General features: G+C 46.3%; 106 protein-coding genes, 1 tRNA gene and 2 pseudogenes (2 of these 109 running past the window's edge). 39 read left to right on the top strand and 70 right to left on the bottom strand.

What is annotated here, in order from left to right; all coding sequences use genetic code 11:
- The 4 genes in view from ACEN8J_RS19325 to ACEN8J_RS19340 are tightly spaced (at most 41 nt apart) and all read right to left on the bottom strand, a layout consistent with a single transcriptional unit that may run on beyond the window.
- Nucleotides 1–176 carry the beginning of an ABC transporter ATP-binding protein gene (locus ACEN8J_RS19325; protein WP_029515932.1) on the bottom strand. Its footprint begins 727 nt before the window's first position, so only the first 176 of its 903 coding nucleotides appear in the window; its start codon is at nucleotides 174–176; its stop codon lies off the left edge, out of view.
- Between the two features lie 2 nt (nucleotides 177–178).
- Nucleotides 179–1,114, bottom strand: a complete 936-nt coding sequence (locus tag ACEN8J_RS19330) for an ATP-binding cassette domain-containing protein (protein WP_185156356.1) — start codon at nucleotides 1,112–1,114, stop codon at nucleotides 179–181.
- A gap of 41 nt (nucleotides 1,115–1,155) precedes the next feature.
- Entirely contained in the window at nucleotides 1,156–1,557 is a 402-nt protein-coding gene (locus tag ACEN8J_RS19335; protein WP_039270421.1) for a GntR family transcriptional regulator, read from the bottom strand.
- Nucleotides 1,558–1,598: 41 nt separating this feature from the next.
- Nucleotides 1,599–2,318, bottom strand: coding sequence for a hypothetical protein (locus tag ACEN8J_RS19340; RefSeq protein ID WP_029515935.1), 720 nt, complete (start codon nucleotides 2,316–2,318; stop codon nucleotides 1,599–1,601).
- Between the two features lie 235 nt (nucleotides 2,319–2,553).
- On the opposite strand from ACEN8J_RS19340, the gene ACEN8J_RS19345 reads away from it, so the two are divergent.
- Together ACEN8J_RS19345 and ACEN8J_RS19350 are read left to right on the top strand one after the other, a co-directional pair.
- Complete coding sequence (locus ACEN8J_RS19345) at nucleotides 2,554–2,781, top strand: DUF1858 domain-containing protein (protein WP_029515936.1); 228 nt, start codon at nucleotides 2,554–2,556, stop codon at nucleotides 2,779–2,781.
- A gap of 14 nt (nucleotides 2,782–2,795) precedes the next feature.
- Nucleotides 2,796–4,055, top strand: coding sequence for a DUF438 domain-containing protein (locus ACEN8J_RS19350; protein ID WP_029515937.1), 1,260 nt, complete (start codon nucleotides 2,796–2,798; stop codon nucleotides 4,053–4,055).
- Here the strand turns inward: ACEN8J_RS19350 and ACEN8J_RS19355 are convergent.
- The 3 genes from ACEN8J_RS19355 to ACEN8J_RS19365 form a co-directional block, all read right to left on the bottom strand.
- Nucleotides 4,044–4,556, bottom strand: coding sequence for a GNAT family N-acetyltransferase (locus tag ACEN8J_RS19355; RefSeq protein ID WP_165148151.1), 513 nt, complete (start codon nucleotides 4,554–4,556; stop codon nucleotides 4,044–4,046). The two genes, ACEN8J_RS19350 and ACEN8J_RS19355, sit on opposite strands and share 12 nt — an antisense overlap.
- Before the next feature lie 592 nt (nucleotides 4,557–5,148).
- A complete protein-coding gene (gene map / locus ACEN8J_RS19360) occupies nucleotides 5,149–5,931 on the bottom strand; it encodes a type I methionyl aminopeptidase (RefSeq protein ID WP_080658580.1) in 783 nt (260 codons plus the stop codon).
- A gap of 105 nt (nucleotides 5,932–6,036) precedes the next feature.
- Entirely contained in the window at nucleotides 6,037–6,225 is a 189-nt protein-coding gene (locus ACEN8J_RS19365; RefSeq protein WP_007428354.1) for a hypothetical protein, read from the bottom strand.
- Nucleotides 6,226–6,589: 364 nt separating this feature from the next.
- Here ACEN8J_RS19365 and ACEN8J_RS19370 point away from each other — a divergent pair, with 364 nt between their 5' ends.
- The 5 genes from ACEN8J_RS19370 to ACEN8J_RS19390 all read left to right on the top strand — a co-directional run bounded on the left by ACEN8J_RS19370 (nucleotide 6,590) and on the right by ACEN8J_RS19390 (nucleotide 10,970).
- A complete protein-coding gene (locus ACEN8J_RS19370; protein ID WP_029515940.1) occupies nucleotides 6,590–7,627 on the top strand; it encodes a serine hydrolase domain-containing protein in 1,038 nt (345 codons plus the stop codon).
- A 44-nt stretch (nucleotides 7,628–7,671) separates the two neighbouring features.
- Nucleotides 7,672–8,823 (top strand): MGDG synthase family glycosyltransferase, encoded by a 1,152-nt coding sequence (locus tag ACEN8J_RS19375; RefSeq protein WP_029515941.1) that lies wholly within the window; start codon nucleotides 7,672–7,674, stop codon nucleotides 8,821–8,823.
- Between the two features lie 30 nt (nucleotides 8,824–8,853).
- Nucleotides 8,854–9,135, top strand: coding sequence for a hypothetical protein (locus ACEN8J_RS19380; RefSeq protein WP_029515942.1), 282 nt, complete (start codon nucleotides 8,854–8,856; stop codon nucleotides 9,133–9,135).
- Between the two features lie 554 nt (nucleotides 9,136–9,689).
- Nucleotides 9,690–10,373 carry an MOSC domain-containing protein gene (locus tag ACEN8J_RS19385; protein WP_495593863.1) on the top strand — a complete coding sequence of 228 codons (684 nt, stop codon included), beginning with the start codon at nucleotides 9,690–9,692 and terminating at the stop codon, nucleotides 10,371–10,373.
- 258 nt (nucleotides 10,374–10,631) lie between these two features.
- A complete protein-coding gene (locus ACEN8J_RS19390) occupies nucleotides 10,632–10,970 on the top strand; it encodes a DUF4870 domain-containing protein (RefSeq protein ID WP_029515944.1) in 339 nt (112 codons plus the stop codon).
- A gap of 184 nt (nucleotides 10,971–11,154) precedes the next feature.
- Here the strand turns inward: ACEN8J_RS19390 and ACEN8J_RS19395 are convergent, their stop codons facing one another.
- Nucleotides 11,155–12,108, bottom strand: coding sequence for a sigma-70 family RNA polymerase sigma factor (locus ACEN8J_RS19395; protein ID WP_165148148.1), 954 nt, complete (start codon nucleotides 12,106–12,108; stop codon nucleotides 11,155–11,157).
- 18 nt (nucleotides 12,109–12,126) lie between these two features.
- Nucleotides 12,127–12,570: a carboxymuconolactone decarboxylase family protein gene (locus tag ACEN8J_RS19400; protein ID WP_039270408.1), complete on the bottom strand. Its 444-nt coding sequence runs from the start codon at nucleotides 12,568–12,570 to the stop codon at nucleotides 12,127–12,129.
- A gap of 151 nt (nucleotides 12,571–12,721) precedes the next feature.
- Between ACEN8J_RS19400 and mscL the strand changes: the two genes are divergently transcribed.
- Nucleotides 12,722–13,216: a large conductance mechanosensitive channel protein MscL gene (mscL, locus tag ACEN8J_RS19405; RefSeq protein WP_039270406.1), complete on the top strand. Its 495-nt coding sequence runs from the start codon at nucleotides 12,722–12,724 to the stop codon at nucleotides 13,214–13,216.
- Nucleotides 13,217–13,298: 82 nt separating this feature from the next.
- Here mscL and ACEN8J_RS19410 read toward each other — a convergent pair whose 3' ends face one another.
- Nucleotides 13,299–14,000 carry a histidine phosphatase family protein gene (locus ACEN8J_RS19410; RefSeq protein ID WP_029515948.1) on the bottom strand — a complete coding sequence of 234 codons (702 nt, stop codon included), beginning with the start codon at nucleotides 13,998–14,000 and terminating at the stop codon, nucleotides 13,299–13,301.
- Between the two features lie 78 nt (nucleotides 14,001–14,078).
- Nucleotides 14,079–14,372, bottom strand: coding sequence for a hypothetical protein (locus tag ACEN8J_RS19415; RefSeq protein WP_029515949.1), 294 nt, complete (start codon nucleotides 14,370–14,372; stop codon nucleotides 14,079–14,081).
- Between the two features lie 172 nt (nucleotides 14,373–14,544).
- On the opposite strand from ACEN8J_RS19415, the gene ACEN8J_RS19420 reads away from it, so the two are divergent.
- Nucleotides 14,545–15,177, top strand: coding sequence for an NUDIX hydrolase (locus ACEN8J_RS19420; RefSeq protein WP_029515950.1), 633 nt, complete (start codon nucleotides 14,545–14,547; stop codon nucleotides 15,175–15,177).
- A 7-nt stretch (nucleotides 15,178–15,184) separates the two neighbouring features.
- On the opposite strand, the gene ACEN8J_RS19425 is transcribed toward ACEN8J_RS19420, so the two are convergent.
- Nucleotides 15,185–15,973 (bottom strand): TrmB family transcriptional regulator, encoded by a 789-nt coding sequence (locus ACEN8J_RS19425; protein ID WP_029515951.1) that lies wholly within the window; start codon nucleotides 15,971–15,973, stop codon nucleotides 15,185–15,187.
- A 65-nt stretch (nucleotides 15,974–16,038) separates the two neighbouring features.
- The gene (locus ACEN8J_RS19430; RefSeq protein WP_029515952.1) at nucleotides 16,039–16,890 is read right to left on the bottom strand and encodes a zinc ribbon domain-containing protein; all 852 of its coding nucleotides are present in this window, start codon (nucleotides 16,888–16,890) and stop codon (nucleotides 16,039–16,041) included.
- Nucleotides 16,891–17,200: 310 nt separating this feature from the next.
- Between ACEN8J_RS19430 and ACEN8J_RS19435 the strand changes: the two genes are divergently transcribed.
- Nucleotides 17,201–19,627 (top strand): UvrD-helicase domain-containing protein, encoded by a 2,427-nt coding sequence (locus ACEN8J_RS19435; RefSeq protein ID WP_495593864.1) that lies wholly within the window; start codon nucleotides 17,201–17,203, stop codon nucleotides 19,625–19,627.
- 179 nt (nucleotides 19,628–19,806) lie between these two features.
- On the opposite strand, the pseudogene ACEN8J_RS19440 reads toward ACEN8J_RS19435, so the two are convergent.
- Together ACEN8J_RS19440 and ACEN8J_RS19445 are read right to left on the bottom strand one after the other, a co-directional pair.
- Nucleotides 19,807–20,048 (bottom strand): annotated as a pseudogene (locus ACEN8J_RS19440) (tRNA-binding protein); the annotation flags it as partial.
- Nucleotides 20,044–20,949 carry a DMT family transporter gene (locus tag ACEN8J_RS19445; protein ID WP_340931270.1) on the bottom strand — a complete coding sequence of 302 codons (906 nt, stop codon included), beginning with the start codon at nucleotides 20,947–20,949 and terminating at the stop codon, nucleotides 20,044–20,046. The gene ACEN8J_RS19445 and the pseudogene ACEN8J_RS19440, both read right to left, overlap by 5 nt.
- A 157-nt stretch (nucleotides 20,950–21,106) precedes the next feature.
- Here ACEN8J_RS19445 and ACEN8J_RS19450 point away from each other — a divergent pair, with 157 nt between their 5' ends.
- Nucleotides 21,107–22,000, top strand: a complete 894-nt coding sequence (locus tag ACEN8J_RS19450) for an AraC family transcriptional regulator (RefSeq protein ID WP_495593865.1) — start codon at nucleotides 21,107–21,109, stop codon at nucleotides 21,998–22,000.
- Between the two features lie 99 nt (nucleotides 22,001–22,099).
- Here the strand turns inward: ACEN8J_RS19450 and ACEN8J_RS19455 are convergent, their stop codons facing one another.
- Entirely contained in the window at nucleotides 22,100–22,894 is a 795-nt protein-coding gene (locus ACEN8J_RS19455; RefSeq protein WP_165148136.1) for a GNAT family N-acetyltransferase, read from the bottom strand.
- 449 nt (nucleotides 22,895–23,343) lie between these two features.
- On the opposite strand from ACEN8J_RS19455, the gene ACEN8J_RS19460 reads away from it, so the two are divergent.
- Entirely contained in the window at nucleotides 23,344–25,266 is a 1,923-nt protein-coding gene (locus tag ACEN8J_RS19460) for a glycosyl hydrolase (protein ID WP_342425600.1), read from the top strand.
- 259 nt (nucleotides 25,267–25,525) lie between these two features.
- On the opposite strand, the gene ACEN8J_RS19465 is transcribed toward ACEN8J_RS19460, so the two are convergent.
- The 6 genes from ACEN8J_RS19465 to ACEN8J_RS19490 all read right to left on the bottom strand — a co-directional run bounded on the left by ACEN8J_RS19465 (nucleotide 25,526) and on the right by ACEN8J_RS19490 (nucleotide 34,877).
- Nucleotides 25,526–27,205 (bottom strand): ABC transporter substrate-binding protein, encoded by a 1,680-nt coding sequence (locus ACEN8J_RS19465; RefSeq protein ID WP_342425599.1) that lies wholly within the window; start codon nucleotides 27,203–27,205, stop codon nucleotides 25,526–25,528.
- A 42-nt stretch (nucleotides 27,206–27,247) separates the two neighbouring features.
- Nucleotides 27,248–28,186, bottom strand: a complete 939-nt coding sequence (locus ACEN8J_RS19470; RefSeq protein ID WP_029515959.1) for a carbohydrate ABC transporter permease — start codon at nucleotides 28,184–28,186, stop codon at nucleotides 27,248–27,250.
- 14 nt (nucleotides 28,187–28,200) lie between these two features.
- Nucleotides 28,201–29,157, bottom strand: a complete 957-nt coding sequence (locus tag ACEN8J_RS19475; RefSeq protein WP_029515960.1) for an ABC transporter permease — start codon at nucleotides 29,155–29,157, stop codon at nucleotides 28,201–28,203.
- Between the two features lie 87 nt (nucleotides 29,158–29,244).
- Nucleotides 29,245–30,795: a response regulator gene (locus ACEN8J_RS19480; protein ID WP_495593866.1), complete on the bottom strand. Its 1,551-nt coding sequence runs from the start codon at nucleotides 30,793–30,795 to the stop codon at nucleotides 29,245–29,247.
- Nucleotides 30,788–32,572, bottom strand: a complete 1,785-nt coding sequence (locus ACEN8J_RS19485; protein ID WP_495593867.1) for a sensor histidine kinase — start codon at nucleotides 32,570–32,572, stop codon at nucleotides 30,788–30,790. Before ACEN8J_RS19485 ends, ACEN8J_RS19480 begins: the two co-directional genes overlap by 8 nt.
- 121 nt (nucleotides 32,573–32,693) lie before the next feature.
- On the bottom strand, nucleotides 32,694–34,877 hold the full coding sequence (locus ACEN8J_RS19490; RefSeq protein ID WP_495593868.1) for an alpha-galactosidase: 2,184 nt from the start codon (nucleotides 34,875–34,877) through the stop codon (nucleotides 32,694–32,696).
- A 239-nt stretch (nucleotides 34,878–35,116) separates the two neighbouring features.
- On the opposite strand from ACEN8J_RS19490, the gene ACEN8J_RS19495 reads away from it, so the two are divergent.
- Complete coding sequence (locus tag ACEN8J_RS19495; RefSeq protein ID WP_165148101.1) at nucleotides 35,117–35,956, top strand: AraC family transcriptional regulator; 840 nt, start codon at nucleotides 35,117–35,119, stop codon at nucleotides 35,954–35,956.
- A gap of 40 nt (nucleotides 35,957–35,996) precedes the next feature.
- Here ACEN8J_RS19495 and ACEN8J_RS19500 read toward each other — a convergent pair whose 3' ends face one another.
- From ACEN8J_RS19500 to ACEN8J_RS19510, 3 genes are read right to left on the bottom strand one after another with little or no spacing between them, the layout of a single operon-like run.
- The gene (locus ACEN8J_RS19500; protein ID WP_029515965.1) at nucleotides 35,997–36,881 is read right to left on the bottom strand and encodes a MetQ/NlpA family ABC transporter substrate-binding protein; all 885 of its coding nucleotides are present in this window, start codon (nucleotides 36,879–36,881) and stop codon (nucleotides 35,997–35,999) included.
- A 29-nt stretch (nucleotides 36,882–36,910) separates the two neighbouring features.
- Nucleotides 36,911–37,681: an SDR family NAD(P)-dependent oxidoreductase gene (locus ACEN8J_RS19505; protein ID WP_029515966.1), complete on the bottom strand. Its 771-nt coding sequence runs from the start codon at nucleotides 37,679–37,681 to the stop codon at nucleotides 36,911–36,913.
- 5 nt (nucleotides 37,682–37,686) lie between these two features.
- Nucleotides 37,687–38,148, bottom strand: coding sequence for an S-ribosylhomocysteine lyase (locus ACEN8J_RS19510; protein WP_029515967.1), 462 nt, complete (start codon nucleotides 38,146–38,148; stop codon nucleotides 37,687–37,689).
- 277 nt (nucleotides 38,149–38,425) lie between these two features.
- Between ACEN8J_RS19510 and ACEN8J_RS19515 the strand changes: the two genes are divergently transcribed.
- Nucleotides 38,426–39,226 (top strand): GTP pyrophosphokinase, encoded by an 801-nt coding sequence (locus ACEN8J_RS19515; protein ID WP_029515968.1) that lies wholly within the window; start codon nucleotides 38,426–38,428, stop codon nucleotides 39,224–39,226.
- A gap of 154 nt (nucleotides 39,227–39,380) precedes the next feature.
- Here ACEN8J_RS19515 and thrS read toward each other — a convergent pair whose 3' ends face one another.
- Nucleotides 39,381–41,294: a threonine--tRNA ligase gene (thrS, locus tag ACEN8J_RS19520; protein WP_029515969.1), complete on the bottom strand. Its 1,914-nt coding sequence runs from the start codon at nucleotides 41,292–41,294 to the stop codon at nucleotides 39,381–39,383.
- 504 nt (nucleotides 41,295–41,798) lie between these two features.
- On the opposite strand from thrS, the gene ACEN8J_RS19525 reads away from it, so the two are divergent.
- Both ACEN8J_RS19525 and ACEN8J_RS19530 read left to right on the top strand, forming a co-directional pair.
- Nucleotides 41,799–42,362: a TetR/AcrR family transcriptional regulator gene (locus ACEN8J_RS19525; RefSeq protein WP_165148092.1), complete on the top strand. Its 564-nt coding sequence runs from the start codon at nucleotides 41,799–41,801 to the stop codon at nucleotides 42,360–42,362.
- A 12-nt stretch (nucleotides 42,363–42,374) separates the two neighbouring features.
- Nucleotides 42,375–42,803, top strand: coding sequence for a DUF3995 domain-containing protein (locus ACEN8J_RS19530; RefSeq protein ID WP_029515972.1), 429 nt, complete (start codon nucleotides 42,375–42,377; stop codon nucleotides 42,801–42,803).
- A gap of 17 nt (nucleotides 42,804–42,820) precedes the next feature.
- Here the strand turns inward: ACEN8J_RS19530 and ACEN8J_RS19535 are convergent, their stop codons facing one another.
- Nucleotides 42,821–44,044, bottom strand: a complete 1,224-nt coding sequence (locus ACEN8J_RS19535; protein ID WP_029515973.1) for an MFS transporter — start codon at nucleotides 44,042–44,044, stop codon at nucleotides 42,821–42,823.
- 188 nt (nucleotides 44,045–44,232) lie between these two features.
- Between ACEN8J_RS19535 and ACEN8J_RS19540 the strand changes: the two genes are divergently transcribed.
- A complete protein-coding gene (locus ACEN8J_RS19540; protein ID WP_029515974.1) occupies nucleotides 44,233–44,811 on the top strand; it encodes a TetR/AcrR family transcriptional regulator in 579 nt (192 codons plus the stop codon).
- 94 nt (nucleotides 44,812–44,905) lie between these two features.
- On the opposite strand, the gene ACEN8J_RS19545 is transcribed toward ACEN8J_RS19540, so the two are convergent.
- Complete coding sequence (locus ACEN8J_RS19545) at nucleotides 44,906–45,331, bottom strand: MarR family winged helix-turn-helix transcriptional regulator (RefSeq protein ID WP_029515975.1); 426 nt, start codon at nucleotides 45,329–45,331, stop codon at nucleotides 44,906–44,908.
- 164 nt (nucleotides 45,332–45,495) lie between these two features.
- Here ACEN8J_RS19545 and ACEN8J_RS19550 point away from each other — a divergent pair, with 164 nt between their 5' ends.
- Nucleotides 45,496–46,965: an MFS transporter gene (locus ACEN8J_RS19550; RefSeq protein ID WP_029515976.1), complete on the top strand. Its 1,470-nt coding sequence runs from the start codon at nucleotides 45,496–45,498 to the stop codon at nucleotides 46,963–46,965.
- A 215-nt stretch (nucleotides 46,966–47,180) separates the two neighbouring features.
- On the opposite strand, the gene ACEN8J_RS19555 is transcribed toward ACEN8J_RS19550, so the two are convergent.
- The 9 genes from ACEN8J_RS19555 to ACEN8J_RS19595 form a co-directional block, all read right to left on the bottom strand.
- On the bottom strand, nucleotides 47,181–48,257 hold the full coding sequence (locus tag ACEN8J_RS19555) for a Gfo/Idh/MocA family protein (RefSeq protein WP_241113467.1): 1,077 nt from the start codon (nucleotides 48,255–48,257) through the stop codon (nucleotides 47,181–47,183).
- A gap of 226 nt (nucleotides 48,258–48,483) precedes the next feature.
- Nucleotides 48,484–48,897 carry a DUF350 domain-containing protein gene (locus ACEN8J_RS19560; RefSeq protein WP_029515979.1) on the bottom strand — a complete coding sequence of 138 codons (414 nt, stop codon included), beginning with the start codon at nucleotides 48,895–48,897 and terminating at the stop codon, nucleotides 48,484–48,486.
- A gap of 96 nt (nucleotides 48,898–48,993) precedes the next feature.
- Entirely contained in the window at nucleotides 48,994–50,427 is a 1,434-nt protein-coding gene (locus ACEN8J_RS19565; RefSeq protein ID WP_049816912.1) for a glutathionylspermidine synthase family protein, read from the bottom strand.
- 1 nt (nucleotide 50,428) lies between these two features.
- The gene (locus ACEN8J_RS19570) at nucleotides 50,429–50,767 is read right to left on the bottom strand and encodes a hypothetical protein (RefSeq protein WP_069010810.1); all 339 of its coding nucleotides are present in this window, start codon (nucleotides 50,765–50,767) and stop codon (nucleotides 50,429–50,431) included.
- Complete coding sequence (locus tag ACEN8J_RS19575; RefSeq protein WP_239645142.1) at nucleotides 50,767–51,324, bottom strand: hypothetical protein; 558 nt, start codon at nucleotides 51,322–51,324, stop codon at nucleotides 50,767–50,769. The genes ACEN8J_RS19570 and ACEN8J_RS19575 overlap by 1 nt, the downstream gene beginning before the upstream one ends.
- A gap of 90 nt (nucleotides 51,325–51,414) precedes the next feature.
- Nucleotides 51,415–52,320, bottom strand: a complete 906-nt coding sequence (locus ACEN8J_RS19580; RefSeq protein WP_165148080.1) for a M15 family metallopeptidase — start codon at nucleotides 52,318–52,320, stop codon at nucleotides 51,415–51,417.
- A gap of 151 nt (nucleotides 52,321–52,471) precedes the next feature.
- Complete coding sequence (locus ACEN8J_RS19585; protein WP_495593869.1) at nucleotides 52,472–53,197, bottom strand: phosphoribosylglycinamide synthetase; 726 nt, start codon at nucleotides 53,195–53,197, stop codon at nucleotides 52,472–52,474.
- 20 nt (nucleotides 53,198–53,217) lie between these two features.
- Nucleotides 53,218–56,343, bottom strand: a complete 3,126-nt coding sequence (locus tag ACEN8J_RS19590) for a DEAD/DEAH box helicase (protein ID WP_069010809.1) — start codon at nucleotides 56,341–56,343, stop codon at nucleotides 53,218–53,220.
- Between the two features lie 157 nt (nucleotides 56,344–56,500).
- Nucleotides 56,501–57,454: a helix-turn-helix transcriptional regulator gene (locus ACEN8J_RS19595; RefSeq protein WP_495593870.1), complete on the bottom strand. Its 954-nt coding sequence runs from the start codon at nucleotides 57,452–57,454 to the stop codon at nucleotides 56,501–56,503.
- A 108-nt stretch (nucleotides 57,455–57,562) separates the two neighbouring features.
- Here ACEN8J_RS19595 and ACEN8J_RS19600 point away from each other — a divergent pair, with 108 nt between their 5' ends.
- Nucleotides 57,563–58,102 carry a dihydrofolate reductase family protein gene (locus ACEN8J_RS19600; RefSeq protein ID WP_495593871.1) on the top strand — a complete coding sequence of 180 codons (540 nt, stop codon included), beginning with the start codon at nucleotides 57,563–57,565 and terminating at the stop codon, nucleotides 58,100–58,102.
- An 82-nt stretch (nucleotides 58,103–58,184) separates the two neighbouring features.
- On the opposite strand, the gene ACEN8J_RS19605 is transcribed toward ACEN8J_RS19600, so the two are convergent.
- The 3 genes from ACEN8J_RS19605 to ACEN8J_RS19615 form a co-directional block, all read right to left on the bottom strand.
- Nucleotides 58,185–59,480: an ABC transporter substrate-binding protein gene (locus tag ACEN8J_RS19605; protein ID WP_165148071.1), complete on the bottom strand. Its 1,296-nt coding sequence runs from the start codon at nucleotides 59,478–59,480 to the stop codon at nucleotides 58,185–58,187.
- A 221-nt stretch (nucleotides 59,481–59,701) separates the two neighbouring features.
- Complete coding sequence (locus ACEN8J_RS19610; protein ID WP_029515989.1) at nucleotides 59,702–60,538, bottom strand: carbohydrate ABC transporter permease; 837 nt, start codon at nucleotides 60,536–60,538, stop codon at nucleotides 59,702–59,704.
- Nucleotides 60,539–61,420: a carbohydrate ABC transporter permease gene (locus ACEN8J_RS19615; protein WP_029515990.1), complete on the bottom strand. Its 882-nt coding sequence runs from the start codon at nucleotides 61,418–61,420 to the stop codon at nucleotides 60,539–60,541.
- Between the two features lie 207 nt (nucleotides 61,421–61,627).
- Between ACEN8J_RS19615 and ACEN8J_RS19620 the strand changes: the two genes are divergently transcribed.
- Both ACEN8J_RS19620 and ACEN8J_RS19625 read left to right on the top strand, forming a co-directional pair.
- The gene (locus tag ACEN8J_RS19620) at nucleotides 61,628–63,442 is read left to right on the top strand and encodes a sensor histidine kinase (protein WP_165148068.1); all 1,815 of its coding nucleotides are present in this window, start codon (nucleotides 61,628–61,630) and stop codon (nucleotides 63,440–63,442) included.
- A gap of 7 nt (nucleotides 63,443–63,449) precedes the next feature.
- Nucleotides 63,450–65,108 (top strand): response regulator, encoded by a 1,659-nt coding sequence (locus ACEN8J_RS19625; RefSeq protein ID WP_039270352.1) that lies wholly within the window; start codon nucleotides 63,450–63,452, stop codon nucleotides 65,106–65,108.
- On the opposite strand, the gene ACEN8J_RS19630 is transcribed toward ACEN8J_RS19625, so the two are convergent.
- The 3 genes from ACEN8J_RS19630 to ACEN8J_RS19640 all read right to left on the bottom strand — a co-directional run bounded on the left by ACEN8J_RS19630 (nucleotide 65,038) and on the right by ACEN8J_RS19640 (nucleotide 68,060).
- A complete protein-coding gene (locus ACEN8J_RS19630) occupies nucleotides 65,038–65,625 on the bottom strand; it encodes a GNAT family N-acetyltransferase (RefSeq protein WP_029515993.1) in 588 nt (195 codons plus the stop codon). The two genes, ACEN8J_RS19625 and ACEN8J_RS19630, sit on opposite strands and share 71 nt — an antisense overlap.
- Nucleotides 65,626–65,737: 112 nt before the next feature.
- The gene (locus ACEN8J_RS19635; RefSeq protein WP_029515994.1) at nucleotides 65,738–66,862 is read right to left on the bottom strand and encodes an NADH-dependent flavin oxidoreductase; all 1,125 of its coding nucleotides are present in this window, start codon (nucleotides 66,860–66,862) and stop codon (nucleotides 65,738–65,740) included.
- A gap of 247 nt (nucleotides 66,863–67,109) precedes the next feature.
- Nucleotides 67,110–68,060 (bottom strand): bile acid:sodium symporter family protein, encoded by a 951-nt coding sequence (locus tag ACEN8J_RS19640; protein ID WP_029515995.1) that lies wholly within the window; start codon nucleotides 68,058–68,060, stop codon nucleotides 67,110–67,112.
- Between the two features lie 242 nt (nucleotides 68,061–68,302).
- Here ACEN8J_RS19640 and ACEN8J_RS19645 point away from each other — a divergent pair, with 242 nt between their 5' ends.
- On the top strand, nucleotides 68,303–69,058 hold the full coding sequence (locus ACEN8J_RS19645; protein WP_029515996.1) for a TspO-related membrane protein: 756 nt from the start codon (nucleotides 68,303–68,305) through the stop codon (nucleotides 69,056–69,058).
- Between the two features lie 161 nt (nucleotides 69,059–69,219).
- Here ACEN8J_RS19645 and ACEN8J_RS19650 read toward each other — a convergent pair whose 3' ends face one another.
- The 7 genes from ACEN8J_RS19650 to ACEN8J_RS19680 all read right to left on the bottom strand — a co-directional run bounded on the left by ACEN8J_RS19650 (nucleotide 69,220) and on the right by ACEN8J_RS19680 (nucleotide 75,614).
- On the bottom strand, nucleotides 69,220–69,600 hold the full coding sequence (locus tag ACEN8J_RS19650) for a RidA family protein (RefSeq protein WP_013308546.1): 381 nt from the start codon (nucleotides 69,598–69,600) through the stop codon (nucleotides 69,220–69,222).
- Between the two features lie 219 nt (nucleotides 69,601–69,819).
- On the bottom strand, nucleotides 69,820–70,539 hold the full coding sequence (locus tag ACEN8J_RS19655; RefSeq protein ID WP_340884207.1) for an NAD(P)H-binding protein: 720 nt from the start codon (nucleotides 70,537–70,539) through the stop codon (nucleotides 69,820–69,822).
- Between the two features lie 46 nt (nucleotides 70,540–70,585).
- Nucleotides 70,586–72,031 carry an ATP-binding protein gene (locus ACEN8J_RS19660; protein WP_029516000.1) on the bottom strand — a complete coding sequence of 482 codons (1,446 nt, stop codon included), beginning with the start codon at nucleotides 72,029–72,031 and terminating at the stop codon, nucleotides 70,586–70,588.
- 175 nt (nucleotides 72,032–72,206) lie between these two features.
- Nucleotides 72,207–73,709 carry an HD-GYP domain-containing protein gene (locus ACEN8J_RS19665; RefSeq protein ID WP_342425589.1) on the bottom strand — a complete coding sequence of 501 codons (1,503 nt, stop codon included), beginning with the start codon at nucleotides 73,707–73,709 and terminating at the stop codon, nucleotides 72,207–72,209.
- 729 nt (nucleotides 73,710–74,438) lie between these two features.
- The gene (locus tag ACEN8J_RS19670) at nucleotides 74,439–74,747 is read right to left on the bottom strand and encodes a hypothetical protein (RefSeq protein WP_029516002.1); all 309 of its coding nucleotides are present in this window, start codon (nucleotides 74,745–74,747) and stop codon (nucleotides 74,439–74,441) included.
- 98 nt (nucleotides 74,748–74,845) lie between these two features.
- The gene (locus tag ACEN8J_RS19675) at nucleotides 74,846–74,968 is read right to left on the bottom strand and encodes a hypothetical protein (RefSeq protein WP_274386362.1); all 123 of its coding nucleotides are present in this window, start codon (nucleotides 74,966–74,968) and stop codon (nucleotides 74,846–74,848) included.
- A gap of 340 nt (nucleotides 74,969–75,308) precedes the next feature.
- Entirely contained in the window at nucleotides 75,309–75,614 is a 306-nt protein-coding gene (locus ACEN8J_RS19680) for a hypothetical protein (protein ID WP_238794843.1), read from the bottom strand.
- A gap of 164 nt (nucleotides 75,615–75,778) precedes the next feature.
- Between ACEN8J_RS19680 and ACEN8J_RS19685 the strand changes: the two genes are divergently transcribed.
- Nucleotides 75,779–76,147: a VOC family protein gene (locus tag ACEN8J_RS19685; RefSeq protein WP_029516003.1), complete on the top strand. Its 369-nt coding sequence runs from the start codon at nucleotides 75,779–75,781 to the stop codon at nucleotides 76,145–76,147.
- Here the strand turns inward: ACEN8J_RS19685 and ACEN8J_RS19690 are convergent.
- From ACEN8J_RS19690 to ACEN8J_RS19700, 3 genes are all read right to left on the bottom strand, one after another.
- On the bottom strand, nucleotides 76,132–77,796 hold the full coding sequence (locus ACEN8J_RS19690; RefSeq protein ID WP_495593873.1) for a CoA-disulfide reductase: 1,665 nt from the start codon (nucleotides 77,794–77,796) through the stop codon (nucleotides 76,132–76,134). The genes ACEN8J_RS19685 and ACEN8J_RS19690 overlap by 16 nt on opposite strands.
- A 190-nt stretch (nucleotides 77,797–77,986) precedes the next feature.
- Nucleotides 77,987–79,279, bottom strand: coding sequence for a homocysteine synthase (locus tag ACEN8J_RS19695; protein WP_495593874.1), 1,293 nt, complete (start codon nucleotides 79,277–79,279; stop codon nucleotides 77,987–77,989).
- 153 nt (nucleotides 79,280–79,432) lie between these two features.
- Entirely contained in the window at nucleotides 79,433–80,071 is a 639-nt protein-coding gene (locus ACEN8J_RS19700; protein WP_165148038.1) for a flavin reductase family protein, read from the bottom strand.
- Between the two features lie 98 nt (nucleotides 80,072–80,169).
- Between ACEN8J_RS19700 and ACEN8J_RS19705 the strand changes: the two genes are divergently transcribed.
- Entirely contained in the window at nucleotides 80,170–80,859 is a 690-nt protein-coding gene (locus ACEN8J_RS19705; RefSeq protein ID WP_495593875.1) for an ArsR/SmtB family transcription factor, read from the top strand.
- Between the two features lie 322 nt (nucleotides 80,860–81,181).
- Here ACEN8J_RS19705 and ACEN8J_RS19710 read toward each other — a convergent pair whose 3' ends face one another.
- Together ACEN8J_RS19710 and ACEN8J_RS19715 are read right to left on the bottom strand one after the other, a co-directional pair.
- On the bottom strand, nucleotides 81,182–81,775 hold the full coding sequence (locus ACEN8J_RS19710) for a dienelactone hydrolase family protein (RefSeq protein ID WP_029516009.1): 594 nt from the start codon (nucleotides 81,773–81,775) through the stop codon (nucleotides 81,182–81,184).
- On the bottom strand, nucleotides 81,759–82,613 hold the full coding sequence (locus tag ACEN8J_RS19715) for an aminoglycoside 6-adenylyltransferase (RefSeq protein ID WP_029516010.1): 855 nt from the start codon (nucleotides 82,611–82,613) through the stop codon (nucleotides 81,759–81,761). Before ACEN8J_RS19715 ends, ACEN8J_RS19710 begins: the two co-directional genes overlap by 17 nt.
- 176 nt (nucleotides 82,614–82,789) lie before the next feature.
- Here ACEN8J_RS19715 and ACEN8J_RS19720 point away from each other — a divergent pair, with 176 nt between their 5' ends.
- The 3 genes from ACEN8J_RS19720 to ACEN8J_RS19730 all read left to right on the top strand — a co-directional run bounded on the left by ACEN8J_RS19720 (nucleotide 82,790) and on the right by ACEN8J_RS19730 (nucleotide 84,854).
- A complete protein-coding gene (locus ACEN8J_RS19720; protein ID WP_495593876.1) occupies nucleotides 82,790–83,332 on the top strand; it encodes a GNAT family N-acetyltransferase in 543 nt (180 codons plus the stop codon).
- Nucleotides 83,333–83,441: 109 nt separating this feature from the next.
- A complete protein-coding gene (locus tag ACEN8J_RS19725) occupies nucleotides 83,442–83,807 on the top strand; it encodes a cupin domain-containing protein (protein WP_039270324.1) in 366 nt (121 codons plus the stop codon).
- Nucleotides 83,808–83,954: 147 nt separating this feature from the next.
- A complete protein-coding gene (locus ACEN8J_RS19730; protein WP_342434791.1) occupies nucleotides 83,955–84,854 on the top strand; it encodes an alpha/beta hydrolase family protein in 900 nt (299 codons plus the stop codon).
- Between the two features lie 134 nt (nucleotides 84,855–84,988).
- On the opposite strand, the gene ACEN8J_RS19735 is transcribed toward ACEN8J_RS19730, so the two are convergent.
- On the bottom strand, nucleotides 84,989–85,804 hold the full coding sequence (locus tag ACEN8J_RS19735) for a DUF2935 domain-containing protein (protein ID WP_165148032.1): 816 nt from the start codon (nucleotides 85,802–85,804) through the stop codon (nucleotides 84,989–84,991).
- 226 nt (nucleotides 85,805–86,030) lie between these two features.
- Between ACEN8J_RS19735 and ACEN8J_RS19740 the strand changes: the two genes are divergently transcribed.
- On the top strand, nucleotides 86,031–87,014 hold the full coding sequence (locus ACEN8J_RS19740) for an SPRY domain-containing protein (protein ID WP_495593877.1): 984 nt from the start codon (nucleotides 86,031–86,033) through the stop codon (nucleotides 87,012–87,014).
- A 275-nt stretch (nucleotides 87,015–87,289) separates the two neighbouring features.
- On the top strand, nucleotides 87,290–87,931 hold the full coding sequence (locus tag ACEN8J_RS19745) for a hypothetical protein (RefSeq protein WP_029516017.1): 642 nt from the start codon (nucleotides 87,290–87,292) through the stop codon (nucleotides 87,929–87,931).
- Between the two features lie 220 nt (nucleotides 87,932–88,151).
- Here the strand turns inward: ACEN8J_RS19745 and ACEN8J_RS19750 are convergent, their stop codons facing one another.
- The 4 genes and pseudogenes from ACEN8J_RS19750 to ACEN8J_RS19765 form a co-directional block, all read right to left on the bottom strand.
- Nucleotides 88,152–88,259 (bottom strand): hypothetical protein, encoded by a 108-nt coding sequence (locus tag ACEN8J_RS19750; protein ID WP_023986758.1) that lies wholly within the window; start codon nucleotides 88,257–88,259, stop codon nucleotides 88,152–88,154.
- Nucleotides 88,260–88,406: 147 nt separating this feature from the next.
- On the bottom strand, nucleotides 88,407–89,288 hold the full coding sequence (locus tag ACEN8J_RS19755; protein ID WP_029516018.1) for a glycosyltransferase family 2 protein: 882 nt from the start codon (nucleotides 89,286–89,288) through the stop codon (nucleotides 88,407–88,409).
- 223 nt (nucleotides 89,289–89,511) lie between these two features.
- Nucleotides 89,512–89,595: pseudogene (locus tag ACEN8J_RS19760) on the bottom strand (glycosyltransferase); the annotation flags it as partial.
- Nucleotides 89,596–90,137: 542 nt separating this feature from the next.
- Nucleotides 90,138–90,386, bottom strand: coding sequence for a WGxxGxxG family protein (locus tag ACEN8J_RS19765; RefSeq protein ID WP_340931250.1), 249 nt, complete (start codon nucleotides 90,384–90,386; stop codon nucleotides 90,138–90,140).
- Between the two features lie 153 nt (nucleotides 90,387–90,539).
- Here ACEN8J_RS19765 and ACEN8J_RS19770 point away from each other — a divergent pair, with 153 nt between their 5' ends.
- A complete protein-coding gene (locus tag ACEN8J_RS19770; protein ID WP_029516021.1) occupies nucleotides 90,540–91,058 on the top strand; it encodes a DUF3231 family protein in 519 nt (172 codons plus the stop codon).
- Nucleotides 91,059–91,241: 183 nt separating this feature from the next.
- Here the strand turns inward: ACEN8J_RS19770 and ACEN8J_RS19775 are convergent, their stop codons facing one another.
- A complete protein-coding gene (locus ACEN8J_RS19775; RefSeq protein ID WP_029516022.1) occupies nucleotides 91,242–92,663 on the bottom strand; it encodes a tetratricopeptide repeat protein in 1,422 nt (473 codons plus the stop codon).
- 921 nt (nucleotides 92,664–93,584) lie between these two features.
- Between ACEN8J_RS19775 and ACEN8J_RS19780 the strand changes: the two genes are divergently transcribed.
- Complete coding sequence (locus ACEN8J_RS19780) at nucleotides 93,585–94,577, top strand: YiiG family protein (protein ID WP_029516023.1); 993 nt, start codon at nucleotides 93,585–93,587, stop codon at nucleotides 94,575–94,577.
- A 510-nt stretch (nucleotides 94,578–95,087) separates the two neighbouring features.
- Here ACEN8J_RS19780 and ACEN8J_RS19785 read toward each other — a convergent pair.
- Both ACEN8J_RS19785 and ACEN8J_RS19790 read right to left on the bottom strand, forming a co-directional pair.
- Nucleotides 95,088–95,159: transfer RNA gene (locus ACEN8J_RS19785), tRNA-Thr, on the bottom strand.
- 73 nt (nucleotides 95,160–95,232) lie between these two features.
- Nucleotides 95,233–95,580: an MTH1187 family thiamine-binding protein gene (locus tag ACEN8J_RS19790; protein WP_340884198.1), complete on the bottom strand. Its 348-nt coding sequence runs from the start codon at nucleotides 95,578–95,580 to the stop codon at nucleotides 95,233–95,235.
- Nucleotides 95,581–96,105: 525 nt separating this feature from the next.
- Here ACEN8J_RS19790 and ACEN8J_RS19795 point away from each other — a divergent pair.
- The 3 genes from ACEN8J_RS19795 (at nucleotide 96,106) to ACEN8J_RS19805 (ending at nucleotide 101,408) form a co-directional block, all read left to right on the top strand.
- Entirely contained in the window at nucleotides 96,106–98,439 is a 2,334-nt protein-coding gene (locus ACEN8J_RS19795) for a ribonucleoside-diphosphate reductase subunit alpha (protein ID WP_495593878.1), read from the top strand.
- Between the two features lie 20 nt (nucleotides 98,440–98,459).
- Nucleotides 98,460–99,491, top strand: coding sequence for a ribonucleotide-diphosphate reductase subunit beta (locus ACEN8J_RS19800; protein WP_029517885.1), 1,032 nt, complete (start codon nucleotides 98,460–98,462; stop codon nucleotides 99,489–99,491).
- A gap of 165 nt (nucleotides 99,492–99,656) precedes the next feature.
- Nucleotides 99,657–101,408, top strand: coding sequence for a methyl-accepting chemotaxis protein (locus ACEN8J_RS19805; protein ID WP_495593879.1), 1,752 nt, complete (start codon nucleotides 99,657–99,659; stop codon nucleotides 101,406–101,408).
- A 183-nt stretch (nucleotides 101,409–101,591) separates the two neighbouring features.
- Here ACEN8J_RS19805 and ACEN8J_RS19810 read toward each other — a convergent pair whose 3' ends face one another.
- Nucleotides 101,592–102,428: an HAD hydrolase-like protein gene (locus ACEN8J_RS19810; RefSeq protein WP_165148017.1), complete on the bottom strand. Its 837-nt coding sequence runs from the start codon at nucleotides 102,426–102,428 to the stop codon at nucleotides 101,592–101,594.
- A 170-nt stretch (nucleotides 102,429–102,598) separates the two neighbouring features.
- On the opposite strand from ACEN8J_RS19810, the gene ACEN8J_RS19815 reads away from it, so the two are divergent.
- On the top strand, nucleotides 102,599–103,093 hold the full coding sequence (locus ACEN8J_RS19815; protein WP_165148014.1) for a hypothetical protein: 495 nt from the start codon (nucleotides 102,599–102,601) through the stop codon (nucleotides 103,091–103,093).
- On the opposite strand, the gene ACEN8J_RS19820 is transcribed toward ACEN8J_RS19815, so the two are convergent.
- Both ACEN8J_RS19820 and ACEN8J_RS19825 read right to left on the bottom strand, forming a co-directional pair.
- The gene (locus tag ACEN8J_RS19820; RefSeq protein ID WP_495593880.1) at nucleotides 103,077–104,681 is read right to left on the bottom strand and encodes an NAD(P)H-hydrate dehydratase; all 1,605 of its coding nucleotides are present in this window, start codon (nucleotides 104,679–104,681) and stop codon (nucleotides 103,077–103,079) included. The genes ACEN8J_RS19815 and ACEN8J_RS19820 overlap by 17 nt on opposite strands.
- A gap of 33 nt (nucleotides 104,682–104,714) precedes the next feature.
- The gene (locus ACEN8J_RS19825; protein ID WP_039270303.1) at nucleotides 104,715–105,347 is read right to left on the bottom strand and encodes an NAD(P)-dependent oxidoreductase; all 633 of its coding nucleotides are present in this window, start codon (nucleotides 105,345–105,347) and stop codon (nucleotides 104,715–104,717) included.
- Between the two features lie 272 nt (nucleotides 105,348–105,619).
- Between ACEN8J_RS19825 and ACEN8J_RS19830 the strand changes: the two genes are divergently transcribed.
- Both ACEN8J_RS19830 and ACEN8J_RS19835 read left to right on the top strand, forming a co-directional pair.
- Complete coding sequence (locus ACEN8J_RS19830) at nucleotides 105,620–106,585, top strand: hypothetical protein (protein ID WP_340884189.1); 966 nt, start codon at nucleotides 105,620–105,622, stop codon at nucleotides 106,583–106,585.
- A gap of 270 nt (nucleotides 106,586–106,855) precedes the next feature.
- A complete protein-coding gene (locus tag ACEN8J_RS19835; protein ID WP_039270301.1) occupies nucleotides 106,856–107,812 on the top strand; it encodes an ArsR/SmtB family transcription factor in 957 nt (318 codons plus the stop codon).
- A gap of 118 nt (nucleotides 107,813–107,930) precedes the next feature.
- On the opposite strand, the gene ACEN8J_RS19840 is transcribed toward ACEN8J_RS19835, so the two are convergent.
- From ACEN8J_RS19840 to ACEN8J_RS19850, 3 genes are all read right to left on the bottom strand, one after another.
- Nucleotides 107,931–108,983 carry a lactonase family protein gene (locus ACEN8J_RS19840; RefSeq protein WP_069010784.1) on the bottom strand — a complete coding sequence of 351 codons (1,053 nt, stop codon included), beginning with the start codon at nucleotides 108,981–108,983 and terminating at the stop codon, nucleotides 107,931–107,933.
- A gap of 212 nt (nucleotides 108,984–109,195) precedes the next feature.
- Nucleotides 109,196–110,398: an MFS transporter gene (locus tag ACEN8J_RS19845; RefSeq protein WP_029514730.1), complete on the bottom strand. Its 1,203-nt coding sequence runs from the start codon at nucleotides 110,396–110,398 to the stop codon at nucleotides 109,196–109,198.
- A 249-nt stretch (nucleotides 110,399–110,647) separates the two neighbouring features.
- Entirely contained in the window at nucleotides 110,648–111,409 is a 762-nt protein-coding gene (locus tag ACEN8J_RS19850) for an AAA family ATPase (protein ID WP_069010783.1), read from the bottom strand.
- Between the two features lie 212 nt (nucleotides 111,410–111,621).
- Between ACEN8J_RS19850 and mprF the strand changes: the two genes are divergently transcribed.
- A complete protein-coding gene (gene mprF, locus ACEN8J_RS19855) occupies nucleotides 111,622–114,264 on the top strand; it encodes a bifunctional lysylphosphatidylglycerol flippase/synthetase MprF (protein WP_495593882.1) in 2,643 nt (880 codons plus the stop codon).
- Nucleotides 114,265–114,369: 105 nt separating this feature from the next.
- Here mprF and ACEN8J_RS19860 read toward each other — a convergent pair whose 3' ends face one another.
- Entirely contained in the window at nucleotides 114,370–114,996 is a 627-nt protein-coding gene (locus ACEN8J_RS19860) for a nitroreductase family protein (RefSeq protein WP_165147993.1), read from the bottom strand.
- A 236-nt stretch (nucleotides 114,997–115,232) separates the two neighbouring features.
- On the opposite strand from ACEN8J_RS19860, the gene ACEN8J_RS19865 reads away from it, so the two are divergent.
- Nucleotides 115,233–115,343, top strand: partial view of a disulfide oxidoreductase gene (locus tag ACEN8J_RS19865; protein ID WP_342427833.1) — the beginning only. Its footprint extends 366 nt past the window's final position; the window shows 111 of its 477 coding nt (coding positions 1–111); the start codon lies at nucleotides 115,233–115,235; its stop codon lies beyond the right edge, outside the window.

Consider the following 115,343-nt stretch of genomic DNA (forward strand, 5'->3'; position numbering starts at 1 on the left):
TTACCTCCATCAGGGTAAATCAGACCGAGCACCATGCGCATCGTTGTCGTTTTGCCTGCTCCATTGCCTCCCAGTAGTCCGTAAATCTCCCCACCGTTCACATTCAGCGAAATTCCGTTCACCGCCGTGTGGTTCCCATATTGCTTCACGACCTCTTTCAATTCCAGCATGTTCATGATTACTCCGCTCCTTTTTTCTGCGTGTATGTCTCCGCATCTTCTGATAGTTGTCCCGCAGACCAATGTACTAAAATATCATCCAGTTCCAAACGCCGCACACGGATGGGGCGGATGCCCGCTTGTTCCAAGATGGCGCTGGTCTCTCCGGCTGCCAACGTTACAATTCGCTGCAATCCGCCTTCGCTCTCCATCTCTACAACACCCGGAAGTTCCGATGCCTCCTCCGGTGTGCCTTCAAACCACATTTCTTTGCTATTTTCGAGCAAATGGTCTTTTTCCAGCTTGCCGAGCAGCCTGCCATCATGCATCAGGACAATATAATCCGCCAAACGCTTAATCTCGTCTATGATATGAGTGGCAATAATGACCGTCGTTTTGCCGTTCTCCATACAATCCCGCAGTTCCTCCAGCATGATTTTCCAGGCAAAAGGGTCTAAACCCGACGAAGGCTCATCCAGCAGCAACAAACGAGGGTGAGGCGCCAAGGCTGCAGCCAGTTCAAACTTACGGCGCTCTCCCTTGGACATGCGCGATAATTTCGTATGCTGCGGAACCTGAAATCGTTCCATCAGACGCTGAAAACGTGTTTCATCCCAGCCGGGATACCACAAGGCTCGAAACGCCGCTGCTGCTTCTGCTGTGAGTCGATCTTCCTCACGGGTCGGCTGCTCTGACATATACCCAACCCATTGTCGTGTATCTGCCGGCATGCCGTCCGGATACGCTTGACCGAACCAACGTATTTCACCGGAATCCGGGTGGATAAGCTGAGTCAGCAGATGAATCAATGTACTTTTGCCCGATCCGTTATGTCCAGCCAAAGCGACTACATATCCCGGTTCAATGGTTAGATTAATCGGTCCAATTTCCCGGTTACCTCGAGTTTTATAGACTTGGCTCATCTCAATAATGGGTGTTTTTATCTGTATCCCCATAGGAACTTCCACATGATGGTTTACATCGTTTTTCACGGGCGTCACTCCTTCACTTGGACTTCATACCTTCTCTTCACCATTTCTGCGAAAAGCTCCAACAATTCCTGTTCTGTCATCTGTACAGCGATGCCTGTGTCAATCGCCGTTTCCAACGCCTCGGTCACTGCTTTAAGGCGGTAACCTGAGCGCTTATCGTCTTCGACCAGAGCTACGAAGGTGCCCGTTCCCTGCCGGGTACGAAGCAAGCCTTCGTTCTCCAAATCCTGATAGACCCGCCGGACGGTGATGACGCTGCAGCGGAGCGTCCCTGCGAACTCCCGAATGGAGGGAAGCAGCGTTCCCGCTGCAATCTGTCCGGTTACGATGAGTGAGCGAAGTTGCTTTTCAATCTGCGCATACAGCGGTTCCGCGCTATTCTCATCAATTTGCACTGGTATATTCACCTGCTTCTCCCCCCTTTTTATCTATCTTTGTACACATACCGCTAAGTTAAATCCCGTTTCATAAGCTTACGCTGTGTCACCCTGTAGGACATCCACATACCCAGAGCTCCTGCCAGCAGCGCTCCCCACATCACCGGAGACAACAGCTGCCATTCCTTGCTGTAAAATGCCGTTATCGATACCAGATTGGCCCCACATACTCGAACTATAATCGTAACTATCCCACAAATTAGCATGATGACAATGGATAGCCAAAAGTAGGATTTACCTTTTTTAAGAAATTCCAAATGAATATAAATGGCTTGAATCAGCATTCCGTAGCCTATCCAGGTAAGTGCAAACGATACAAAGAAACCTGTACTGGCATATACCCGAAACGTAGCTGACAACGTAAACAAGAGAGTGAAAAATATCACACTATTCACAACAAACGCCAAAAGCGCCTGTTGAATTCGACTCATAATCACCGCATTCATCGGTATAGGCAAGGTGCGGAAAAAGGCTAGCATATGCGTATAGGAATCTTCCTGAAGATATTTAAATGCACGGCGGTTATAAATGTATCCGAGAAACGGAATCAACACCAGCATGATAAAATCGGCTACCGGACTCAAGTTTCCACGTTCATCCCAATGCACACTTACAGCAAAACTCATGGTAAATCCCAAATACGCAATAAACAGCAATGTCCACAGCATAACATATGGATTGTTGCGAAAATCCTGCCGGGTAATCTTCCATGCCTGCTTGATGATTGTCATTTTCTTATCCTGATCCCTTCTGCACTGCCTGTAATGACGACCTCGTTCTCTCTTCATACGAAGTTATTATTAAAGTAATCAGTGTTATTACTGTATATATCTTTATACACAGTATATAAACCATGAATTACAACTGTCAATACCTGAATGTAAATTGTGCGTACAATCACAATAGCTCGTCAGGACCTATGATACTCTGTAAATGATAAACGTTCTCAATCAAGGGGATGAACAAATGGATAAGATACTGCACTGGGATGAACCGATTTTTAACCTTGTTAACCGTTATCCCGAAGTGAAGGACATTATGGTAGAGCTGGGTTTTCATGATATCGCCAAGCCTGGCATGTTACAAACCGCAGGTCGTTTTATGACATTGTCCAAAGGTATTGCATTGAAAAAAGTAGCTATGGAAACCGTGGAACGCACGTTTTTGCAACATGGTTTTACCATTCAAAAATAAAGGAGCTAACGATCATGAGCGAGCTAATTAACAACCGTGAACATACAGCACAGGAATTAACAGAACGTCAACGAACACTGAAGGAAATTATAAAAGAATTACATGCCGGGAAAAGCGTCGAAGAGGTGAAAGCGCGTTTTGCAGAGGCTGTTGGCGGAGTAAGTGTGGCGGAAATTTCAGCTATGGAGCACGCACTGATGACCGAGGAGGGAATTCCCGTATCGGAAGTTCAGCGGCTCTGTTCCGTGCATACTTCGATCTTCAAGGGCTCCATTGAGGATATTCACCGTCCTTCAGGACCGGAGGAACAACCGGGACATCCTGTTCACACATTCAAGCTGGAAAATCGGGAGATCGAACGACTGGTCAACTTTAAGTTGGCATTGCATGCAGAGCAATTTCAAAAGGAGGACAGTCCCAAGGTTATTTACAAGCTGCTTGAGGATTTAAGTCTGCTAATGGATCTCGACAAGCACTACAGTCGTAAAGAAAACTTGGTCTTTCCTTATCTAGAACGCTATGGAATTTTTGGCCCGACCAAAGTCATGTGGGGTGTGGACGACGGCATTCGTGCCGCGATTAAGGAAGCGAAGAGTCTGCTCGCCGAATATAACGGGGATCGTGAACAGATTGGGAAGGCGCTTGCCCATATCATGAGTGAAGTAAATGAAATGATATTCAAGGAAGAGAATATTTTGCTGCCGATGGCACTCAGTAAGCTGACAGAGGATGAATGGCTGAAAATAGCCCGGGAAAGCGAGGAAATTGGATTCTGCCTGACCGCCCCCGAACGCGAATGGATACCCGAACGGGCAGAGGAGCCTGCAGAAGCCCTTGAGCAAACGGAAGGCACATCAGGAACACCGCAAGGCTTCGTGCGATTCGAGACAGGGATTGTATCCGTACAACAATTGGAACTGCTGTTGAACCATCTACCTGTTGACCTGACCTTTATCGATGAAAATGATGTTGTTCGCTATTTTTCCCATGGTAAGGAACGAATCTTCGCGCGCACGAAAGCCGTCATTGGTCGTACCGTACAGAATTGCCACCCACCCCAAAGCGTGCATGTCGTTGAGAAGCTGCTGGAAGATTTTAAGGCAGGCCGCAAGGATGTTGAAGATTTTTGGATTCCAATCAAGGATAAATTTGTCTACATTCGTTATTTTGCCATCCGTGATGCAGAGGGCCGCTATCTGGGAACGTTGGAATTTACGCAAAATATCGCACCCATTCGTGCCTTGGAAGGACAAAAGCGTATTCTATCCGAATAGTATCCAACCGTAAGCCACCATGTTCAGATTTTTGCCACCCAAACTTATAATATGTTGTTCTACTATAAGTTTGGCTCCCAACCTTTCATAAAAGGTACATGCTGGATTATCTGCTAGCACCCATACGATCACAGAGTGAATATCCATACTATTGAAATGTTGAAGCAGACGTAAAAATAGTCTCTTCCCCAAGCCTAAACTATGGTATTCACTCAAAACGTAAATTGCCGTTATTTCTCCCCCATACGGGGGATATTCACCTGACTTTTCCGGACCCCCACTCACAAATCCGATGATTTCCCCCTTCTCATTTTCAGCAACATATACCCGATGACCGTCTTCACTGGATAGATTCGCATTCCACAGTTTTGTTCTTTGCTCATAGGAAAGCTGTTCCAGAACCTGGGCAGGCATTATTTCTTTGTACGTCGTCCTCCAGCAATCTACGTGCACCTTGGCGATGCCCTCGGCATCTGATATCGTTGCTTCCCTGATGATCATGTGAGTTCCACTCCTAGTTTCCAATATTATACTTTCCATATACCGACGATCCGAATCTTGATCTATAATAAAAATGTTCACTGCTATTCATTCATTCCTGAAGGATTCGACTTGAATAAAATTGTTTCATTTTATGTACGTTCGTGGCTGTAGCTGTATTGATCATAGGCTGGAGTATCGGGTTGACGCCCGTAGGCAATCTGGTCTTTCAATATGTATTTGGTGTGTCCCCGAATTGATCGAACCTACCAAGAACGTATTTCAGGTTCTTACTTTACTATACATATGGGTAGCTGTCCGTAACATATATCAGGGACTTATTATTAACAAGCACCGAACGGCATGGATGACATTCAGCTCGTCCATACGTATTATCGTGATGCTACCAAACCTATCTTTATCGGTAGGCTGTTTTCTGTAGCTTTGCAATTCTCGCGCTTATTCTCTGTATCTGCTTTTTTCCAGGACTGGACGGCAAAGTGGCGGGAATTGTGATGGCTGTTTCCGATGAATGCATCATCCTGAAAAAAACTTACCTAGAGAGCCTTATGCAAAGGACCCGCACATTGACTCCCTATGGCACAACTCGCTTTTACGAGGTCAAAATATAAGGGCCGTTCTTTGTAATCGCAATCGTGTGCTCGTATTGGGCTCCCCAACTGCCGTCTGCTGTGCTGATGGTCCAGCCATCGTCCCCCCAGAGCACGGCCCCCTCGGTTCCTAGGGTAAATACCGGTTCGATGGTAATCACCATCCCTTCGCGCAGGGGTAATCCCGTTTTGGGACGACCGTAGTGTAGAACCTCTGGCGGCTCATGCATTTGGCGGCCAATGCCATGCCCGATCAGAGGCTTGACGTTGCCGAACCGCCGCCAGCCTGCCGCTTTTTCCACAGCATGCCCGATATCCCCCAATGTCCTCCCCGGGCGGGCAACCTCTATACCGCGCATCAGTGCCTTATGGGTCTGCCGCAACAGTCTCGCTACCGGGCGGCTAATGTTACCTACCGCATAGGTCCATCCTCGGTCAGCCAGCCAACCGTCCTTGTTAACCACAATGTCGATGGTCACAATATCCCCATCATGAAGCACCCGCTCCGAGGGAAAACCATGGCACACCACCTCATTGACCGAAGCGCAGGTGGCATAAGGGAAACCTTTATAGCCCTTTTGTTCAGGCGTGGCTCCGCGCTTGTTTAAAAACTGCTCCACCCAAGCGTCGATTTCAAGCGTTGTGATTCCCGGAAGAATACGACTTTCCAGCGTACGATGACAATCTGCTAAAATACGCCCGGCCTCCCTCATGTAGCCGATTTCCTCCGGTGTTCGTATCGCTATCTCTATTGGAATCCGCCTCCTTTGAGCATACAAATACACTAAACCTATCCCATTGTATGCAGGGCAGACACAAAAAAACCGTCTCCTCTGTGGATAGACGGTTTATAAAAGTCGTATTTCTAGTTTTTCGGGTAATCGAACCCTTTAAGATACTGAAGAATTTATGCGACCGAGTTCGTTTTCCACCACCATGGTCAACTCTTCCTCATACCCTCCTGTAATCCGGTATTTTCGCACATATTCCTTTACAAATTTTTTGGGATCCTTAGGCCGGAAAATTCGAGTCATTTCCCGCAGACTTTCCTTTACTTCATTGTGACCTTTCGTTGCCATGTAACTCCCTCCCAAAACGTTGAAAATAAGTGCTCCGTTGAAGAGAATGCCGAAAAGTATTGATGTCCTTATGCAGTGAAGTAGTATGTCTAATTGCAGCTTAGGTCGGGAACGCCTTAGGCAGGCATGTACCTGACACTTGTATTAACCGATTTTCTTTTGGCTGAATCACTACCCCATTATAACATATTCAGATACAGCTTTCAGCTTTCCAGTAAATTTACATTGATTTTACCTATCTTTTACGCATCATGTCATTTGGGGTACTACATCAGCTGTTGCACAGAGGGTATACCTTATTTATCGGTTTTTGGAGTGTATGTGTTTGGGGTAAAATAAATAAACATAACAAGGAGGGAAAAGGATGAGCCGCTATGCTCCGCTGTTCACTGCACCTGTTGCCCGTATGTCTGCCCTGAACATAGGAACTTGTGAAGAGGAGGGCATCAATGCCTCCTTACTTGATCAGGCAGACCGTGAAGTTCAAGCCAAGTTTCCTAAAATGCACAGCTTCCTGCTGCTGCGCCACGGTAAACTGATCTGGGAACGCTATTACAACGGTCATGAAGCAAGCTCTCTGAACGATTTGCGATCCGCGACCAAAAGCTTCACTTCCACGCTCATCGGCATAGCTATGGCTCGCGGTGATATGCCCGGGCCAGAGACGGCTGTACATAAGCTGTTGCCTGAGTATTTACCTAGGCGGAAGGAAACACTGCTAGAGCAGATTACGATTCGCCATCTGTTGACCATGACATCCGGCTTGTATTGGCAGACAGGCAAAAAGCTCGGAGAAGCTTTTATCCACCGTTTTCATCGCAGCAAAAGCTGGCCGTCCTTTGCCCTGCGCTTACCTGTACAGGAGGATCAACTCGGTGTATTCCAATATCGCAGTGTTGACTCGCACTTGCTGTCCGTGCTACTGACCCATTGTTGTGGGATTGACGCCTATACGTACGCTCTCCAGCATCTGTTCGAACCCTTAGGTTTTGGGAGAAGTGGTTGGGCACAAGATCCAGAGGGCTACACCATGGGACATATCGGGCTATATCTGACATCGCGTGACATGGCTAAATTCGGCGACTGCTGCCTTCATCAAGGCAGCTGGAACGGAAAAGAATTGATACCGGCCGATTGGCTGCATCAGGCGACACAGCGACAGGTCGAAGGCTATCCAGAATTCGGGGATTACGGATTCCAATGGTGGACAGGACGACTCCACGGCATCAACTACGCGTGTGCACACGGACATGGAGGACAGCAAATTTATCTTGTGCCAGAAGCGAACGCAGTCGCGGTATTTACAGCAGACAGCAAGGTGAGCCGTTGGAAAAATCCGCGAACACTGCTGGAGCGTTACGTTTTGCCAGCCGTATCCTCCCTCAACTTGGAACGTTCCTGAAATGAGCTTCAATGTGCTTATTGAATATAGGGGGCTAAACAATCATGGAAGTCTTACCACCAAAAATTCTAATATTGTACGCCAGTTACGGGGAAGGCCATGTACAGGCCGCCCGGGCAATTAAGGACAGTTTGCGAAGACTCGGACACTGCGAGGTACGACTACTTGACCTAATGGCTGAATCTCATCCCTGGTTGAACAGTCTGACCAAATTTGTATATATGCAAAGCTTCAAAACCATTCCACAGCTTTACGGATGGGTCTATAACATCACGCGCGGTATGCAGGCTACATCGGCCTTCGGCCATGTGTTGCATTCATTCGGAATGCGTCAACTTACGCTCACACTGAAAAAGGAGTTGCCCGACCTCGTAGTACATACATTCCCGCAGCTCGCGCTTCCGGCGTTACGTCGCAAAATGGGAATGCATTTGCCGATTGTCAACGTGGTTACGGATTTCGATCTGCATGGGCGCTGGCTGCATCCCGATATTGACCGCTACTATGTAGCCACTGAGGATATGCAGCAGGAAGCTGCCCAGCGGGGAATACCGATCGAACGCATTGCCGCGACGGGCATTCCGATCCACGCTTCTTTTTATAACATGTCTGCCGACGAAGCACCTGTTCAAGAACAGCTAATCCCACCCCTACAGGCTGAGACTACTACGCTACTCATTATGGCTGGCGCCTATGGTGTGCTATCCGGCATAATGGATATCTGTCAGCAATTAAGCCAGCTTCCTCAGTTGCGGCTACTCATCGTCTGCGGTCGTAACCAGCAACTGAAGGCAGAATTGGATGCGCTGTATGCAGACTACCCGGACATTTACACCTATGGATTCGTGGACTTTGTTCCAGCACTTATGCGTGCGAGCAATCTGGTGATTACGAAGCCGGGCGGCATTACACTCTCAGAAAGCATTGCATCCGGTTTGCCTATTCTTGTGTTCAAGCCCGTACCCGGTCAGGAGCTAAATAATGCTCTATATTTGCAGCAAAAAGGAGCTGCTCGGATTGCTCGCACTACGGAGGAGCTGATTCAGCATTGTCTCGACCTGATTTCCATCCCCTCTCTTGCTGGAGAGATGACGCAGGCGATTAAGCTACTTCGCAAACCTCATCCCGCAGACCAAATTGCCGAGGATATTTTGCATCAGCTTGTGGATAAAAGAACCTCCGTCCGGACAAATTAACGGAGAATAAGCCAGACGGAGGGGATACCAATGGAACGCAAAGGAAAGGATTTACTCCCACTAACGGGTGATAAGGTAGAAGTGGACGGTGTTTATATTGATGAGGATGGACATGAGCAGCATTTGCACAGAGGCCAGCATTTTCCCGCTGATGTAGTTTTGGGTACTTCCGAGTGGAAAATGACCGAATATGCCTTTGATAACCATCACGAGGGACGTACCGATGAACGACTTATCCCCAAAGAGGATGACAAGAATAAAATGGGTAAAATCACACATCCACGCCGCCATTTAAAAACTGGTGACCGATAATTACGAAAGTATATCCACAATTACACCCAATATGTTGATAGTTTGTGGACAAACTGTGTGCAAAGTATAAATTATCGTAATATTATCTACAGATTGTGCACAACTTGTGTATAAATAATGTTATTTCTGTGGATAAACATTAATATGTGGTGGATAAAGTGTATACAACATGTGCAAAACATGTGCATAACCGTTTAAAAGGCTGAACGAATTCTTTTCGTTCAGCCTTTTTCGTATTTTTATACACATTCTCTAATTCATTTTTTTACCGAGATCGGGTATGTTCGAACGAAAAATCGCTCCCGGAACGATGAGTTGCCCAAAAAGGACTCTATCCCATTAACGGAGACTCATCGAAAATTCGCAAATAGCGCATAGAGGAGTGTAAAATGGAAACGAGGACGAACAGAGTCAAAAGAGGAATTACCGAAATGTAATAAGGCGTAGTCATCATAGAAATTCTCGCTTCAGGCGGGCGAACATATGCAGGAACGCGGTATATAGAAGCATCTAGCAAAACTCGTTGACCAAAATTTGGAGTAGGGGTGATCCGAATGGCATCTATTAAAATCCTTTCACTTAATGTCGGCATGCCCAAGCAGATCCAGTTTAATCAGAAGAACGTTTCTACGGGGATATTCAAGTCGGCCACAGATGAATATTTGTATTTATCTTATCTAAACTTCGAAGGGGATGGGCAGGGCGATCTAATTCATCACGGGGGTAAAGAGAAAGCTGTATGCGTCTATCCCTACGAGCACTATCCGTTCTGGGAAAATGAATTGCGGAGACCGCTCGATTACGGCGCGTTCGGGGAAAATTTAACGATAAAGGGTTTGCTAGAATCCGACGTTTGCATTGGAGACGTCTTTAAGCTTGGCAAAGCTATCGTTCAAGTTAGCCAACCGAGACAGCCTTGCTACAAGTTGTCCATCAAGTACGGCGTACCGGACATGCCCTTGAAGGTACAGCAAACAGGCCACACGGGATTCTACTTCCGCGTTTTGGAAGAGGGAGTTGCCTCTAAAGCCGACGGACTATTCCTCCTTCATCGCCATCCGAAAGCAATTACGGTTTCATTTGCCAATCGAATTATGCATCAAGAGAAGAATCATATCGAGGGTATTAAGCAAATTCTCGAAGTGGAAGAATTGTCCTTAAACTGGAGAAATACGTTTCTAAAACGTTTGGCGGGAACCGAAACGGATTCTCGGGAAAGACTATCAGGCAATTCGTAAGATGGAAGTGGTTCAATGAGTCTGCAAGCTCGTCTGGCTGCAGTCGAACATCGAATCTGCGAAGCTTGTGGGCGATGCGACAGAAGCGCAGTCCAAAGGTTATCGCCAAATTCGAGTATATCCATTCGCTTGACCGCTTATCCTTTGTGTAGAGCCAATTTTTTTACCGTGATCGGGCATATCCTTCAATCCTGTCCTCATAGCTTGTATAGTACGGAGACTTAGCTTGAATCTTTTATAAAGGAGGATATGCCTGACATGTCAGTCTATAAGTCTTCCACAGGATTGGATGAAAATATAGCAGCTGTCCTGTGCTATTTGTTCGCCTTTATTGGCGCGCTGGCCTTTGTCATGCTGGAAAAGAAAAGCCGATTCGTATTATTTCACGCACTGCAATCCATACTTCTTTTTGTAGCCCTCATGATCGGACATGTGCTGGTAGGATTCATCCCCCTACTCGGTCCTTTCTTCGCTTCCCTGCTAACGCTGGCAGGCCTTGCCTTGTGGATTATCTTGTTAATTCGTGCGGGACAAGGAAAGTGGCTCAAGCTTCCCTGGATAGGCGATCTGGCTCTTCATCAAGCCCGGCAGTTATGAAAACAGCAAAAAACCTTGATCCTAAGCAAGGAATCAAGGTTTTTTATGTTTGGGCAGTTCAATTTTTTACACTAGCTTCTTCTGTCCTATCAGGATTTTGAAAAATTCGATTCCAGTCGCTCCGGAGTGCAAGATATAGACGAACTAAACCATTTCGATCTATATCTTATTCATTGGAAGTCGCTTATGGGATTTTTGCAAAATCCTCGTCTATATGGATGTGTCCCAGCTTATCTGGATTAACCATTAAATAAAAATTCTGAATATGCTCCCCGTCCGGTGTCAGTATGAGACATAAGGTTTCTCTCACTTTTCCGTCTTCCAGAAATGCCAGCTGGACCTCGCCATTGATGACGGTATGGAACACATCTCTTTCTCGTAAAACGGTTAATACCCGACGAGAAGTCAACAGGGCAAGAACACCTTTGCGTACAACCATCGGCTTCATCACCGTATGCACATTACCTCCGCCATCTGACACAAATACAGGTTGTTCAGCCAGTAGTTCCAGCATAGCAGTCACATCGTAGGCAAGAAAAGCTGTTGTAAAACGTTCTAGTAGTTTTATTCGGGATGAGTTATTCACATTGCGACTGGACTGAGCCTCAAGAGCAGATTCTCCGGAAGATAGAATACGACGGGAGCGACTGAACAACTGACGACAGTTGCTCTCCGTCTTCCCCAGCAATTCCGCAATATCTTTGTAATCATATTGAAAAGCTTCCCTCAGCACAAAAACAGCCCGCTCTATCGGCTTTAGCTGCTCCAGCAAAACCAGAAAAGCGTAAGATATCATATCTTTACGCTCTAACCAATCCGCAGGGAGATCTGCGCTTTCACCCAACGGCTCCGGCAGCCACTGTCCTACATATGTCTCTCTTTGCTTACGTGCAGAGTTCAGTAGATTCAGGCACCGATTCATCGTCATTTTGGCCACATAGGCTTTGGGATTGTGTATATTATCCAGGGGCTTATCCTTCAGCTCGACAAAGCAGTCTTGAACGACATCCTCGGCATCTGTAACCGTTCCAAGCATGCGATAAGCAATGGCAAAAGAATATTTGCGATATTTCTGATACAGCTCTTCCAGACTTACATCCACCGATTCTTGTTCAATTCTATGTTCTTTGCCAGACAAAGCATAGCCCCCTGTTCATTAAAGAATGCCCGGATACATGCCCGTTGCAATTGCAATCCGGTTCCAACTGTTAATCACGTTAACTGCGGTTATCAAATCTACGTATTCTTCCTCGGTAAAATGCTCTCTGACCCGATTATACAAATCTGTAGGTACCCCTTGTTCTGAGATACGAGTAACCGCTTCGGCTAATTCAAGCATAACACGTTCTTTTTCCGTGAACAAAGGAACCTCCCGCCATAAGGCTAGCTGCAAAATGTGGTCAGCATAATCCCCCAGCTTGAGCAGATCCTTCGCATGCATATCCAGACAATAGGAACATCCATTGATTTGGGATACTCTAATTTTCAGTAGTTCGTACAATACTTTGTCTGTAAAACGACCGGAAATATATTTCTCCATCTCCATCATCGCCTTGAACGTACTAGGACTCACTGTTCTGTGATTGAATCTTAAACTCACGATACATCGCCTCCATTATTGGTTTACATATAGAAGACAAATGAACATGTGATTTTGTGACAAAGTGCAATACATCAATTGGGAATTGCCCTCAATTGACATAGCATGTATTATAGATAAATGATTTTATGCAAAGAAGGTGAGCACTCACATGAGCGGAAAAGGTATTATAAAAGAATTTAAGGAATTCGCTGTACGGGGTAACGTGATTGACCTTGCGGTCGGTGTTATCATCGGTGGAGCGTTTGGCAAAATTGTCACTTCTGTGGTAAACGATATTATTATGCCTCCGATTGGTAAGCTTCTGGGAGGTATGAATTTTCCAGATTTGTATGTAGCTTTACAAGCTGCTGAGCCTTTAAATGGTGACGGTACACGCAAGACTTTGGCACAGGCCAAAGAAGCAGGGATCGCGGTCCTCGCCTATGGTCAGTTCATTAACGTCCTGCTGGACTTTCTGATCGTGGCCTTCTGTGTGTTCATGCTGGTCAAAGGGATTAACATGCTGAAACGCAAAGAGGAAGAAAAACCTCCTCAGGAAAAAACGATCAAGGAATGTCCACATTGCCTATCCGAAATTCCTGTAGCCGCTACCCGTTGCGCACATTGCACTTCCAAGCTGGAAGGGTACGTGGAAGCACGCTGACTCAACCCACTTATATGACTACAATAAACGGCTTAAGACGCTCTATCGTCTTAAGCCGTTTTGGCATGTATGGAAAATTCAATTAGTTGAAATTGGTGATAATGCCACGGGGTCTAACGGGCAAGCCCTCAGCGTACAGATGGGAAACATCACCGAAGCCGATGCAACGGGGAACTGCCCATTCTTGGGAGCGCTCATCAAACAAGATCGTGGTTACGGAGCTAGGCGGCATCCAAAAACCGGACCAGACCAAGGCCAATGGCAACTCCAACAGATGAGCAAGCCAGGTCAGCCCGAAGCCGCCATGACAAAATACCGCCACCTGATCTTCAGTGTGCTTCAGAATCCGGTACCTGCCCTCCACCCGCTCAAAGCCTTGCCGTTTCAGGAACTCATCGGAATGAAGCTTCAGCCGCTCGAAGGTTTCAGGGCTTTGCGTTCCCTGATAATAGGAAATCTCCTGCCAAGAGTCATGAGTCGGCAGGGGCAACTCGGAACGGATCACTTCACCAGGCAAATCCCAATGGGAAAGACGGCCGTATGGGGTTTCCTCCAGCTTTAGAGCCAGCTCCTGCGTCCAGTGTTCTACTTCATGAGTCATACCCAGAGAGTCGGCGGTGTAGCGCATCGTATCCAAAGCCCTCCCCAAAGGAGAGGCATAAATTCGATCCAGTCCGTGACTGGAAAGCCGCTTGGCTAGTGCCTGGGCTTCCAAATGCCCCTCCGGCGTTATGGTGTTGTTGGGGTAATCGGGGTCTGCGTGTCGGATAATATACAATCTCATCATTGTTCTCCGTTCCTATGAATGGCGACAGGATCGCTTTATCTCATTTCATCGATTAGTTCTCCTGGTCTTTAACGTTTAACGTTTATTCAGCAAAGTTTCCAAAATCGCGCGCAAATCCCTATCTTCCTGGTAGACTTCCTCACCCGTATCCAGCTCAATAACCCGGATATATGTATAATTGGCTCTGACATCGACTGGTTTAAAAATCAATTCCTCCGGATTGTCTGGGCGGACATCATAGCCCATATTTTTGAACATATCCGTGATTTGATCAATCCCCGGCTTGCCCCCGCTTTCCAGCATAATCAACCCGCGAAGTTCCTTGGGTTCCTCCGGATGCATGACTCGAAAATGTACTATACATTCCATGTAAAATCGCTCCTTTCAATCATAAATCTATGTGATGTTTCAAATCCTTATGTTCCCAGCATACCCCAAATGCCACTCCACATTCCACACCCGCCTTCATATCGTTAGGACAGAAAACACGTTATACTGTAAAGTAGACCTTTGATTTCTGCTTACTATAGGAGGAACCACGATGAATAGCGAGCTTCTGGATATCTACGACGATGAAGACAACCCCCTTGGCACAGCCTCCCGACGAGACGCACATGCCAAGGGATACTGGCACCATACCTTTCACTGCTGGCTAGCACGAGACACTTCTACAGGCCGTCGCTTGCTATTCCAACAGCGTCAGGATACGAAGGATACCTTCCCCGGATGCTACGATATTACAGCAGCCGGTCATTTGACGGCAGGCGAAGATATGTCTCAGGCGGCTCGCGAGCTGGAGGAAGAACTGGGCATTCATGTTCCCTTTACCTCATTAACACCGCTGATGACCGTTCGGTATGAAAGCAAAGGTACCGCCCAGGGCACCTCTTTTTGGGATCGGGAGGTTAGCTCGGTGTTTGGACTGCTATCGAACCAGCCATTGGAAGCTTATCATCTCCAGCAAGAAGAAGTAGCCGGACTGTACGAAGCGGATCTTGACCAAGCACTGGCCCTTTTTGAAGGCTATATTCCCTTTATCGAAGCCCAAGGCATTACGTCAGGGCCGAACCCAGAAAAAACTCGCCGCCTGATCACATCGGATCAATTCGTGCCTCATAAGGCGGGCTATATTACATCTATATGCCGGGCACTGATGGAACTTCCTACCCGGTAATCTTTAGCTATTCCCCAGCTGACATATATTTGCCGATAATGCCTTCATACCGCCAGCCATACCGGGTCGACAGTTCTCTGCCCATATCATGCTCCAGCTCATACAGAATAAGATCCTGAGCAAAATGATTAAGCAGCAGGCCTGTCATTACCGGATGCTCGGTAATAAGCGCCTGTGTCGGGCAATTCTCTCCCCGCATACCCAGCATGCACCAACGCCGATCAATAACAAAAGAAAACTTACGCCCTGCTGGTTCCTGTCCGTCTGTACCAGACCTAAGCGGTAACCACGGTCCCATCATGCTTTCTCCGTTATCGCAGGACCAGAGCAGACGCACACCTCGACTCTCGGCTTTCTCCAACTCTGTCCGCAGCAGTTCGGCTTCCTCGCGCCACAAGTCCAACACAATCTCATGCTCTGCCCGTTCCAACTCACGGGTCAGACTTTCCAGTACCTTCCGATCGCCTTCCGCATTATAAAAGGTCGGCTTGGTTGGTTCTGTTCGTGGCATTTCTTTCTCCACTGCACGTAGAGACTCCTGCATTTGTCCTTCGATCATCCGGGTCAATTCAGCCGGTGGCAGCATGCTGTAACGTACAGGCTCTCCCGCACTGGTTCTGAGGTATCCCTGCCCGGCCAAACGCTGTAAAGCCGCGTACACGTTGGAGCGTGATGCACCCAGACGCTTAGCCACTTCATAGCCGGAAGCCGCATTTTGCCTCGAAAGCTCGACCATAACCTTGGCTTCCATTTCCGTAAAACCCAGATTCCGCAGATGATGCAGCAAACGCTCCATATATTCTGTTCCCCCTATGCTGCCCGGCGTTATGTCTGTGTCCTGCAGCAGCCTGTTCGGCTGCGTTAAATCTGTTCAGCTCCGCAACGCGGGCACCACTTGGACCCTTTGGGTAGTTCTGCGGTGCAGATTTGGCATTTTACATTTTCACGTACTTGTGCAGACGGCGTTGCCGGTTTCTCAGCCCCGGAGTTGTTGGCCTTCCAATATCGAATCCGCTCGTCCAGCTCCTCCTGACGCTCACGCTCACGTGCCAATTCTTCAAGACGACGGTGTTCTTTTTCCAGATCTTCCTGACGACGGCGCTCCCACTCAGCGTCGAATGCCGCTTTTTCCTCCGGTGTAAAATCAGACACTGTATAATCGCGGTCTAGTCCCGCTGGTTCGTGTGTTTCATACCGCTCATCCTGTTCCTGTTCATGTCGATCGACTACTTCATGTTCTGCATACTCCGTGTAAGCAGGCGCAGCATCCTTCGCTACCTCTGGCTTGCGCAGATCAAAAGAATAGACGTCCGTTGGCACCTCTTCACGCACAGCAGCTACTTGTTTGGAAGCAGCCTGTCCTTCATTGAGCTTGCGTCCGCATTTAGGGCAAAAGTTCGCATCCAGAGGCACAACCGCTCCACAGGTGCATAAATGAGCGTTCTTCAATTCTGCAATTCTACTGCGCAGCTCGTCAATTTCATCCTGAAGCTCATCACAAGCAGTGGATAGCTGTGTCATCTCGGTTTCTGCCACCGACATGTCGGATGCGCGATAACCTTCGTAAAAGATTTGACCCATTCGCAAGAAATGAACATCCATTTCCTGCTGGATCGTTGTAATTTGTGAATTGATCTTACTAATCTCGACAGCATGCTGCGCCTTTTCTGTTGCGCGATTAGCGCCTTCCTTTATACGTTGAATCAGCTTCATCGTTATTTCCTCCCCATATCCAGCCGGATTTCACTGTACCGTCCGTATATCCCAAAGTTTTTTTCTGTTGGCAAACCTCGAACTCCTGTATAATGGAATGCGGTCATATCGCCTGTTTGAAGGCTATAGGCATTGGCGTCAACGTATTGACGTTCTGACGCTTCGGCAAGATCCGCATGAATTTCAGCATTATTTTAGTCCATCGCCTTGTTCTTATCGTCAGCTAAAGCTGACTAGAACTCTATCATACCAAAAACTACCCCCATTTGTGAAAATGGAAGATTTTAAGAACGAAAGGGGTTTCAGGATTATGGACCCAAATCCTTCTTTTTACCCCCGACCCATCGGGGTTCCTTATTCAACGTCGAGCCCTCAGGCACGTCGTGCTTCCATGGATACCAGTATGACGCTGGTACCCGATACCGACCAAGACTCGGCCTATTTCCGTGCTTTAGAGAACGCCGGCATTCACCTGAACCGCCCGCAGATTCAGGCCGTCCGCCACGGCAAAGGCCCCCTACTGACCCTTGCAGGGGCTGGCTGCGGCAAAACCACAGTGCTGGCTGCCCGCGCAGGCTACCTGATGGCGATTCGGGATGTCCCTGCATCGTCCATTCTGCTGGTGACCTTCACCAGCAAGGCAGCTGCCGAAATGAAACTGCGCATCGCGGGATTACCCGGTGTGCGCCCTGCCGCTGCACGTGCAGTTCAGGCACGCACGTTTCACTCATTCGCTTTGGCGATGCTGCGGCATCGCGGCGTGCAAGATGAAGTGTTCGGTGAAACGCAGGCCCAGCATACCGTCATGAAAATGATGCTGCGGCAGCTTGGGCTCAGCGAAGCTTTCCAGCCGGAAAGCCTGCTGTCTGCCCTCTCCGCCTGGAAAGCGGAAGGCCGCAGCGCGGACGAGCTGCCGGAAACCGTGCGCGAGGAATCGGATGCCAAGCGTGCCATGCTCGCTTATGAAGCGTGGAAACAGGAGCGCAATAAAATGGATTTTGACGATATTCTGCTGCGTGCCTCCGCACTACTGCGTGACCCGGATGTGCTTCAGCCGCTTCAGCGACGTTTTTCACATATCATGGTCGATGAATTTCAGGATACGAATGCCCTCCAATATGAGATGGTGCAGCGGTTGGCTGCCCGACATCGCAATCTGATGGTTGTGGGGGATGATGACCAGACGATCTATACCTTTAATGGGGCACGCCAGGAATCTATTCTGGAGTTTGACAAGGTCTATAAGGATGCAAAGGTCATTACTCTGGATATTAATTATCGCAGCGATGCGCGGATTTTGGGGCTGGGCTCTAACATTGTCGCCAAAAATGTTCATCGACGCTCCAAACGTCTTGCGGCTGCCGGGCGTGAGGGCTTGCCGCCACAGTTTGCCACCCCATCTGGGCCTGAGGAAGAGGCGGGACATATTGTTACTCATCTGCTCGGGCAGGTAGAAGAAGGTCGTCTTCGCTACCGGGATATCGCTATTTTGCACCGGACAGCCAGCGGAAGCCGATCTATTTTTGAGCAATTAATTATGCGGGATGTCCCATTTATTCAGTACGGAGCAGGGGCTGTATTTTATGACCAGTCCCTGATTCGTCCTTTAATGGATCACCTGCGCTTGTCGCTAAATCCCCGACGTATGGAATCCATTCCGAGCACCCTTGGGCCGCTGTACGTCTCGCGTGAGGCTGGGATGGAATGGATTATGCGCGAGGAGAAACAGCAGGCTAAAAAATACCCGCTGATTCATCTCAGCCGCTGGGATCGACTACGTGATTTTCAGCGTGAACAAGTGAAAGAGCGTATTCGTCTGATTCGCAGTCTCACTACCATGAAACCTGCCTATGCCATTCAAGAAATGCGGCGCGTCTTTTATGACAAATATTTGGAAAGTGGAGATACGGGCGCGTGGACTCATTATAAGGAAACGATGCAAGAAAGTCTGGAGGAGCTCGAAACGGCAGCCAAGCGGTTTGACACTGTGGAGGCGTTCGTCAGCTTTGCGGACGAGCTTTCCGAGCGTCACCGCCAAATGGAATCGCTGCGCAGAGAGGAAGACAGCGATGCTGTTCGGCTCATGACGATCCACCGCGCCAAGGGATTGGAATTCCCTTGCGTATATTGGATCGGAGCCAGCGAAGGCATTCTGCCGCACAGCTCGGCGCTGCACAGCGAGCTGCCGGAGGATCGGCGGGCAGGCGCCGCCCCAACTACAGCTGTGGATAACGATGCAGCGCTTGAAGAAGAGCGCCGCCTCGCTTACGTGGCCGTCACCCGGGCGAAGGAGTTGCTATACATCACCTCCCCCGCCTCTAATCATGGCAAGCCTGCCGCCGTGTCACGCTTCCTGCTGGAAGCCTATGGGGTCACCCCTGAGGCTTCCAAGCCAGAAACACGCCGCAGTAGCTTTGGCCAAGCGAAGGGTGCTTCCGGGTATGGCAGCCGTGCTGGCGCTGGATCGCCAGCGTCTGGCACAGCGACCCGTGTGAGCAGCAGGCCGGGACCAGGCAGCGCTACGGCACGGACAACCTCGTCGGTGGCAGGGTCTCCGGCGGAGCCACGCATCAGCGTGCCCGTGTGGAAATGTACCGACGGCGCTTGCAAAGCGTGGATGCGTCGCGACACAACAAGCGGACGCCGTACAAGCGCGGCTAGCACAAGCACGCCGCCAGTGTGCCCGCTCTGCGCCTCCCCGATGACAGAGGGGACACGCAGCATCCCAGCCAGATAGGGATACGGCGTATAGCTGGTATGGAGAATTGTGCAGACCAATAATAAATCAAATAAAATTTGGACAGACCAAATAAAAAAGTGGCAGACTAGGACTTAAAAATAAAGCCCTAGCCTGCCACTATCTGTTTTAACTTGCTATTGAACGATCATGTCCTGTTAGATTATCCAAGCGTTCTATCACCCAATAGGTGTTCCATCAGGTAGTTTGATATCTGGTTTCAATAGAATCACATCCCCCTTTTCGGGTATTCCTCCAAGAACCAATACCTCTGAGTTAAAGCCTGCTATCCGTCGAGGTGGAAAGTTGACTACACCTATAATTTGTTCCCCTATAATATCTTCAGCCACATATCTTTCTGTAATTTGCGCACTCGAAGTTTTTACACCGATATCTTGCCAAAATCAATTTCAAATTTAATATTTTGCAACTGTAGTATACTTTAAAGATTTTGCCCAAAAATACATTCCCATACCGAATAAAGTCATGATTCCACCTATGAATTGAAATGCAGAAATGATTTCTCCCAAGAATAAGTAGGCGAGGATTATGGCAAGAACAGGCTCTCCAATAATACCAACTGAGACCGTAGTTGCACCCATTGATTTCAACAACAGATTAAAAATATATTGTCCAAAAATAGTTGGGATTACTGCAAGTAACAAGAAATACATCCATTCCGACGAGTCATATTCAATCAAGGAATAATGATTCAACAAATTGTAGACCAGCATGACGCTGCCACCAATAAAAAAAACAATAACACTATATAAATTTGCATTTATTTTGTGACTTACTTTCTGTCCTGCCAACATATATGCTGAAACCAAAATTGTTCCCAATAAAGATAATCCATCTCCGATCAATGCCTCTCTCGAAATCCCTATGTCTCCCCAAGCAATAATGATTGAACCGACAAGAGCGGCGATCAAACAAAGTATGGTTAATATGTTGGTTCGGTCTCTGAACATAAAGTATGAACCCATCATTACAAATAAAGGCTGTAAAGATAAGATGACCATGGAGCTCGCAACTGAGGTATATACTAAAGATTCCATCCAGAGTAAGAAATGTAACCCGAGAAAAAGACCGGCTATGAAAACGGTAATCCAATCTTTTTTGTTCATTTCTAAGGTACGGAACATTTTCCAAGGTACAAAAGGAAGCATTATGAGTACTGACATATACAATCTGTACATCCCAGCCACAGAGGTTGGAGTATCTGAAGATTTGATCATGATGGATGAGATAGAGACAGACAGTATGCTGATTAAAAGCAAAATATACGGATGAAACGGTAACGACGATTGATTTATTTTCACATGTACGCCTCCAAGAGGTCTTATCCAATCGCCTGTGCACAGGATTGTAATGATAAGCCGAAGATCTGGTATAATAATATCACCACTTTTATTTATTTTGTGTAACTATATCTTTAATTTATATAGAAATATCGTCATCAGAAAGGACCTCGCTAAAATGGAAAAACAATTGCATGAGACCATTCTATATCCCGATGTTTCATTTCCATACATCATGTACACCCATACTATTCATGCAAGTAGTCCTGAAGGTAGAGGATTTAACGATCTACATTGGCATGAGGAACTACAAATCACTTTGGTTACCAAAGGGAAGCTAGTAATCCAAGTTAACGGGATTGATCATGAATTAGAAACAGGTCAGGCCATTTTAATTAATAAAGGTGTTCTTCACGTTACTACGCACCTTACACATAACGGCCAATATGTCAGTTTTAATTTCCCGGAGAAGCTGCTGGCCTTTTATGCAGATAGTGCGATGGAAAAAAACTATGTACTGCCTTATACAAACTCTCTCTTATTGTCATTAGTAATCAAAGGAGATGTTGAATGGCAAATTCAAATACTGCAAATGCTTTGGGATATGAAAGAGAAATTTGATATAAAAAAAAACTGGGGGTGGGAATATGAGGTTTCTATTAAAACAGTACAATTATGGTTCATCATAATTTCTAACATTTCGCTTTCTTCGGAGGAAGCACCTAAACACATGAAACTGCAACAGGAAAGACTTCAATTGATGCTCAGCTTTATCCATCAAAACTATTCAGACAATATAACACTGCAAGAAATTGCTGAAGTAGCACATTTAAGTATTTCGGAATGCACTCGTAGTTTTAAGAGAACCATTCATATGACACCTTACGACTATTTAATTAAGTACCGTATCAAGAAAAGCAGCGAGTTATTAATTTCAACAGATTCTACAATAACTGAAATAGCCCACAGAGTGGGGTTCAATCATGTAAATCACTTCATTCAGTCTTTTAAAAAACATCATGAAAGAACACCTAAAGATTTCCGGAAATTTAGAAATGAAATCAAGGATTAAGGGCTATTTCTTTTCTGGTTGCGTGATACCGCTCTAATACCAACAGTCACCTATATTCCGTTGTACTTCTCAATCGGCGCGCGACAGCGGCCTAATTCGTCAATCAATAGATAGCTTAAAATCAACAATAGTTTGCTCAGCCGTGATCTCATAGCCTAAGCCCTCGTAAAGATATACAGCGGCTTGGTTCTCCTTCAGTACTCCCAGGTAGATATCTGATGAAAGTGATCTGCCCAGTTTTGTAAGTTGGCTCGTCAAGTGCTTTGCTAGGCCTTTCCCTCTGTGGGTAGGGCTTGTGTATATGTTTCCGAGCTCAACGAGTTTAGAATCATAAAAGTGGAAGCCGCCCACGGCAATAAAATGACCACATTCCTTTATCCCAAGGAAAGGATATTGTTCGAGTTCGCTCCTCGTAAAAAATTTCATGCCGCCATTTCGTAATAAATCCACTATATCTGAAAGGTCATTTTCCTTAACTAGCTCAGCCCAGTTTGAATCGAGCAGTTTCGATTGATCCATATGCTTCATTGTTAAAAAACGTTGTGGGTTACCCAATATAAGACCATGAGATTGAAAAAGTTCAAGGTCACGATTACAGAGGATTGTACCACAAACAGTATTTTTCTTAAGTTGAATGATTTCCTCAGTAAAAGTAATAAGAGCTGGAAAGTTAAGTTTCTCGCGATTTATGCAATGGAAAGAAAAAGCAGGGAAGGATAGCCCCCAAAAGTATGCTAAGACCGCCGTCAGCTTGTCGTCTATATATTGACCAACAAATTTAGCCTGCTCCTTACGTTGACTTAAATAGCTATAGAATAACAAGTGTTGGTCTCTATTAATCTGGTCAGTTAATTGACTAATTGTTTCGTAGGTAAGCAATCGATGAGAAATCATTTATTAGTCCCTTTCATTAGTCATACTTTTCCTATGCGTGGAATACCTACTGGCATGATACCACAAATTGAAACTATTCTTCCCGCTTATTCCATATAGCCTTAAAAAATATTGGGTTATACATTTCTATAAAGATAAATTGTTTGCCGCCCGAGTATAAAAATCCATAATTTAAGGATGATTTTTCCCGAAATTCATTGTATGGTTCCTGCCTCGCGTCTAATTTATGATGAAATTAAAGAGAGGTGAGGCACCGAAAAAATTAATGACAAATATTGAAAACGCATACAAATGAAGAAGGAATGTTTAAAAGTGCAAGCTGGTCCTTAATCACCTGTCATCGATTACTTCAAAGTGTACTTAATATGTACACACTTATGAAAGCGTTTTCTGTACGATGCGTTGCAGATTAACTAAGGCGTTAACATCTAATTCAAGGAGTGAGTCATATGCCAGACCCATGGAAAAAAAGGTTTCTCAGTATTCTCAGTTTTGTTCTCTTATCCTTTTTGTTGGTATCTCTCAGTTTAATTCCAAGCCTAGCAAAAGCAGAATCAGCTCACTTGGTCACTGACGGTAGCCCCTTTCCTATAGTCGTCAGCTCCAAAAATGCAATTCTTCAAGGTTACGGGGTAGAAAAACGGGATATACCCTATACCGGCGATACGCTTTATAAAGGCGATGGCTATGTATCCTTCTTTTATGACTATGACCCAAACTCAGGAAAGTCTGACGGGACGGCTACGTTTAAAGTGAACGTGCCTACAGCAGGTCTTTATAGGCTGAGCCTCGGCTACTACATTCCGGCGGACACCGGCTCCAAGGATACCAGCATCAAGGTCAATGGCACAATGGCTGAAAACGTAACGCTGGCTGCTCCTCCGAAAGGTGCGGCGGTGAACGAGAAAATGGTAACTAAGATCATGCTGAATGCTGGCACAAACGAGCTGACTTTTTCAAGAGGCTGGGGATATTACGGGATCGAGTATGTGAAGGTTGAATTCGCCAATCTGCCTGCTGCCATAAGCAAAATGGAAGCCGAAGAAGGAGCCATTACTGGTGAGGTCAGCATCGAAGCTGCTGATACGGGTTATTCCGGTACCGGTTACGCAGCCTTTAAAGGCACAGGGTCGTTAACCTTTGCCTATAACGCAGCCTCAAGCGGGCTTTACAATCTTGCAATCGGTTACAGTAACCCCAATGGAGACAAAAAGACTCAATTGGTGGTCAATGGCCAGACCAGCGAAACATCACTCCCGACAACAGCAAGCTACACAGAGGTATCTGGCGGTAAACTGATGCTGAGTGCGGGAAACAATACCATACAGTTCAATGTCGATTCGGACCAATATCATATCGACTACGTCAAGCTGTCAGCAGTGTCCCCCCCGAAATTGCATCAGATTGAGAAAAAGCCAGTAAACCCGAATGCGACTGCGGAAACCAAGGCACTTATGGGTTATCTCGTCGATAGTTACGGCAGCAATATTCTTTCCGGTCAGCACACTCTTGAGGATGCCCAGTGGATTAAAGACCAAACTGGAAAGTATCCTGCGATGTTATCAACGGACATGATGGATTATTCCCCCTCTCGCATCGAACATGGCGCCACCTCAACTGAAGTGGAAAAGGCGATTCAATGGGCCAAAGAAGGTGGAATTGTCACATTCGCATGGCACTGGAATGCTCCTAAGGGACTGCATGATATTCCCGGCAAAGAATGGTGGCGCGGGTTTTACAAGGACGCTACTACATTCGACGTTCAATATGCGCTCACTCATCCCGAGTCGGAAGAGTATCAGCTTATCCTAAGGGATATCGATGCTATTGCTGCTCAGTTGAAACGTCTCCAAGACGCTCACGTTCCGGTGCTGTGGAGACCGCTGCACGAGGCGGAGGGCAAATGGTTCTGGTGGGGCGCCCAAGGGCCAGACTCCGCCAAGCAACTGTACCATATCATGTACGACCGCCTAACAAACTACCATCACCTGAACAACCTGATCTGGGTATGGAACTCCGAGAGCCCCGAGTGGTATCCGGGAGACGATGTCATCGATATTGTAAGTGTGGATATCTACAACCAGGCGGCTAATTATAGCCCAAGTATCGGCAAGTATGACAGCTTGGTGAATCTCGTGCAAGGCAAGAAGCTGGTTGGTCTGTCCGAAAACGGTCCGATTGGCGATCCTGAATTATTTCAAACATATTCAGCGCATTGGCTCTTTTTCACCACATGGACAGGCGACTTCATCCGCAACGGACAATATAACTCCCTGGATCATCTCATAAAAGTGTTCAACAGCGATTACGTGATCACGAGGGATGAGCTTCCCCAAGACCTATTTACTTCGTCCAAGAATGAAGCGGAGTAAATTACTTTAAACGTATCCGTAACTATACCGTCCCATCCAGCGTCGTAAAGTAACGAAGTAGTCTTCCTCTAACAAACAGCGGCCGCCTCTGAAAATAACCAGGGTAGCCGCTGTTTATTTGTACCTCAAATGCTCCATATTTCTATTCTCCCGTTTCGTTAATGTAGCTACTTTTCTAACCAAGAGAACATTATGAAAAAGGACCGTCTCCTCTCCGGCAGGAAAGTGGAAACGGCCCCGTTCTTTTATGCGAAACGAGTTAGTTCGTGGACCACAGCTTAATTCGGTCTTGGATATGCTTGGTAAAGGATTGTTCCATTTCTTGCACTCCAGCTTTCTCTAGTTCTGCCATATAGGCATCCCAAACCTTGTCGAAGTTTTCCGGTTTAGTCATGACAGCTTCCGGAATTCGTTTCCATGTAATATCCTTCATCTTGGCTCCAAGAATAACAGCCGGATCGTCATTGGGAAGAGACATTGTATATGCTGCTCCGTATGCTCTAGGCGGAAATTCCTCTTCCTTCGGGAATAGATCTTTCCAGTGCTCGATCTTATAAGCCTTAAGAACTTCCTTCTCCGACTTATTGTAAGTCGCTGTCAGCAGTTCTGGATAACTACGAGTGAAATAGTTGCCGGTTGAGTCCTCGATGCCATCACCATAATGGACCGACAAGTTCCAATATAGGCCGATTCCAGACTCTTTTTGGAAAGCCGCATTGTCATTGTTTATCCGTTCAAGTACAGCCGGAGTAATCGTCCGTTTGCCGTCTTTCATCGTGTAATGCTTTCCTTCAATTCCCCAGTTATTCAGGACTTGCCCCTCTTCCGATGCTAGAAAGTCGAGAAACTGGATAGCGCGTACCGGATCCTTGCATTTGCTAGAGATTGAGATTCCGTACCCCCCATCAAAACCAGGCAGCCAGAAGTTGGTATCCTTGTACTCCTTGCTCATGGTAACTGGATAATGACCGTAAGTCTGATCGAATTTGCCCTCCGCCTTCAGCGCATTTTGTCCGTCGCCATAGTCCCATTCCGGATCGGCCAGGCCCAGTACGCGACCTGAAGCCACTTTCGCTTTAAACTGGTCAGTCTTTTGCACAAAGCTTTCCGGATCAAGTAATCCAATGGCATTCATGTGATTCAACCAGCGAAAATATTCTTTTTCTTCCGGTCGACGGAAATGATAAGTCGCTTGGTGTGTTTTTTGATCGATGTAGTATTCACCATCGTCTGGTCCCCCTGTTGTTTGGAATCCTGAGTTCGTTACCTGGTACATATGCCAATCGTCCGCATTTAGGGACAGTCCGATATTTTTGTTGCCATTTTCATCCGTCGGATGCTTGGTTAGATAGTCCTTAATGACTTTTTCAAAATCCTGTACCGTACGAATGTCTGGGTATCCCGCTTCCTTGACGACACGGTGTTGGAGTTTAAATCCTACGTCGGGTTTGATTTTTTTCTCTTCGACAGCAGACCAAGTTGGAATCACATAGATTGATGGGTCGTCCAAACTGTACTTTGTTCGAACAAGCTTGTCACCCAGCATTTTTTTGATGTTTGGTGCATGCTTGTCGATCAAATCCGTCAGATCAATGATTGCGCCAGCATCGACAAGTTTGCCAACATCCGCCTTAGCAGCGATTAAATCAGGATAGTTTCCTGTGGCAGCAATCAATGAAATCTTTTGGACCGGGTCACCGACAGCGAATTCAGCATCAAGGGTTACTCCCGTTTTTTCAGCGATGACCTTACCGACTTCATCCTTCATGCTATTCCAGTTTGTGCTGGAGTCTTCCGAGAAATAAGTAAGCGTGATGTCACCCGTTGTTACGGCCTTGGTAGCCTCGGACGGATTATTACCGCTGCACCCTGCAAGGGTCGCCACTAAAGTCAGTGACATTACGAAAGATACGATCATTCTGTTTTTTCTTGACTTCATGGAGCGAAACCTCCCTGTATAATGAATGTTTGCTGCTTCGTTTTAGCTTTTTACCGCTCCAAGCGTCATACCTTTAACAAAATACTTTTGTAGAAAAGGATAGACGATAAGAATCGGGACTGTAACAATGATGGTGATTGCCATTTTGACCGATTCCGGAGACACTTGTGCCATACGCTCAGCCATATTGGCAGCATCCTGAGAATTGGTTGCGCTCGTTGTAGTACTCTGCAAAATTTTCATCAATTCATATTGCAGGGTCGTCAACGATTCGTTAGACCCATTAAACAGATAAGTATCGAACCAAGAGTTCCATTGCCCTACTGCCAAGAAGAGCGCTACGGTCGCTAATGCTGGTTTGCAAAGAGGAAGAATAACGCGCCAATATATCGTGAAATCGTTGGCACCATCTAGCTTAGCTGATTCTTGCAACGCATAAGGCAGACCATCAATGAAGGAACGAATAATGAAGACATTAAACGCACTTACAAGGCCGGGTAAAATATAGACGGCAAATGTATCAATCAAATGCAATTCCTTCATCAAGATAAAACCTGGGATTAATCCCCCGGAAACATACATGGTGACGGCAAGAAAGATTGAGATGAACCTTCGAGCTTGAAAGTCACTTCGTGCAAGCGTATACGCAAGCATCGAACCGCTGGCCAAGCCCGCTACGGTGCCAATGACGGTCCGCAGAAAGGATATCTTGAATCCAGTGATTAACCCCTCATAGGTGAAAATCAAATCGTAATTCTTCAACGTAAATTGTCTTGGCCAGATGGTGATTCCCCCTCTAATGGTATCTACCGAATCATTAAAAGAGATAGCCAGTACATTTAAGAACGGATAGATTGTTAGAACGGTTACCACAATCATGAAAAGATAAACAACGACTTCTAAGATTCGATCTTGTGGTGATTTCGCCTTAAGCCAGTTGTTTAATCGGCCGACTGGCGTACTGCTTTTGACAGCCTCCATGTCCTTTATCCTCCCTACATAATACTCTCGTTGGTATAGCGCTTAAAGATTCCGTTAGCCGCAAACAATAGGATCAGGCTTATCACCGAATTAAAGATATTAATTGCCGTTCCGAAAGAGTAACGTCCCATCGCCAGACCATAATTAAGCGCATACAAATCAAGTACTTCAGAGTAATCAATGACCAGGTGATTGCCCAGCAAAAATTGTTTCTCGAATCCCGTACCGAGCAAATGACCAATAGACATAATCAGGAGGATGATAATGGTCGGCCGGATCCCTGGCAGCGTGATATGCCACATTTGCCGGAATCGGCTAGCGCCGTCGACCCGCGCAGCCTCGTATAATTCAGGACCAATACCGGCGATGGCAGCCAGATAAATAATGGCGTTCCAACCTGTTTCCTTCCAGATGTCTCCGAAGGTTACAACCCACCAAAATAATTTACCTTGGGCCATAAACTGGATCGGCTGTTCGATGATGCCTAGACCCATGAACATATCATTCACGACACCGCCATCCGCTGAAAGCATTTTGGTGACAATGCCTGCAGCAACCACCCATGAAACAAAGTGCGGCAGATAAGATACCGTCTGAACAAATCGTTTTATAACCTGGATACGAACCTCGTTGAGCAGTAAAGCAAAGACAACCGGCACGATAAAACCGGCGATCAGTCCCATAAGACTCATAGCCAGCGTGTTCCGCAGCACTTGGTAGAAATGATCATCTCGGAACAAAGTACGAAAATGCTCCAAGCCCACCCACTTTTGCTCAAAAAAACTCAAACCGGGTTTATATTTTTGAAAGGCCATTGTCCAGCCCCATAGCGGCAAATACTGGAAGACAAAAACCCAAATAACAAACGGAATGGACATGTAGTAAAGATACCTCTGGCTTTTAAATACCTTCCAAGCATTCCTCTCCGTCTTTTTGTATGCCTTTTCCGAAACCACTGTTACCGCTTTCATTTTTTTCATCCCCTCTCTTAAAATCCATCATAAAACAGAGAGGAGTCCGCGCCCATACAACGGATTTCGGAAAAAATCATACACAAATTATGGATTTCTATATTCCGACGGTGAACGGCCTTCGTACCTTTTGAATTTGCTGTAAAAGTAGTTGACGCTTGTATAGCCCACGCTTTCAGCGACTTCGTATACTTTCATTCCCTGATCCAGCAGCTCCTTGGCCTTTTGGATGCGGACTCGGTCCAGATAGGTGTTGAAGTACTCCCCAGTCTTGTTCTTGAAAAGCTGGCCTAAATAGGCGGTACTGTAGTTTAGTAGTCCGGCTAGCGTTTCCAGCCTCAGATTGTCCGCATAATGCCTATGAATGAAGTCGATCATTTTCTTGAATTCCTGCTCCTTTCCACGGTGTTCGGAGTCTTTTCCCAATGCTAGTAGGAAACGGTGGGTCTCTTCCAAAAGATCATCTAGGTTATCATGCTGGTATATCCCATTCAAAAAGCGGGAAACTGCTTCCGTCTCTTTCAACTCAATGCAGAAACCCGCGGTCAGCTTGTGAATGACTGCATTGGACAGAAAGAAGAAGGATTCTTTAACAGATTTCTCATCTTGCCCCTGTTTGAGAAAAAATGCTGCCGCCTCTTTCAACAACGATAGTACTATAGCCTGGTTTCCTACCTCCAGACTGTAATACAGGCGGAAGATGAAATCCTCCATCATTTCTTCGGATTTATTGACGGACAATCGGGGAGAATCCAGCGAGGACGAAAAGAGAGGATACGGATCTATCAGTCGGTTCTTCTCGCTGAAAAAAGCTTGTTTTACTGCTTTCTGGGCCTTAAAAAAAGATTTGCAAATATCTTCGGGAACAGACACTCCCCCTCCGGTTGCAGCAACGAACCGTACATTACCCACGGCGTTACGAATCTCGTTATACAGACTTTCACGTCGTTTTCTCCCGCGCAGCAGCTCGTTGAGCAGAAGAACCGTATACGGGGGAATCACAGTTACAAGCCCCATCATCTGCCCTTCTATCTTTGGTTTTAACTCAATCGAAAGCCGATTTACCACATCGGCACGATCCACTTCAGAAACACGCGGGTAGACGACTACGACTTCATAGCTGGTCCACAACAAATCCGCTTCTTTTGCCTTACTTCTCAATTTGGCAGGATCCTCAGTTTTCTCTTGCGGGATGAGCAGGCTATGCAGGCAAAAATCACGACTCATAATCTCCCTCTCACGCCACTCTCCTTGAAGTCGCTCCTCTTCAATCCGCTCGCGTATCCGCTTTAAGTTGGCCGACATTTCAGCGACGTCCACCGGTTTAAGGAGATAGCCGACAACCCCGTATTTGATCGCTTGTTTGGCATACTCGAAGTCGGCATATCCACTGAGAATCATAAAATGCAAATGATGACCGTCAGATGTCAAGTGCTCAATCAACTGTAAACCATCCATAACCGGCATGCGGATATCGACAATTACGACATCGGGAGTCTTTTCCTCAATGACTTTCAATGCTTCTTTTCCATTAGCTGCCGCAGCAATAACGGTAAATCCGAGACTTTCCCATGGAATCAGCGTTTGAAGGCCTTGACGAAGCTTCGGTTCATCATCAACGATCACTACCTTAATCATTTGGATTCCCTCCAGGAATGAAAAACTGAATACAAGTGCCTTTCCCAGGCTCGCTCTCGATTTTTAAGGCACTAGAAGCCCCATACAGTAAGACGAGACGATCGTTTACGTTTCGCAATCCAATCCGCTGGACCTCCTGTTCATGTAGGGATGCAGCAAGCTCTTCCCGTACAAGAGCGAGACGATCGGCCGTGAAACCGGCCCCGTTATCACGTACCATAACTCGGACCCCCTCCAGGATTTCCTTTACTTTCACTTCAATGACAGCTCCTTCTGCTCGGTTATCCAGGCCATGCACAATAGAATTCTCCACCAAAGGTTGAATAATCAACGGCGGGACCAACATCTCCTCCAAATTCGGATCAACCGTTAAACGATAATTCAAACGGTCTTCATATCGAAACTTTTGAAGATCAAGATAACAGCTAACCCGCTCAAGTTCTTTGCGTAGCGGAATCTTATCATTACCAGCCTCCAGACTGCTGCGAAGCAACGTGCTCAGCTGCCATACTGCCTCAGCAATATCGTCCTGTTTGCGAATGTGGGCCTCCATTCTGATGGACTCCAACGAATTGAAGAGAAAGTGCGGGTTAATCTGGCTGGCCAGCATTTTAAATTTGATCTCGTTTTGTCTTTGCTCTACGAGATTTTTCTGACGATTCGTTTCTTGGACCTCCTGCACCAAATTGTTCACGCTGCTGACGAGCGCGTTAAATTGCCTTGATAGTATACCGACTTCATCTTTTCCGTCGATATGGAGAAATGTTTCCCATGAGCCCGCGCCAACTTTGGTCATATGTTTGCTCAAGCGGAGAAGCCTTCTGGATAATAGCGAAGCAGAAGCATAGATAAGTAAGACTGCAAACATCAGGCTGGCCGTGATCACGATTCCGCCAAGCCATATCACTTGATTGGCATCGCGGGTGATCTCTGAAATGGAAAAGATGGAAATGACGCGAAGTCCGTTCCAGCTGTTCTGTGGAATTAGATTTGCAATAACCACTTTTGACGCTTTTCCGTTGATGAACGTGTTGTAACTTCCTTCCTGATTAAAAAGTATATTTTCGTCAGCATGAATTTCGGAAAGATTCTTCCCGAACAACTTTACTTCATTAGACGCGACGATCTGATTTCGGTTATCTACGATCAAGGTAGGGAACGATTCCTGCTCTAGGATTGAATTTAATTGGCGCTTGTTTACATTCATGACCAGAACTCCTTTTCGCCCTAGTGAATCCACTGAGAATGAACGAATTAGACTGAGATAATCGGAACCGTCCCTCTCATCCTTGATTAAATCCCATCCGGCCAAACCTTTCTGATCTATAGCCTCCTTGTACCAATCTGCGGTTGTGATCGTATCGTCAGGCTGGATAAATTCCCAATTGTTAAGCGCTCCTGGATTAGCGACATAGACACGGATGCCGGATATCTCTTTGTACAACTGGAGGTAATCACGAATATCCGTATACTCCCGGTATGCATGGATGACTTCGATATCGCTTTCGTACTTTTGACTGGCCACCCTCTTCATCCGATTGTCATTGGTTAGCCGGTACGAGATGTCCAGTGGCACATTAATCAGTTCTTCTGTACGATTTCGGACCCTTTCAACATTGTTGGATACTTGCATAAAGGCGTCCTTAATGACAATATCTCGAAGCTTCCCAGTCAAAAACAGGCCGCATAACAGCAAGGGAAGAACGGCTACCGAAATGAATGTAAGTGTCATCTTCTTCCTCAGTTTCATGTCATTCATCATTCGTATAAAAAACAAGGCTTCCCCCCTCTCAGATCAGTGCGGCTGCTACGCGCAAAATGCCCCTTTTCATATAAAAAGGGGCATAACCTAATCGATTGTTTTTTCTCTTTTGGCAGTTTACTGTTGTACTGATCCTTTAGACCTTGCCGGACCTTATTGCCCGGAGCCTGAACCATCCACTTTCATAGTCTTTCTGTCTGTAGACAAGAGGAAGCCCCAACTTCATAAGCCTATCCCCCCCATGGATAGACTTTTGCCCGCTATTTCCTGACTGAACTTCATATTCGAGTTCTGGATTAAGTCCGTCAAGGCGGAGGGCTCGCCAAGGCGCGTTCGGGACAGCCATCACTTGGAAATAGTAGACGATGGCATCCTCTTGGTCTTCAGAAACAAACATCCAAGCCGACTCGTTATTTTCAAACGGACTCTTTAGGCGATACAAGTCACCCTTCTGTACTAAACCACGAATCTGCTTGTAGACTGCGATTTGGCGTTTGACCGTCTCTTTTTCCTCATCGGTGAATTTCGTGAGATCAAGCTCATATCCAAAATTCCCGGACATGGCTACATCACCTCGAAAATCAAGGGGCGTTATGCGTCCAACTTGATGGTTCGGAACTGCCGAGACATGCGCCCCGGTTGCGCTTACAGGATAGACAAGGCTAGTTCCATATTGAATCTTCAGGCGTTCCGCCGCATCGGTATTATCACTAGTCCAGACTTGAGGCATGTAGTAAAGCATGCCTGGATCAAAGCGTCCTCCGCCACTTGAACAGCTCTCGAAAAGAATATGCGGAAATTCAGTGGTGACGCGCTCCAATAACTCATACAATCCAAGAACATAGCGATGGGCAGTCTCGGATTGGCGTTCCGGCGGCAGAGCAGCGGAACCGATTTCCGTCAGGCAGCGGTTCATATCCCATTTCACGTAAGAAACCGGCACGCTGGAGAAAATGGCAGCCAGCGAATCGTAGATGAAATCGCGCACTTCCTTGCGAGTATAGTCCAGCACTAGTTGCCATCTGGCTTCGCTGCGCCTCCGTCCCGGAACGTGAAGGCACCAGTCCGGATGCTCCCGGTACAACTCACTGTCTGGAGAGATCATCTCTGGCTCAAACCAGAGCCCGAACTCAAGACCCAGCTGATTGATACGTTTCGCGACATCCGCAAGTCCGTCTGGGAGCTTCCGACGATCCTCGTACCAATCGCCAAGAGACGAATTGTCGGAATCTCGTTTTCCGAACCAACCGTCATCTAAGACAAATAGTTCGATGCCTAGCTCAGCCCCCTCTTTCGCGATCGATACCAACTTATCTGCATTGAAGTCAAAATAGGTAGCTTCCCAGTTGTTGACCAGAATAGGTCTTTCTTCGTCCCGATATTTCCCTCGGCAAAGTCGAGTCCGATACAAGCGATGATACGTCCGCGACATATCTCCCAGGCCTTGACCGGAGTAAACCATAACGGCTTCTGGCGTTTGGAAACTCCCCCCTGGGCTCAGTAACCACGAAAAGTCAAAGGAGTTCACGCCGATGTTAAACCGTGTGGAGCCAAATGAATCCATTTCTGCTCCCGCCTCAAAGCCCCCGCTATACACAAGGCTAAAGCCGAATGCCTCGCCATGGCTTTCCGTTGTCTCCCGAGTGACCAATGCAGTAAAAGGGTTGAGTTGATGGCTGCTCATGCCCCTTTTACTATCAATTCGGGTTTCACCTTGAAGAATTGGTTTGCGGGTAATATTCCCTTCCCGAGCCCATGCTCCCGAAAGATACATGAATTCCAAATCGCTTTTACCCGAAAAATCGACACTGGCACTTAGTGCACGAAGGAGCCTAAGATTCTTTTCCCCCGCATTACTCAAACGAGCCGAACGAGCGATTACGTTTCGATCCGCGAAAACGGTGTAAAGAAGAACCACTTTAAGACCTGAAAAGGCATCTTTTAATTCCAGTTCCAGCGTATCCGCTTCGTCTTCATTCTCGGTATATACGGCCGGAAGCCCGCTTAATGATGGCTTTCCCTTCATGATACGGTAACCATCGTACTTCAACTCCGTAATACGAGTTCCATCCTCAAGTTCTACCTGATACGCCGGGGTACGGAAGTCTCCACTCCCATACTGCGGATACTCTTGCGGAAGCCGATCCAATCCAGCCGTCGCAGAAGTGTGAGGCAATAGATCGGCCGTTGATTCGCGATGCTTCAGCCTATCTCCCCAGTATACATGCACAGGAAATCCATCCACAACCTGAATAATATAACTCATGCCCGACGACTGTAGATGAAACAGCCCCGTTTGCTCTTGAACAATGATACCCATTGGGAAAATAACCCCTCTCTTAGATAATAATCATCGGAGATCCACACCAAAAAGGCACTTAGAAGAATCTTTATGTAGCAGGCATCAACTAAGCTCATATGGTGTAAAGCTTGATAAGGTCCAACAATATAGCAGCAGGTTCTACAGAAATCATATATTAATTTTAGATATGAAGTATATGGCATGGTGCTCACTATTTATGTTATAATGCTTGATAATTTACATAAGGAGATTTTACCGTGATAGAGTATTTGCCACGTAGTAAACAGCACTCTGAATTGTATCTAACTCAGTTTGGTATAGAGAAATGCATACCCAGTCACTTTTTTGGACCTGCGATAAGAGATCACTATTTGCTCCATTATGTTTTGGACGGAGAGGGTACCTTCGAGGTTGGCGGGTTCAGTTATCGCTTGCGGAAAGGACAGTGGTTTCTAATCTGCCCCCAAGTCATCACTTATTATCAAGCCGATGTGGTGAATCCTTGGTCTTATTGCTGGTTTGGTTTTAACGGGGTACTGGCAGAAACACTCCTCAAGCAAGCAGGCCTAACGATGACGCGTCCAATCCTCAACTTTGAAGGAGACCATTTGATTTATCAGTATTTGCAGCTCATGAACGAATCAAGTGGATGCCATAAAGCTCGGGAAACCAGACTGACCGGTCTGCTATGCCTAATGTTATCGGAGCTTATAGAGTTCGGTCCGGTAACACCTCCTGAACAAAAGGAAAGCCGGGCGGAAATTTACGTGGAAAAAGTGAAGGATTTTATCGAAATGAATTATGCTCAGAAGATTACCATTGAGCACATTGCAAATTTTATCGGACTCAATCGGAGCTATTTATGTTCGTTATTCAAACAACAAGTGAACACAAGCATTCAGGATTATTTGGTTCGCTATAGGATCAACAAAGCATGTGAAATGATGGGAAACGCTGAACTTTCGATCGGTGATATTTCCCGTTCAGTCGGCTATAACGATCCTTTACTCTTCTCGAAAATTTTTAAAAAGATAAAGGGATTCTCCCCCAAACACTATCGAATCGAAACCCATGCTCAAACTCAAGCCGACTACTAACAAAAGAGGTCAACCCGAAAAACTGGCTGACCTCATAAGTTTATTTTGTTGTAGTTTGTCCTTCCAAATAAGAAACCGGCTCTTTAACTTCTACTTTGGTACCGCCAAATTCATCTTTAATGAATTTTTGAGTATCCTCGTTATGATAGAGATCCGCTAACTTTTGCAGCCCTTTGTTATTTGCCTTATCAGATGAAGTCACCAGAACGTTAATATTATTTTTGGTTGCCTGACTGATTTCCTCATGGAACAAGGAATCTTTCAGTACATTCAGGCCCCCTTCTAAAGCAATCGTATTCCCAATCAGCACCAAGCCTACATCTTGAATCACTCGTGGGCCTGTTTTGTCATCAATGAGTTCAAATTTCAGGTTTTTAGGATTGCTAGTAATATCATTGACTGTACCCAAGGCATCATTAAAGTCAGCCTTAAGCTTGATCAAACCGGAGGCTTCCAATAACTTCAAACCTCTTGCCGTATTGGCCGGGTTATCTGCCAAAGCTACCAGAGCCCCGTCAGTCACTTCATCGATGCTTTTGAATTTTTGCGAATAAATCCCCATCGGCTCCAGATAGGTTGTGGCTATCGCCTTCAAATCGGCTTTGCTCTCTTTGTTATAGCTAACCAGGTACGCCCATGATTGGAATGCATTCACGTCTACTTCGCCTTCTTTGGTTGCATTGTTCGTTTCGATTCCACCGTTAATTTCTTTCACTTCAATGTCCAGCTTGGCATCCTTGGCGGCCTGGGACTGGGCAATATGCTTCCATATCTGGGCGTCAGAGCCCATGGATCCGATGACTACTTTTTGCGTTTCCGAACCGGAAGCGGCGCCGGAGCCATTGCTGTCCGAACTTTTAGTACCACATCCTGCGGCAATTAATAATAAACTAATCCCTAATAGTAAAACGAACGATTTTCTCATGTTGTTTTCCCCCAGATCATGCTAGTATGCTAGTGCATCGTCATTCCACCTGTAACATTAATCGCTTGTCCTGTCATGTATGCAGAGAGCGGACTTGCCAGAAACAGCACTACATTGGCAACATCCTCCACCTCGGCCGTTCTCCCCAAAGGGACCTGTGAACAATCTTCTTCGTATATTTCTTGAGCGGTCATTCCGCGAATGACGCCTCCTTCAATCCGTTCACGATGCTTCATCGGCGTTTCTACAATGCCAGGGCAGACCGCATTTACCAAAATATTTTGCCGGGCAAGCTCAATGGCCATCACCTTGGTCAAGCCGAGAACCGCATGTTTGGAAGCACAATATCCGCCCATCGCCCGATATCCATTTTTTCCAGCCTGCGAAGCCATTTGAATAATTCGTCCTGCTTTACGAGCAGCCACCATTTCTTTGGCAAAACGTTTGGACGTTACATATAATCCGGTTGAATTGATCGAAAATACTTTCTCCCAATCAGCCAACTCACTATCAATGACATAATCCATCGTAGAAGTACCCGCGCAGTTCACCAATATATCAGGAACTCCCGCTTCGCTGATTAGTAAATCGCACCATCTTTCGATATCATCCGGTTTGGATATGTCCAATTGAGTTTCAACCAACTGTGGATTGACCACTCTATACGGCTCTTCATAAGAGATATCAGCAGAAATCACTTTAGCTCCGCTTTGAATGAAAAGCTCTACAATTCCCTTGCCTATGCCTGACTTACCGCCTGTCACTACCGCTGTCTGATGAGATAGGTCAATCGAAATCATAGATTTTACAATACTCTTTCGAAAGGATCGCGGCTAATGCCTGCTTCCAATACAATTTTCACATATTCCTGCGCAGAGAAAAGGGAGTGGTCCTTGTAGTTTCCACATTCCAAAGCAGTAACAGCCGGGACCTCTGTCGTTTCCAGAATTCTTTTCAAGGTTTTTTCCAAAGCGAGTGCAATTTCCTCAGGCTCATGTTCATTCCATAAAATCAAGTAGAACCCCGTTCTGCATCCCATAGGAGAGATATCAATAATTCCTTTGATTTCATCTCTCAGATACGTGGCTAATAAGTGCTCCAGCGTATGTACAGCTGCTGTCGGAAGTGCATCTTCATTGGGTTGCAAAAATCTCAAGTCATACTTTTGTACTGTGCTTCCTTTTTCGTCATGCTCTACTCCCGCTGCTCTTACATAAGGAGCCTTTACAATCGTGTGATCTAATTGAAAACTTTCTACTTTTGCCATTTTTCTTTTCCTCTTTTCTGTAATTTATATTTTTAATCTAATGATGGATACTCTACATTTGTGATTTTTTTAAAAGAATTAAATGCCCCAAATCAGCATTTTTGTAATTATACATCGGATTACTCGGTTTTACCACTATAATTCTTGTCGTATTTCTTTTTTTCTTTGATTGTCTCTCCTTTGCCTGTAGGTTTTGACATAGTGTACAATGTATACGATAATGCATTTTTACGAAAAAGATCGAGGACATCATAAGCCTCATTTAGGAGAATGCTCTGTGAATGAACCGGATTGGAAGCACCTGAATGCTGTCCCATTACCCTTGCAGGAATTTCAGCTACAGCTGGATCAAAACAGTGTTGACGCCAAGCAACTAGAGGAGTGGAGAAAGATTCCCGTCCTTTATCAGCTGGCTCTGGAGGAATTAAAGAATAAAATTAAGCTGATCCAGACGGAATGGAAGCTGTTAGACGGTTTTAGCCCGATTGAACATATTAAAACCCGAATCAAAGAGCCCCACAGCATCGTGGAAAAGGTTCGGCGCAAAGGGCATGAAGTGACCTTGGACAATATATTGCGTGAAATTCATGATATCGCGGGGATGCGTGTGGTATGCGCCTTTGTGAAAGATATTTATCGTCTGATGGATCATCTACACACTCGGGAAGACATTCGTATTCTGGAGGTCAAGGACTATATAGCCCATCCTAAGCCCAACGGCTATCAGAGCCTGCATGTCATTGTGGAAATTCCACTGATCCTGTTTGAGGGCACACGTTGGATCAAGGTTGAAATTCAATTGCGTACATTGGCTATGGATTTCTGGGCCAGTATGGAGCATATTTTGTATTATAAGTTCGATAAGAAAGTGCCTGAACATGTCGTTAATGGATTGACCGAAGCCGCACGTGCAACCTACGAGCTGGATCAGAAAATGCTGAAGTTGCGCGGCGAAATTTTATCGCTTAGCGAGGAACAGGATGCGGAAGAAACCCCGGAGAAACCATCCGAAGAGTCGTCCATGAAGACACTCTCCCTCCCCGCAGATCACGCCACTTCACGGCCACAAACCTGCTAAGTTTTTGTGTGTAAGATAACTTAAGAATTCCGTCGAGGCTGCAAAAACGTTGGTTCAGTCTTACGCTGAATTCTGTAATGTACAAAAAAAGAGCCATCAAAACCACGTTCATCATGGTTTTGATGGCTCTTTTACACATTTTTTCGATCAAATATTACTGTTTCTCACGGATTTCTGTGCTGATTTTCTCAACGATGTCCGCAATGCTGAGTGATCCCAGATCGCCTTCGCCGCGTTTACGAACCGCTACAGTACCGGTTGTTTTTTCATTTTCCCCGATAACGAACATATATGGAACCTTCTCTAGTTGCGCCTCGCGGATTTTATAACCAAGCTTCTCATTGCGAGTATCCACTTCGACGCGCAGACCCGCTTTCAGCAACGCATCCTGTATCTCATTAGCAGTCTCGATATAGTTCTCGGATACTGGCAACAGCTTCGCATGAACAGGAGCCAACCATAATGGGAATGCACCTGTAAAATGCTCAGTCAGGATGCCCATGAAGCGGTCAATTGAACCGTAGATGGCACGGTGAATAACGACTGGACGGTGCTTTTGGTTGTCCTCGCCCACATAAGTGAGGTCGAATTTTTCAGGCATTTGGAAGTCCAATTGGATCGTTCCGCACTGCCAGCTGCGTTTGAGCGCATCGAGAATGTGGAAGTCAATTTTTGGACCGTAAAATGCTCCATCTCCCGCATTAATACGGTAGTTTATGCCCAGGTGATCCAGCACGTTTTGCAGAGCTTGTTCCGCTTGATCCCACAGTGCTGGCTCGCCCATAAAGTCATCTGGACGTGTGGACAATTCCACTGTGAAGTCAAAGCCAAACACACTATACATTTCGTTAATCAGCTTAATTACGTCTGAAATCTCTTGTTCAATCTGACCTGGTGTGACAAAAATATGCGCATCATCCTGACAGAATGTACGAACACGCATCATACCGTTCAACGCACCGGACAGCTCATGGCGATGCACTTGTCCAAATTCGGCTATACGAATTGGCAGATCGCGATAAGAATGAAGCTCATTTTTAAACACAAGCATATGCCCTGGGCAGTTCATCGGTTTCAGAGCAAATGTAGTTTCATCCACTTCGGAGAAGTACATGTTTTCCTTGTAATGCTCATAGTGTCCCGATTGTTCCCACAGCCGGTTGTTCATCATCAGCGGTGTACGTACTTCCTCATAGCCATGCAGACGTTGAATGTCACGGGAGTAATCTTCCAATGCAGTGCGGACAACCATACCTTTAGGCAGGTAGAACGGCATACCCGGTGCTTCTTCGGAGAACATGAACAGTTCCAACTCTTTACCCAACTTGCGATGGTCACGTTTTTTTGCTTCCTCCAGCAAATGCAGGTGCTCATCCAGTTGTGCTTTTTTCGGGAATGCTGTTCCGTAGATACGTTGCAGCATCTTGTTGTTGGAATCGCCTCTCCAGTATGCACCCGCTACACTCAACAGTTTAAAAGCTTTGATGCGGCCAGTAGATGGCAAATGCGGGCCACGACACAGGTCAAAAAATTCGCCTTGGTCATAGATCGTAATTTCCGCTTCTTCCGGCAAATCACGAATCAGTTCCAGCTTCAGTGGGTCTTCCAACTCTCCAAAAATACGAGTGGCTTCCTCACGGCTGACCACACGACGTGTAATCGGCAGATTTTCCTGTGCGATCTTCGTCATTTCCTTCTCAATCTTGGCCAAGTCGTCAACGGACAAGGGGTTTTCGATATCAATGTCATAGTAGAAGCCGCTGTCGATGACCGGACCGATACCCAGCTTCACATTTTTCTCACCGTAAATGCGTTTGAGCGCCTGTGCCAGCAAATGCGCTGTACTGTGGCGATAAATTTCCAGACCGTCTGCACCGTCCAGCGTAATGATTTCAAGGTCAACGTTCTGGTCCAAAACGGTGTTCAGGTCTACAGCCTTCCCATTCACTTTACCTGCTACGGCGTTCTTTTTCAGCCCGGAGCTGATCGAACCCGCCACATCGGCGATCGTTACGCCCTGCTCGTACTCGCGTACGGCTCCATCCGGCAATTTCACTTGAATACTCACGATTAAAGCCTCCATTCAAATTGTGTGCTATATCAAAAATTGAACGCAAAAAAACGCTTCTCTCCCTCAAGGGACGAGTGCGTTCAGCTCGTGGTTCCACCCTAGTTCGGCCCGCTCCTATGCGTACATTTATGTTCATCGGAACATGCTTATACACGACATACGTGACCCTCCATTGGTATCCGTTAACGGGGATAAAGCGGTGGGCGCTTACTGATGTTACTGTCAGATTGCACAGCTACATGTTCAACGTCACGGCTACAAAGGGGTAACTTCACATGCGGTTGCCGGAAAAGCTCTCAGCCTCGTCTTTTCTCTCTGAACGGCCCTTCAAGGAAATCATGTCTTTGGTCAATGCCTTGAATATCACTATATGCTACAGCATTATAGAGCAAATTCGCGGGTATTTCAAGTGGGCGTTTATGTATCCATATTTACACAGCTCTGAAAACACTATAATATACACTTATCTAGACGACACCGTACAGAAAGGGAGAAGGAGAGATGCCTAGAATTATTGTCACAGAAGAACAATGGATTCGGAAAGGAATCGAACGTTTTGAACAGGGTGGAATTGATCAACTCGTAGTTGAAAAAATGGCCGTTTCTTTGGGGTGCAGTAAGAGCAGTTTTTATTGGTATTTTAACAATCGCAGCAGCTACATTAGACAGATTGTGGAGACATGGAAGGAACAGACGACACAACAGGTGATTGCAGCGTCCATCATCCATGCTGCTGCAGATGAGCGGATCAAAGAGTTGTTAACCCAGATGTTCGGGAAGACGAAACGAGGAGATTTTCTGTTTTATCTGCGAAAACTGTCATTGAAGGATGATAGTTACCGTTCCTTGCTCGATGAAGTTGAACAGATGAGAATGGAGTTTATGAAAGAGCTTTTAATACAGAAGGGAATGCAGGCAGAGAAAGCCTTTCAGAGATCATGGATGTTGTACCATTACTACTTAGGCTGGTATGAGCGTCACAAGCAAGAGACATTAAGTGACGAAGCCATTCAACAGCATATTCACATGATTTGGACAGAGTGGATTTCGAATGAACCCAATTAAGGAGGATGTGGGATGTTGGAATTACTTACATGGGCAGTTGGCGGAATTCTATGGGTACTGAGCGGCATGCATTTATATTGGGTATTCGGCGGACAAAAAGGCGCTAAGGCAGCGATCCCAAGCACGGGAACGGATTTACTCTTTAAACCCTCCAAAATAGGGACATCGACCGTTGCCATTTTACTAGCTTTAGCCGCTTGGTTCGTCCTAGAACTAGGTGGAGTTACACAATTCCTGTTTTTCAGGTCCTTTCATTCCTACGGTGCAGGCTTGTTGTCGTGCGTATTTATTTTACGTTCTATAGGAGATTTCAAATGGGTAGGGTTCTGCAAGAGAAAGAAAGGAACCGTTTTTGCAAAATGGGACAGTGTGCTCTATTCGCCCCTTTGCTTTCTCTTGGGAACAGCCATTTTAATCATTATGTTTTTGCGTACGGCATAACTTAAAGCTGACCTCTATCAGGTGGTTTGTTTCTTTCGCACATCTCCACTCGTTTCTTTCTCAGTGAAAAAGTACAGCAAAGCCAGCACAGGCAGGACGACTCCAATCAGAGCACTGAAATTCCAACCTCCTAACGCATACGACCAACCACCTAATGATGATCCAATCGCTCCGCCTATGAAAAAAATAGACATGAATAATCCATTCAAACGCCCTCTCGCTTCACTTCCCAAGGAGTAAATCACACGCTGTCCAAGTACAAGATTTCCCGATACAGCCATATCCAGTGTAATCGCTGAAATAAAGAGAAGTACGAGTGCAACCGTCGAATGACTTTGAAAAAGATAGATGAGTAAAAAAGACAAGGCTGCAATGATCATAGCTAACCCGGTTAATACTTTACTCCAGCCTTTATCCGCCAATCTCCCGGCAATCGGAGCAGCTACTGCACCACCTACGCCTACTAAAGCAAACAATGCAATCCCTTGTTGGGACATTCCGAAATCATCCGCCAAACGTAGAGGAACAACAGTCCAAAATAGGCTGAATGCACCAAATAGGCAGGCTTGATAGAGGGCACGGCGACGCAATGCAGGCGTTTGTTTTAGAAGAGTACCTAACGAGAAAATCAATTTACTGTAAGATACCGTAGGCACAGGCTTGCGTTCTGGAAGAGCTCGCGAGAGCAGAATCGTCAACAGCGTCAAGACAATGGCTGACAAAATAAATACGGCTTGCCACCCCCAGATGCTGGTGATAAAGCTTGCTACTGGCCGTGCGAACATAATGCCTAGCAAGAGTCCGCTCATGACATTCCCAACAACGCGGCCGCGTTGCTCTTCGGATGCTAAATAGGTGGCGTACGGCACCAGTATTTGGGCTACCACAGATCCAATTCCAATGAACAAGGATGCGGTCAGGAACAACGGGGCATTGGTAGCAAAAGCGGCAACAACCAATGCACAGACTGTAATGATTAGCGATACGACCATGAGCCGTCGATTTTCGATAATGTCGCTGAGCGGTACGATAAATAGCAATCCCACCACATAGCCGATTTGAGTCAAGGTGACAATGAAGCCCGCGGCTGTAGAAGAAAGACCCATAGCAATATGAATAGGTCCTACAAGGGTTTGAGCATAGTACAGGTTGGCAACAATAAGGCCGCATGCGGCTGCTAACAAAAACATCATCCAATTTGAGATACGGTTACTTTCTAAGGCTTGTTGTTCTCTTTGCATGATAATCCTCCTCATTAATTTAAATACTAAACGTATAGTTCATTAATTCGATAGTTAAATAATATACTGAACGTTTCGTTTTGTAAATAGGCAAAATCAACTTTTTATTTTTATATGGTATTTGATATACTGAACGTATAGTTTATTTTTTGTGGTTACTTATATCTATTAAGAAGGTGAGCATTCCAGTGCAGAGCAAAAGAGGACGTCCACGTAATGTCGAGACGCATAAATCTATCCTTAACGCTTCCTATGATTTACTGTTGGAGCAAGGCTTTGGGGCGGTTACGGTAGAAAAAATTGCTGAACGAGCGAAAGTTAGCAAAGCCACCATTTATAAATGGTGGCCTAACAAAGCTGCCGTAGTGATGGATGGTTTCCTGTCAGCCACCATAGCAAGATTGCCCGTGCCCGACACGGGCTCTGTATTAGATGATATTCTCATTCATGCCACAAATTTAGTGCGGTTCTTAATAAGTCGAGAGGGTAAAATCATTACGGAGTTAATAGGCGAAGGGCAACTTGATTCAGGATTGTCAGAGGCATACCGGACCCGATATTTCCACCCTCGGCGACTTGAGGCCAGGCTTCTTATTGAGCGCGGAATGGAGCGCGGAGAATTGAAGGAAGATCTCGATATTGAATTATGTATCGATCTCATTTATGGGCCCGTTTTTTATCGATTGTTGGTAACCGGTTATCCATTAGACGACTCCTATGTACGACAATTAGTCATGAATGCGTTCAAAGGAATTGGCTTGGACTGAATGACGTGGCATCAAGCAGCCCTCACAGAGTATCCTCTGTGAGGGCTGCTTTTTCTTTTACCTGCCACGATCCTCTGGCTAGTTCCTGATTTGTTTATTCGTCAGGGTCTATACTAATTTTTTGCAGCAGGTCGATCAGAAGGTCCTCTTCCTCTTCGGATAGATTGTGGACAAGGCTGACATTGGACTCGTCCAATATTCCTTGTAGGACAGGGGAAAATTCTAGCGCCTTGGCTGTAGGAGACAAAAGATGGGAACGGCGGTCATTTGGGTCTGTTTTCCGTTCAATATAGCCTGATTCCTCCAATTGTTTCACAGAGCGCGCCGTGGTTGCCTTGTCAAATTTAAGTTCATTCGTCAACTGCTCTTGTGTAATGCCCGGCCGCTGCAAAATGAGCTTTAAAAAGCTGTGTTGTCCTCCACTGCCGATTCCGTAAGGAGTCAGTTTTTTGGACAATATTTTTTGATTACGACGGTACAGGTGGGAAATTAGCTTTCCAATCGGTTGTTTTTTTCTCATCAAATACACCTCATTGGCTTAAAAATGACACATCCCCAGTTGGGACCAAAGCAAAGTTTACAATAATATTGTTGCACACGCAACTAATTTGCTGTACACTAGAACCGTTCATTTAGTTGCGCATGCAACTAAATGAAAATTGTCAACGATAACGAGGTGTAATGATGAGTTCAACTGCTACAACGGCTACAACCTATCAAGAGAATATCGAAGTCCAGAAGAAACGTTGGCTGATTTTAATTGTTTTGAATCTGTTTACATTTATGTCCACATTGGATGGAAGCATCGTCAATATCGCTCTTCCTGTGTTGTCTCGCACATTACATTTACCCGTAGCACAGATTGAATGGGTGACAACCGCCTATTTAATGGCGATATGTACCGCTATTTTATTTTTTGGCAAGCTTGGAGATATCGTCGGTAAAATCAAAATATTTAAAATCGGCACAATCGTATTCATTCTTGGCTCCCTATTGTGCGGTCTTAGCTCTTCGCTCTCTATGCTGCTGATTTCCCGCATTATTCAGGCGATTGGGGCGTCCATGACCATGGCAAACAGCCAGGGGATTGTGACAGATGTCTTCCCCTCCAATGAACGGGGCAAAGCACTTGGCCTCATTGGAACCTTCGTTTCTCTAGGTAGTATCGCCGGGCCAAGCTTGGGCGGTATTATTGTCTCCTCGCTCGGCTGGCAGTACATTTTCTGGGTCAATGTACCGATAGGATTGGTCGCTGTCTTTCTTGGCTGGAAGCTTCTGCCGAAGGATTTGATCAAGGTGAAAGATAAAATTGACGTTCCCGGTAGCTTGGTATTTGCTATTTTTATTCTCACTTTGTTCGTCGGATTGTTGCTGGGACAACAGGTCGGGTATGGCGACAAACGTATCGTTGCTTCGCTGGTGATGGCTGTAGTTGCTTTTGCCATGTTTATTCGATTGGAACTTCGTCGTCCACAGCCACTGCTACAGCTCGCGCTATTCAAAAATCCGTTATTTTCGCTCAGTATTTTGTGTGCTTTTCTGGTGTTCGTCGCTAACTTTTGCTTTAACATCATTTCACCTTTTTATGCGCAGAATATGCTGAACTTGTCGCCTTTTCATGCCGGGTTCCTGCTGATGTTGTTCCCCATCTCTATGGTTATTGTGGCCCCACTCAGCGGTGCGCTTTCCGATAAAATCGGGTCTGAACTGCTCACATTCGCCGGGCTGGTCGTTATGGTCATTGCCCAGATTGGATTGGCCCAACTGCATGCAGGCAGCTCCATCCCGCTCGTGGGTCTGTGGATTGCCATGCTGGGCATTGGCAGTGGTTTATTCCAATCGCCGAACAACTCGCTGATTATGTCCACGGTACCCCGCACACAGCTCGGCTCAGCCGGTAGCGTCAATTCGCTGGTTCGCAACGTCGGTATGGTTGTGGGGATCACCTTGGCCACATCAATCCTCTTTTATATTATGAGTAAAGAGGCTGGTTATCGGGTCACCGGCTTGGTCCCGGGTCATCCAGAAATTTTTCTGGCAGGCATGCATGTAGTCTTTATGACGTCTGCGTCCATCTGTCTTGTGGCGGCATTGTTAACAGGCTGGCGGCTGATCGGGGCTAGACGGGTAAGAACGCAGCAAGAAAAGGGATAAAGAGTAACATTTACAATTTTAAAAATGGGATACAAGGGTGGAGCTCACATGAAACATTACTATGCATGCGGAACAAAATTGATGGTAAAGGAGTGTGAAGGCGAAGGCCCTATAAGCGTTGCGATGCGAAAATGATGAAAAAGATGTCTTTACAGGTAATTGAATTGCTAAACCGCAAGATGGCTGCTCTTTCCAAGGAACCCTCTTGCGGGTCCCTACACTTCTACTAAACGTCCATTCTCTTTCCATGATTGCAGTATTTTCTCAAGTACCCACTGGTTTTTGTAGCCGTCCTCGAATAAGGGGGCACGATCCACAGACTCTCCCCTTGCCAGCTCAACAAAATCTTCATAGGCCGTATGATTATAGATTGCAGGGACAGTCCAAGTCTCGTATTCGGCATCCGGGTGTTCTAGGTCACGCAGCACAATGCGGATACTTTCCGGATTACTGAGGCTGGCGTGCAGCGTACCCAGTTCTCCATAGATATCGACTTCGATATCGTGCCGTATGCCGATGGCATTTTTATGTGTGATAAAGGTTCCCACGGTATTGTCGCCTATGATGCCATGAAAGGCAGCGAGATCTTCCACATCCACTTTTACAGGCAGGCCCGTGATCGGATCGAGCCGCTCGGGTGTAATGGTATGTAGCAGCGCTGCGACACTTTTAAATTCACCCACCAAAAAACGGGCCAGATCAATGATATGTGAGGCTGTATCCCCCACTACTCCAGAACCAGCCTTGGCTAAATTGTGACGCCAAGTATACGGATGCTGACGATACGGCGCAAATGCATCCATTAGATAACGGAATTGAATGTTATAGATTTTACCCAGCTTTTGCTCATCCAGCAGTTGCTTGGTATATTGGAAAGCCGCGCCGTAGCGATGCTTATAGTGAACCAGCAAAGGCACCGGATTCGCTGTATATAGCTTTTTCAACCGATCCGCTTCCTCCCATGTGAGAGTCAATGGTTTTTCTGCCAGTACAGCTTTGTGTTTTTCCAGCGCAATACGAATAATGTCAAAATGCACATCATTGGGTGTCAGCGACAGAATCGCATCTACCTCTGGGTCACGGATTAATGCTTCATAATGGGCGTACCGCTTGGAAGTAGGCAGTTGCAATTGTTCTCCGATGGCTTGAAGGCGATGGGGATTCACATCACTAACGGCCACAATAGATACCCCCGAGATGGTGTGCAGTGATCTCATGTGATATTCAGCGATAAGACCCAGGCCAATGATACCCATCCGAATTTGTTTGGTTGGGAAGGTGGTGGTACTCATATGTTCAGAACTCCCTTCTCTTCAATTTGGTTTGAACTCTGTAGCAAATTCCTTTTGCTATGCAGTATCACCCGTTGCTTTGTAGAATAGTCCCCACAGGAAGTGATCGTTGCAACCCTTAATTCAACAGTCCGATGCCGGTAGTGAATACAATGTCTCATAAAAAAAGGATCTGCAGCTCCGTTGTCCGGTGTTGCAGATCCTTGGTATTCCTTCTCTATATCGACTACATCAAAAATGTACCTACCACAAAAGAAACCCCGACGATGATTGAACGCAGCAGCTGTGCCAGAGCCACATTGCCCTTGGCAATTTCCTCGCACACCTTGGTACGCGGCGTCACCAGATCAAAAATCACATAGACGAGACACAGCACTACAATGCCCACAGCCGACCAGGCCAGCATATCGAGCCATGAATGACTGCTGTACGACACCATCCCCACGATGATACACAGACCTAGCAGCTTTGCCCCCATATAGATGCCTGCCGCCTCATTGCCGTGTGCGATTTCTTGATTATCGTTATAACGTGTCAGTAAGCTGAACACAAAATAACCTACGATTAAGATGGCAAACAGGATAAGCAGGCCGATACCTACATTGCCCAGTGCGTTGCCCAAACTGATATGAGAGTCCAATTTTTTTCCTCCTTATGATACTTCAGGATTTTGCAAAATCCTCACTTGTGAAAATGAAACAGATATGTTCGAATATTGTATATTTTTCAATTTAGCTTATACAACCGGCGGATTAGGATGTACGGTGGCAACGGCGGCGGCGCAATAGTAGGCCATATCACCTGTTACCTTTTCACCGATTCGCGGCAGGACACCCGCAAAACGCCCCCCAATTACAAATATGCCTGTTAACACATAGCCGTGAAATAGCCCTTCCTCGGTCTGTACCTCTGCGGTCTGCATCGGCCACAGCCGCTGATAAATCTTAGGCTGTCCTTCATAATAAGCGGCAACATGTGCGGCTTCCTCCTGCTCAGGCGTTCGTGGGGCATCAGCTTGGTGAAGCAGATCAGGATGGTCGGTCTTCGCATTTTGAACCTTTCCCAAGACACCTTCTAGTCTCTCCTCGTCTTCGGTATGTTCAATCAAGTGCGTCCCTTTACCCTCCCGACCCCATATACCTTTGGCCACATAGGGCTCTTTATTTTGCATAAACACCGAGGGTTCAAAATACGTAGGCAGCAGGTAGGTTCGTATCACCTCCAGCTCGCGATCGTCAAACAAACGAAAACCACAGAACTCTGGTGTCTGCTCATTGCGCTCATACAGTGACCAAACGGTTGCGGTGAACCCTTTGCTCTGGGTAATGATATGCTGCGGTGGGTTGATTAATCCTATTTTCCCGTCTGCCACCATATCCATTAGCGCCTGCCCCACCTCAAGCCCCGTATTCTCCTCCCGGTCATCAATTAGATACTCCAGCGGATACAGGCGATAGAGAATGCGGATTTGCTCTCCCCGGTGATACAATCCTTCATTCGGGATAATCTCCAGTTCTTCCAAAGGAGCATAAACGACTTCGAATCCGGCTTGTTCACATAAACGCATAATATATTTGGTGTTCGTCTGATCCTCGATGTGCCAGTCATAGCAAGTGAAATACACCTTTGTCCCTAATCCCTTGCGGCTATAAAAATGAATGAGCTCCGTCAAGGCAGACTGAATCGCCTCGTCCATTCCAGTTGAGGGTCCATGTAGTGCATTGTCATCCTCCGACATTCCTCCCTTACTCAGCACCTCTAGCAGCTTTCCTTCGAGATAAGCCACCTCGGGAATTCCGGTTGGGGTATCGGTGTTATTCTCAATGCACTTGATACCCGCTTCCCCCACAATCCAGTCCTGGCGGGTTATCCCATCCGGCTCGGCCTCCATACGTGCAGCACGCAGCAAGCCCGGATGAATCCCCAACCGTTCCACCAGGTATTCATCCGGCATATAGCGCTGAACGAATTGCTGAACCTTGCGATAAATACGATGTACCGCCTCAGAAGCAACCTGAAGCTCTGCCAGCTCGCTTTCCCGATATACCGTTAAGGCCGGCACGCAATAGGACTTGCCATACATGCGGTGATACGGGATGATACGGCTGATTTCACCCTTAAAAAGCTCATCATGTTCATAAGGCAATTGCCGAATCGTGCGCATGCTCATCTTAACCCCCAGAGAAAAAGCCGCTGCGTGAGCCGCTGCTGCCAAAACCGCTGTGTGAGCTGGAAGATGAGGATGAGCTTTTGCGGTATGAGCTGGAAGAAGAACGACTGCTATGGTATGAGGAGCCTCCACTATAATAAGTCGATCCGCCATAGTAATACCCACTGCTGCCTGAATCCCGACACGCCGTTTGTTCCGATATAGGAAGCTCATCGCAGTCATAATACTCGTCGTCACCGCAACCCGTCAGAGCGGCCGGGACAGCCAACATCAGGGCAAAGGCCGCCATCCGTGTACGAGAGCCGGGCTTGGATTTCATTTTTTCCCAAGAATGCTCCATCACAGATCGACCTCCTTCACAAACAGATGTACCTTTTTCAGCTGAGGGTCCAGTACCGAATATATAAATTCATATGTTTTGCCACCCAGTACTATATAGTGATCTAATAGCCGTTGGGCCAACTCCAAAGTAAATACCGAACCTTCCCGCTGATCCATACTACGGAATGCAGGTTCATGCCATATCCAGTACATTGCACTGTATGTGGAAGTGTAACCTCCCTCACTGGCAAGCACGAGGTCTGTGATAGACGCACCGTAAGGCTTTGCACGTTCCCCTGTAAATTCAGTCACATAGACGGAATGATCCGTATGTTCCTCACTTTCATTCGAGATATGCGACCATAGTTTGTCATGGAGACGCGTAGCGTCTACAAGCTTGCGTAGAAACAGCTCATCTCCCGATACGGATTCCCGTGTCAGGCTGCGCAGTTCCTTTTGAGTGTCTTCCGACCATTCGCGATACGTTAATGAATAATAAATGATGATTCCCTTCCCTTCCTGTACGCTTCTGTCATGAGGTTTGCAACAAATCAAAGCGCTTCTGTCGTTGATCACTATACGAGATTCTACCTTGAAAAGGTTCAATTTGGAAGAAAAACACGACAAAAAGCCGCAATCCCTAGGATTACGGCTTGATTTTAGCTGCTACAGCTTGATATTGTTCTCGTCGAAATATTCCTCCAGCGTCATCCCCTGCTTGGCTACATCCTCCGCAATGTCTATTCCCACATAACGGATATGCCAAGGCTCATACACGTAGCCGGTCACATCTTCCTTACCCTTCATATAACGAATAATAAATCCGTATTCCGGTGCATGTTGTTCCAACCATTCGCCTTCCTTGGAAGCTCCGAAGGATTGCTCCAGCGCATTACCTACGCTTGGGCTGGATACATCAATGGACAATCCCGTCTGATGTTCACTCGTACCCGGTACAGCGCTGACTTTAGAGGCATATTCCTGTCCCTTTGTCTTTACATTGTTGTCGAAAATAGACACCTGACGCTTATAGGAACGGTATCCCGATACCGCACGCAGCTCAATGCCGTCCTTTTTCGCACCGTCGAACAGCTTCTCCAGTGCCTCTGCCGCATCTTTACGCAAATGCCGCTTTTCGTGCGGTCCCTCGAAGGAAAATTGCACCTGCGGCTCCACCAGGTCGTCTGGGACATAGCCCACAGGCAAGCTGCGCTTTTTGTTCACAACGACTGTATCCGAAGTCGCATTGGTGACAATCGCGGTTCCATCCTCTTCCTTAACCGTGGCTTGCAGCGCACTCTGGCTCCGCAACGCCATCACTGGGTCGGCTTGTCCACTTTCTGTACCCGCAGAGGCTTGTCCAGCACTAGTGCTGCCATTGCCCGCATCCGGCTGGGTGGAAGGCTGCACATTCTCCTGTACCGCTGTAGATGACTTTAACGGCTCGCTTTCCTGTCCACCTGATCCTCCCTGCTGGCAGGCTGCCAGTAATAGCCCTGGCAGGATCAGCCCTGGAATGAGCGCTTTGGTCCATCGCTGAGATGTGCGCGTCTGTTGTATATGTCGTTTCATGCTGGTATCTCCTCCAATATTGCAATTGATACATGACTTGCAGTGACTTTTCCGTTCCCCCATTGTAACTGAACTTTGGACACTCTTCGAAGCCGTTATCCCGTTCGATGAAGGCGAATAGACTCGAAAAAGGAAGTATATACCCGAATTGTTACGGAGTATGACGTTTTTGCGGAATTGCAGCTCGGGCCCGCTCGGCTACCCGTTCACGTATGAGTTTCAATGCCTCTTCCGCACGGGGTAAACCCGGCAGCAAAGCCGTAATATCCGCTTCCTTCTTAGGAACAAGCTTCTGCGGCAGATGAATCTCAATCGCATGAAAACCTGCACCGGGACGATGTAATGCTCCTTCTGCCGCTGACTCGGCAATCCATTCGCTAATCGCAGCCGATCCACTGCGTCCGCCTTCCGGCCGCGAGGTAGACTCAAGCGCGGGGGATGTCCCCTGCACATGAGATAACTCTCCGGCCCAAGCACTGAATACGTACTCCAGCAGCTCTTCCCGCGTCATTCCGATCAATTCCAGACAGGTCTGCGGCTCGCTTTCCATCCCGGTCTGAAGAGCCTTCTTCACATCGTCGACTACACCCACGCCATCCTCCATGCTGGAAGTGGCTGTCTCAGCTGCTAGCTGAACGATCTCATCCAGCGATAGACAGGTTTCCCCTTGCAAAAAGCGGTAGATGTCCAAAGGATCTGCTTTTAGCTGCTCCAGCCATGCCTTTCGCTGTTCGGGGTTTAGTACAGGCGCTGGACCCATCCATTGGACAGCATGTGCGGAAGGTACACCCGTTGATTCGCCTTCCAAGCCATTTCTGTCTAATTCCGCTATCCATTGACCGTCAGTTACTTTCAGCTTCACTCGCGGCCTCGTCATCGCCTTCATCCTTTCTCTGCTCACTCAATCCATACATCATTTTGCAACGCTATCAGACCGCGCAATTCATCATCAGACATTTCGGTGAGCCAATGTTCACCGGAGCCGACAACCTGCTCGGAAAGTGCCTTTTTGCTCTCGATCAGCTCGTCGATTCGCTCCTCCAGTGTACCTTGACAAATCAGCTTGTGCACTTGTACATTGCGGCTTTGACCAATACGGAATACGCGGTCTGTCGCCTGATTTTCCACTGCAGGATTCCACCAGCGGTCATAGTGAATGACATGGCTGGCACGTGTCAGGTTCAGGCCCACACCACCTGCACGCAGGGAAAGTACGAATATATTCGGCCCTTCTCCCTGCTGGAAGTTGTGAACCATTTCATCCCGTCTGGTTTTCGCCAGTCCTCCATGTAGAAAATACGGCTCTTCCCCGAAGATTTTGGCCAAACGGGAGACCAGCAATTCTCCCATCGACACATATTGGGTGAATATCAGCGCCGATTCTCCGTTCTCGCGAATCGTCTCTACCAATTCCAGCAGTCGCTCCATTTTGCCCGAGTTTTGCGTTTTACCACTATCAGCCCGACCCGGAATGATCAGACCCGGATGGTCACAAATCTGCTTCAACTTGGTCAGTGAAGACAGAACAAGCCCTTTGCGAGCTATACCGATCTGCCCATCCAGTGTTCCCAATAATTGATCCACTACGCCCCGATACAATCCGGCCTGCTCTGGTGTCAGTACACAGTAGGATTTCAACTCCAGCTTCTCCGGCAAATCCTTGCGTATATCTGGGTCGCTTTTGAGTCGACGCAGCATGAACGGGGAGACGAGGCGATGAAGCTCACGCAACGCAGACCCCCGCTCCTCTCCCGCCAGACTGTACCGTTGGCGGAATGAAGACGCCGTACCGAGGTAACCTGGGTTCAGGAATTGAAAAATAGACCACAGCTCGCTCAGCCGATTCTCTACCGGGGTACCCGTCATGGCAATCCGATGTGGAGCAGACAGCTTCATGACGCTTTGTGCTTGCTTTGTTCGTGCATTTTTTATATATTGCGCTTCATCCAACACGATGGAGGACCAGTATACCGCAGATAAATCGCTACCGTCCCGTCCCGCCAAATGATAGGTAGTGAGGACGATATCATACTCACGTACACTTTCCTGAAACAGCTCGCCGTGGAGTCGCTGGTTTCCATGGTGAATATACAGTGACAAATCCGGTGAAAAGCGTTTCAACTCGCGCTGCCAGTTGCCGAGCAAGGACGTTGGACAGATGATCAACGCCGGACGTTGATCATCTGCGCCGATGCCACCGTCGAGTAGGCAGGTGATGACCTGAATCGTTTTACCAAGCCCCATATCGTCCGCAAGGCAGACGCCAAAACCTAATCCACGCATCGCGGCCAGCCATTGAAAGCCGCGCTCTTGATAGGGCCGTAATGCGCCGTGCAGCGTCTCTGGCACAGGTCGCGGCTCTACCGAACGAAGTACGCCGCCCTCAGCCAAAGACGCAAGCAATCCGGCGGATTCCGCGCCAAAGATGGACAAGCCTTTCCATGAGGCCTCGCCTGCACTTTCATTTTCTGCGGCCAGATGCATCCATTCGGACAAGCTCATCTCACCGTTCTCACCGCGCTTGATAAAGCGCAGCACCTGACGAATTTCCTTAGGATCGACCTCGATCCATTCCCCTCCGAGACGTACATACGGCAAATTAGCGGCGACAATGCTTTCCAGTTCCTCCATCGTCAAAGTTGTATCACCCAGCACAGCCTCGGCATCAAACGAAATCATGCGGTTAATGCCGACAGTCGATGTATCGGCAATCACACCATCCGGCTTGGCACCCTGCTCTGTCGAACGCATTTTGAGCCGCAAGCCTGCACGTCTTCGGCCCTCCCGGCTCCAGCGTGAAGGCATTTGCACGGTAATACCGTTCTTTTGTAATGCGGGAACGGCTTCCGTCAGGAAGCGGAAGAACATCTCCGGCTCCAGTGTCAGCCCTTCGGGATAAGGGCGGTTCAACGCTTCTTGCAATATAGGTGCCGCTTCAGCAGCCTGTCCGAGCCTCATTAGCAGTTGCGCCTGCACTTGACGATATACAATTCCGCCGCGAACCAGATCGCGTTCAGGATGCGCCCACAGTGCCAGAGCAGGCAGTCGCAACCCCGGCTCAGCATCGCTTTCTGCCCAAAAGGTAATGCGCCATTCCTTCACACTCTCTTCCAGCGAAGGCTCCAAACGAAGGCACAACCGCAGTTGCCCTTCTATCGGCTCCTTGTCTTCCCGCTCCGTGACAGGCATTGCGCTTCCCTTAAGAGAGGACGCTTGGAGAACCAGCTCCTCCATCTCCGCGGGCGTTCCCTGAATCGCCACCGGGCGGGAACCTGTCAGCAGACTGTTCCACCATAGCTCTGTCAGCGGCGATCCTCCGCGCCGATACTCTGCACGATATCGTCCCAGCTCACGGTCTGATGCTGCCAACACCGCGGTCGTTTCCGCATGGATGACCGCACACAAGAAGGAGTACAGCACGATTCCGGCTGCATCCTCGCGTGTTTCAGGCTCCTTACCCGCGAAAACGGCAGGAGCCGCCATACAAACAGCCGGCATTGCAGCAGCCAGCTCATGAAAGCGGCGTATGTCCTCCTCTTGATACAGACGAGGAATCCACACCCCGACAGCCGCTTCCGGACCGCGACGACGCGGTCCCGATGGACGCGCCTCTGTAAGCGATGGCGTAATTTCGCCCCGCTGCATCAGCTCTAGCGCAAAATAAGCGGCTTTTTGCCAATATTGCATTTCCTCGCCCAGCGTAATGCCCGATGCCGCACAGCCCTTCTCGTCCATGCGGGTCAGCAGTGCCATCGTCTCGCGCGGTTCCAGCGCCAAGCCCTCCAATGTACGCCCCAGCATGGAACGTCTTTTGCCACCTCTGCCCGCGGTTTCCACACGAGCAGTGTTCGGTATTCGTACCTCGGCAAGGCGCAACGCAGCCTGCCGAAACGGCCGAAGGTCTCCCTTTAGCGTCAGCCTGCGAATTACACTGCTCCACGCATCGATACGTGGTTCCGACGTCTCACCAGAAAAGCAAAAAAACACATCTCCGAGCCATATCCCATAAAGCGGTTGATTCATATCTGTCTCCCGTCCAGCCTTTTGAATTATTACTCTTCATCATATACGAAAACGGGCTCTTTTCAAAACTTTATCACAAAAATAAATGGAAAGTCATAAGTCAATAACCTTAAATATTCATGTGGTTAACTATAAATAAGAGAATCAATTTACAGGATTAATTGTCTTTTTCTTCATCATCCGCTTTTGCATCCTTCAGATAAGGGTTCAGGCTGTCTTGCAACAGTTGCTTGACCTGTACACGCAGTTCTTTGGGAAATACGACCTCGGCCTCTGGCCCGTATTTTAGCAAAAGTCGGGATACATATCTAAACTCTTCGACCGGAATATATCCCTGCCATTCCTGAGCCTGCCCTTCCTGATGGGAAACATTTTGGAAGAGGGCATCTGATCCGGCCAGCCTGACACCCAATGCGGTAAATTTTATTTTGGACGGAATTCCTATACGGGAATCCTCCGAAGCCAACCATTCTTGAAGTGTAGGAAGGGTGTCCAAGGTGTCGTCCAGCATCGTTATTGTGATCACCCGATCTGAACGATACAAAATGATGCGGTCTCTGCTATACGCTGGCATGTACCAATATCCGTGATCAAAATACAGTCCAATCGGATATACCTGAGTCCACTTTGCCCCGGAAGCGGAGCGGTAATGCATGTTCACCCGGCGCTTATTCAGCGCAGCCTCCAAAATGATTGAGGTGTAGGGTGAATCTGCGTGAGTAGGTAGCATACGAAAAGAAATGTACTCCTTTAATTGATCGATGCTGTCCTGCACATCCTGTGGAAGTTCGGCATAATAGTGCTCGGATAAATGCTCACGAACTGAGCCAAAAGGGATATCTGGAATGTTCTCCAACAGTTGCAGCATGAGAAAAAGACCCAAGGCCTCGTCACGAGCAAGATGAAGGGGAGGAAGAAGCCGATTGGGAAGTGCCCGATACCCGCCATGAGGACCCATTTCGGTATAAAGGGGTAATCCGGTCTGCTGCAAATAGTCGAGATCTCTCTGTATCGTCCTGACGGAGACACCAAAACGTTCAGCCAGCTCACGCGCCGTATATTTTTTTCGGGAATCCAGTATCCTCATAAGAGCAATTCTGCGTTCGTTCATAAGGTACCCCTCTAATCAAAAATTAATTTAAAATGACCGTTTAACTACGACATACGATGTCATAAATACATTGTAACATTAGGATATAGAAAGGAGTGAATGAACACTATGAAGGATTTGAAATCAAACGCAGTTGTGCTGTATATTGCCATGAGTCTCGACGGGTATATCGCTTTGCCGGACGGTTCGGTGGACTGGCTGTATGATGTTAAAGGGGATGGTGGGGACAATGGATATGCCGACTTTTACGATACCGTTGGTACGGTGCTGATGGGCAGACTGACGTATGAGGAAGTATTGAAGCTCTCAGATGATTTCCCTTATGCTGGAAAGCCATGCTATGTGCTCACACGAGCATTAACGGAGCAACAGCAGGCGCCACATATTACATTTACGGACGAAGCTCTGAATGAACTGGTTCTACGTCTACAAGGACAATCGGAAGGTGCGGTATGGCTAGTCGGTGGAGGCCAGTTAGTCCAGGCCTTCTTACAAGCTGGACTGCTGGAGAAAGCTATCATTGCGATCATTCCCAAAGTGCTTGGACAAGGAATACCGTTATTTCCAGAGGGAACACTACCAAGTACGTTTGAACTCCAAGAAATAGAACGCCGCGGGGATATTGTTCTTCTCCATTACCATATATAATTAATTTTGCAAAAAAGCCTTCGTATGTTCAGGATCATGCAATTTCCCTGACATACGAAGGCTTTATCGCGTGCTTTTGTTCTTATTTAGTCTTCAAATTTTCCCATGTTTTCTGGAAATCATCGAATAGCTTCCCAGCATCCGATTTACCTGCCACATAGGCTTGCATCTGACTTCCGAATTCTTGCTGTGCTCCTTCAGGATAGCGGCTAAAGAACCAGCCCAGCAGTTTGTTTTCCTTACTGTACTTCACCACTTCAGCACCCAATTGGCCCATATCAGCCTCTGCCCCTTCGATGCTCTTGAACGCTGGAATAAACTTGAATTCCTTGGTGATATACTTTTTACCCTGCTCGGATGTTACCATCCAGTTTAAGAACTCTTTCGCCTCGGGTTTGACAGACGAATTTTTATTAACCACCCAGTTGTTGGCGACACCTACAAACAGCTTATCTCCGGCTGTTGCGTCTTCACCAATCGGCATAGGCAAAATCCCCAGATTCAGCTTCGGATTAATTCCGTCAATTTGGACCTGAGTCCAGTTTCCTTGCTGCATCATGGCAGCCTTTCCAGTGGCGAAGTTCGTTACCTGCGTGTTGTAATCAGTCGTGAGCGGCTTCGTATTCCCATACTTCAGTGTCAGATCGAACAACTTAACCCACTCGGCAAATACAGCGTTGCCCGGAATCTTTGCAGTTCCATCATTCAGTCCCTTAACGAAGGCCGAAGGGTCTGGCTGATTGGCAAATGCCACGTTCAGCAAATGATTGCCCAGCACCCAAAACTCCTGATATCCATTAGAAAATGGAGTAATCCCAGCGGCTTGGAGCTTTTGTGCAGCTCCCTCCAGTTCGGACAATGTTTTAGGGGTCTCCGTAATCCCCGCCTTCTTGAACAGATCCTTGTTATAAATAAAGCCGTACCCTTCCAGATTCATCGGCTGGCCATACAGCTTGCCGTCTTTGGTCATCGGCTCTTTGGCGACATCGACCACATCCCCAACCCAAGGCTGGTCAGACAGGTCCTCCAAATATTCCAGCCACGTATCCAGCTCGCGGTAACCGCCGACGTTAAAAATATCCGGCTGCTCCCCGGAAGCAAACTTCGCCTTTAAAGCCGCTCCGTAATCACTGCCCCCGCCCACGGTCTGAATATCGAGCTTGATCCCTGGATGAGACGCTTCGTATTCCGCCTTCATGCGGTTCAGCGCTTCTGCAATCTCTACCTTGAATTGAAAAATGTGAATGGTTTTTTCCTTCACTTCCTCTTTGCCTGCGTTTTGTCCGCCACTGCTGTTACAACCTGCCAAAACCAGGGCAAAGGCCGCGAGAAGCAAGATTAATGCTTGAGCTTTCTTTTTAAAAGTATGCGTTTTCATTTTGATGTTCCTTTCTATTCTAAATTCATACCAGATGAACTCGAAAAATTCATGTGGAAACGGAGCTAACGGAATGGTGCTGAACAAGCGATAGCGCTCGCCTTTGTCTCTAGATTCCCACCTTTATTCGTTTATTCAGGGAAATCTGGAGGCTAACAGCGATGGTAAGCACCCTCGTTTGCGGAGTGGCACACCGTGTACATTTTCAGCTCATCCCACACTCAACCCTTGACCGAACCCGCCATAATACCTTGTATAATATATTTTTGCATAGCCAGAAAGAATGCGATGACTGGCAAGATGCCCAGCACCAGAGCAGGCAAAGCCAAATCCCACTGCTTTGTGTATTGTCCGAAAAAGGCATAGGTCGCAATCGGAATCGTGCGCAGCTCAGCCTTTTGCAGTACCAGAGAAGGCAGGAGATAATCATTCCAAATCCAGAGCGTATTTAAAATAATAACAGTTACCATCATCGGCAGCATCAACGGATACACAATTCGGAAAAACACTCCGTAAGGCGTACAGCCGTCCACCGTAGCTGCTTCTTCCACCTCGACTGGCACACCTTTGACGAATCCATGAAAGAGAAAGATCGACATTGGAGCTCCGAATCCCAGATAACAGATGACCAGACCACTTATACTGTTCATTAAATCCAGTGTACTTACAACCTTGACCAAAGGAATCATCACCGATTGAAAAGGAATAACCATAGCAGCTACGAACAGGCTGAACAACACTCGATTATAACGCGTCGGACGCCGGACCATTCGGTAAGCTGCCATTGAGCTGATCAGTACGAGCAGCAGATTACTAACTACCGTAACCACGAATGAATTCCATAAAGCTTCGGGAAAACGTGTGATGCTCCACGCTCTAGCGTAGTTGCTCCATACAAAGGTTTGTGGCCAGGCCGCAGAATCGGTGAGCAGGTCACCAAAGCTTTTGACCGAATTCACGAATAAAAAGTAAAACGGGACGAGGAATAACAATGCGACGAGGATCATCACTATCTCGGTCGCCCATGTTCCAAAGCGGTAGCGCTTGCTTGTTTCCATTTACGCTTCCACCTCCCGACTTTTCGTCAGTCGTACCTGAAGGCTCGTAACCAGAGCAACAATGATAAAGAAAATGAGTGCTTTAGCTGTTCCCAGCCCATAACGATTATTCACAAACGCTTCATTGTAAATATTGAGTGCAACCGACTCTGTGGACCCGAAGGGACCGCCTTTGGTCAGTGACAAATTAAGATCGAACATTTTGAATGACCATGATATCGCCAGGAAAAGACAAACCGTAACGGCAGGCATGATTAAAGGAAGTATAATCGACCGCAAAATTTGCATCCGACTAGCTCCGTCAATTTCGGCTGCTTCTAGCATATCGCGGGGCACATTGGTTAGGGAAGAGATATAAATCACCATCAAATACCCGGCAGTTTGCCAGATAAACACGATTACAATGCCCCAGAAGGCCGTGATCTCATCTCCTAACCAGGACAGATTGAAGAAGGACAAGTTCGTGCTCTCTCCGATTGCTGCAAATCCCTTGACGAAAATAAACTGCCAGATAAAGCCCAGCAACAGACCTCCGATCACATTGGGCATAAAAAAGATGGTCCTTAGTACATTTTTTGTTTTCAACGGTTTGGTTAGAAAATACGCCAGCAGAAAGCCAAAAATATTCGCAGCCACCACTCCTACCACCGTAAAACGGACCGTAAACCAGAACGCTGTCCCAAATTTGTCATCATTCCATAAAATGTGACTGAAATTATCCAGCCCGACCCACTTTGCCTGATTGGCTACTCCATTCCACTCTGTAAAAGAATAGTACATTCCGAGCATGAAAGGGATTACAATAATGATAACGAAAAATAACGTCGACGGCCCTACAAAAATCCATTGCTGTAGCCATTGCGACGACTTGGCGCGATTCAAACCGATCCCCCCTTATGTTGTCTATTGGTGTCTGGAACGCTCCTTTACGGCTTTCTTTCAGCAGTATGATGTTTGGGCCGTAAGGATATGCGATTCACATGTTCATTATGTCGAATAAGCGCTCTCGAGAACACGTAGGATCGTGAACCATTAAGGGGGAAAATATTGACCTCTGGCTCGCCTTGAATTGTGAAAGGAGCTCACTGCATGAAATTTTACAGTATTCGTTCTCGCCTAATCTGGTTTTTGCTCATTGCGGTCACCCTGCCGCTACTGCTGTCGATGACCATGACCTTCGTTCTCACCAAGCACTCCTTGCGGGAGCAGGCCACACAAGAAAATGAGCGGCTTATTTTTCAGGGAATTACGAATTTGGATAACTATTTACAGGGTTTGAATCGCGCGTCCATCGGAGTCTATAATGACCCTCATTTTCTGCGTAATCTGGCCAAAATCCCGGATGATTACCGGGCCGTCGCTGAAATATACACCACTCTGCAAACGATGATGAATGCTACGTCAGGCATTGACCAGGTGTATTTGCATTCTTTTGAGGCCGGGCAATCTACGCTGATTACCAGCACGGTTCCTCTACGGGAATTCCGGCTGGAGCCCTTTACCGGTTTTATTCATTATGGGCCTTCCGGACTGTTCATACAGCCCACGCATATGAAGCATTTGTACGGCTTTTCGGCGGTTTCCTATGCGGAGCACAGCACAGAGCAGCAAGTATTTACACTTCATCGGGCGATTCGGAACATTCCTGCCTCAGAGACGCTTGGGGTACTGGCTATAGATGTTGATCTGGAGCCGCTGCGCAGTATTTGCCGTCAATTGTATGATGCGGATACAGAGGAGCTGTTTTTGATCGATCGAAACGGAACGATCATATATAGCGGAAAAGAAGCATCAATTGGAACACACTGGAAGGAATCTGACCTGCTCAATCGAATTTCTAAAGAAGGCGAGCACGGAGTGATTGAGGATGATACAGCACTGCACGTGTACGGCAAGCTGGATGCCAACTTGTCAGGCTGGACACTCGTCAAGAAAATTCCACATCGTACGCTGTATTTACGGGCTACCCGCCTGACTCAGATCAATGCGGTCATTACAGGCGCAGCATTGCTACTTGCCATTGTTGCCACGTTATGGATTTCGATAAAAATCACGGCACCTATTAAGCGACTGACTCGTTACATAAACCAGATTCAGTCCGGTCAACTGGATGTAGACATTCGGGCCATGAGTAACGATGAAATCGGAGTACTGTCGCGCCGTTTCAGACAGATGATGGATACCATCAATAACCTCATTTTGCGGGAATACAAGCTGGAGCTGGCTAACAAGACACATCAATTGAAAGCGCTTCAGGCACAGATTAATCCTCACTTTTTATATAATACGCTACAGTCTATTGGAACCCTGGCTCTACAGCATGAGGTGCCGCGAATTTATTCGCTGCTCTCTTCCCTTGCCAAAATGCTGCGCTATAATATGAGGGACCATACGGTCGTTACACTTAAGGAAGAAGCCGAACATGTAAAACAATATCTTGATTTGCAAAAGGAACGCTTCGGTGAGCAATTAGAAGTCACTTACCAGTGGGAGGATGAGGTCCTGAATGATCGGGTGCCTAAAATGATTCTCCAACCGTTGGTGGAAAACTACTTTAAGCACGGTGCCGATCCCCGGCTGGGGCCCGGTGAAATTCGCATTACAGGCAGCCGAATCCGGGAAGGCATTGTGAAAATAACAGTGGAAAATAACGGAACTAACATTCCACAAGCCGAGTTGGAGCAACTCCAGCATATGTTAAAACGTCCGCTAAAAGCCTACGAGGAGCCAGACACTAGCGAGCAGGACTCCATTGGCCTTCGTAATGTTCTATTGCGTATTCAGCTTCACTCGGAGGATGGTTCTAACACCCTGTGCGTAGACAACATTCTGCCTCATGGTGTCCGGTACACACTCGAAATTCGCACGGAAGCCCATACGGAGATTCATATTAAGGGAGAGTGATCTGTCAATGAAAGTCCTGATTGTGGATGATGAGAAGCATGTGCGCCATGCCATACGGATGCTCGTACATTGGGAAGCTTGCGGTGTGAGCGAGGTGATTGAAGCCGAGTCGGGCGATCAGGCGATTGAGGTCATTACCGCCCTTTCCCCACCCGTTGTACTCACGGATATGCGGATGCCCGGCAAGGATGGGATAGCACTGATGGAGTGGATTCAAGTCAATTCCCCAGCAACCAGAGTCGTGGTGGTCAGTGGCTATGATGATTTTGACTTGGTTCGACAGGTCATCCGCCGGGGAGGCATGGACTATATTCTTAAGCCCGTGGATCCAGTGGAGATTAACGAGGCTGTAAAAAAAGCCACTCAAGCCTGGCGGACAGCAGAGCAAGACCGGAACAGGCAGACGATGCAGGCCATGGAGGTCAATCGGATGAGGCCACACTATGCTGATAAGCTCCTGACTGAAATCGTTTCCGGGATAGCGAATACCCCTCTTTCCATTACGCCCTTACGCGAGGAGCTACGTCTTCCCGCAGCTATTCAGATATGTAATGCAGCTGTGATGAGTACTACTCAGCTGGATGCCGATATACTGGACAAATATAAAACGCGGCGTGCGCTTTTGAGCTTTTCCCTCACTAACATCTGCAACGAATTTCTCGGAACTTCTCAAACCGGAGTTGCATTCCGTCATCTGGAGCGTATGGACGAAATTATTCTGCTATATTGGGGCGATCCATCTCGTTGGTCAAAGCTCTTGCAGGATATTCATACAGGAATCAAAACCGCTTTGCGGTGCTACATGCACATCGGGGTTGGCTCTTTTGGTGCCTTTCCCATAGCGGCAGCCACTGCCTACCAAGAGGCAAGGCAAGCGTTGTGGAAACGGGATGTGTTGCAAGCCGACTGGATGCACCAGAGTACCCAGACACGGCAGAGCATTCGTCTTCCCCAGTTACCTGACATGGAAGAGGAACTACGGCTTAGTGCGCTCAGCTGTAATGCCAGTCGTGTGTCTATAGCGGTAGGCCGCTGGATAGCAGCCGTAGCCGAGTTGCCTTCGGTTACAGCAGAGCAGCTAGCCAGTTGGAATCAAGAGCTGGACTGGATGCTGGCCCGCTGGTTGAATGACAGACCTGGAGATACCGATGGCGAGGAGATGGCAGATGAGTCCGGCTCCATTCATGCCTTGCCGGTCGACAACCGCGGCATGCTTTCGTTGCCCTTATGGCAAAGACAGGTCGAAAACCGACTGCTGGCAGCCGGTCAGGCACTTACACCAAGCCATAGTCCAAACAACCCGACCATCCGTGATATTGCCCGCTATCTGGATGCACACTACGACGAGGACATTTCTCTACAGGATATGGCGAGCCGCTTTTACCTCAGTCGGGAATATATTTCTCGTAAATTCAAGCAGGAGTACGGGGTTAATCTGTCGGACTATTTGTGCCAGATCAGGATGGGCAAGGCAAAGCTATTACTGCTGAATGACAAGCTGCGCCTTCATCATATTGCCGGTATGGTCGGTTATCAGGATGAAAAATATTTTGGCAAGGTGTTCAAAAAACTGGAGGGTGTCACGCCTGGCGAGTTCAGAAGACGCCATTCTGCAAATCCTCAGCCGTTATCGCATACAGCACGTGATCTTCCCACACACCATTAATCTTCAAGTAGTTGAGAGCTAGCCCTTCGCGGCGAAATCCTGCCTTTTCCATCACTCGATTGGAAGGCGTATTTCTTGGCATCACTCCAGCTTGAATACGGTGTAATTCCAACTCATTCAGGGCGTAGCGTACAATATCCTTCACTGCGGAAGTAGCATAGCCTTGTCCGTGGTAAGCAGGATCTACAAAGTAGCCCAGATTGGCGTTTTGAAAGGGGCCTCTAGCGACACCCGACAGCTCTATTCTGCCAATCAGCTTATTATTTTCCGGCAAAAAAAGTCCAAACGTATATCCCTGTCCGGCTTGTGCCGCTTCCAAACCGTTGGAAATCAGACGCGCCTGTTCTTCCAGGGTAAAGTAAACTTCAGGCCGTTCTGGCTCGAACGGTTTGAAAAAATCAAAATTTTCACGTCTGATCTCTAATAAACGTTCTGCATCATTTACTTGCAACAGTCGAATCTGTAGCCCCGGATGGGTTGACTCCATCAAAATCGCGCCATTAGCTCCATGTAACATTGTCAGTTTCCTTCTTTCTCAGTTATTCCTATATTATTGTGTTCACGGTCACAAGACAGGAAAATACCCCAGGTGCATGAGAGCAGCCTAGGGTATCTCCGTCATTCAAAATTTAGTCCGTAACAGGCATCCAGCCTGGAAGGGTCGTCAACGCACCCCACAGGTAGTCAGGAATGACTAGCTCCTGCTGGGCTTGCTTGGATAAGGTCGTGCGAATGGTATCTTCTGTGCCGTTTTGCACCTTCTGAACCCATTGCGGCTCCATCAAAAGTGGACGTCCCAGCGATACAAGCGGTACACCTGTCTCCAGTGCTGCAAGCGCCTCGTCCGGTGTATTCAGCGATCCGACTCCCATAATCGGCACACGGTTACCTACCTTCTCATGGATGAGAACGGTACGTGACCGTTCGTCACTACGGTCACGGAACGAACCACCGAAGAAATGATTTACGGAAATGTGCAGGTAATCCAGCCCTTGATCCGCCAGACGGTCTACAAGCACCATCGTATCATCCAGCGTGATGCCTGGCGTGTGTCCTTCCTCAGGAGACAAGCGGTATCCGAAAATGAATGGCCCCTTTGCATGTTCTGCGATCACTTTCTTCACTTCGTGAACAATCGCCAGCGGGAAGGTCATTCGTTTTTCAACACTTCCTCCCCATTCATCGGTACGAAGGTTGGAGTGCGGGGAGAAGAACTGCTGCACCAGGTAACCATTCGCTCCGTGCAGCTCCACACCATCATAGCCTGCTTCAATCGCGCGGCGAGTTGCTTCGCCATAGGCGCGAATGACGCGATGGATATCGTCGGATGTCATTTCACGCGGCACAGGTGCGCCTTCTTTTTCCTCAGCTACTGCGCTTGCACTAATCGGTTGTCCGTCTGGAATCTGATCCGGTGGACACAGGCGGCCACCATGATAAATTTGCAGGATCGCTTTCGCGCCCTCCTGATGAATCGTATCCGCCAGACGGCGCAGGCTAGGAATCATTTCATCCTTGTCCGCACCAAACTCATTAACAAATCCTTTACCATCTGGAGTTACATACACACAAGCGGTAATAACTGCGCCCACACCACCTGAGCGTTCACGGTAGTATGCCAGTTCCTCGTCACTCACTTCACCATTTTCGTGGGAAGCAAAGTTAGTCATAGGTGCCATGGTAATACGGTTCTTCAACGTAACACCGGATGGCAGGGTAAAAGCTTCAAATAGAGAATTATATTTTGGGTTCATTCTTTCTCTCTCCTTCAGTTAAATCAGATCAGATAATATAAGGCTGTTGAGCATGAAGCCAAATACGAATTCGATGTAGTTTTCCTCCATAACGACTCAAACTACTGTTGCTTACTTAAATACAGTGGTTATAATAACCACAGTATAATGATCCGCAACTATAAAGTCAAATCTATCCTTTCTGACCATCCCTAAACTGTTCGAAAAAGCTGAACCGTAGCCACTTGGCACAAGCCACTAACAAAGCTTAATGCTTCCCGGTTGTGCTTTTCTTCTCCTCCCGGCGGGAAAACCAAGTCGCGAGCAACGAGCCGGAAATATTATGCCACACGCTAAAAATCGCACTCGGTACAGCAGCAATCGGGTTAAAATGAGCTGCTGCCAGCGCAGCACCCAGTCCGGAATTCTGCATTCCCGTTTCCAGCGTAACAGCTTTACGCTTGGAAAGATCCATGCCGAACAGCTTGGCAAACCAATATCCAAGCAGGAACCCGATTCCGTTATGCAAAATAACCACACCAAAAATAATCGGACCTGTCTCCAAAATCTTGCCTTTACTGCCTGCAATCACAATAGCCACGATGAGCATAATCACCAGTGTTGATATGAGCGGCAGCGCCTGGACACTGGCTTCTGCCTGCTTGCGAAATAGCGATTTGACGATAACACCCAGCACAATCGGGACAATAACCACGATCAGAATATCCATGATCAGCGACTTCGCATCAATATTCATCCAACGTCCAGCAAGCAGGTTAATCATCGCCGGGGTAGCCAGTGGAGCAATCAGCGTCGACACCGAAGCAATCGATACCCCCAACGCCACGTCGCCTTTGGATAAAAGCGTCATTACGTTGGACGCAGTTCCACTCGGGCAACAGCCAACCAAAATGACACCTACCGCAATATCCGGTGGCAACTGCAATACTAATGCCAATCCAAAGGCCAGAAACGGCATAATCAGATAATGCCCGACCACACCAATAGCCACATCCACTGGACGCCGGAATACTTCGCGAAAGTCAGCCGCAGATAAAGTTAGCCCCATCCCGAACATGACAATGCCCAGAAATAACTGTATGTATCCTTTCAACCCTGTAAACGCCGCAGGAAAGAAAAATCCCAAGCATGCAAATAAAAGTACCCAGATGGAAAAGGTCCCTCCTACAAATTTCCCTACTTTCTCCAATCTATTCATTCAACTTATCTCCTTACTTCTATATAAGTTGAATTTGAGGAAATACAGCTTATATAGTGCTTAAAATTTTTATCATTGTACTACATATGACTGCATATACATACCACTTTTTATGATTATGCCGGGATCAAGAAACTTTTACCGTTCCGACATATTCGAAAGTAAAATGGGTATATTCATAGTAGAAGATTGTGACCAGTCAGTCATTTTGGATCATCATTCGTTGAGGAGGAGATATCCCAATGTCACGAAGCCATCCGTATAAATGGTGGAATATTATTGTATTTATTGCTGTCGTTTTCATTAACTTTCTGGCTTCTACACTTCCTATCGGTGGCAGAAGTACTGCTGCTGTATCCAACATGTACCCTACCTTGATCACCCCAGCGGGTTACGCTTTTTCCATCTGGTCGGTCATCTACGTGCTGCTCGCCTGCTTTGTTGTGTATCAAGCTACACCTACAGGACAAGCCAAGACAAGCGTTCAATCCATCGGTATTTTTTTTATTCTAGGCTGTCTTTTCAATATCATCTGGATTTTCCTCTGGCAGTATGTATACGTAGAACTGTGCGTCATCGTTATTATTTTATACTTGCTTTCCTTGGGCGTCGTGTATGTACGTACCCGCACACCTCAGCCAACCCGCGGAGAAATGTGGTTCGTCAAGCTACCGTTCAGCCTCAACCTCGGTTGGGTATCCGTTGCTACTATTATCAATATTGCAGTGGCACTGGAAAAGAATGAATGGAGTGGCTGGGGACTCAGCGATACGACATGGGCGATCATTATCCTGCTCATCGGCACCATATTGGCGATCATGGTCAGCTTTCCTTATCGTGACAGCATTTATCCTCTCGTATTTGTATGGGCCTATGTCGCCATCGCCGTCGAGCATCCGAACCATGAAAATGTACGGCTGGCTGCATTGATCTTGGCAGCAATCATTCTGGTGTACGCCCTATGGCTATTCTTTGCCCGTAATCGAGACCGGGATTAAAGAAACTATTGATATCTACTAGCAAAAACAAGCGAGTTCGGGTCTGAATCATCTAGCCCAAGCTCGCTTGCTTTGTTTATTCATTTTATCCAATATGATTAGGTATAGACTTTGATCAAATCTATAAGCTTGCTTGTTGAGTGATCTACACCGGGTACAGACTATTCGCCCTTCAATGCAATGACTTCAATCTCCACCAGTGCATCCTTAGGCAGACGGGCTACCTCCACCGCACTGCGTGCTGGATAGGGTTGCTCAAAGAAAGAACTGTACACCTCATTGACGCTGACAAAATCGTTCATGTCCTTCAGGAATACAGTCGCTTTCACAACCTGGTTCATGTTGCTGCCTGCCGCTTCCAGAATGGCTTGTACGTTGCTCAAGGACAGGCGTGCCTGCTCCTGTACATCCTTACCAAACTCACCTGTTGCCGGATTCAGTCCAAGCTGTCCCGAAGTGTAAATAAACCCGCCTGCCTCTACCGCTTGGCTATAAGGGCCGATAGCACCGGGTGCTTTTTCAGTAGCAATTGTTTTTTTCATATGGGTTGGATTCTCCTTCCTGATACTGGTTCACCGTATTATAGCATGTGAAGTCCAAAGCCACTATTCCGTGCGACGGATTAACGCACTTGATGAATTAGAGATTACGATCGATGTGCCGCAAAACATAAACTACCCATAAAACACAAATAACGCCGCTGCTGCCCGAATCATCGGGCAACAGCGGCGTTATTATCATTTTTAATCCTAGACGTGGTTTTACACGTTTACATCCGTACCCGTTCCTGAACCAGTTTCCTCAACATCGGATGTTAGTTCCGCACCGATGACCCGAATAATGTCGTTCGGATAAATATGTACACCGCTCGCCTGCGCAAGAGCGATCCGTACCATGGCTCGTGCGATGACCGAAGCCGGGATGGCACGGTAGGAAGCCAGCTTGCCTGTCATCAAGCCGTCCAGCGCCTTCATGACAACAGCGGCAGCGGCTTCGCCCAAACGTCGTTCAGGTCTCGCGCCCAAGATTAGCGACGGACGGAACAAATGCAGCGCAGACAGCCCGATAGCGGCAAGTGCCTCTTCAGCCTCACCCTTGGTGCGATTATAAAACACGCGTGAATCCGGATCGGCGCCCATCGCAGAGACCGCAAGCATCTGTACCGCTCCAGCTTCTTTGCCCAACTGAGCTGTCAGCACCGGGTAGTCCAGATCCACCTGACGGAACTGCTCCTTGGAGCCTGCCTTTTTCATCGTTGTCCCAAGGCAGCAAAAAACATCATCCACCCCTTCGAAGGCGAACGCCGCTTTCTGCGGCTGTTCCCAATCGATGAGCACCTGCTCCAGCTTGGGATGCTTGATGTCCAACGGACGTCTGCCCATAACCATGACGCGGTTGTATTCCTTTTGCACCAGCAGCTCTCGTACAACATAACCCCCGACAAGCCCTGTTGCACCCACAACGACCGCTTTACGTTCCATGATAGACCTCCTTTGTGCCATAACGCTCCTGCTCCTACAATTGCGATTAGGTTAATTTAAAGGGTTGTTCGTCCGCCTCCTTGCTTTTGGACGGACACATCGGTAGGTACAGGGAAAATGTACTTCCATTGCCCTCCTCACTCTCCAGACGGATAAACCCGCCCAACAAGCGGGAAAAATCACGGCTGATGGACAATCCCAACCCAGTTCCTCCATATTTACGATTAATGGAACCGTTCGCCTGCTGGAATGCCTCAAAAATAACGTGTTGCTGAAGCTTGGAAATGCCGATGCCCGTATCTTTTACAGCAAATACAACCCAATCTCCCTCCTGTCCCTTTCGATCCAGATGTTGTGTACTGATTTCCAGCAATACACGTCCTTCATGAGTGAACTTAAAGGCATTGGACAACAGATTACGCAAAATTTGCTGTACTCGTTTGGAATCGGACCGAATTTCATTCGGTATAGGCTCATGCTCCTTTAAGCTGAATTCCAGGTTTTTATCCTTCGCAGTGACTTCAAACTGCATCATCATCACCTGCGCAATTTCACGCACATTGACCGGCTCACTTACGATTTCCATGTGTCCAGCCTCGACCTTGGACAAGTCTAGAATGTCGTTGATCAGTTGGAGCAAATCATGCCCCGAGGCATAGATGAGATCGCTGTACTGGTATAACTCGTCCTCATCCAGTTCCTTTCCCTGCTCGTTGATAATCTGCGCCAGGTTAATAATGCTGTTAAGAGGTGTACGTAACTCATGCGACATCGTTGCCATAAAATCCGATTTATATTGGGAAGCCATCATCAGTTGCTTGGCACGTTCCTCTAGAATGACCTTTGTCTTCTGCAACTCATCTCGCTGCTCTGATAACAACTCATTCGCCTGCTTAATCTGATGATTCCGCTGTTGCTCCATCTGAAAGTCCCGTAAAATCAGAGCAAATAGAAAACTGAGGACGATGCCGATTGGCAGTGTCAGAGGAACAACCTCCGCTACATAATAGCGCCAGGGAATGACGCCCAGGCAGGCTATATTTAACGTATTTACGATATTAACCGCTAAAATGGTCACCGATGCCTTGATAATCAGACGCCAGGTGGAACGCCGCATCCAGTAGTTCAATCCGGCGCACAGGACGCCCAGAATGCTCATATTCAAAAAGCCGACCCACGCCGCCATATGCAAACCGAAGGTAAATCTCGTAAGTCCGATTGCGACCCCAATAATAATAAGCGTATAGGAGCGGGGATACACCAATGCCGCGATAATCAGCGGTACAAAACGCAGATCAAAAATAACCGTTTCACTAAAGTTAAAACCAAAGCAAGAGCTGACCCATCCGCCAAATATCACTAGCAGCACGGAGCTGACATATTTGAACCGCGAAGAGGTACGACTCAAACCATATTTATAAATCACGTTCGCCACATAGGCAACGGCAATCAGCATCCCTAAATTCATTAAAAACATCATTGAAAATTGCATGGACTCACACTCCCATAGCGCAAAAAATTGGATGCCAGGCCTATGTTAACCGCGTTTGCCTTTCTTGTACATCATAACATGAAGCCCCATCTTTCGACATGTCAAAAGATGCTCAGCTCCCTATATAAAAAAGCGAACCTCAATGGCTCGCTCTAATGTGCTGATACCTATAGAATCAGCTTGTGATGCCTTTGTTCCGGCGCCACTCCTTGACAAATAATTCGGCAAAATAAGGGTCCCATTGGGTTCCCTTTCCCTCCTCCAATATCATAACCGCCTTCTCTTCCTTCATACCTTGCCGATAGGGGCGATTAGACGTCATTGCATCATAAGCATCCGCTACAGCAATGATTCGTCCAAATAAGGGGATATCTTCCCCAGCGAGCTGGTCAGGATATCCTTTGCCATCATAACGTTCATGGTGCGAGCGCACGCCAGGCAAATAAGGGGCCATAGCATAAGCCGGTTCAACTTGCCGGAGAATGCTCTCCCCCATAACCGGGTGCATTTTAATCTGATCAAACTCCTCGTCCGTCAGCTTGCCGTCCTTGAGTAGCACAGCGTCAGCCACGCCGATTTTACCGATATCATGCAGCAAGGCTGTTTTGCGCAGCAAATCGAGGTCCGCCTCATTCAAACCTCCCTTGCGCCCAATGAGTACAGAGTATTCAGCTACACGCAAAGAATGTCCTGCGGTATAGGCATCTCGTGCATCCAGTGCTGCCGCCAAGGTGGCGAAGTAACTGTCCAATAGCTGACCGTTCTTTTCTTCCCGTTCCTTTAGGCCCTCAATCATCATGTTAAATCCTTCGACCAGCTCCGCAAATTCATCCGAATACAAATCGCTGGCATTACTGTTCAGGCGGCCTTCCTTCACTTCATTCATTTTTTCCAGCAGGTGGTGGATCGGCTGTTCGATCTCACGGGTCAGCAACCTGCCTCCCAGATAAGCAAAGGCTACACCAAAGATTAAAATCGCACCCGCCCATGCCCAATAGGAACTAGAATTCGCCGCCTCCAAACGTTCCAAGCGAATCTGTGTAGCTAAACAAAATAAAAATAAAGGAAAAGCACCAATGAGCGTCGCACTTAACTGAAATTTATGCCGAAGCGATAGCAGGACTCGTCCTCGCAGGGACAGGCTCAATCCATATTGCTGGTAGGTTCGATCCCGAATTTCCTCCAGCAGTGGTTTGATTGCTCTCATGGTCAGGAAAAATTCAACCAGTGCGTGCATGGAAGCGACCAGACAAGCTCCTATACAGGCGATTCCTACATAATAAAAGGGAAAAGTAAGTTGTCCAGTATGTATCATCCATAACGCAATGACGGTTGCCGGGATAGAGAAGCCTAACAAATGCGGTCCTACAATACGTAAAACTGACAAATTAGGCAGATGATGAACCCGGATATACACCGCTTCTACATCCTTGAGTGTTTCCTGGTTACCTAGAAAAAAACGATGAACCGGTCTCAAATGGACTCGAAACACTATGGTTTCACAAGCAATCATAATAACACTGGAAAATGCAATAATTTTAACAAGACCCCAAATTTCATGGTGGGCTACATTTAAGGTGGAAAATACAAAAATCATACCTACCAACAATACAGCGATAAACGAACCTATAATATAGTTCAGGATAACATGCTGAATAAAGCGCTTATAGGTCGGCAAATTGCTACCCCTCTTTTCATCCGTACACTCTAAAATATCTTGTGTATTCAATATCGGAGTCCAACCATCAAAAGTTTACCTTCTTGCTTGAGCATTTTACAATACGAAGACGGCTTTTAGTCTGCAATTTATAGATGGGAAATCATGCTATTCTTAATTAAGAAACCAAACACACCTTGTGTTTTAGATATATTCCTGCTATACTATTAAAGTATGTATTAACCCCATAAGATTCCACGCAACAAGCTATTACTCCTAATCACCGTATGGAGCTTCTCCAAATTTTATGTATAACCCTAATGTAGAATTTTGAGCTTTTGCCGAAGATTTTCACATTCACACTGGCGCGGTCATCGGAGCCGCAAGGACGAAAGAGAGGTAGGGCTTTTGTCGTTTGGAAAATGAACAGTGGAATCACACTGCCCCTTATGAACATGCTGACCATATATTGCAAGGTAGCAGGGGTTGAATATATATTATGCCATCAAACGATGAAGTTTGGGCAAGCTGTGCAGTACATGCAAACTGCACCCATCCTCCGGATGATCCCCGGGGGATTTTTCATTTTACGGAAACCGTATCATGAACAAAAAAATGACCCCGTCGATACATCGACAGGGCCTATAGCTTGATCAAAAAGGGGTTAATAGGGTCATTATAGTCTCGCTTTCTTAAAACTAAATGATATGCACCTTAAAAACTCATTAATTCTCCAGTTTTATATACCTTTTAATAATTCGTCCAATATTCTGTACCATCGGTCGGCATCGTTTGCGTAGTGGAACGTCTTGTTTCGGCTTGAGTGCGCCTTTGGGTCGAGGGACGCTCCCATCCTTCCAGTAAAACAACATGTTGGGTACCCGAATTGTTTTCCCAAGTGATGTAGCGCTCCTGTTCCATATGTCGCAAGGCGACTGTAATTTCAGCGTCTCGCTTGCCCGTTTTTACGGTCAATTCCGCCATTGTAGGCATGTGGCGATGCTGGGCGAAATAATTATACAAAATACGTAGCAGCTTTCGTTCCAAATCTGGCAACATCGTCTTCCCTCCTACAAAGAACATATGTTCCCATTATAACACATAAAAATGCACCCTCCTACTGGAAGATGCACTGGGCTTGTATTCCCATGTTGAATTCAGCTTTTTTCCTTCTCTTGACGACCGACAGAGCGCAGCCACCAAGCGACTCCACCAACACTTCCAAGTGCCAGAACCGTTAAGAAAATAATATAGAACAAATGAAATGCACGATCACTCATGGCAATCGCCTCCCTTACTTTATGTATACACTTTCCAGCTAAGCCTGTAAACCTCTTTTTGATCCCACATTCTAAATTTCCCCAAGAACTCGACAATAGATACTTGCTTGAGATCCATCGGTGCATACTAACTAAAAATGGTTAATACCAAATATGAGACAGACCAAGGAGGTTATCGAATATGAAATTCCTATTGATCGTGATCATCGTCGTGCTGATCGTTGTGTTGCTTATGAGAAGACGCAGATAAGCGGCGACATCCTGCATGGTTAAAAAGGAATACAAAAAGGGCTTTCGGCACATCACCGAAAGCCTTTATTCATATGAGGTTAGGGCTAAATTACGCCTTGTTCTTCTTGCTATATTTAATAAAAGCAATTACAAGCGCTACAGCAAACAATATTCCGCTGACTACCCATGTTGTCAGAAATGCCATACCCAAACCCACATTAGACCCCATCGTCGGGTGCTGCATGGCAGTAAACACCGAGCCCTGCATCATAAATATGGTACAGAATAAAACAACGGGCGCCAAAATAATCGTGCTTGCCGTCTTCCGACTACCAGATACTGCGATCACGCACAGAGCGGAAATCACCAAGATTACCCAATATATAACTGCTTCCCAAATCACTGAAGTGCCCACTGTTCAACCTCTTTTCTATCCATTCGTATATGCCTCTTCTATTGTAACAGACGTCACACAGTGAACCAAGCCATAATTTGATCAGAAAAGGGGTAAACTCTGCGAATAACGTAAATAATGTACAGTAGCAATCCTACATTAAAGACAGGAAAGGAAATGATTCCATGAGAAGTGCAAGCCCTTTTGTCATTGTAAACGACGTGCAGCAGTCAATTGACTATTACCAATCGGTTTTAGGCGGAAAAATCAAAGTGCTAAACAAGCAGGAAGGCAGACTCTTGCACGCTGAACTTCACCTGGGTAGCAGTCATATCCATTTTTCGGATTCCTACGGTAAGCCGCTGAAAGCACAGCATGTACAAATCATTCTCGACTGTGAAAGTGAGGACGAGCTTAAGCAGGCTTACCACGCACTAGCAGAAAAGGGTACCGTTACCGTGGAGCTACAAGATACTTTCTTTGGTGCGCTGCACGGCGAAGTAACAGATCACCTCAACCAGATTGGATGGGTGATGAACTATTTTAAGAGATGATCACGTTCAGCTATAACCGAATACGTCTTATAGCCACCATCAACGTTCCTCACCCGATAACCGTATTGGATCAAAATTCGGGCCGCAATATAGCCTCGCAGACCAACTTGGCAGGATACCGCGATCTCCAGATCACTAGGGATTTCCGCCATCCGCTCTCTAATCTCGGCCAGAGGAATATGAATCGAACCTGGAATGGCTCCTGCCTGTAGCTCCACTGCATCCCTAACATCAATAATAAGACCACCCTTTCGGTGAAAATCATCAACTTCATGCCACTGTATCGTTTGGACCAGCCCATCCATGATATTCGAAGCCACGTAGCCAGCCATATTCACAGGGTCTTTTGCTGAAGAATAGGGAGGTGCGTAAGCAAGTTCAATATCAGCCAGTTCTCGGACGTTCAAATGACCACGAATAGCCGTCGCAATGACATCAATTCTTTTGTCTGCTCCATCAGCTCCAACAGCCTGCGCCCCATAGATCATCCCATTCTCGGGATTAAAGAGCAGCTTCATAGCGATGGGTGATGCGCCAGGATAATAACCAGCATGCGAACCGGGATGAATATGAACAGCCTGATAAGGAACACCCAGCCGCTGTAATGTTTTTTCATTATTACCTGTAGATGCTGAAGTCAATGCAAAGGTCTTAATGACGGATGTTCCGAGCGCCCCATCATAAGAAATTGTCTGACCGTTAATATGATCCGCTGCCAAGCGCCCCTGACGATTGGCTCCCCAAGCTAGCGATACCATCGTTGCAAACCCATGATTGCGGTCCTTGACCTGGATGGCATCCCCCACCGCATAAATGGCCGGATCGCTGGTTTGCAGTTGGGCGTTAACCTGGATGGCGCCGCGAAAACCAAGTTCCAATCCGCTTTGCTTGGCCAACTCATTTTCAGGAACAACACCGATCGCCAGAATAACCATGTCCGTCTGAAGCACACCCCCGGAGGTCAAACGAAGTTGTGCACCCTGCTCTTCAAAAGCCGTGACTCCTTCCTCTAAACGCACCTCCACCCCGTTCAGTCTCATATGCTGTTCTACCAATTTAGCCATTTCAGGGTCCAGCGGATTCAATAATTGTTGTCCCATATCAATAATAGTTACTGCAAGTCCACGCTCTCGCAAATTCTCGGCCATCTCCAGCCCAATAAATCCGGCCCCGATCACCGTGACATGCTTTGGATGTCTTTCATCTACATATGCCTTAATAACGTCCGTATCATGAATATTTCTTAATGTAAATAGATTCATAGCTTCATGTAATCCGGGAATGTCCGGTATCATCGGTTTGGCTCCCGGCGACAATACCACAATATCATATGGCTGCTCATCTGTTTCCCCTGTAACCATATCGCGGAAATGGACGAGCTTCTGCTCCCGGTCTATTTGTATCACTTCTTTCAGTACCCGCACATCTATATTAAAACGGTCTCTTATCCCTTGAGGTGTTTGGAGAAACAGCTTCTCTCGCGCAGGGATTACCCCGCCAATATAGTAGGGAAGGCCACAGTTCGCAAAAGAAACATGCTCTCCGCGTTCAAACAGAGTAATCTCGTCTTCCTCATTCCATCTACGCAATCTCGCAGCAGCAGAAGCTCCACCTGCTACCCCGCCAATAATAACTATTTTTCTACCCACTTCTTCCCCTCCTTATATACCCTATGGGGTATAATATATACCTATGGGGGTATGTTGTCAACACGCAAAAAAAGACGGAGGTTGCCCCCCGCCTGATCAACCCTGAACGAATACCGATCTGGGTCGAAAAATCACTTGCGATGCTACACGAATGCTCTGTCACACTTAGTCTAAGAAGAGTCTACTGCTACTACTGCTGGCTGGCCGCGATCGCCTGCTCCAGATCATACAATATATCGTCTATTGCTTCTGTCCCGACAGATAGGCGTAACAGCTCCGGTTTGACTCCGGCAGCAACCTGTTCTTCCTCATTCAACTGCTGGTGCGTTGTGCTTGCCGGATGAATAATCAAAGACTTGGAATCACCTACATTCGCCAAATGAGAAAATAGCTTTACATTCGCAATTAGCTTGCTTCCCGCCTGGCTTCCACCTTTAATACCAAAGGTCAGGATTGCTCCTTGTCCTTTCGGCAAATACTTTTGAGCTAATGCGTAGGACGGGTGGCTCGGCAACCCGGTGTAGCTTACCCACTCCACATCCTTGTGGCCTTCGAGATATTGCGCTACCTTCAAGGCATTTTGACTATGTCTTTCCAGCCGCAGATGAAGTGTCTCCAAGCCTTGAAGCAGCAGCCATGAATTGAACGGAGAAATGGCAGCTCCCAAGTCCCGTAGCAATTGCACCCGTGCCTTGATAATATATGCGATAGGTCCCACCGCCTCGGTGTAAACAACTCCGTGGTAGCTCGGGTCCGGCTCAGTCAGCCCCGGGAAACGACCATTCGCTTTCCAGTCAAACTTGCCGCTGTCCACGATCACCCCACCAATAGACGTACCGTGTCCGCCAATAAACTTCGTTGCCGAATGCACGACAATGTCCGCTCCGTATTCAATAGGACGCAATAAGTAAGGACTTGGGAACGTGTTATCCACAATCAGCGGAATACCATATTCGTGCGCAATCGCCGCTACTGCTTCCACATCCAGCACATTGCCCTGTGGATTGCCAATCGTTTCGGCAAAGATGGCCTTCGTTTTATCCGTAATGGCATGGCGGAAATTCTCTGGATCATCCGATTCGACAAAATGCACCTTAATACCCAATTTGGGCAGTGTGGTAGAAAACAGATTATATGTACCGCCATACAGGCTGGAGGCTGATACAATTTCATCTCCAGCTCCCGCAATGTTCAGAATGGAGAAGGAAATCGCCGCCATTCCCGAAGCTGTGGCCAACGCGCCAGCCCCGCCTTCCAGTGCGGCAATCCGTTGCTCGAACACATCCGTGGTCGGATTCATCAGACGCGTATAAATGTTGCCGAATTCTTTCAGCGAGAACAAATCAGCCGCATGCTCGGCATCCCGAAATCCATATGAAGTGGTTTGGTACAACGGAACGGCGCGGGAAAAGGTAGTAGGATCAATCTCTTGTCCGGCATGGACAGCGAGAGTTTCGAATGACAGCTTGCGTTCTTCTGACATGATTATTTCCTCCCTTGTTATACGTGCTGTATGAATCGTCTCTTCCTGTATGCGTAGTCATGGATGATTTTTCAATTATTCTCGCACAAAAAGAACGATTTGGGAAGATAATTCTCATTATTCAGGTAGGATATTATCATTTTATTTAAAGCATCAGGTTTCGGATCGAAAGGTTTTGCCCAAATGCTCACCCAGACCAAAATAATGGCGGAAATTATAGATGAGCGGACTCCACTTTGTCGGATCAATATGGTTCTCGCCGAGGATGATATCCTGATGAACATGCACCTGTATGGCTTGAGTTTCGACGATAGCAAAATAAGGAGAATGGTCAGGAATTCTTACATCCCTCACCTTGGCTTCAATTTGAATAGGGCACTCCCTAATTCGGGCAGGCTTGACCCTATTCGACTCAATCGAAGTGAGTCCGCTGATCTCATACTTATCTTTATGGTACATAAATCCATGTTCCTTTTTTTCCGCTGGAACAGGATTCTTACCTGTATAAGGAGCCAAACGTTCTACATTTTCCCACATGGAAGGTCCCGGAACATTGATTACACATTCGGGATGCCGCTCCATATTTTCTAATGCTTTGCCACCTGTTCCAATGCCTAGTACCACACAATCTCCTAATGCCCACGAGGAGGAAATCGGGCTAATATTGGTCGTTCCATCCTCATTCACCGTATTGAGTAAAATCACAGGGGTTCCGTAATATAAAATGCTAGGGTTAATCGTTTTAACGTTTGGGGTATGATTCATCTCATTCATCTGATTTGTTGGGTTCATTATCTCTTCTCCTTCTATTCAGATCTACCTCCCTATTGTAAAATATAAATATTTCAACCTTCATCGAAGTATGGATTACAAAGGGGGATAACCGTGCCATGAGTACCCAGTCAAATGTAGCTATGATTGCTTCTCTTGTTAGCGAGCCTTCTCGTGCAGCTATACTCACCGCTTTATTAGACGGCAGATTCCACACGGCAAGTGAATTGGCCCATATGGCAGGCATCAAACCGCAAACGGCCAGCTTCCATCTGGCTAAAATGACCGAGGCACACGTCGTTACTGTGGAAAAACAAGGGCGTCACCGTTACTATGGCATTCAAGACCCCGAAGTTGCCCGGGTGATGGAGTCATTTTTATCCATAGCTCCACCTGTTCCAATCAAGTCATTCAAACAAGCCTCCGAAAACGAGGCCATACGGTTGGCAAGAACTTGCTACGATCATGTTGCGGGTCAATTAGGCGTACAGCTCATGAATTTTTTCATGCAAAAGGGGATTCTTTCCGAGGATCAGGACGGGCTTCATATTACGGACCAAGGAGAGACTTTCTTCACTGACTTTCAGATTGACCTTACAAAAACAAGACAAAAGCGCCGCTCTTTCTCACATAAATGCCTGGATTGGAGTGAACGACGCCATCACCTTGCCGGTGCTTTAGGAAGTGCTATTCTGGACAGATTATTCGAATTACATTGGATCGAGCGTCTGCCTACAACCCGAGCGATACGTATTACAGCCGAGGGTAAAAGAGGTTTTAAAGAGATATTTTCGATAGAGGTCGACTAGATCATCAGAGTCCTTTTATTTTTCGCATTACCTCAAATCAAGCAGACTGTTTGAATTGGGCAATAGCAATGGCGGAGTCCTGAAAGTTAACTCCTGTCGTAGTAAGCAGGATAAATTAAGAAGCTTTCCCGCTCTGATCCGCCGCTTTTGCCCCATCTGCCGGAGAAGGTTGAATGGTATTATGAAAAAAAGGTAGCCACAGCCACATACGTCTCCTTTTCATAGTCAATGATGTGTATACATATGACTAATCCGCATATCAAGACTGTGCGTTTCCCCAGAGTAATGAAACAGGTGTGGGCTGGATGAAGCTGTTCATTGATCAACCTCTCTTGAAGAACTCTACCGTTTCGTTAAATGATTGCTGAGCCGAATGTACGTTATATCGGGGAGAGTACGGATCACTGAATCCGTGCTGTCCGCTGAATTTATGTACCCGGATATTACGGTTATCTAAAATTGAAATGAGCTCATCCACATTAAATGATGGTTCTTCCTGTGGGAAAAAAAGCAGTGTTGGACAATGTGGAGTTATTTCTAAATAATTCCTAATACGAGAGCCATAGTATCCTACAATTCCATCAACATACTTTTCTTTACTACACAGCCAGGCAACCGTTGCCCCTATGCTAAAGCCGACGATAAATACCTTTTTATAGCGAGCTCGAATACTTAATAATAAACTTTCGATATGATAGAAAGAGCGTTCAAATCCTATATTTTCTATAAAATTGGTATAGGCACTTTCCTCTTGCGAATAGTCATAAGGCGTTTCTTTGCCTAGTAAATTTGGACAAATGACATCATAACCCTGATCTGATAATAGGCTACAAAAATTTTGTATATGCTTGTTAATCCCATAAATCTCATGCAGTACAACAATTAGGGTGCTCGACTTTTTATCTATGCTTATCATATTGTCCCCCTAACCAGTTTTGAATATGGGAAAATAATTCATCCGGATACGCGTATTTATACTTAGCTGCCACTTCCGAGGATAATCGTTTGAACAACTTTAAGGATACGACCAATGCTTCCCAACTATGATTGGGATCGTATTTCCCAAAAGATTTCTTCAAATCAGTAACAACATCTTGATCAGCCCATTCATTCATGAATTTCCCTGCATGCCAAGTATCATATTCCGATCCATGTACAGCTTTTGCATGCCACTCTATCATTTGCAGCAATAATTGTTTACAGTCCATATCTCTTTGCTTAGCTACCCACAGATCATTACGCAAAATTTGTTTAGCCACATATAGAGAGGCGAAGCAATACATGTTAACAACCTGTAGATAAGCACCTTCAGATATTAGAGGAGTATCCGGGATCGTTGTGGTTTGAGAAATGATTTGATTTCCATTCCCCGTCTTATCGAGCAGCATCCTGACCCCCCGCTGAAATCCTTCAGGAATACGTCCATTTTTGATTATATGATCCAGATCAGAAATATGACGGAATAGAAAATCAACCTCAGCCCCTTGGTCAAAGAGAACGAGTTTTTCCGGATCCCCTTTTGCCGTTCGAAACATAAAGCTGGTCCAAACTTTGCCGATGTTTAGTAACCATTGATCATTTTGAAGATAGTAATCTGGATTCGTTGAAAAGACGACTACATCCAAGTCAGAAAACTCATCAAAAGGCTTGTCCTCTCTTGCCCGGGACCCAACGATATAAACCGCAATAATTTCCTCATTAGAGATTCCCCATTCGGATATACGCTCCTCAAGCACTTCGTAAGCATTATTCATTACAATATATCCTCCTTTTTTAGAAAACATTATATCCAATCCAATAATTACGGTATATATTTTTAGTTAACATTCAAAGGAATGCTGCCTGATATACACCATTCATCAAATCAATTTCCCAATCTTCATCCTGTGATATAATTCTTTCAATATTACAGTTTGGAAGGATGGTGCAGATGTCGGAGCAGCGAGTATACATCCGGTTCTCTGAGGAGACGGACGCCGCAGAGTTGGCAACAATGTACAAGCGCAATCGAGAATTCTTTGAGAAGTTTTCGCCAAACAACCAAGAGAAGTACTATACGGAGGAGCACCAGCTCCAGACGATTATTAAAAGCAAGGCCGACATGATGGAAGACCGGAAATATTCTTTCGTGGTATGCCACAAGGAGGACGACCGGATTATAGGCAGCATAAGCCTATCTTTTGTGGTGAGAGGACCGCTTCAGAGCTGTATGATCGGATACAGTCTAGACCAAGCATATAACGGAAAGGGTTATACGACGGAGGCGGTGAAGCAAGTGGTTCACTATGCCTTCGATGAGCTAAAGTTTCACCGGATCTTCGGGGAAGCCTCTCCCCAGAATCCAGGATCCATACGTGTGCTTGAGAAGGCTGGCTTTCACAAAGAAGGCATCTCTCGAAGCAACGTAAAGATCAACGGAAAATGGGAGGATCACCAGGTTTTGGCGATTATAAATCCATCTGAGGATATCTAGTTTTTCAGAGTGAACAATCATTTAACCATTGTAGGTGGTAGATAAAAGTACCAAATTTCAATATTCTTATTATTGTAATTGAATTTCGGGAAATTCCAAGGAGGTTATTATGAAGTATCAATCCATCAAACTGAATGAAAAGTTATCTAAGTTTAGTGATCATTGGTCTCCGAAAGTTATTGGTGAAATGAATGACTATCAATTTAAATTGGTGAAAATAGTTGGGGATTTTGTATGGCATGATCATCAGGATACCGACGAGGTCTTTATTGTACTTGAAGGTGAGATGTTCATTGATTTTAGAGATGGGCGGGTACAAGTTTCTCAGGGAGAGATGTTTATTGTACCTAAGGGGGTCGAACATAAACCTTTCGCCCATGAGGAGTGCCATATCATGCTAGTAGAGCCGAGGGGAGTGGTAAATACTGGAGGAGCAGAGTCAGAATTAACGGCAGCCAATGATACTTGGATTTGAATATATAGCAATAATTAGAAGTGAACAAGAAAAATTGAAGCTGATCGGAGATGGGGCGTATGCACTCCGTAGCTGTCTATTATTGCATTAAGCAACGGGCAGGGGGCATAGTTAAACAAAAATTTCGAGAAAGGAAGAGTATAGTGGATGATAAGAAACGCAGAATTTAAGAATAGTTATGCAGGATGGCGAGAAGTAGAAATAAAGGATTCCTCTCTAGGCATTACATTTCCCATGATGGTAATGTATCCAACGAACGAACCCGAACAAATAGAGCGATTGGGTCCATACCAGTTAGAGTTGGCGAGAGAGGCAGGGCCATCGGAAGGAAGGTTCCCTTTGGTTATCATCTCTCACGGTACTGGCAGTACACCGTTTGTGTATCGGATTTTGGCGCAGTATTTAGCACGTAATGGTTTTATTGTCGGCATTCCAGAGCATCCATTTAACAATCGAAATGATAATAGTCTGGAAGGGACTGCCCAGAATCTTATCTATAGACCTAGACATCTTAATATGGCCACCGATTGGTTTTTCGATAGTATGCTTTTCAAGGACAATTTGATACAGAATGCTGTGTCGCTCATTGGACATTCCATGGGTGGTTATACGGTATTAGCAGCGGCAGGTGGCGTGCCGACTTCTTTTCCTCACGAGACCTCGGACGGAAAGCCCCAGCTTATAGAGGTTACACCAGATTACCGAGTAAAATGCCTCGTTTTACTAGCGCCAGCGTCGGTCTGGTTTCGAGCTGAAGATAGCTTGCGTACGGTTAATCTACCTATCTTAATGATGGATGCAGAGAAGGATCAGTACACTCCTTCTTTACACGCGCGTATAATATTGGATGGCGTGCTGGACCCTAAGAAGGTACAATACAAAACAGTAAAAAACGCCGGACATTTCTCCTTTCTGAGTCCCTTCCCGAAATCGATGAGGACTCCAGCCTTTCTCCCATCGCAAGACCCTCCCGGCTTTGATCGCGAACATTTCCATAGGGGACTTAATGCTGACATATTGGATTTTCTATATGCTCATACACGTTAGTTGGATGACAACAGCGGCTGTCTAAGACTTTATCTTTCAAGTCTTGGTCCGCCGCTGTTTGATTTTTTGTTCAGTCTAAAGCTTTATTTCCACTGGATATTTTACAGAAACTGTGTTCTTTTGGCTGGGCTCTCTCAGTGCATGATTTCTCTCTTATTCACCTTAACACCTGATAAGGATTGATCAAACATATCGAGAATAAAAAGGAACCTCTCAGCTTCACGAAATACATGATCGGCTAATAAAGGATGGATAATGCTTTTTATTCGGCACTCGTCGATTAAATCACGCGCTGTTTTCTTAAAATCACGCAAGGACTTCACAGAGACACGGTTCTCATCAACAAATTGACTCAGGAGTGGAACGGTTTGTGACTGTGGTCGCATATGACTTAGGTCAATCGCTTGAAACATTAGCATATCAAAATCATTACTAAACTCCCTAGCTTGTTCAACCAGTTTACGTTCGGATGGATCAAGTAAATGGCCTATAAATTTTGCGTGATCGGCCATGATTTTTAAGAAAAATACATTTTCGTCAATAATAGCATCAGGTAAGGGTTCAAGTGTTCCTGAATTCAGTTCTCCTAAACGGTTTCTGAAATAATTTGCTTCCCGACTTACGTGATCTACCAGTAAAGGAAAATTGGTTTGTCCAGGAAGCTTGCATTGTAATATAAGGCCCAGTACCATCCTCTTAAATGCCCAAATATTCGTCGCCGCATTCTGAACTTCCGTATTAAACTCTTTGATTGTATAAGGATCTGCCTTGTTATTAAATTCATGCGACCTTTTCTCGATATCCTCGAAAATAGCGTAAAACTGATTGGCTTCTGTTTTAAGTTGAGTATCTTCCGCTCTAAAACCTAACCCCAGAAAAAAGGAATGCTCCTTCATAATCCTCGACCAAAATCGTATTTCATCTAATGAGCGCGCTACGAATGCATCCAATCATATCCCTCCTCTATGTGAGCAAAAAGCACTTACTTAGTCATATGGGATATGCCAGGTTATTATGATTATCGAATCCCACGCCTCATATTAGTCTAATTCTGAAGTTAACAAATTAAATTCCATAATAATACTCATATTTGAATATATATCATTTAATGTTTGGACAATTCTCCCAATCCAGTTCTATAATTCACTTGTTATTACATATATTTAGGAGGAAGTCATGAAAAATATTATATTCAAAAAACTAGGAGCAATTGTGTTAGCCCTTCTCATTGGGGTTTCGGTGTTCTCATTGTTCCCTACTGTTACAAAAGCTGAGACTACTAACGTGACTTGGTCGAATGGTTCTTTATTAGCAAAACTAGGGAATGGAGGTCAAGGAGATAAAGCAACTGTAGGAAAAACCAGTGGGAAGTGGTACTGGGAAGTAAATGTAGTTGATGGAAATCCAGATATACCAAGTATATCATTAATTGGTATAACAAGTGAATCAGGTACTAATACATCAGATAAATGGAAGTATCATAGTTACTATGGGTATGACGGTCAAATTTTAACTAAAATATCTTCTGATATAACAAGAACTAAATATGGTAAAACTTTTGCGCAGAAGGATACTATTGGTTTAGCGTTGGACATGGATAACGACACAATTTCTTGGTACAAAAATGGAGTTTGGCAAGGTTCTAATACTGCAAAACCATCTCAACTCGGTGGATCACAAGTATTCCCGATGGTTATGGCTGGGGAAAATGGATATAAATCCTTTCAAGCTAATTTCGGTGCTAGCCAATTTAAATATCCAGTCCCTGAAGGATTTTTGCCTTACCAAGACTCAGGTAAATCTACAACACCGGATCCATCTACTACACCGGATCCGTCCACAAAGCCTGACCCGTCTACTACACCGGATCCGTCCACTAAGCCCGATCCGTCGGATACAGATGGGGCCTCCCAACCAACTGGTGACCGCGCCATTCTGACTGTAACGATGGACAATGGATTTGATAAAGAATTCGATTTGAGTAAAAAAGAACTCAATGCCTTCATCGCATGGTATGACGCTAAAGATGCTGGTAGAGGTGCTTCTTTCTTTGCCATTGACAAACATAATAACAACAAAGGTCCATTCAGCAATCGCAAAGACTACGTAATCTTCAACAAAATTCTCACATTTGAAGTAAGCGAATATTCAACGAAATAAACATATGAAGGGCTTCATGTCGGCTAACATGCCGATGAAGTCCTTCTTTACATTTACTCTAATCTCGAGATCACGCCTAAACTGCTATACTGGACGATACATTTTTTCTAGACTAAAAGTTTGCAAATCGTTTTTTAAACAAAAAAGCACGGTTTCCAAAAAGCCTGGAAGCTGTGCTTTGCTTATGTATTCAACCCTAATATTCGATAATAAAGGTAACAAGATAAAATGAGCAACTACCTCAACCGATGAGGATACTCACAGGAGAATTCGTCATGTTAAAAAAAGCTCTACTCATTGCTCTACTTTCTGTAGCTCTAACAGCTTGTGGAAGCAATTTCAAAGAAGCAACGACAAGGTCTGGGTCTTCAAGTACATCCTTTGCTACTGAACAAACAGCAAGCAATGAAAATACTGCTCAGCAAGCTTCTACAAATCAGGTCACAGATAAACAATATTTATTTGCTGAATTCATGAAAGATGGAACCCCCATGTTAACAGAAGATCAAGCTTCTATGGAACAAACGTCTTATGACTTCATTGCTAAAAACAGTGACTTATTTCCTTCCACAGATAAAAGCAAAGTCATTAATCTAGTAGACAAATCCGTAACAACAAAACACTTAAATAAAAATTTGAACTTATACTTAAACAAATTTGTAAAAATAAGCGGCGATGTAATAGATATAGAAGAAGATAACATTCCTATAGGAACAACGGCTATCGTTTATATTAGTGATGAAAATGATAATACAGTAATGGCAGTTTATCCGGGAGCAAGTGGGGAAATTTTTGAAGGAGACGTTGCTACAGTTATTGGAGTTCCTATCGCTAATTTTTCATATGAAAATATTTCAGGTGGCTATACGAATACTACACTGTTAGCAGCTTCTTTTCTCACGAAAGAAAATCAATAAATTTTAATCATGCAAGCCCTTAAGCGAGTATTCAACTAAATACACAACGATAGAGACTCTATCCGGCTAAATAAAGTGATTAGGAAATTGTTCAAATGCAAAAAGCTCTGCCGACCCATAAGGTTAGCAGAGCTTTTTATCTAATCTAATTTCGGACAGAATGAAAGAAGGTCGTTCAACTTGATTGATGGGTCATTATCATACAATTCTTTTCGCAAAATTAAACCCAACATGATTTAAGGATGATAACCAAGAGGATATAGAGCACCAAAATAGCCGCTGTAGAAGTCCACACACCGCAAACAGCTGCACCTGCACATCCGCTCATAGCTTTAGCCCTCCTTTATTTGTCTTCATCTTAATATATGTGTAAATATGTTTTATGACCGGGCATTCAGGTAAACATAAAAAGCACTCCATTTACGCATGCCAACGGAATATTAGGATACTTTCCGATCGCGTGCTGATATCTTTGTTAATATGGAAGATGAGATATACACCGCGAAAAAGCCATGCTTAATAGTTCCTGATTGTAAATCTGATACTTACGGTTTTGATCCAACACCCAATTTGCAAATCCTACAGCTTTAGTGTAGCAATTATAATCATAGGGATTAATTTTAAACTCAAGAATATTCAGCATCATCTGATTCTCTTCATCTGATAATTCCAAGCCCAACTGGCTAAACTGTCTTTGTCGAATTCTCCGAGCGGTGTCGTCTTGTATGGCTCTGTGCTGAATGGACACTTGTCCTTTATGTTGACGATAATACAATAAGCTTATAGGGAGGTTTGCTATTTGTACCTGAGAGGCTAATCGGTTCCACAGTTCGTAGTCTTCGGCATGAGGATAACTACTATCATATTGAATGTTTAGCCGATGTATCATGCTATTGCGTAATATTGTAGCAGGATGGCAGATACAGCAATGAAATAACAACCATGTTCTAATTTCTTCATGACTAGCCGGATTCACCTTAAGTGCCCCTCCACTAGAAGTAGTAAAAGCAGCACCACATACATCAATTAAGGGATTTTGATCCATGAATGATATTTGCACATCCAATCGATCTGGCGTAGAAATATCATCGCTATCCATACGAACGATATATTCACCAGTTGCCCTATTGAATCCCTCGTTTAAAGTAGCAACCAAACCTTGATTGGTACTATGGAATATTTTAACCACTCTAGGATCTGTTATTTGTGAAATAACAAAAGCGGATCCATCTGTTGAGCCATCATCAATAATAATCAATTCAAAATCGGAATAGGTTTGAGCTAATATACTGTGGATTGCTTCCCAAACAAAGGACACAGTGTTATAAACTGGAAGTATAACTGAAGCTCGTGGCACAAGAAGTTCCCTCCATTCTACATTTTAAAATTAGAAAATATTATTTTGCATAAAAGCCAACTTCCCTATTTTTCTCGAAAACTATTTCTTCGAATGTTCATGCTCCAAGTATATGTATTGAAATATATTTTGAGGCGGCTTCTCGGTAAAAAAAGCTTTCCATAGCCACCCTTTGGGGTATTTATAGAAAGCTAATCTGCTTTGCAGCGTCTATAGCGCTCACTTAAAATTTTTCAGGAAACTGTTTGACAATGCCTTCTGTCAGAATGTCCGCTAAATGAATCATATGGATCTCGTTTTTGTCGGTTGGAATGGAATATATGATAGAAGTATTCATGGGCTTGTTTGCACTAATTCTTATATTATATCCTTTCAAAGTACTGGTACGATGGTTATTAGAATTCTTAAATTTTAAAAATGTCGTCACTTCCTTTATTACTTTTGGCACGCTTGCTTTGTCGTATCTAATATTTATTACAGTTAGATCACAATCAATAGAGGATATATTAAAAGGAGCTTCGATTGCCATACCTGTTTTTGTACTATACTTAGTAATTGATCTTCAAAAAAATAATGAAGAGAAGGAAACTGCATTACCCACTACTCCATAAAACAGTAAAGATACCCTGACGCTTTAAGTAAGTGAGTAATCAAATAAAGACTCTTATGGCAATATATTAGCAGAGTCCTTTCATTTACTCTAAATTCACATTGATCACGGAAAAATAAGATTAGTTAATCTTAATAGCTATTCGGTGATCGGTGTGTTGAATCTAAAAGTAAACAATCCCCGCTGACCAAGTATGGTTAGCGGGGATTGTTTAGTTGTTTTTGAGTTGTTGTTTACGATTATCTTTTACTGTGGTTTTCAGGCTCGCGACGTTTTAAACCTGCCAAGCCAATTAATCCCAACAGGCCAAGCCACCCCCAATTATTATTATTATCGTTATCATTATTATTAGTAGTAGTTAGCATTTGTGTTCTACCATTGTCGTTTGTGGCCATATTGTTTTGACTGTTTTCAGCAAATGCTACTGCCGCTCCAAAGCTTGAAATCATTAATGCAACAACAGCCATTATCTTCATTTTTTTCAACATACCTAAACCACTCCTTTAAATTTGTGTTTGCAATCAATTTTTTAATGTATTTAGCATGCCAATTGAACTTATTTCTTATACACACATTAAATCTTCACTACTGGGAATCATAAATTCGTACATCATTAAAATTAAAAAGGAGTGGTTTTTATAATGGGTATCCTAAGCGGGAATCCAAAAGACGAGCCCATGCATTACGGAGAAGTTTATAGTGTATGGCAGTTTTCAGCGTTAGCGAAAGGCAGCGTTTCATTTTACCAAGCATGTTTAAACCACGCAGGAGACAAAGAACTCAAAAAAATACTGGATGATCTTATTGATCAAGCTAAACTGGAAATCCAAGAATGCGACGCAATGCTTACTGATAATGGGATTGCCCCAGCTCCTATTTTGCCTGAAAGACCCCCTGTGAAACTTGAGGATATCCCGGTTGGTGCAAGGTTTACTGATCCCGAAATCGCAGCTAAAATCGCATTAGATACCTCTGTAGGATTGACATCTTGCAGCCAAGCTATGGGTCAATCCATTAGAGAAGACATCGGGGCTTTATTTGCGAAATATCATCTAACTAAAACTGCTTTGGGAGTTCGTATTTTAAAAATGAATAAAGAAAAGGGTTGGCTAATACCTCCCCCTCTTCAATTAAAAAGACCTGAACCAGTTAAAGCCTAAATTTCCAGTACGATTCCTCAACATACTGTTCCCCTTAGATTGTTCAACAAAAATCCCCGCCGACCAGTTAAGGTTAGCGGGGATTGGTTTTGTTACGTTTAAGCACCTCCGATGGTAACGTAAGGCTGAATACTATTGTGGTGGTTAAGGGCTTGATCCGGCACAGTAACAATAAACAAAAAGCTAGCCGCGATGATTAGCAGTACCATTTTTTTCAACATTGGTCATCCACACCTTTTCCATAAAATTCAAAAATGCTGCTTTGGTTTCAGGAGTCGCATAATCCCGAAAATGTAAAAACAAACCCAAACAGTTTATAAAACAAGTCTCATTATTTAGTGTATGATAACTTACTAATGAATACATCAAATGTTTAAAACCATCAATGTAAGAACCTCGATGTAAATAATAATAAGATAACTCGTAACCAAACCACGCGATATAATCCGGTATCACTTGTTGGGTATACATATCATCTGATGATAGTTGCTGTTGTGCAAAAGCATTTATTTCGGCTTCAAATTGCTGAAGTATACCTTCTACATCTATACTATATTGGTTTGCTGAAATTATAACATTCAACAGTTTTGAGATTTTCTCATTCTCGTTAGTGGCGGATGTTGCTGCAATATATTCAACATAATCTTGAAGCACACTTATATCTCCTGACAACAGTTTATATACGTAAGTATTACCTTCTGCCCAACTTTTGAACAAGCTAATCCAGTGTTGAGTATCGTCGTCAGTCTCTTTAACCCAATCTAGATTAGCGTAGGTGTATGTATATTCTAGAGCTTGTTGATAGTTGCCTTGAGCTTCACAGACACTCGCACACAATAAATCGGCATAAGAAATGTATACAAACAAGGGACGAGTTAGCTTCTTAGTAGATTCATTACGCTCTCGACTCTTCTGTTCATGTTTCAAAGTATATTGGATTTCCGCTTTATCTCTCATTTTTCGGGCTAGTTCATCAACCTTGTCCCATTTACGTAAAGCCCTATATACGTTAGCCAAATCCTTCAATGCGTCAAGCTGATCTAATTCATCTAGTCGCTCGACATAAGGCTCAAACAGTATAGCAGCCTTGATATTTCGGCTTTGATCATCTCCAATCTGAATCGTGAATATGCGATATTGACAGATGGCTAAACGTTCAGAATGTTGGTACTTCTCGGCTTCAGCTACGCCCTCATAGAGCAGCAATGCAGCATCATTTCGTCCCTGCGCTAATAACATTTCTGCAATCTCAAATAGTTTGGGTGAATAGAGTAGATTGTCCATGATGGTTCCCACCACTTGACGGATCGCGCCTAACTTGTCCAACTCCGCACAGCGAAACAAAAACGGCTCGATTCGCCTCATATTCGGTGGGGTGTCGATGATGTAGTTTTCTATGAATAAATCGTAAAAGTAGCCCTCCGGTAAACCCATAGCTTCAGTAATTAGGTCAAGCTGGTTAACAGACATAGACTTATTCCCCGTCACAATAGCGCTTACTATTCCCCTATTCATGCCTGCTATATGCCCGAATTGCGTTAGACTCATGCTCTCTTGTTTTAAGTATTTGTCTAATTCTGTTCGTATCGTAGGTGTATGCTTCATGCCATAGCCACCTTCCGCTTAAATATTCCATATTTTTTAAAAACTAACTTCATTTTTCACCAAAATTGACCATCTGTCAATATACTATGCAACTAATGTAAGAATTCGGTCTTTAGCATGAAACAAAGCAAAAAAACTAATTATATTTAGCATAATAATCCTACTAAAAAGACCTCAGCGTAGAAGATTGTCCAAAGTCACAAAAAAGCGCGACCTCCAAAAAGCTTGGAAGTCGCGCTGTGCTTGAGTTTCATAGAATGCTGGTGAAGGGAATTGAACTCCCGGCATACGCATTGATGCCTAATGCTCTCTAAAGTACCCTTCTCCGTCTCCTGCGTGCATGATATCTTCTGATTGCGATCCCAGTCCTCCAGAGGACGATATCCTGTAGTGTAGAATTATCCGCCTCCCCATCTTTTTCTCCAGATCCTTCATAGCTGGCATATTACAGCAGCCTACTGAAAAGTTGCAGACTAGTCTGCACGGCGACGTTAAGCTAACGGGTAGGATATTCCAATATGCAGCAAAATTGTACTAAAATGAGTTCGTCTAGGTCAACAAAGGTATCATCTTTTATGTGAAGGAGAGGAGTACGATTATGGTTAGTAAAGAAATAAGGGACATCATATTTCAGGAATATTTCCAATGGGGAAACCACCACTGAGACCAGAGGAATACAAGCATTTAGGAAGTTGGCAGAGCAATCGTCAACAACAAAGAAATTTATAAAATTATGCTACTCAAGTCTCAAGACCTATTCACCAAATAAATTTAAAATTGAATAGATTGTTTTACAATCAACATTGGTATGCGGCGAAGAGGGAATTTAATCGCCCGGAAGAGGTCAGTTGTTCTCTCTCCTATTCAGACCTCTTACAAAAGAAGAGCACGTTAAATTACTCAGTCGGAGGAATCACTATTTTGAGAAAGCTATCATTCTTTATTTCCATTATTATGTTGGGTGCAATGTTGTCCGCTTGTTCTGCCATTACATCCACCGTGGATCAAGCGACTGCAGGCGTTACGTCTGGCGAGAGCAAAGAAATCGAAAAATACAATGCGTATGTGAGGCTGAATAACTTGATGACAGGCAGAATCAATGAGGTTCTGGTTCATTATTTCGAGAAGTTCGGAGTGGATACACAGCCTGTAATCGAGAAGAACTTCAGCTTCATCATGCTCGGCGTTGCTGAAACTGAGCGGGAAGTTATTGATAAAGCAAACGGCTATACCGCAAGCCAACCTGCTTTTGCGAACGCAGACCCCGTAGTGATCAAACTGACACCGGTCATCAATGATCTGTTGTCCGTCCTGGACGAGATGAAAGCCTACTATGATACAAAAGGCTACGTGGATGATGACTTCGCAAAAGGAAAACAGCTGCATACCAAGCTGGTAAGTGCCAATCTCGCTTATGAGACTGTCTCCAAACAATACTTCACGGCTATGCAAAAATTGGGTAACGAGCAGCGTCTGGCTGAACTGCAAAAACTCAAGGATTCAGACCAGCAGATCAGGTATAATGCTTTGAAGTTCATGATAGATGCCGAGGCTACGGCCATTGAAATGGATGAGCAGGGTATCACCGCCGACAATGTGCTGCAGCTTGATATGACGAAGTTTAAAGCCAAATACGACATTATGACCGCAGATCTGAGTGCGCTCATGACAATCTCAAAAGACAAGAATCGAGTTCAAAAAGAAGGGATTAACAGCTTCAGTATCAGGAACTATGTTGATTCAGCCACTGAGGCAAAAGCGGCTGCTTCGAAAATTATTGAACGCATCAATAAGAAGGAACCTGTATCTGATTCTGACCTGAACGGCCAGTTCCTGAACACTACGGATGGCACACCTGAGAATTTCAATTATAAGCTAAGCAAGGCAGTCGAACGATATAATGAAATAAATTAAGCGTATCTAACGATAGGGGCTGCGAAAACAAATACGGAGTTCCGGTAACGAACAAGCTCTGCCAACCATAAGGTTAGCAGAGCTTTTGCTTTAAAATCCTCCAATGGTAACTTGAGGGTGAATGCTATGATGGTGGTTAAAAGCTTATCCGGCACATTAACAATAAGATTTAAAAATGCTGCTTTAATTTCTGAAACCGCATAATCCTGAAAGTGTAAAAATAACCAACCTTACTTCTCAAAGCTGGTATTCATCCGAAGATCGTTCAAGAGCGACTTGGACATTCGTCTATCAATGTAACTCTGGATACCTATTCACATGTTCTTCCGATTCTCCAAGAAGCGGTGTTAAAAAACATTGGCGATTCAATTACAGGTGAGAGTATTAGCACTGAAAAACCCACTTTACTAGATTAAAGATTAGAAGAATGGTAGAAAAATGCTCACTCCAACAAAAAAAGCGCGTCCTCCAAAAAGCTTGGAAGCCGCGCTGTGCTTGAGTTGATAGCTATGCTGGTGAAGGGAATTGAACCCCCGGCCTACGCATTACGAGTGCGTTGCTCTACCCCTGAGCTACACCAGCAGGTCAGTGTAACTGACAACAAAAACTATTATACTCTTAGTTACATAAAAATCAATCACTTACATCAACTTTTTCAACTAGGATTTGGATTTAGCTCAGTAACATTTCCTGTCGCGGTGCCAGATAGTTTCTCTGCGACGGAACGGAGCTTTTGGTGACTTGAGGAAGGCTTGTCACGGCGATCATCAATTTTGACAGAGGTGGAAACACGCTTCGCTCCTGACAGGAATGGCGCTTCGTGCAGCGCAGCAATGGCGGTGAATACATCGTCCAACGAACCTTCAAGTATCGTACTCATGGAGGTAAGCTCATAGGTAATTCCTTTTTGCGTCTTCAACACTTTTTGCATCTGGGCAACGTAGTCGCTCAGGCTTGTACTCCCCGTTCCAATCGGGATCACTGTCACTTCTGCAATAGCCATCGCCAGGTTCCTCCCTAAAATTAAAATCATCGCTTCTTTAAAAATCTAAAATTTCAGTCTATAGAGCGAGCAGCCTTATTTCACAAAAAAAGTTCATATGTATGCTGCTTGTTTCTGTAGGAAACATCTTTATCATTCATTGTACCGTTCAAACTGTCTCAATTCAAATACAGCCCGCGACTTCTCTGTATATTTTGATTTTCCATTCCTTTTCCTTTACGTATGGCTTCGAATGTTGCTATAATACTCCTTGCACTTATTTGAAATTTTAAGTTTTTACACACAATATGTTGGGTTAAATATTCATAACACGTCTAAATATAGTGATGTAGCCGATAAATCGTACGGGAACCATCTTTTCCCCCTTCATTGGCAGGTACATCGCTATTTCTATGTTATTGGATTACATACAGCCCCCAAATGCTGTCTGACCATCGCTTTTTTCGCCATTATCTTCTCATCATGATCATTTTCATGCCTATTCCCAAGTATGATTCCAAATCAGGAAAGCGAGGAATTAATCCTATGCCACAACTCGTAACCAAACCAAACAATCGCCAGTTGGCTTTTGACGAAATACGCATCTCCGTATATGCCGACCGTGTACTCAGCGGACTGGACAAGCTGGATAAGGATCGACTCATTCGCGGTGTAACTAGCAAGCTGCGCCGGGACGAAGTCACGGGGGATGACATTAGCAACGCGTTTGCAATGGCTGCCCTTGAATTGGTTAGTAAGGAAGAACCGGACTGGAAATTTGCCGCTGCACGTGCTTTGCTCACTTCCTTGTATAAAAAAGCGGCTACTCACCGCCGTTACAAATCCTATGCGGACGAGCCTTACGGCGCTTTTTATCCACTGATCACTGATTTGGTCCAAAAAGGAATTTACCGTCAAGAACTGCTCGACTACTATACCAAGGAGCAGATTGATGAGCTGGGCGATTCCATTTTGCCGAAAAATGACCTGTTGTTCGATTATATCGGGCTGTTAACACTGTCTGAGCGCTATTTGGCCAACGATTTTGACGGACGCGTAATGGAACTGCCTCAAGAACGCTACATGATCATCGCGATGTACCTGATGCACCAAGAGCCTGCCGACAAGCGGATGGAGCTGGTCAAAGAAGCGTACTGGGCGATGAGCAACATGTACATGACAGCAGCTACACCAACTATGTCCAATGCCGGAAAAAAGGTGGCCGGACAGCTCTCCAGCTGCTTTATCGACACCGTAGACGACTCGTTGGAAGGTATTTTCGACTCCAATACGGATGTAGCCCGTCTTAGCAAAATGGGCGGCGGCATCGGCGTATACCTTGGTAAAGTACGGGCGCGTGGCTCCGATATCCGTGGACATAAAAATACAAGTTCCGGCGTCATTCCGTGGATTCGCCAGTTGAACAATACAGCTGTTAGCGTAGACCAATTGGGTACTCGCAAAGGTGCAATTGCCGTATATCTGGACGTATTCCATAAGGACATCCTCGCATTCCTTGACCTGAAGCTGAACAACGGTGACGAGCGGATGCGTGCACATGACGTGTTCCATGGCGTATGTCTGCCCGATCTGTTCATGGAGCGGGTCGAAGCACGGGGCGAATGGAATCTGTTCTGTCCGCATGAAGTGAAGAAAGTAATGGGCTGGAAAGATGACAACGGTCGTCCACTGGGACTGGAAGATTTTTATGATGAAACCTTCGGTTCAGGTACCTTCCGCGAGAAATACGAAGAGGCGTCGCAGCATCCGATTCTCTCTCGTATTACGGTGCCTGCTATCGACATCATGAAGCGCCTGATGAAGTCACAACTGGAAACAGGTACACCTTACATGTTCTACCGTGATACGGTAAACCGCGCCAACCCGAACCGTGCCCATGGTATGGTGTATTCCTCCAACCTGTGTACGGAAATTATGCAAAACCAATCTGCAACTGTAGTGGAAAAAGAAGAATTGGTCACCAAGGACGGACAAACACGCATCGTTATTTCCAAAATTCCTGGCGACTTTGTGGTGTGCAACCTGAACTCCATCCATCTGGCTCGTGCGGTTCCGGCAGGTGTGCTGGATCGCCTCGTGCCGATTCAGGTACGTATGCTGGATAATGTTATTGATATCAACAACATTGAAGTACTGCAAGCACAATATACGAACAGCCAATATCGCGCTGTCGGTCTGGGTACATTTGGACTGCATCATCTACTCGCGCTGGAAGGTATCCGTTGGGAATCCGAGGAAGCGGTAACCTATAACGATCATTTGTATGAAAAGATTAACTACTTGGCCGTCAAATCCAGCATGGAGCTAGCGAAAGAAAAAGGCCGTTATGCCAAATTCGAGGGCTCTGACTGGTCTACCGGGCACTATTTCACTTCCCGTGGCTATACAGACGGTACACGCGAAGGCAAATTTGTCACTACCTCCGAGTGGAGTGAGCTTGCAGAAGAAGTCCAACAAAACGGTGTCCGCAACGCATGGCTGTTCGCCATCGCGCCTAACGGTTCCACGTCTATTATTGCAGGCTCTACCGCCAGCATTGATCCATTGTATGAGCTGCTTTCCTATGAAGAGAAAACAACTTACAAGATTGCTAACCCTGCACCGGACTTGAACGAAAAAACTATCTGGTACTACAAGACGGCTTTCTTGCTGGATCAACACGCTTCGATCAACATGGCTTCTGCACGTCAGCGTCATATTGACCAGGGCCAAAGCTTTAACCTGTATGTACGGCCTGATATTAAAGCAACTGAATTTTTAGAGCTGCACATCCATGCCTGGAAATCAGGTATGAAATCGACCTATTATGTACGCAGCCGCGCACTGACGATTGAAGAATGTGATAGCTGCGCATCCTAAACTAAAGGAGAGAAGCTCTCATGCAGTTACAGAAGATTTTTAACACGGAAGCGCCAAATCGCTCTACCCGTATTATTGAAGGCGAAAGCTCCGGTATTTTGAATTGGAACGATATTCGGATGCCGCATATGTACAAATTGTATAAAGTGCTGCTGCTGAATCACTGGATTCCAGATGAAATCCCGATGTCCAAGGATGCGTCCCAGTTCCCTGTGCTGGATGCCGAAGAACAGCGCACCTTTAAAATTAACATCGGCCTGCTGGCTGTACTGGATTCGATGCAAACGATGTTTGTCGGGGATGTAAAACGTTATTTTACCGACTCTTCATTGGAAGCTATTTCAGCGATTATCGGGCAGCAGGAAGTGGTGCATAACCAGTCCTACTCCTACGTTCTGTCTTCTTTGGTGTCAGATCAGGAACAGAAGGAAATTTTTGAATACTGGAAAAACGATCCCGTCCTGCTGGAGCGTAACACATTCATCTCGGACATTTATCAGGAGTTCCGCGATGAGCAGAACCCACAGACCTTTTTCCAAGCGATGGTAGCGGATTTGATTTTGGAGGGCATTTTCTTTTACAGTACGTTTGCGTTCTTCTACAACTTGGCGCGTGATCAGAAAATGATGGCAACCAGCCAAATGATCTCGTATATTCAGCGTGATGAAAATCAGCATTGCTACTTCTTTGCCGAAGTGTTTAAGCAGCTGTTGTCTGATTTCCCTGAGCTGAATACCAAGGAAAATACGGACTATGTCTATCGTATGATTGACCGCGCTGTGGAGCTGGAAACGAATTGGGCGCATTATACGCTCAAAGAGGTTCGCGGCATCGACCTGAACGAGCTGAGCGATTACATCAAATACATGGCAAATATGCGCCTGAGATTGCTTGGTATGGACAAAGCGTACGAAGGCGTAGATGTAAACTGTATGCCTTGGATTAAACCATTCTCAGATGAAGCGCTGAATGCGACAAAAACGGACTTCTTTGAAGCAAAATCACGCAATTATGGCAAGGTCGGAGATGACAACGGATTTGACGATTTGTAAGTCATAAGATACAGCCTTAGCTCGGTACTTACCGGGCTAAGGCTTTTTTCATGAGAATTTACGCAAATACGCAAAAAAATCATGAAACATCTGAATAACTATTCATATTTTCCTATTTGTACACGATATATATGAAGGTAAAAAAAACATAGTAAGGAGCATATTATGAAAAGAAGCGTTAAAAAAAGAATGGGATTACAATCCAAACTCTACTTCATCTTGCTCATTCCTTTAATAGTGATTGGCGTCATTGTTTTGTGGACGACCAATCAATCTATCCAAAATGCTTCTCTATCAACCATGCAGCTAAACAATGAAACACTGGCAAAGAACACGGCCCAGTTACTGGACAAATCCGCAGTCAAGAGCTTAAATACGGATACATCTGAGCAAAGCAGCGCGTATAAGCAGCTTCGTAACGAGTTAAATACGCTCAGGCTGCAAACTGGAATCCTGTACATCTATATGTACAACCGTGTGGGCAATGAGTGGAAAATTACGGTAGATGGAGCCGCATGGGACGACAAAGACTACAGTCCATTCGGAACTCCTGTAAGTTTTACCCTTAAAGAAACGGAAGAGAAATTGAAACAAGGGGAAACAGTGACTACAGATATTACAACGGACCCTGAGTGGGGGACGATGTTTTCCTCCTTTACTCCCATTAAGGATACAGATGGAACCATCATTAGTTATTTGGGAATCGATAGATCCCTGTCCTCTGTGACTGAAGTATACGAACATACCTTGCCCGAGGCCTACCGATTAGTTATCCCTGTTATCTCCATCATTCTGATCATCTCCATTGCGGCTATGATGCTGGTAACCCGGCGGATACTGCGTCAGGTGAGATTTATTAAAAATACACTGGAGCAAGTAGCCGACGGCAACCTTACGGTTACATCGTCGCAAGTAACATATGATCAGTTAGGCGAAATCAGCGGATTGACGAACAAAATGGTGGAAGCCATGTCGAATATGATTGTGGATATTCAAAGCAGTTCAAGTACACTCCAGCATGCATCGAAGAATATCGTCGTGACAACGGAGGGGACACTCCATCAGACTGAGGAACTGTCCCGTACGCTCCAGCAAATTGCCGATGTCTCTATTAACCAAGCAGAACAAGCGGTGGAATCAGTTCAACAATCTGACCGATTAGGACAAACGCTGGATGAAGTCGGAAGCCATGTGCAGCAATTCACGGATACAGCCCATCATCTCAATGAGGTTCGCAATCAGGTAGCCAGTGAGCATGAACTGTTATTAGAAAAAGGACGAGAAAGCGCCCTGCGTATCAAGCAGATGCAACGCATGTCCCACGCGTTAACCGAAAAATCCCGCGAGGCAGCTAACATCGGTCAACAGGTACAGGGCATCGTAAAGCAGACGCAGATTTTGTCCTTCAATGCATCTATTGAAGCCTCACGTGCAGGCGAAGCTGGCAAGGGTTTTTCTGTGGTCGCTCATGAAATGGGGCAACTTGCCCAACAATCCGCCATATCGATTCGTGAAATCGACGAAATCTTAAGCAGCTTTGTTGAGCAAATTGAGCAAATGGGTGATCAATTTGATGAAAACATAAAGACCGTCAATGAACAAGAAACCCAAATTTCAGCATGTCTACAGTCTGTTGACAAAGTCACCCAGGTTTCACGGGAAGTTGAGGAGTTAGCTGCACATCTGGCTCAGTTGACGGCAGAGATGCAAGAGGTACGTCACAGCGTAGATCAACATTTAAATCACACAGCCAGCGCGGCACAGCAGACTGCCGGAATGACAGAAGATGTATCAGCAAGCGCTCAGAAACAGGCCCTAGCGGTAAAAGAACTATCCGAAGTAGCCCGCAATCTCACCACACTATCAAACAATCTGCAGCGTCATGCCGACCAATTCCGGGTAAAAAACGCTGAATAGTAAATATGATGCTGGATTCGATTCAACTAAACAAAAAAAGTAAACTAAAATGGAGCATTCGCTAACGTAGCGAATGCTCCATTATTATGTTTTGAAAGCCGAGCAGAGTTCACCTTTATCCGAGTAGGTGCATACATATAACCTAGAAGTGTGTATTCAAGCAACCCAGAATCATACCCGTTCTTATGATGGAGGTAGCGCCGCTGTTTTCACCTGTTTTGTGTAAGAAGGATAGCCTCCCGTATGCTGGAGCATTTCGATTTCACGCAGAATACGCGGCAAGTCAGCGACCGAGTTCATCACGATGTGGGCTCCTGCTCTTTTCAAACCATATACACTCTGTCTGCGCCGTTCCTCAGCCACTCTGTCTTCCGCTTCATGGCTGGTCGTTTGAGCTACGGTCGTCACGCTTTCGTTATGGTTCAAGACACCAATCGTCCATACACCGGCGTTCCGTCCTTCTTGCATATCGGCTGCTGTATCTCCTACTTTCACAATATCGCTCAGCGGAAATACCTGCAAGCGATGTGCAATTTCATAGATCATCCACGGATAAGGTCTCCCCTGCGAAACTTCACAAGGGGCAACCGTACAATCCAGCGTATAGGGTGACTGCGCAGGCGTAAATACGTGACTGAGCATCTCCATTGGACAGGATGCAGTGGCACCTGACTGAATGCGACGATCCTGCAACTCCTGCAGCGCCCTATCTATACCGATAGCAGGCTCAGCCCCTTGGATCAAGGAGCGGAGAACAGGGACAAGCTCAAGATAAATATGCTCAATATCCACTCTGCCAGGATGCGCACCAAAGCACTCCAGCCATTTTTTCCGAACCTCTGAAAGTCCCAGCACATTCGCAATATGATCCCGGATCGGCATTCCTCGCCCATGAGATACCTGTTCTTCAGTTACCTGTATACCTTTCCATCTGAAAATATCACGCATTCCCTGGGTTAAGCCTCGTCCTCCGGGGTCTAACAATGTACTTTCGAGATTAAAAATAACCGCCTGTATCATGCAATCCCCGCCTTTCCGTACCGCGGCTATCCGCAATCTTTATTTTGCTTAGGAACATGATACACAGCTAACGTAAACTGAAATGTCGTAAACGGTAAGCGGATTGTAATTGAAAATAAATTCCTTGATTGGTTGTGAATACCGAGTGTGATCAGAGGAGGAGTCGCAACATGAGACAGCCTTGGAATGAATTTAATTCCAAAATGCCTTGGCGGATGGAGCTTGGTTGTTATGCGCTGAATAAACTGGCCTGTGGAGGATTGGTTTTTGGTCTCTTATGGGTCTACTGCTATCTGACAGAGGAAGTAATAGGGGTTCCTCTGACTATAGCAGGCAATAGTGGTGAACTGACCGCGCAGCTGTGGGCCTATGGTTTTGCCCTTCCTGCCGCTCTTGTCGCTGATGCGCTATGCGATCTTTTACCCTGGCTTCGCAAGCCCGAGCAGCTCACCCTATACCTCGCTGCAGGATTCAGTGTCTTTCTCCTGCTAGGTTCTTTGATGTCGCCTGCCGGAACGGGCATTTCATGGAGCAACGGCATAGCAGGTGCAGGGATTACACTGCTGTATTATGGAGGAAGGCACTGGCTGAACCGTGAATATGGATTACAGATCATGCTGGCCTTCCTCCTGCCACTGCTGCTATGGCCTATAGGGCTTCAATAATGTCGCCAGCGATCACAGAGGCAGGATGCTGGCGATGACGTGCGGCTGTTTCTCCAGCCGCACCATGCAAATACACGCCAAAAGCTGCTGCCTGCGAAGCATTCAAGCCCTGAGCCAGCAAACCTGCGATGATGCCTGTTAGCACATCGCCCGCACCGCCTGTCGCCATCCCAGCATGGCCTGTGGTATTGACGTAGGCCGCTCCGTCGGGACAAGCGATGACGGTGCGCGCTCCTTTGAGCACCAGCGTGACCCCACGTGTTCGGGCGTACTCCCGGGCATGGGTGATACGGTCACGCTGCACCTCTGCTGTCGGTATGCCCAGCAGACGAGCCATTTCACCGGGGTGCGGCGTCAGTACGACTGCCGCACTTCTCGGCTTCCAAGCCTCTAGCTCAGGCCCCGCCGAGGCGAGGATGTTCAAGGCGTCCGCATCAAGTAGGAGCGGACCGCCGTATTCCTCCCACAGGCGGCGTAGCCAGCCGGTGTCCCCTGCAAAGCGGCCGAGGCCGGGGCCGACGGCCAGCACATCACGTGCCTGCGCGAGCTGTAGCAGCTCGTCTGCGGAGTCGGCGTTCCATTCGCCGTCTCCGCCTGCTGCTGCGGCAGCGAGCATTAGTTCCGGCGCGGCGCCAATGACGCGCGGCAGCAGCGCTTCGGGCACCGCCCACGTGACAAGGCCGCTGCCGATGCGCAGGGCGGCACGTGCGGCCAGCAAGCCCGCGCCGCTCATGCGCAGGCTTCCAGCCGCGACCAGAACGTGGCCGTAGGTGCCCTTGTGTCCATCCGGCACGCGGCTGCGGCTTACATCCACGTCCAGCGCAGCGCGCAGCGTGTCACGGGTCAAGAGCTGCAGCTGCACGCCGCACTCACGGGCAAGGCCGGGTGGAATACCGATGTAGCGTACCACCACATCGCCTGCGGTCCCGGCGCCTGGATATTGGACGAGCCCACGCTTCAAGTAGGCGAGGCATACGGTGACGCGCGCACGAATGCACGGCTCGTGCAGTGCACCTGTGTCGGCGTCAAGGCCGCTAGGCACGTCTACCGACACCAGCGGTACGCCGCTGGCATTGGCCTCGCGGATCAGCGAGGCGTAGGGTTCGCGCGGCGGGCCTTGCGTGCCCGTGCCCAGCAGGGCATCGACGATGCCGGAGGCGCCGCGCAGGTCGAGGGTATCCCGGCCATAGAGGATCACCGGGATACCCAGAGCCGCGATGATATCGCGCTGCGCAGCCGCTTCACCCCGCAGCGTGTCTGGCGGCTCGACGTACACAACGGTGACGCGTAGACCTGCATCGGTTAAATGGCGGGCCGCCACCAGTCCGTCACCACCGTTGTTGCCTTTGCCTACGAGGATATACCAGTGTTCTCGTTCCCGTAAGTCATGTCGTCCTTGACTCCACGTCTCTGTCCGTATAATACCGCCATGTCCCGGTATATCCCCCGGCCCTGTGTGTGAAAGCTTCAATACTTCGTCAGCTACCGCGCGCCCGGCATTTTCCATCAAGGTAAGGGCCGGAATACCCAGCTTGTCAATTGTATAGCGATCCAATTCTCGCATTTCTTCGGCGGTCACCATATACATGCCTTTCGCCTCCCGTATGGCTATCCCTGCTTATTAATATCCAACTGTAAAACGGGAATTGACAAATTCCCCTTCTACTAACTCATCAATCAGGGCTACCGCATAATCTTCGACCGAGATACGGCTATGGCCTAATTCGTCAACCACCAAATGATCCAAACCAATACGGAACTGTCCTGTACGTTTTCCTGCTTCAATCATTCCGGCAGGACTACAATAGGTCCAGTCTACATCCGCAGCGCGGTACAGCTCCAGTGCATCTGCATGGGCAGCCGCCAGCGGCTTCACTTCCTCCGGAAACTCGGCGGTATCCATGAGGCGTTCACCGTTTTCTGTTTTCAGACTTCCCGCTCCACCAACGACAAGTATGCGCTCCGCGCCAGAACGCCGAGTTCCTTCCAGCAAAGAACGAGTCGCTTCGAGCAGTTCTTCCTCTTCTCCAAACTTGGGACCGTATGCGCTAATGATAGCATCGTGCCCCTTAGCCACTTCCGTAACGGAATTCGGATTTAGAATATCTGCTTGAACCACCGTCAAGTATTCACTTTGCTCCGTCACACGTTGGGGGTCGCGCACCGCTGCTGTCACCTCATACTTACGCTTGATAGCTTCCTTTACTAACGCTTTGCCGATTGTTCCTGTTGCCCCGAAAATAATAACCTTCATATTCACTGCCTTCTTCCTGTCTATAATTTACTTACTGTTATTTATCCGTTTTATCTCCAGCTTAAACCCGTGCAAGATATCGATTCGATGTCTCATGATCTTCTGTTGCAATTTTTATATTTTTATCCATACCGAATCTACCCTCCTGCTTGTATCTTGTCTATTTTACCAAAAAATACTTCATATATCCTGGTCAAAGGTATACAAGCCCTTGAAATGCCTGTGTAGTCTGTGCAATAGTGTAGAAAGAACAATGGAAGGAGGGATTGCGGGTGTCCCCGACGGACTTCGCGGCGTTAGTCGCATATATCTCACCCGGTCTGATCGCCTTCCTGCTGGCGTTGTCTTTGCTGGTATGGCTGTATGTTCACAGTGCAGCCCAGCTTCGAAATTCGCGTCAGCAGCGGCTGGAAGAATTACAGGAATCGCTGCGTATCTATGGACGATTAGCTGGTTGTCTCCAAACCACTACCCAGAACGGGTTCAATAACAGCGAAAAGCAGTACCAGAACGGACTCATCCACGCTCTTCAGGAAGCCAAAGCTGCTCCCTATTTGACCCCTCACCTTCAAGAGCAGGTTCAAGCATCTCTTCGGGAGTGTGATGCGTTCCGCAGAGAATTGCTTCTCAAATCACTGGAGCGTGAAATGAACAAACTCATTGAGGAACGGCGTCTTGTTCTGCTGGAATCTCATGCTCCGGGCTGGGGAACAGCATTGTGGAAGCTATTGCGTCCAGCAGCTGGTCCGCTGGCACTGGCAGGAATCGTCTGGTTGGTCACAAGGCTGGTTGTGGAACTGACAGCCTCCAGCCATGTTGATGTTAGTCTGCCCGACACTGCACAATCTGCCTCATGGCTCAAAGGGTATGCATGGATGAGATTCGTTTCAGGCCTGATCGCCCTACTGTATGTATATCGGCTGATGACCCTGCGCAGGCAAAATGATCTGGACGTGACGGCATCCCATTTTCCAACAAGCCTGTTGTGCTTGGTAATCGCCGCTGTCGCCCTGTTTCAATGGATCGGACCCGAAGCGTCTCCCTACATACTGGCTGTTCAGCTTGTGCTGTTCTTGATCGGCTTCCGACTTACCCGAGGCCGCTCTCGCAGTGATCGTCCTTATGTTGGTCATCCCGGCTTGATCAAGGCAGATGCTTCTCAACATCAGGATTTACGCGCAGCAGATAAAGATAAAACGGCTGACTCTTCTTTGGCAGAAGAACATATCCGATCCTAAACACCAATCGACATGCCTGTACCCGTATCCTGCCTGCAAATCACATACCATCACAGGACATCCCAACAACAAAGAAAGAGTTTATGGGGTGTCCTGTTTTTTGAACAATTTTTGGATTTTTGTGGGGTTAGGCTTGTGCCAATGATCAAGGAAAGGGTATATTGTTTATATAAATGTAAATCATATCGTTTTTTATGTATTATTATTGAAAAAAATCCATATATGTTAAACTACCATCAATTTATGATGTGCGTTAGAATTGGAGGAACTATGCAACTGGACATTTCTGAAAAATCACTTCCCGTTTATGAGGCGCTGGCCAGTGAGGTTCGGCTAAACATGATTGTTCTGCTTGCGGAGAAGCCTATGAATATACGTGAGCTGGCGGAAGCTTTGGGGCTCAGCAGTGCGATTATGACGATGCATGTCAAGAAACTGGAGAGAGCGTCCATTATTTCGACCAAAATGCTGCCCGGACGAGGCGGGGTACAGAAAGTGTGCTCACTGGCAACAGACAAAATTGAAATCGCCATGCCACGCTATCAGCAGGATGTACGGCAATTCCATCAGACAGAGATTTCCGTCGGACACTTTACAGATTTTGAAATACAGGCGACCTGCGGACTGGCTACCGTCGAAAAGATCATTGGTGAATTCGATGAGCCTCGTTCGTTCTTGGACCCTGAGCGCTTCAATTCCAAAATTCTATGGTTCAGCCAAGGATATATGGATTATAAGGTGCCGAATTTCCTACTGTCCAGCCAAAAAGCTGAGGAACTGGAAATTTCGATGGAACTATCATCCGAGGCCCCTTTTACCAATGATAATTGGCCTTCAGATATCACTTTTTTCCTAAATGATGTGAATTTGGGTACATGGACCAGCCCAGGGGATTTCGGGGATAACCGTGGTAAATACACACCTGCATGGTGGCCTGATTTTATCAATCAATATGGTCTCCTCAAAAGACTTCGCGTTACCTCCGAGGGTACCTTTATGGATGGGAAGCAAATTTCTGACGTGACTTTAAGCCAAGTGCTGATTGATCAGAAACAATGGAAATTCCGTATTGCCATATTGGATGATGCCCAGCATGTGGGAGGGGTTACTCTGTTCGGCACCGGATTCGGTAACTACAATCAGGACATCTTGTTCCGTTTGTACTACAAACATGCAGAAAATCATACCAAAACAGTAACGGTAGAAGCTGGCGATAGCAGCAAATAGTTTTAGTCCACTTCAAGACCTGAACACGGCGTTTTGCCCATGCCTTTCATGGGAAACAAAGCGCCGTGTTTTATTTTTCATTCACTTATATCGTACTCTTTTGCCACGTGCTATCCGATTAGCGTACAGGTTCAATACACACAGGTGAAGGAACCTCCAGCACATATCCCGTTCGGGTCAGCCTTCCATCCTCACTATGGATGGCAAAGGATACGAGGTTGTTTCCATCCTGATTCGCCACTACCAGATAACCGGACAGGATGTTGAAGTTACGCGGTGTGCTGCCGAAGGTTTCCACCCATTCAACCGTCTTCAGCTTGCCGCTGTCCAGATCGACATGGTATAGCACGATGCTGTCATGGCCGCGGTTTGACACATACAAAAAGCGTCCACAGGGCGTAATCCGAATATCGGCTGCTGTATTATCTACATTTATAAAGCCTTCTGGCAGTGTGGACAGGCTTTGCAGCAATGTAAGCTCACCATTACGTTCGTTATAACTAAACACAGCGACGGTATTGTTCAACTCATTGGCGACAAAAGCATATGGACGCGAAGGATGAAAAACCAGATGACGCGGTCCAGAACCAGGTGGCAAATCTGTCTCACGATGGGTCACCAGTTTGCCATCCTCTGTCAAACGGTATACCACAATCTGATCCAGCCCCAGATCACATATCAGGGCATACTGTCCTGAAGGATCTGGAATAATCGAATGCGGATGTGCCGCATCCTGACGGTCCTGGCGAATACCTGAGCCGGTATGCTGAACTTGCCCCGACATGTCTCCTAATCCTCCAGCTTCCGTCACAGGGAACACAACGGCATTGCCGCCTGAATAGTTGGAAGCCAGCACATATCGTCCATCGGTTGTTACGGAAACATAGCAAGTATGTGCTCCCTCTGTCCCTTTGCGATCCAAAGGATGTAATTCCCCCGTCTGGGTATTCACCTGATACGCATACAGCTCGCCTCCTTCTGTTTCACTGGCAGCATACAGCTTTGTCCCATCCGGGTGTAGCGCGAGAAAAGAAGGCCTCTCCATCCCTTCCACACCTCCAACCATGCGCAGATCACCATGGGTCACATTCAAAGCACATACATATATTCCTCTTTCCTGACGAGACGCATAAGTCCCTGTATAAAATAACTGCTCATTCCGCTCTTCCATCGGCTCTCAGCTCCTTCTAGCTTTTTTTATCTGGCTTTTAGCTCTACTATTTGTCTTGTTGTAAAACCATCATGCATTATTACCCAAGATTCTGTCGTTTCATTAACGTTTCGCAATGTATGCAAAAAAATAGCCTCCTTCGGCGCCATCTGTGGTTCATAAGAACGTCACAGTTCACACCAAAAGAGACTAAATTTACGACAAGAACAACATTAAACCGCTGTGGTTTGCGTATCTCTGCTATTCCATTTTACAGCCAGCCCCAAACTAAGGATGAGAATGACTGCCCCAAAAATATATGGCAAATTGATATGCACATCGAACAATTTACCCGCAAGTGCAGGCCCTAGAATATTACCAATACTCATATAAGCATTGTTCATGCCGGCTGCAACTCCCTGCTCATCCCCCGCCATTTTGGATAAAGCAGTATTAATGGCTGGCCGCAGCAACGACGTAGCGGTAAAGAAGATGAGCGATACCCCGAGTACATAATAAAAGTTGCCGGAGAGCAGCATAAGCACAAGGGAAATCGCTGAAAACAGAAAGGAGCCGATAATGACACCTTTTTCGCCAAAACGATTCAACATCGGGCTAATGACCACAGCTTGAATCACGGTTCCGACCAGTGCTCCTACGGTAATAATGATAGCAATATCACGCTCATTGTAATGAAACTTGCCCGTCACGAAGAAAGGAAACATCGTTTCAAAATGCGTCAATCCAAAGGTTAGCGTGAATATCATAATCAGCAGCATAAAGTAAGGCTTGCGGAAAGAAAGGGCAAACTGTTTAATCACATTATCCCGTTTGGCCTTGACATTCCGAAACTTCAACTGTTTCTCCAGCGACAAGGTTTCGGGCAGCATAATCAAGGAAATCAGTGCAGCTACGCCCGATACGGCCGCCGAAACATATAAGGGCGTACGAATCGAGATATCTGCCAGCAAGCCGCCCACACCAGGACCGATCACAAAGCCAAGAGACATGGCGGCACCCAACAATCCCATTCCTCTACCGCGATTGTGGACCGTTGTAATATCAGCAATATAGGCCATCATCGGAGGAATCATAAAAGCTGCTCCTGCACCTCCCAGCAAACGGGAGATATACAGTATGGTTAACGATTCCCCAATCGCAAACAATACAGAAGACGCCGTCATGATTACCAAACCGATAATAATCATTTTTTTACGTCCGTATTTATCGGACCATTCTCCCGCTAACGGCGAAAACAGGAATTGGGTTAAGCCAAACACGGCAACCAAATAACCACCCGTTTCACCACTGCCTCCCAAGGAGCTCATAAACTTGGGAAGGATCGGAATAATGAGGCCAATCCCCAGCATGGCAATAAACATATTAATCATCAAAATGACCAGCGGCCCCATTTTCAACTGTTGTGAATCTGACATGTAGCGTTTTGTCCTCCTCAGGTTCTTTATTTCGTATACGAAAATCTTATTTTGCAACCATTCCAGCAAAACTCTTCATTATATTAATAGAGAGAAGGACAAATAACAATCATAAAATACTTCCGATAACCCTGAATCTTTCCTTTGGGCAGAACAGCAAAAAGGAACAACTTGAAATGGCGATGTTGTCCCTCTCATAACGAACGACCAGGATGAATTTCTGGAACGGTCTGGCGGTCCCTACGAACTTTATTGTGGATCTTCGAATAGCTCCTGTATCATCTTTTCCCTGTTATTCAGAAATTGTTTCGTAATGATAAAATGATCGGTTTCCTCTAGCGTCCGGGTGTCGATCCCTTCATGTGTCAGATGATACAAGATGGAATCTGGATAAGCCATCAAAATAGGGGAATGAGTAGAAATGATAAACTGTGAGCCCTGCTGCACCAGCTCGTGAATCCGTGCAAGCATGGCCATCTGGCGCAAAGGCGATAATGCAGCTTCCGGTTCATCCAAAATATACAATCCTTGCCCTCCAAACCGATGCACAAAGGCAGCAAAAAAAGACTCGCCATGCGACTGCTCATGCAGCGATTTACCCCCGTAGGAATCTCGAATCGGTCGCCCTCCTCCTTCTCGATCCAGCTCGTCGATGTGAGTCGCCACATTATAGTAGCTCTCCGCCCGGAAAAAGAAGCCATCCCTTGGCTTTTCTACCCCTCTCACCAGCCGGATATGCTCATACAGTGAGGAATGCGTGGCTTGTGTAGAAAAATTGAAATTTTTAGTACCTCCCTCTGGATTAAATCCCCACGCGACCGCGATTGCCTCCATAAGCGTCGATTTACCTACGCCATTTTCTCCAATAATATAGGTGACGGAAGGATGAAATTTGAGTTCGTTCCACTGGTGTAAGGCCTTTAAGTTAAACGGATATTGGCTCTTGTCCGCATCTGGAGGCCATAGCAGCTCCAGGCGACGTATAAAAAGATTACGGTCCCATATACTCATATCCAAATCAGCTCCATTGCCAAGCAATTCACTAGGTTTTTCATCATTATATTGGAATTATTTACAGCAATCAATCTGAAATCCCATTTCGTAACCCTTCTGTTGTTATTGAAGCGATTATTACAGGTATAATATATAGTAATGTTCAGCGGGTATGAAATCTAAGCACCTCATTCCGTGTATATCTCATTCTTTTCCAAGCAGGTGAATCTATGAAATCTAATCACAAACCGATTCAGTCTTTTAAAATCGTACAGTTCATAATGACCATCTACAGGCAGCGATTGACACGTATTTTGCTACCGTTGGCTGTACTGGCTTTTATTATATGGGAGGCGGGACGAGAACTAAAAGACTTTAATCTGGCGCGTATGCTTCATGAGCTGCGGCGAATGGATGCCACCTTTCTCATCGAGATTGGCTTGTTCTCACTGGTTGCTGTGGCGGCTATGAGTGCATATGATTACGTAATCAGACATCATTTCAAGCTTCAGGTCAAGCCTGGAACAACATTTCGCTACGCCTGGATCTCCAATACCTTCAATAATGTCTTTGGTTTTGCAGGCTTTACAGGAGCGGGACTTCGCACAGTGCTGTATAAGAAAAGCGGTGTGCCGTTGGGTGTCATCACCTCTGCGGTCGTGTTTCTTTCGCCAGTCGTCATTACCGGACTATCTTTGCTGGCTTGGGGAGCCATTGTTCATCTGTATCCGGTACAGCCTGTACTGGATGCTCACCCGTGGCTTCATTGGGCGCTGTGGGGAATGGCATTGTACCTACCGCTATTCCTGATCATGCAGCGCTCCAAACGGTACTCCACATGGTTCAACAAGGGAGAAGGACAGCTTTCCTGGTCCACCATCTCCGCTTCCATCAGTGCTTCCCTACTGGAATGGCTGCTGGCTGGCCTTACCTTTGCATGGATCGGCTCGCACTTGCTCCATGAACTGCCGATGCATGCTGTGTTCGGTATTTATGTAATAGCCGCGATTGCCGGGTTAATCAGTCTTGCACCCGGAGGGGTCGGGGCATTCGACATCATTGCCCTGCTCGGGCTGCAAATGGCGGGAGCCAACTCAGATCGGGCACTGGCTGTCCTACTGGTCTTTCGCGTCTTTTATTACATCATCCCGTGGCTCATCGGCTTGGTGTTAGCCGCGCTGGAAATGATTCCGCGTAACGAGCGCCTGAATCAGCTAGCTGAGACAGGTTGGGATTACTCCCTTAATGCCTGGCAGAAGGTATGGGGCTGGCCTGGTCAATTCCGGTTTTTGGCCGATCTAGGGGTATGGGCGCTTGGTAAGCTGGTACTCATATCCGGCGTGGTGCTTCTTTTGTCGGCAGCTACGCCCGGTCTGTTATATCGGCTTCGTTTTGCTGAGCATTTGCTCAGCCTGCCCGTCATGCGCTTGTCGCATGAAATCTCGGTCATCATCGGAATTATGCTTGTCGTCCTGTCCCATGGAATCTCCCTGCGTATTCGCAGAGCATTACGACTGACATTGATACTGCTTCTGACAGGAGCTATTTTCACCTTCACTAAAGGTCTGGATTTTGAAGAAGCTTTATTCCTACTGTTTGTGGCGTTAATGCTATGGATTTCGCGTTCGCGGTTTTATCGGGTCAGTGCGCCGCTGAATCGGCACAACATTTTAATATGGGGTGGATTATCTCTACTCGTAACCGGGGCTTATTTTATCATTGGGGCAGGCTCCAACACTCCCTTTATGCGCCATTTGCATGCCAAGGTCCATCTAGACTTTTTTATGAACCGCAGCGATTACGGAGTTACCGCCGTGTTTAGTCTGATTTTGGCATGGGTATTCCTGACGGTATATTTCTTTCTTCGACCTCAGCGTAGCATCGCTAATCTACCCGACGAGCAGGAGCTGGATAAGCTAAAAGAATTTTTGGAACGGCAGGGTGGTAATCTCGTCTCTCATATGCTTTTTCTGGGCGATAAATATCTGTATTGGACCAAAAATGAACAGGTTGTCATTCCCTACGCTCGTAGCCGGGACAAACTGATTGTATTAGGTGACCCACTCGGTCCAAAAGAACGTGTGAGTGAAGCCATTCAGGAATTTCAGCGGTTCGCAGATCGGTATGCGTTAACGGCTGTATTTTATCAGGCCTCGCCGGAGTATTTGTCCATCTATCACGAGAACGGCTATCGCTTTTTCAAACTGGGCGAGGAAGCACTGGTGCCGCTGGAATCATTTACACTGACGGGCAAAAGCAATCAAGCGCTACGCAGCGCCAAAAACCGTTTTGACCGCGATGGCTACTCGTTCGAAATCATCCAACCGCCTCTAGAGGCGTCACTGATTGAGGAGATGCGTCAGGTTTCGAATATTTGGCTGGATGGGCGCAAGGAGAAGGGATATTCACTCGGCTGGTTCAAAGAACCCTATCTTCAGTTGGCTCCGATTGCATTGCTAAAGGACTCTGAAGGGAAGGTCATCGCTTTCGCTACGATGGCCCCTGCCTATGATCATGGACGGACGGTCTCCATTGACCTGATGCGCCACTTGTCTGACACGCCAAATGGCACGATGGATTATTTATTCACACGGGTCATTGAGTGGGCCAAGGAGAGTGGGTATACGACATTTAATCTGGGAATGGCACCGCTGTCCCAGGTAGGGCAAAGCGAAAAGGCATTGCGCGAGGAAAAGCTGGCCCGACTCGTTTTCCAATATGGGGGACATTTTTACGGCTTTCAGGGGCTGCGGCGCTTTAAGGATAAGTTCAAGCCGCAATGGGAGCCGCGCTATCTGGCCTATCCAGCTTCTGTCTTTCTACCGATCCTGACGCTGGAGCTGGTATATCTCGTGTCCAAACGCTCGGACTAAACAAAGGGCTGACAACAGGACTTTAATAGTCTAACACGACGTAAAAAAGGGTGTTCCCCAACCACGAACGGTTGCTGGAACACCCTTTTATATTCACAAATCTTCTTAGAAGCTGCCTTTTACAACAACTTCAGAGAGTGGAAAACGTCCTGATGGACGTGCTGGCACTTGTGCCTTACCTACGCTAATAAGCAGGGTTGGCAGGTAACGCGCTGGAATATTGAATTGCTCGATCAATTGTGCTGGAATGAAACCGCCCATTGCGCAAGTGTCGTAGCCCAGAGATTTAGCAGCCAACATAATATTTTGTGCTGCAAGAGCAGAGTTCAGGATGGCTGCATCGCGAGCTACTTGCGGGTTTTGGTACGCGCCGTTGATTTGACCTACCAATGCGTCACGGATTTCCGCTGGCAGTGCGCCTGCTTCTACCGCCTGATCATAAATGACGGTGTTGCGGTTCGCTTCCAAATCACCCAATACGGCAATCGTAACGGAACTTTCCGCTACTTGGCCCTGATTATAGGCGATAGGCAGCAATTTTTGCTTGTCCGCTTCGCTTTCGATAACAAGGAATTTCCAATGTTGAAGGTTCCAAGCGGAAGGAGCTTCTACCGCCGCAGTCAAAATAGCCTCCAAATCTTCCTCTGGCAATTTAAAATCCTTAACATAGCTCTTTACCGCGTGTCTTTCACTAATCGTAGATAGGGTTTCATTTTTTGGACTACTCGACATTCTGGGCACACTCCTAATTTCTTATGATATATATCTAACTTGAATCCTCATTAACTTCCCAAACTACTGCAATTATAAAAATGATAGTTAGTCATGTCAATATGTTTAAGTATGACCCTGCACTCAAAATACAGTACAATACGGATAAAGACATACATATCGGCAGATGCCTGCCGATGGGACAAGACATAATGAGTTCATTTTGTTCTCATTTGAATTAAAAAAGGAGCGTTACTATGATTGGATCGTTTAAAAAAACAGATATTGCTTTGTTTGCCGCCTGGGTTGTAGCTTGTGTGGCAACTTTGGGCAGTCTGTATCTCAGCGAGATTTTGGGGTATGAGCCT

The organism is Paenibacillus sp. Paensp38 (assembly GCF_059491915.1).

Bases quoted from the DNA above. Each gene is read 5' to 3' on its own strand.
- ACEN8J_RS19860 (WP_165147993.1), bottom strand. From the start codon at position 114,996: ATGTCGAGTAGTCCAAAAAATGAAACCCTATCTACGATTAGTGAAAGA.
- ACEN8J_RS19605 (WP_165148071.1), bottom strand. From the start codon at position 59,480: ATGAAAACGCATACTTTTAAAAAGAAAGCTCAAGCATTAATCTTGCTT.
- ACEN8J_RS19585 (WP_495593869.1), bottom strand. From the start codon at position 53,197: ATGACGAGGCCGCGAGTGAAGCTGAAAGTAACTGACGGTCAATGGATA.
- ACEN8J_RS19810 (WP_165148017.1), bottom strand. From the start codon at position 102,428: ATGATACAGGCGGTTATTTTTAATCTCGAAAGTACATTGTTAGACCCC.
- ACEN8J_RS19650 (WP_013308546.1), bottom strand. From the start codon at position 69,600: ATGAAAAAAACAATTGCTACTGAAAAAGCACCCGGTGCTATCGGCCCT.
- ACEN8J_RS19370 (WP_029515940.1), top strand. From the start codon at position 6,590: ATGAGCCGCTATGCTCCGCTGTTCACTGCACCTGTTGCCCGTATGTCT.
- mscL (WP_039270406.1), top strand. From the start codon at position 12,722: ATGAGCGGAAAAGGTATTATAAAAGAATTTAAGGAATTCGCTGTACGG.
- ACEN8J_RS19730 (WP_342434791.1), top strand. From the start codon at position 83,955: ATGATAAGAAACGCAGAATTTAAGAATAGTTATGCAGGATGGCGAGAA.
- ACEN8J_RS19815 (WP_165148014.1), top strand. From the start codon at position 102,599: ATGAGACAGCCTTGGAATGAATTTAATTCCAAAATGCCTTGGCGGATG.
- ACEN8J_RS19660 (WP_029516000.1), bottom strand. From the start codon at position 72,031: ATGCAATTTTCAATGATGTTTTTAATGAATTTAGGGATGCTGATTGCC.
- ACEN8J_RS19800 (WP_029517885.1), top strand. From the start codon at position 98,460: ATGCAGTTACAGAAGATTTTTAACACGGAAGCGCCAAATCGCTCTACC.
- ACEN8J_RS19695 (WP_495593874.1), bottom strand. From the start codon at position 79,279: ATGTCAGAAGAACGCAAGCTGTCATTCGAAACTCTCGCTGTCCATGCC.
- ACEN8J_RS19725 (WP_039270324.1), top strand. From the start codon at position 83,442: ATGAAGTATCAATCCATCAAACTGAATGAAAAGTTATCTAAGTTTAGT.
- ACEN8J_RS19355 (WP_165148151.1), bottom strand. From the start codon at position 4,556: ATGATCATCAGGGAAGCAACGATATCAGATGCCGAGGGCATCGCCAAG.
- ACEN8J_RS19435 (WP_495593864.1), top strand. From the start codon at position 17,201: ATGGACCCAAATCCTTCTTTTTACCCCCGACCCATCGGGGTTCCTTAT.
- ACEN8J_RS19380 (WP_029515942.1), top strand. From the start codon at position 8,854: ATGGAACGCAAAGGAAAGGATTTACTCCCACTAACGGGTGATAAGGTA.
- ACEN8J_RS19600 (WP_495593871.1), top strand. From the start codon at position 57,563: ATGAAGGATTTGAAATCAAACGCAGTTGTGCTGTATATTGCCATGAGT.
- ACEN8J_RS19835 (WP_039270301.1), top strand. From the start codon at position 106,856: ATGCAACTGGACATTTCTGAAAAATCACTTCCCGTTTATGAGGCGCTG.
- ACEN8J_RS19480 (WP_495593866.1), bottom strand. From the start codon at position 30,795: ATGATTAAGGTAGTGATCGTTGATGATGAACCGAAGCTTCGTCAAGGC.
- ACEN8J_RS19545 (WP_029515975.1), bottom strand. From the start codon at position 45,331: ATGAGAAAAAAACAACCGATTGGAAAGCTAATTTCCCACCTGTACCGT.
- ACEN8J_RS19655 (WP_340884207.1), bottom strand. From the start codon at position 70,539: ATGGAACGTAAAGCGGTCGTTGTGGGTGCAACAGGGCTTGTCGGGGGT.
- ACEN8J_RS19350 (WP_029515937.1), top strand. From the start codon at position 2,796: ATGAGCGAGCTAATTAACAACCGTGAACATACAGCACAGGAATTAACA.
- ACEN8J_RS19565 (WP_049816912.1), bottom strand. From the start codon at position 50,427: ATGAGCATGCGCACGATTCGGCAATTGCCTTATGAACATGATGAGCTT.
- ACEN8J_RS19470 (WP_029515959.1), bottom strand. From the start codon at position 28,186: ATGGAGGCTGTCAAAAGCAGTACGCCAGTCGGCCGATTAAACAACTGG.
- ACEN8J_RS19590 (WP_069010809.1), bottom strand. From the start codon at position 56,343: ATGAATCAACCGCTTTATGGGATATGGCTCGGAGATGTGTTTTTTTGC.
- ACEN8J_RS19475 (WP_029515960.1), bottom strand. From the start codon at position 29,157: ATGAAAGCGGTAACAGTGGTTTCGGAAAAGGCATACAAAAAGACGGAG.
- ACEN8J_RS19595 (WP_495593870.1), bottom strand. From the start codon at position 57,454: ATGAACGAACGCAGAATTGCTCTTATGAGGATACTGGATTCCCGAAAA.
- ACEN8J_RS19375 (WP_029515941.1), top strand. From the start codon at position 7,672: ATGGAAGTCTTACCACCAAAAATTCTAATATTGTACGCCAGTTACGGG.
- ACEN8J_RS19820 (WP_495593880.1), bottom strand. From the start codon at position 104,681: ATGTATATGGTGACCGCCGAAGAAATGCGAGAATTGGATCGCTATACA.
- ACEN8J_RS19550 (WP_029515976.1), top strand. From the start codon at position 45,496: ATGAGTTCAACTGCTACAACGGCTACAACCTATCAAGAGAATATCGAA.
- ACEN8J_RS19490 (WP_495593868.1), bottom strand. From the start codon at position 34,877: ATGGGTATCATTGTTCAAGAGCAAACGGGGCTGTTTCATCTACAGTCG.
- ACEN8J_RS19410 (WP_029515948.1), bottom strand. From the start codon at position 14,000: ATGAGATTGTATATTATCCGACACGCAGACCCCGATTACCCCAACAAC.
- ACEN8J_RS19525 (WP_165148092.1), top strand. From the start codon at position 41,799: ATGCCTAGAATTATTGTCACAGAAGAACAATGGATTCGGAAAGGAATC.
- ACEN8J_RS19845 (WP_029514730.1), bottom strand. From the start codon at position 110,398: ATGTCAGATTCACAACAGTTGAAAATGGGGCCGCTGGTCATTTTGATG.
- ACEN8J_RS19635 (WP_029515994.1), bottom strand. From the start codon at position 66,862: ATGAACCCAAAATATAATTCTCTATTTGAAGCTTTTACCCTGCCATCC.
- ACEN8J_RS19840 (WP_069010784.1), bottom strand. From the start codon at position 108,983: ATGGAAGAGCGGAATGAGCAGTTATTTTATACAGGGACTTATGCGTCT.
- ACEN8J_RS19720 (WP_495593876.1), top strand. From the start codon at position 82,790: ATGTCGGAGCAGCGAGTATACATCCGGTTCTCTGAGGAGACGGACGCC.
- ACEN8J_RS19625 (WP_039270352.1), top strand. From the start codon at position 63,450: ATGAAAGTCCTGATTGTGGATGATGAGAAGCATGTGCGCCATGCCATA.
- ACEN8J_RS19535 (WP_029515973.1), bottom strand. From the start codon at position 44,044: ATGCAAAGAGAACAACAAGCCTTAGAAAGTAACCGTATCTCAAATTGG.
- ACEN8J_RS19330 (WP_185156356.1), bottom strand. From the start codon at position 1,114: ATGGGGATACAGATAAAAACACCCATTATTGAGATGAGCCAAGTCTAT.
- ACEN8J_RS19795 (WP_495593878.1), top strand. From the start codon at position 96,106: ATGCCACAACTCGTAACCAAACCAAACAATCGCCAGTTGGCTTTTGAC.
- ACEN8J_RS19645 (WP_029515996.1), top strand. From the start codon at position 68,303: ATGTCACGAAGCCATCCGTATAAATGGTGGAATATTATTGTATTTATT.
- ACEN8J_RS19505 (WP_029515966.1), bottom strand. From the start codon at position 37,681: ATGATTTCGATTGACCTATCTCATCAGACAGCGGTAGTGACAGGCGGT.
- ACEN8J_RS19715 (WP_029516010.1), bottom strand. From the start codon at position 82,613: ATGAATAATGCTTACGAAGTGCTTGAGGAGCGTATATCCGAATGGGGA.
- ACEN8J_RS19390 (WP_029515944.1), top strand. From the start codon at position 10,632: ATGTCAGTCTATAAGTCTTCCACAGGATTGGATGAAAATATAGCAGCT.
- ACEN8J_RS19500 (WP_029515965.1), bottom strand. From the start codon at position 36,881: ATGAGAAAATCGTTCGTTTTACTATTAGGGATTAGTTTATTATTAATT.
- ACEN8J_RS19465 (WP_342425599.1), bottom strand. From the start codon at position 27,205: ATGAAGTCAAGAAAAAACAGAATGATCGTATCTTTCGTAATGTCACTG.
- ACEN8J_RS19340 (WP_029515935.1), bottom strand. From the start codon at position 2,318: ATGACAATCATCAAGCAGGCATGGAAGATTACCCGGCAGGATTTTCGC.
- ACEN8J_RS19640 (WP_029515995.1), bottom strand. From the start codon at position 68,060: ATGAATAGATTGGAGAAAGTAGGGAAATTTGTAGGAGGGACCTTTTCC.
- ACEN8J_RS19705 (WP_495593875.1), top strand. From the start codon at position 80,170: ATGAGTACCCAGTCAAATGTAGCTATGATTGCTTCTCTTGTTAGCGAG.
- ACEN8J_RS19620 (WP_165148068.1), top strand. From the start codon at position 61,628: ATGAAATTTTACAGTATTCGTTCTCGCCTAATCTGGTTTTTGCTCATT.
- ACEN8J_RS19710 (WP_029516009.1), bottom strand. From the start codon at position 81,775: ATGATAAGCATAGATAAAAAGTCGAGCACCCTAATTGTTGTACTGCAT.
- ACEN8J_RS19740 (WP_495593877.1), top strand. From the start codon at position 86,031: ATGAAAAATATTATATTCAAAAAACTAGGAGCAATTGTGTTAGCCCTT.
- mprF (WP_495593882.1), top strand. From the start codon at position 111,622: ATGAAATCTAATCACAAACCGATTCAGTCTTTTAAAATCGTACAGTTC.
- ACEN8J_RS19745 (WP_029516017.1), top strand. From the start codon at position 87,290: ATGTTAAAAAAAGCTCTACTCATTGCTCTACTTTCTGTAGCTCTAACA.
- ACEN8J_RS19685 (WP_029516003.1), top strand. From the start codon at position 75,779: ATGAGAAGTGCAAGCCCTTTTGTCATTGTAAACGACGTGCAGCAGTCA.
- ACEN8J_RS19805 (WP_495593879.1), top strand. From the start codon at position 99,657: ATGAAAAGAAGCGTTAAAAAAAGAATGGGATTACAATCCAAACTCTAC.
- ACEN8J_RS19455 (WP_165148136.1), bottom strand. From the start codon at position 22,894: ATGATTTCTCATCGATTGCTTACCTACGAAACAATTAGTCAATTAACT.
- ACEN8J_RS19825 (WP_039270303.1), bottom strand. From the start codon at position 105,347: ATGAAGGTTATTATTTTCGGGGCAACAGGAACAATCGGCAAAGCGTTA.
- ACEN8J_RS19850 (WP_069010783.1), bottom strand. From the start codon at position 111,409: ATGAGTATATGGGACCGTAATCTTTTTATACGTCGCCTGGAGCTGCTA.
- ACEN8J_RS19425 (WP_029515951.1), bottom strand. From the start codon at position 15,973: ATGGAGCGTTTGCTGCATCATCTGCGGAATCTGGGTTTTACGGAAATG.
- ACEN8J_RS19770 (WP_029516021.1), top strand. From the start codon at position 90,540: ATGGGTATCCTAAGCGGGAATCCAAAAGACGAGCCCATGCATTACGGA.
- ACEN8J_RS19420 (WP_029515950.1), top strand. From the start codon at position 14,545: ATGAATAGCGAGCTTCTGGATATCTACGACGATGAAGACAACCCCCTT.
- ACEN8J_RS19530 (WP_029515972.1), top strand. From the start codon at position 42,375: ATGTTGGAATTACTTACATGGGCAGTTGGCGGAATTCTATGGGTACTG.
- ACEN8J_RS19675 (WP_274386362.1), bottom strand. From the start codon at position 74,968: ATGAGTGATCGTGCATTTCATTTGTTCTATATTATTTTCTTAACGGTT.
- ACEN8J_RS19450 (WP_495593865.1), top strand. From the start codon at position 21,107: ATGGAAAAACAATTGCATGAGACCATTCTATATCCCGATGTTTCATTT.
- ACEN8J_RS19345 (WP_029515936.1), top strand. From the start codon at position 2,554: ATGGATAAGATACTGCACTGGGATGAACCGATTTTTAACCTTGTTAAC.
- ACEN8J_RS19765 (WP_340931250.1), bottom strand. From the start codon at position 90,386: ATGTTGAAAAAAATGAAGATAATGGCTGTTGTTGCATTAATGATTTCA.
- ACEN8J_RS19700 (WP_165148038.1), bottom strand. From the start codon at position 80,071: ATGAACCCAACAAATCAGATGAATGAGATGAATCATACCCCAAACGTT.
- ACEN8J_RS19570 (WP_069010810.1), bottom strand. From the start codon at position 50,767: ATGGAGCATTCTTGGGAAAAAATGAAATCCAAGCCCGGCTCTCGTACA.
- ACEN8J_RS19430 (WP_029515952.1), bottom strand. From the start codon at position 16,890: ATGAAGCTGATTCAACGTATAAAGGAAGGCGCTAATCGCGCAACAGAA.
- ACEN8J_RS19775 (WP_029516022.1), bottom strand. From the start codon at position 92,663: ATGAAGCATACACCTACGATACGAACAGAATTAGACAAATACTTAAAA.
- ACEN8J_RS19555 (WP_241113467.1), bottom strand. From the start codon at position 48,257: ATGAGTACCACCACCTTCCCAACCAAACAAATTCGGATGGGTATCATT.
- ACEN8J_RS19510 (WP_029515967.1), bottom strand. From the start codon at position 38,148: ATGGCAAAAGTAGAAAGTTTTCAATTAGATCACACGATTGTAAAGGCT.
- ACEN8J_RS19580 (WP_165148080.1), bottom strand. From the start codon at position 52,320: ATGAAACGACATATACAACAGACGCGCACATCTCAGCGATGGACCAAA.
- ACEN8J_RS19630 (WP_029515993.1), bottom strand. From the start codon at position 65,625: ATGTTACATGGAGCTAATGGCGCGATTTTGATGGAGTCAACCCATCCG.
- ACEN8J_RS19385 (WP_495593863.1), top strand. From the start codon at position 9,690: ATGGCATCTATTAAAATCCTTTCACTTAATGTCGGCATGCCCAAGCAG.
- ACEN8J_RS19365 (WP_007428354.1), bottom strand. From the start codon at position 6,225: ATGGCAACGAAAGGTCACAATGAAGTAAAGGAAAGTCTGCGGGAAATG.
- ACEN8J_RS19670 (WP_029516002.1), bottom strand. From the start codon at position 74,747: ATGTTGCCAGATTTGGAACGAAAGCTGCTACGTATTTTGTATAATTAT.
- ACEN8J_RS19790 (WP_340884198.1), bottom strand. From the start codon at position 95,580: ATGGCTATTGCAGAAGTGACAGTGATCCCGATTGGAACGGGGAGTACA.
- ACEN8J_RS19610 (WP_029515989.1), bottom strand. From the start codon at position 60,538: ATGGAAACAAGCAAGCGCTACCGCTTTGGAACATGGGCGACCGAGATA.
- ACEN8J_RS19750 (WP_023986758.1), bottom strand. From the start codon at position 88,259: ATGAGCGGATGTGCAGGTGCAGCTGTTTGCGGTGTGTGGACTTCTACA.
- ACEN8J_RS19460 (WP_342425600.1), top strand. From the start codon at position 23,344: ATGCCAGACCCATGGAAAAAAAGGTTTCTCAGTATTCTCAGTTTTGTT.
- ACEN8J_RS19415 (WP_029515949.1), bottom strand. From the start codon at position 14,372: ATGGAATGTATAGTACATTTTCGAGTCATGCATCCGGAGGAACCCAAG.